We start from the raw sequence: 115,343 nt of genomic DNA on the forward strand, positions 1-115,343 counted from the left end.
AACGATGAGTACCGTTGAGCATGCTCTCGATCATGGAAAAGAAATATTTGCAGTACCTGGTGCCATAGATTCTCCTCTTTCAGTAGGTCCAAATAAGCTGTTGGATGAAGGGGCCAAGCCGTTGTGGAGTGGTTATCAGATTATTGATTCTTTACTGTGATGGGGCATATCCTCTTTTTGGAAAATGTTTAAAAGGTTGCTTTATTTGAAAAACTGTTATACATTTTGCAACAGATATTCTTTTGCTGAATAAATATAAAGAAATCTCTCTGAGGAGGGAACGATATGGCAGATTACTTAGTAATAGTGGAATCGCCTGCTAAAGCGAAAACGATTGAACGTTACTTAGGAAAGAAGTATAAAGTCAGTGCATCACTCGGTCATTTACGCGATTTACCCCGCAGTCAAATGGGTGTAGATACCGAAAATAATTATGAACCGAAGTATATTACAATCCGAGGTAAAGGACCGATACTTCAAGATTTGAAAAAAGAAGCGAAAAAAGCGAAGAAAGTTTTCCTCGCAGCTGACCCGGATCGCGAAGGAGAAGCGATAGCTTGGCATTTATCACATCAATTAGGTGTAGATATAGAATCAGACTGCCGCGTGGTGTTCAATGAAATTACAAAAGAGGCAATTAAAGAATCATTTAAACACCCCCGTCCAATTGATATGGATTTAGTAGATGCGCAGCAAGCAAGAAGGATTTTGGATAGACTAGTAGGCTATAACATCAGTCCGATTCTTTGGAAGAAAGTTAAGAAAGGATTATCCGCGGGGCGTGTGCAATCAGTTGCTTTGCGTTTGATTATCGATCGGGAAAATGAAATCAATGCATTTGAGCCTGAAGAGTATTGGTCCATCACTTCACAATTCACTAAAGATGATAAAACGTTTGAAGGGCAATTTTACGGCGATGCAGTTGAAAAAGTGAAACTAACGAATCAAGAACAAGTGGAAAAAATCGTCAATTCGATAAAACCGGACGAATTCGAAGTATCCACAGTAGTGAAGAAAGAACGTAAACGTAATCCAGCGTTGCCGTTCACTACATCATCACTTCAGCAGGAGGCAGCACGCAAGCTGAACTTCCGCGCAAGGAAGACGATGATGCTTGCGCAACAATTATATGAAGGAATTGCGATTGGAAAAGAAGGTACAGTTGGTTTAATTACTTATATGCGTACCGACTCGACGAGAATTTCTGATACCGCAAGAGAAGAAGTGAAGTCATTCATCCATACGATGTACGGTGAAGAGTTTATTTCAACTAGTACGAAAAAAACGAAAGCTAAAGCAAAGACGCAGGATGCGCACGAAGCAGTAAGACCTACTTCAGCTATGCGTCCCCCGGATGCCATGAAAGCGTTTTTAACAAGAGACCAACATCGTCTTTATAAACTAATTTGGGAACGTCTCATCGCTAGTCAAATGGCACCGGCTGTTTTGGATACAGTGACTGCAGATTTCTTAAATGGAGATATCCGTTTTAGAGCATCGGGATCTCAAGTGAAATTCCCGGGGTTTATGAAAGTATATATTGAAGGCAATGATGACCAACAAGAAGAAAAAGAAAATATATTACCGCCACTTGAAGAAGGTGAGCGTATTAAATATGCAGACGTGGATCCGAAACAGCATTTCACACAGCCACCGCCTAGATATTCGGAGGCGCGTTTAGTGAAGACGCTTGAGGAGCTGGGTATAGGGAGACCTTCTACGTATGCACCTACTCTTGACACCATTCAAAAGCGTGGCTATGTCACACTAGATGCCAAGCGGTTTATTCCGACAGAACTTGGAGTAATCGTTCATCAGGCAGTTAATCAATACTTCCCTGATATCATTGACATCGAATTTACGAGGCAGATGGAACAACGTCTTGACCATGTGGAAGAAGGTACGATCGAATGGCGTACAGTGATCGATGATTTCTATCGTGATTTCGAAAAGCACGTAGAAGTAGCCGATGCCGAAATGGAAAAGATTGAAATCAAAGATGAGCCAGCGGGTGAAGATTGTGAGAAATGTAGTTCTCCAATGGTCTACAAGATGGGCCGTTACGGAAAATTCATGGCATGCTCCAACTTCCCAGATTGTCGTAATACGAAGGCCATTATCAAACCAATTGGTGTAAAATGTCCAAAGTGTAAAGAAGGCGAAGTCGTCGAGCGAAAAAGTAAGACGAAGAGAATATTCTTTGGTTGTGATCAATATCCTGAATGTGACTATGTTTCATGGGATAAACCAATCTCGAGACCGTGTCCGAAATGTCAGCACACAATGGTCGAAAAACGATTGAAAAAAGGTGTTCAAATCCAATGTACGGAATGTGATTATAAGGAAGAACCACAAAACTAGTAAGTTAGAAATAATTCAACATAATGAGAAAGAGGTAGTTGAAATGACGCAAATTGTAAATGTGATCGGTGCAGGGTTAGCTGGAAGTGAGGCAGCTTGGCAATTAGCTAATAGGGGAGTCCAAGTGAAATTATTCGAAATGCGTCCTGTGAAGCAAACCCCTGCCCATCATACAGATAAATTTGCGGAGTTAGTATGCAGTAACTCGTTACGTGCGAATAATCTGACAAACGCAGTAGGTGTCATCAAAGAAGAGATGCGCCAATTAAATTCATTGATTATTCAAGCGGCAGATAATTGCGCGGTACCTGCCGGCGGAGCGCTCGCAGTAGATCGACACGAATTCGCGGGCAACGTCACTAACAAGGTCCGGAATCATCCGAATATAGAAGTGATCAATGAAGAAGTGATAAAAGTACCGGAAGGGATTACGGTAATCGCATCTGGTCCATTAACATCTCCAGCATTAGCTGAAGAAATTAGACAGCTAACTGGTGAGGATTATTTATATTTCTATGATGCTGCGGCTCCCATCGTAGAGGCTGATTCCATTAATATGGATAAAGTTTATTTGAAATCACGCTATGATAAAGGTGAAGCAGCTTATTTAAACTGTCCTATGAACGCGGAGGAATTCGAGCGTTTCTATGAGGCTTTAACATCAGCTGAAGTGGCGCCTTTAAAAGATTTTGAGAAAGAACTTTACTTTGAAGGATGTATGCCAATTGAAGAGATGGCGAAGCGCGGTGTGAAAACGATGTTATTCGGTCCTTTAAAACCGGTTGGACTTGAAGACCCTAAAACAGGGAAAGAACCAATAGCAGTTGTTCAGTTACGCCAGGACAACGCAGCGGGAACATTATATAACCTAGTAGGATTTCAGACGCATCTAAAATGGGGAGCCCAGAAAGAAGTATTGAAACTGATACCTGGATTAGAAAATGTGGATATCGTACGTTACGGCGTAATGCATCGTAATACATTCATCAACTCCCCTAGAGTATTGAACTGCACATATCAACTGAAATCACAACCAACCATCCTATTTGCCGGTCAAGTAACAGGGGTAGAAGGCTATGTTGAATCAGCAGGATCAGGATTGATTGCAGGTATTAATGCGGCACAATTGGCAAAAGGCAAGAGACCGGTCCGATTTCCAAGAGAAACGGCACTTGGCAGCATGGCGCGTTATATTACGGAAGCTGACCCAAATAACTTCCAGCCGATTAACATCAACTTCGGATTATTCCCTGAGCTGAATAGGCGCTATAGAACAAAAGCCGAACGAGCGGACAAACATGCGACACGCGCATTGGATGCATTACAAGAATTTAAATCTACGACAAAATTATAAAAAACTTTACTTTAACAACTTAAAGACGAACTGAAGTTAGGACTCCATCTAATCGGAGTTTTATCTTCAGTTTTTTGTTGTGGTCGCATTGTGCAACTTTCTAGTTGGTATAACGTCTTACAATTAGGGAAATGATGAACAGTATGATAAATAATTACTTAGCATTAAAGTAATTTGACTGTTATGTGACGGAAATGGTTCTTTAATTTAAAAATGATAAAGAATCAGTTTTTCAAAGTTGCCCAATAATCCTTGCTAATGTATAGTGTGTAATGGACTACATTCGGCTTTGATAGTTTATATCGCACTATATATAATCAACAATCTTTCGTATTTTCAGGTGCACGTTGTACGATGATCAATTCGTATTGAGGTGATAAAATGATTCCTGAAATAAAACAATTGGCAGAAGAATATGTATCCTATATTCGACTAGAGAAAAACTACTCATCCTACACGGTCGCGGAGTATGAAAAAGACCTTCGGGATTTTTTATTGTTTCTGCAAGAAGAGGGAATTGGGAAGTTGGAAGACGTCGACTATCCTGTAGCTAGATTATATGTTACACGTTTATATGATCGTTCGTATGCAAGAACAAGCATTTCCAGGAAAATATCAGCCATTCGGTCATTTTTTACATTCATTAATGCTCGTTACGGGATTGAAGATCAAGCATTTCGATTATTGTATCATCCTAAGCAAGAAGAACGCCTTCCTGCTTTTTTCTATCAGCAAGAGTTGGAAAAGCTTTTTGAAGTTACGACGGGTGAGGATTTTCGCTCTTTGCGTGATCGTGCTTTACTCGAGTTGCTTTATGCGACGGGAATCCGTGTTGGGGAACTAGTAGAAATCGAAGTGCAAGATGTGGATCATTATTTAGGAATTGTAAAAGTAATGGGTAAAGGACGGAAAGAACGTTTTGTGCCATTTGGAAGTTTTGCAGGGGAAGCATTGCAGAACTATACAGACAGTAGTCGGCCACAATTGATAAAGCAAAAGAAGCATACAAAACTGTTTGTCAATTTACGTGGAGATCCTTTGACGGATCGTGGCGTGCGCTATGTATTAGATGACTTAATGAAGAGAGCGTCCTTGCATACTAATATTACGCCACATATGATTCGCCATACGTTTGCGACACATTTGCTTGGCGCAGGTGCGGATCTTCGGTCAGTACAAGAGCTACTGGGGCATAGCCATTTATCTTCAACTCAAGTCTATACCCATGTCACAAATGAACACTTACGCCAAACTTATTTACAAACGCACCCTCGTGCTTAGGAGGAACTATAATGAAATTTCATGCAACAACGATATTTGCTATTCATCATAATGGGCAATGTGCAATGTCAGGTGATGGGCAAGTGACGATGGGCGAGTCGGTCGTCATGAAACACACAGCGAAGAAAGTTCGTAGATTATTCAACGGCAAAGTCTTAGCTGGTTTTGCTGGTTCCGTAGCGGATGCATTTACGCTATTTGACTTATTCGAGGCTAAACTCAATGAATACGATGGAAATCTTCAACGCGCGTCAGTTGAACTTGCTAAAGAATGGCGTGGAGATCGGATCTTACGTAAGTTAGAAGCACTGTTACTCGTTATGGATGAAAATACACTATTACTTGTTTCAGGTACTGGTGAAGTAATAGAGCCGGATGATGGGGTATTGGCAATCGGTTCCGGAGGCAATTATGCACTAGCGGCTGGACGTGCACTGAAGAAACACAGCCATGAATTAACGGCGGAAGAAATAGCTAAAATTTCACTTGAGACAGCTGCCGATATTTGTGTGTTTACTAATCATAATATTATCGTGGAGGTGCTTTAAGTGATGAAGCAAGAAATGACTCCTAAAGCGCTAACAGCGTATTTAAATCGTTATATTATTGGGCAGGAAAAAGCTAAAAAGGCAGTTGCGGTTGCTATGCGTAATCGTTATCGTCGTATGCAATTGTCTGCTGAGGAACAAGAAGAGATCATTCCGAAAAACATTTTGATGATTGGACCTACTGGTGTCGGGAAGACAGAAATTGCTCGAAGAATTGCCAAGTTAATTCATGCACCTTTCGTAAAGGTCGAAGCAACAAAGTTTACGGAAGTCGGATATGTAGGACGAGATGTAGAGTCAATGATTCGCGATTTAACCGAAGTCGGAGTACGAATGGTAAAAGAAGATATGCGTGAAGCCGTAAAAGAGCAGTCCCAAAAGTTAGCGGAAGAACGTTTAGTAAAGCTATTGGTCCCTGAAGCGAAAAAGAATACTGAAGGTCAAAACCCTTTCGAAATGTTTTTCGGTCAAAAAACACAACCTGAACCCGAACAAAAAGAAGATCAATCCGAAATTAGACGAAAGCGTTCAGACATCGCTGAACAACTTGCGAATGGTAGCATCGAAGAAAAAATGGTGACGGTAGAAGTACAAGCGCAACAACCCTCTTTATTTGATGCGTTGCAAGGGTCTGGTATGGATCAAATGTCGGGTATGCAAGACGCCTTATCTTCGCTTATGCCGAAGAAGAAAATTCAGCGTCGCATGAAAGTAAAAGATGCAAGAATTGTACTGGAAGCGGAAGAAGCGGATAAGTTAATTGATCAAGATGAAGTGGCACGTAAAGGAATCGAATTAACTGAACAGGCGGGAATTATTTTCCTAGACGAGATGGATAAAATAGCAAGTAGCAATCAAAAGTCTTCTGGGGAAGTCTCCCGTGAAGGTGTACAACGTGATATTTTGCCGATTGTTGAAGGTTCTACAGTCACAACAAAGTATGGCGCTGTTAAGACAGATTATATATTGTTCATTGCTGCTGGAGCATTCCATATGTCGAAGCCGTCCGATATTATTCCTGAGTTACAAGGTAGATTCCCAATTCGTGTAGAATTGGACAAATTGAAAAAAGATGATTTTGAGCGCATACTACGTGAACCGGATTTTTCTTTATTAAAACAATATGAACGCCTTCTTGCAACGGAAGAGGTTGAAATTGAATTTACGGATGAAGCGATCAGTAAACTGGCTGAAATCGCATTTGAAGTAAATAATGAAACAGAAAATATTGGCGCAAGAAGATTGCATACGATTTTGGAGAAGTTGTTAGAGGATTTATCATTCGAAGCAGCAGAAATCGGACCTGCATCTATCAAGATTACACCAGCATACGTGGATGAAAAGCTGGATGGAATTGTAAAGAACAAAGATTTGTCACATTTTATTTTATAATGAAGACGTAATAGTTTATTTAACGATTGAAAACCTTTAGAATATTCATTAAAGTCAGAAGAAACCCTTGAGGAGGAACAATAGAAATGAGTTTATTAGTTAAAACAAGAAAAATCAATGCAATGTTACAAAAAGGTGCAGGCGGTCCTGTTAACTTTAAAGAGATGGCAGAAGAGCTGAGCGATGTAATTGATTGTAATGCGTTTATCGTGAGTAGAAAAGGTAAATTACTTGGTTTAGAAATTCATCACCAAATTGATAATGATCGCATGAAAAAGATGTTTGAAGATCGTAAATTTCCTGAAGAGTATACAACTCGTTTGTTCCAGATTAATGAAACATCTCCAAATATCGACATTGAGAGCGAACATACAGTATTCCCTGTCGAAAACAAAGAACTGTTCCAAGAAGGTTTAACTACGATCGTACCTATCATTGGTGGTGGCGAACGCTTGGGTACTTTGATTCTTGCGCGATTAAAAGATGGTTTTACTGAAGATGATCTAATCCTTGCTGAATATGGTGCAACAGTAGTAGGTATGGAAATCTTACGTGAAAAGTCCGAGGAAATTGAACATGAAGCGCGTAGCAAAGCGGTTGTACAAATGGCTATTAACTCATTGTCTTACAGCGAGCATGAAGCGATTGAGCATATCTTCAAAGAGTTAGACGGAAACGAAGGATTACTTGTAGCGTCTAAAATTGCCGATCGTGTAGGAATTACACGTTCAGTAATCGTCAATGCCCTTCGTAAACTTGAAAGTGCTGGCGTTATTGAATCGCGTTCTTTAGGAATGAAAGGTACGTACATTAAAGTATTGAACGATAAATTCCTAGAAGAGCTTGAAAAACACAATTCATAATACGACTACCAATTGAAAGATAAGTGATTAGAAACTGAAGGAACTTCCGTCATTACGGATTTTCTTCAGTTTTTTATTTTTCTCAATAAATAAACACTTTTACTGAACCGGACTCATCTTGTTTTGTATATTATGTAGGGAATATTCACTCAGTTATTAAAATGAGTAGAAGGGAGGATAGTGGGGAAATTTATAATATTTGATATCGCACTTTAATTTACATAATACGACAAATTATGCCAAAGAAACTCAAAGTAACATATAAAACAGCACTTACTAATTATATGTAAAACGAATTTATATGATACTAAGTAATTAGTAGTAATGTATTTATTACTATGAAATATATAAAGTAGTTACTTTATACTATAAAAAATATTATAAAACATTGGACAAAAATCATTAGTCTCCGCTACAATAGAGTAGTAGAAAAATAAGGAATAATTTTATCGAAAATAGTATTAAAGAATAGTATGGTATAAGTAGAATTCTGATTAAAACCGCGAAAAATGGACTAAATGAGGGAAGGGTGGGGAAACGATGGAGATTTATGGTGGTACCATCAACCTGCTTGAAAAAGGATTGAATTACTCATCTGCGAAAGGGAAAGCAATTTCGCAAAATATAGCGAATGTAGACACACCCAACTATAAAACTAAAAATGTTAACTTTAAAGAAGTGTTTTCTAATGAGAATAGTAAAGTTCTAGAAGCATATAAGACCGACTCCAAGCATTTAGACTTTACACATTCTATGCCAAGTAAAACATTCGACATATCAAACTTCCGTTACCGACAAGATCGCAATGGCGTGGATATGGACAAACAACAGGCAGACTTAGCGGCAAATCAAATTTATAATTCCGCGCTAATAGAGCGATTAAATGGGAAATTCAATTCATTACAAAGTGTTATTAAAGGGGGACGTTGATGATGAGTATATTTCATAGTCTGAATTCATCGGCTTCTGCATTGACTGCTCAACGCTTACGTATGGATGTCATTTCTTCAAATATGGCGAATGTTGATTCAACTCGGGCCAAGCAAGTAGATGGCGAGTGGCAGCCGTATAGAAGAAAAACCGTCACGTTACAACCGAAGGAAGGACAGTTTTCTTCATTTTTGCAAGCGGCAAAGGGAGTTCACTCACATGGGAATGCAGGAAATGGAGTGGCCGTAACACGTGTGAAAGAAGATCGGGAGACACCGTTCAAATTGGTATTTGATCCCTCTCATCCAGATGCGAATGAAGAAGGGTATGTGGAAATGCCAAATATCGACCCTTTACGCGAAATGATTGATTTAATGTCTGCAACTAGATCGTATGAAGCGAATGTAACAGCGTTGAATGCAAATAAATCTATGTTAATGAAAGCATTGGAGATCGGAAAATAATATACTAGTATTCTATTAGGAGTGAACTAGATGGCAATACAATCAATTACAGGTGCTATGCCTGCTATGTCAATCCAGCAACCTGAAGTTAAAGCACAAAAAACACCTTTTGAAGCTCAACAGAATTTCTCGGCAATGTTAAACGACGCGATTCATCAAGTAAATGAAACACAAAAGGTCTCGGATACTATGACAGCAAAACTTGTAAAAGGTGAAGATGTCGATTTACATAATGTGATGATCTCGGCACAAAAGGCGAGTATCGCATTCAATGCAACAATGGAAGTGCGTAATAAAGTGGTAGAAGCATACCAAGAAATCATTAGAATGCCTGTCTAATTGATAGAAAGCACTAGGCGTAAATGGAATTGCGCCTAGTGAGGCTGACCGGGGGATTAGAATGAAAGAAAGATTGACAAAGCTCAGGGCGGATCTCAAAGCTTTCTGGGGAAGTCGAACAAAGAATCAAAAAAATATATATATAACGATAGCGGCTGGCATTATTGCGCTGGCGGTTTTTTTAACAATGACTATGTCCCGTACTACATATGTAACGCTTTATTCAGAAGTGTCGCCATCTGAGATTGGACGTATAAAAGAAGTCTTAGATGGACAAGGAGTACCATACCTGGTGGAACCGGGCGGTACTGCAATTTCGGTACCTGAAAAACAACTGGATAATCTACGTGTATCACTAGCGGCAGAAGGATTTCCAGATTCCGGTCTAATCGATTATTCATTCTTCTCGGATAATGCGGGGTTTGGTACTACCGATAATGAATTTAATATGATTAAGCTTGCTGCGATGCAAACAGAATTAGCTAATCTAATAAAGGGTATAGAAGGTATTAAGGACGCAAAAGTAATGCTTACCTTACCGACAGAGGGAATTTTCGTAAATGACACAACATCAGAAGCTAGTGCAGCGATCATGTTAAAGACGAATCCCGGACAAAATTTTTCAGAGCAACAAATTACAGCACTTTATAATTTAGTATCAAAGAGCTTGCCTAATCTATCTAATGAGAATATCGTCATCCAGAACCAATATTTTGAGTACTTTGATCTAAAAGATTCAGGAAATTCTTACGGGGCTAATGTGACGGATCAAATGGACGTGAAAAAGACGATCGAGCGTGACTTACAACGACAGGTTCAAATGATGCTCGGTACGTTGATGGGACAAGATAAAGTAGTTGTGTCTGTTACGACAGATATCGACTTTAAGAAAGAACAACGTGAAGAGAACCTTGTGACGCCTGTCGATCCAGAAAACATGGAAGGTATTGCATTAAGTGTACAACGGATAACTGAATCATTCTCGGGTACGAATCCTGCAGTAGGCGGTACACCTGAAGCGGAAGATCCGACTGATAGTCGTACTACGTATGTTGAAGGTGAAGGCGGAAACGGTGATTACGAACGTCTAGAAGAAACAATTAATAATGAAGTAAATAGAATTAGAAAAGATATAGTAGAGAGCCCATACAAGATAAGTAATATCGGTATACAAGTTATGATTGAACCGCCTACTGCTGATGATCCAACTTCATTGGCTCCAGAAGTGCGACAAGATGTTGAACGAATTTTAGAGACAATAGTACGTACTTCATTGGACAAGGAAGTAGCTGGAGAATTAACCGATGAAATACTAGCTGAGAAAATAGCCGTTTCGGTTCAACCGTTAAAAGGGAAAAACGTTGCGTTTGAAGATACTAAGACTGTCATCCCTTGGTGGGTATATTTGATTGGCGGTGTCTTGCTACTTGCAGTCATTGTTCTTGTTGTACTGTTCGTGCGCAAGAGACGCAACGAAGCAGAAATGGAAGAAGAGTTGGCAATGGAACAAGCTCAGACTCAATTTGATTCAGTACAAGTCGATGACATCAATATGGAACAAGAGACAGAAGCGACAGCTCGTAGAAAACAACTAGAAAAAATGGCTAAAGATAAACCAGAAGAGTTTGCGAAATTATTGCGAACATGGATCGCCAAGGAGTAACGGAGGGGTTTAGTTGGTTAAGAAAGATAAAGACATGTCAGGAAAACAAAAAGCTGCTCTTTTGCTTATCTCATTGGGGCCTGAGGTGTCGGCTTCAGTCTATAAGCATTTGAATGAAGAAGAGATTGAGCAACTGACGTTGGAGATTTCCGGTGTGAAAAAAGTGGAATCCTCTGTAAAAGAAGAAATTATTGAAGAATTTCATAATATCGCTCTTGCGCAGGATTATATTTCTCAGGGTGGGATTGGCTATGCCAAGACTGTACTTGAAAAAGCACTCGGAAAAGAACATGCCCAAGCAATCATTAACCGTCTGACATCTTCACTCCAAGTGCGACCGTTTGATTTTGCAAGACGCGCGGAACCATCGCAAATACTAAATTTTATCCAAAATGAACATCCGCAGACAATTGCATTAATTTTGTCTTATTTGGAAGCGGAGCAAGCGGGATTAATCTTGTCGCAGCTTCCGCAAGAAATGCAAGCGGATATTGCCAAACGAATAGCTACTATGGAATCAACCTCACCGGAAGTAATCAGTGAGATAGAAGCAGTACTTGAACGAAAATTATCATCTACTGTAACTCAAGACTTTACCGAAACAGGTGGCGTAGACGCAGTCGTTGAAGTGTTAAATGGCGTAGATCGTTCAACAGAGAAAACGATTCTGGATGCTCTTGAAATTCAAGATCCTGAGCTAGCCGAAGAAATTCGCAAAAGAATGTTTGTTTTCGAAGATATTATCACGTTGGATAACCGCTCAATTCAACGTGTCATCCGTGACTGTGAAAATGAAGACTTGATTTTAGCGATGAAAGTATCCAGTGAAGAAGTGAAAGATATATTATTCAAGAACATGTCACAACGTATGGCAGAATCTTTCAAGGAAGAAATGGATGTAATGGGTCCTGTTCGACTTCGTGACGTGGAGGAAGCGCAATCTCGAATTGTAGGGATCATTCGCAGACTTGAAGATGCCGGAGAAATCATCATAGCGCGTGGTGGAGGAGATGACATCATTGTCTAATCTGTTTCGTTCCGAGCGAACTGTAATGAATCAACGTCCCACAAAAGCAATATCCATACGCAATTTGCAATCGATGGAACCCGCTGAGACAGTGGAGGAGCCAGTTAGCACAGGCGAGATGTTCATGGAACGCAATCGCTTGTTGCAAGAGATGGAGCAACGAAAGAATATTGTAGATACCGAAATTAAACAGCGATTGGATCAAGCAGCAGCGGATATCGAATCGATGCATGCAGCTTGGGAGAGTGAAAAAGAGGAACTGCAACAACGGGCATATGACGAAGGGTTTCAAGTCGGATTCGATGATGGGCGCAATAAAGCAATAGCGGAAATGCGTGAAATGGTAGAGGCTGCGAACGAAACTACTACATTATCTTACGAGAACGCAACGCAATATTTAATCAATCAAGAACGAGTAATTTTAAATATCGGAATGCACTCGGCGGAACGAATAATTAATAAAGCGTTAGAGGAAGACGACGAGACCTATTTATCAATCGTACGTAAAGGGATTAAGGAAGCACAAGAGAGCAAAGAGGTAAAATTATTCGTACCGACTGAACAGTTTAAAATGGTAACGACACATCGCTCTGAACTTGCTTCAATCTTTCCGCCCGAAACTCCATTCCTTATTTTTGTCAATGAAGATTTCAATGCAACAGATTGTTTTATCGAAACGAACCATGGTCGAATCGTAGTGAGTGTAGATGAGCAACTGAATGAACTGAAAGTGCAATTGGTGAAAATCATGGAAGATGGTGTGTGAATTTGAAGAAAGCCGAAGATTTAATTCCAATCATTCCAAACATCAACACATTGAAAAAATATGGTCGGGTAATACGGGTTGTAGGATTATTAATAGAATCTGAAGGTCCTGAATCGTCGATCGGAGATGTATGTTTCATCCATTTAAATGTTCCTGAAGGGGGACGTTCTCTAATTCAAGCAGAAGTTGTAGGATTTAGGGAAGAAATTGTCATGCTGATGCCTTACACCGATATACGCAATATTTCAAGTGGCTGCTTAGTCGAAACATTAGGTAAGCCTCTTGAAGTGAAAGTAGGTATGAATCTATTGGGAAAAGTCCTCGACTCTTTGGGGAAACCTATTGATTCAAGCGCGTTACCTAAAGGTTTGGCAACTGTTCGTACAGAAAACAGTCCACCGAACGTTTTGACACGTCCTACTATTAACGACAAGTTAGCTGTAGGGGTGAAAGCCATCGATGGAATGTTAACGGTGGGTAGCGGTCAGCGTGTAGGGATTTTCGCAGGTTCGGGTGTTGGTAAAAGTACATTGTTAGGGATGATTGCACGCAATACAGAAGCGGATATTAACGTTATCGCCCTTATAGGAGAACGTGGCCGGGAAGTCCGTGAGTTTATCGATAGAGACCTAGGACCAGAAGGTTTAAAAAGAACAATCGTAGTTGCAGCGACTTCTGATCAGCCCGCACTTATGCGAATTAAAGGCGCCATGACAGCAACTGCTATTGCAGAGTACTTCCGGGATAAAGGTCTGAACGTTATGTTGATGATGGACTCCGTCACACGCGTAGCCATGGCGCAGCGTGAGATTGGTCTAGCGGTAGGTGAACCGCCTGCAACGCGAGGCTATACGCCTTCTGTTTTCGCTATTCTACCAAAATTATTAGAACGTAGTGGAACTAATGAAAAAGGAGCGATCACTGCATTCTACACAGTGCTAGTTGATGGTGATGATATGAATGAGCCGATAGCGGATGCTGTGCGAGGCATTCTTGACGGTCATATAGTCTTGGATCGTACGCTTGCCAATAAAGGTCAGTACCCCGCGATCAATATTTTGAAAAGTGTCAGTCGTCTGATGAATCACATTGCAGATCCTGACCATTTAAAAGCGGCCGCAAAATTACGCGAACTGTATTATGCCTACGATAAATCTGAGGACTTAATTAATATTGGTGCATATAAAAAAGGGACGTCACGCGAAATCGATGAAGCGATTGAATATGAACCAATCATTACCGACTTTCTAAAACAGAAATTTAATGAGAATATTCAATTAGAGGATACGGTAAATGAAATGATTGCGTTAGCTTCTGGAGGAGGAGAACGTAGATGACTTCTTTCCATTATCGTTTTGATAAAGTGCTGAATTTACGGGAACAAGAACGTGATGAAACAGAAATGGCTTATAAAGAGGCGATTGAAGAATTTGAAAAAATCGCAACACAACTGTATGACCAGATGAAAAAGAAAGAAACAGTCTTAGAAGAACAGCAACAACGAATGACAACAGGTTTTTCCATCGATGATTTGCACAGTTACTCCCGATTCATTAATACACTTGACCTAACGATTGATCATATTCAGCAAGAAGTGATGAAGTCTCGTTCGAAAATGAATTGGTATGAATCACAATTGCTGGAGAAAAATATCGAAGTGAAGAAGTTTGAAAAAATGAAGAAAATTGGGAAAGAACAATATGATGCCGAAATGGAACACGTAGAGATAAATCGAATTGACGAACTATCGACGATGAAGTTTCGTTCAAGAGAAGACGGGTGGTAAAGTGGCTAAATTGAAAATGAAAAAAGAGGCTGAAGAATCAGTTGAAAGGCAAAGCAAAAAGTCTATTGGCTTTTTCCAAATATTGCTCGCCTGGATCATCATACCTCTTATGTTCACAACGGCTGTCGTTTTAATCATAGCCAAAGTAGCTGATGTAAACGTCTTTGATCAGGCGAAAGAGTGGACGTCAAAAGTTCCATTCCTTGAACAAAAAGCACCTGATGAAAAGGTCGAAGGAGATCTAATATTGGAGGAACGGGTCATTTCTCTTCAAGCAGAGATTCAAGAAAAAGAAGCGCAATTATTTGAAGTTCAAGATGAACTTACACAAGTAAAAGATTCGAACGAAACGCTTGTAATAGAAAAAGAAAAATTGAATGAAGAAATCGAAAAATTAAAACTAGCGCAAAGTGAATCTAAGCGTGATTTCAAAGAAATTATAACGACTTACGAGCAAATGTCGGCCAAATCTTCAGCTCCTGTTATTACAAAAATGGGAGATGCGGAAGCTGTCCAAATATTATCTAGTCTAAAGCCCGCTACTTTAGCAGCTATCCTAGAGAAAATGTCCCCTGAAGATGCAGCTAAATATACTTCTATGCTTACAAAGTAGTATAATAGCAATTGAGGGAGGTGAAAAAGTGAATTTAGGACTATTAATGAATGTGAGTTCTTCAGGCATGCCTTTGAAATCATCTATTTCTCCAGTTAATAATAAGAGTGAAGGATTTGGAAGTGTGTTTCAGGGTCTCATGTCTGCTATTTCTGTTCCGGCGAAGCAACAAATAGTGGGTACTAATTCAGAGCTAACTACATTAGTAGAAGATGTTCTCAACACCGACTCCTTAGAAAAGTTGGAAGGAATGGTTGAGGCGTTGAAGCAATCTGTTAAGTCACCCGTTGTAGCGCAGTTATTAAAAGAGTCTAGACTGCATCAATCACAGTTAGTAAATGAAGATGTTGAAATAAAATTAACGGATATAGTAAGTCTGCAGAAGTTTCCTAGTCTGCAACAATTAGCACAACTAATCAGTGAAGGACCTGATAAACTAATAGAAACGACTACAAACGTCCTAGAAGATGCCGGTATGACCAAAGAACAATTTGATCAGTTGGCAGCAACAGGAGACATATGGTTTATGCTCGATGTATTACAGCAATTACCCACTGAAAATATTAAAGAAGCTATGGGACAATTACCGCCAAAATTCGCAGTAGAATTGATCGCATTGCTTAAAGCAGTTGAACTGGCAGCAGCTAAGATGGATTTGTTTACAAAGCAAGTAGATCTCGTGAAAACGATCCAGCCGATTTTTTCACAAATCGCAAGTCAGTTAGAACAAAAGATCATACAACCTGAAGTGAAACACACTGTACAAATTCCATCGATTATGCAAAACTTCATTCGAATTTCGACAGAACAAATGAGCGCAGATACCGAGCAGCAAAATCACCAGTCAAAGCCAAGTGAAACAGTGGCTCCATTGTCAGCTGTCGCTACTACTGAAACTAGACCAGTATTCCAAATGAATGCTACAGAGAAAGTACCGGAAAGCCGAAGTGAGGCATTGATGCGGGAATTCCAAGCCATTTTGAACCGAGCAAACTTTGGCCAGACGAATGGAATGAATCGCATTTCAGTCAAACTGTATCCGGAACATCTCGGACAAATTCGTATTGAATTATTGGAGGTAAACGGTGTAATGACTGCGAGAATCTTGGCATCTACTGCGATGGCACGTGAAATGCTCGATAGCCAGATGCATCAGTTGCGTCAAGCTTTCAATCAACAAAATCTGCAAGTTGACCGAATTGACCTATCACAAACGCTGCAAGATCCATCGAAGAGCGATCGAGAACAGGCATTCAATAAGCAGAATCACCAACAAAAAGAACAAGCTACCGAACAAAATGAAAATCCGGATGAACAAGAACAAACATTCCAAGAATTCATGATTGAATTGGAGGCGTAAAAATTGCCAGAAGGAACAAATTCAGCAACAACGAAAAATGCGATTACTGAATCGATGTATTTAGTCAACAAGCAACGAGATCAACGGAAAACAGGACCCGATACGATGGGGAAAGACGCTTTTATGAAAATCTTAATTGCCCAGATGGCTAACCAAGATCCAACCAATCCGATGAAAGATACCGAGTTTGTCGCACAAATGGCACAATTTTCATCATTGGAACAAACCATGAACTTGGCAAAAGCATTTGAAAAGTTCGCGGATTCACAAAACCAGAGTCAGTTAATTCAGTACAATAGCTTTGTAGGTAAAGAAATTCGTTGGCATGAAGTATCAGATAAAAAAGGTCAAGACGACAAGCCGATTATTAATGAAGGGACTGGCGTTATACAGTCTATTAAGTATATGAATGGTTCAGTAATCTTTACGATGGCGGATGGCAAAGAACTCTCGCCTGGAAACATTTCGGAAGTAATGGGAAATGGATCTAGTTCAGGAACTGGAGCAGTCGGTCAACCAAGCAGCCTAGTACAAGCCAGTATGTTAATTGGTAAGACAATAGGCTATATGGAAGGCGAAGAAGAACGTACAGGGAAAGTCGTATCGGTTACGAATAAAGAAGGTAGTCTGCATTATGTGTTGCAAGACGGCACGAAAATTGAAGGAAATCAATTTACTACTATAAGTGAATAATTGAATGGGGCGATGTTATGAACAAGATTGATATCCATCGCATTCCATCACCACCACCCATACGCCAAGGACAAATACAAGCACAGTCAAAGCAGTCATTTCTCGAACATTTACAGCAAGCAACGCAGCCTGAAAAACTAAAGATTAGTAAACATGCTAACGATCGGCTGCAAGAACGAGGCATTCAAATGACCGATGCAGAATGGGCGCACATCTCAGAGAAAGTAGACGAGGCGAAGAGGAAGGGAATCCGCGATTCACTCGTGTTGACTGATCAAGCCGCACTCATTGTCAGTGCAAAAAACTCAACTGTCATCACCGCGATGAACCGCATGGAAGCGAAGGACCAACTATTTACGAATATTGACGGCACGATACTACTCAGCTAAACACGGCAGGACCTTAACAGGATGCCATCGCACCGCCGACTGACTGACGCGGTGCACTCTAAAACCGAGAGGGGAAACTATTTATGATTCGCTCAATGTACTCAGGAATTTCTGGATTAAAAAATTTCCAAACTAAGTTGGATGTAATTGGTAATAATATTGCTAACGTGAATACGTATGGCTTTAAGAAAGGGCGTACGGTTTTTAAGGATTTGTATTCTCAGACTGTGGCGGGGGCAAGTGGACCTGGAGATAATAGAGGTGGTGTGAATCCAAAACAAGTGGGGTTAGGTTCACAACTAGCTGCTATTGATACTATGCACAGTCCAGGATCTACACAATTTACAGGGAACACTTTAGATTTAGCTATTGAAGGCGACGGCTTTTTTGTAGTTGAAGATGGAAATGGTGAAAATCTATATACTCGTGCAGGAAACTTTTATCTTGACAAAGATGGAAATATTGTCGATGGAGATGGAAGATATCTTTCTAAAGACGGTGGAGGTCCAATCAAAGTCCCACTAGAAGCGACATCACTTTCAATTGGGCAAGATGGAGTAGTTAAATATGTATTGGATGGATCTTTAGAAGGTGAAGATGTCGTAGCATTAGCCAAATTCTCAAATCCAGGTGGTTTAACAAAAATTGGTGGAAATTTATTTCAAGAAAGTGCTAACTCAGGAGAAGCGGTAGATGGGACAGGAGCTCCACTAGAAGAAGGCCGCGGTGCAATCAAATCCGGCTCCCTAGAAATGTCCAACGTGGACCTATCCGAAGAATTCACAGAAATGATTGTTGCACAACGTGGTTTCCAAGCCAACACACGGATTATCACGACTTCAGACGAAATCTTACAAGAACTAGTAAACTTGAAACGATAACATAGTATAGTTTGAGAAGGAGGGTCGGGCCGGCCTTGGCCTGGCCCCTTACATATGATTAAAGTGACGAGATTGAATCGAACGACTTTTACGTTAAACGCATTGTACATAGAGAGAGTCGAGTCGTTTCCAGATACGACCATCACGTTGACGACTGGGTCAAAATATGTCGTGCTTGATTCAGCTGACGAAGTAAATAACCGAATCATTGAATTTTATCAAGCGGTCCAGCTGCTATCCAATCCGCATATCCGAGGTGATGAAGAAGATGAAGAATAAATTATTGACGATTTCATTGATTATCTTAGTGAGTATTACGTTGATCGGTGTCGTGGCGGTCGTATTGATATTGAATTTCAATAAGGATAGTGACGGAGAGGAAAAAGCACCGTCAATTGATGAAATTATTGAGGCGTCAGTGGATATGGAAGAAATTACGACGAATTTGTCTGGCCGTAATTTTGTCCGTATATCCCTAAAAATCCAGACAGACAGTAAAAAAGCAGCGGAGGAATTAACGAAGCGTGATTTCCAAGTGAAGAACCTCGCTATTCAAGAACTGTCTGAAATGACAGCGAAAGACCTTGAAGGAAAAGCAGGGAAACAGCAATTTGAAGATACTATAAAAGCGAAGCTAAACGAGCTGATGCAAGATGGTGAAATACAGAAGGTGTATATTGTCTCATATATCATCCAGTGACGGCCGGAATGATCTACAAGAGAAATGTGCGCGATGGGAGGTGGGCCTATGTCGGGAGATGTACTGTCCCAAAATGAAATAGATGCGCTGCTGTCAGCTTTATCGACAGGTGAAATGTCAGCAGAAGAAATGAAGAAAGAAGAAGAAACAAGAAAAGTACGTGTCTATGATTTTAAGCGTGCACTTCGTTTCTCTAAAGATCAGATTCGGAGTTTGACTAGGATCCATGAAAACTTCGCCAGATTACTGACGACGTACTTCTCCGCTCAGCTGCGTACGTATGTACAAATTAATGTCATGTCAGTAGACCAGATTCCGTTTGAAGAATTCATCAGCTCGATACCCAATATGACATTGATCAATATATTTGATGTATCCCCGCTTGAAGGGAATATTTTGATGGAAGTCAATCCAAATGTCGCCTACTCGATGTTGGAACGATTGATGGGTGGTTTTGGATCGAGTTCAGGAAAAACGGACAATATGACAGAAATTGAAACGAAGATCTTGACGAATTTGTTTGAACGTTCATTTGATAGCTTACGTGAAGCTTGGTCCGGGTTAATTGATATCGATCCGTATTTAACGGAAATGGAAGTCAATCCCCAATTTCTTCAAATGATTTCACCGAATGAAACAGTAGTCGTGATTTCATTCAATATTATGATTGGTGAATCAAGCGGTATGATCAACATGTGTATCCCGCACGTTGTGTTGGAACCTATTATTCCGAATCTTTCTGTGCAGTACTGGATGCAGACGAATAAGAAAGAACCTACCGCTGAGCAAAGTGTCGAATTGGAAAGACGAATTAAAAATGCAACACTCCCTATAGTTGCTGACCTTGGAAAAGGCCAGATCTCTATTGAAGATTTCCTGCACTTGCAGCTTGGTGATGTGATTTCATTGGATACAAGCATTGAGGAACCTTTAACAATAAGAATAGGGGAAAAGCCTAAATTCACAGCACAGCCGGGGAAATTACGTAATCGTATGGCTGTTCAAATACTGGAAATATTGACTACGGGAGAGGATGACGATGATGAGTGATAATATTCTCTCACAGGAAGAGATTGAAGCGTTGTTACGGGGTGAAACTCTGGAACCTATCCAAGCAGACGAACCTGAATCGGAAACGATTAATATTAGCGATTACTTGACCGAAATGGAGCAAGATGCTTTAGGTGAAATTGGTAATATCTCGTTCGGTAGTTCGGCAACAGCACTTTCTGCTTTATTGGGTCAAAAGGTAGAAATCACAACACCACAGCTGTCGCTAATCCAACGTGATAATTTGGAGGGGGATTTTGTCCATCCATATGTAGCAATCAAGGTGGAATATACTGAAGGATTAAGCGGTGTCAATCTGTTGGTGATCAAACAAAGTGATGCGGCAATCATTGCAGATTTAATGCTTGGAGGAGACGGTATTACTCCAAATCAAGAGTTAAGTGAAATTCATTTGAGTGCAGTGCAAGAAGCAATGAATCAAATGATGGGATCTTCAGCGACTTCGATGTCTACCATCTTCAATAAAAAAGTAGACATTTCACCGCCCACTATTGATTTGATGAATATTCAAGTAGATCAGGGAACCGAAAATATTCCTGCGCATAATTTATTGATTCGAGTGTCTTTCAATTTGAAAGTTGGTGAGTTAATTGATTCTGATATTATGCAATTGTTCCCATTGGAGTTCGGTAAAAAATTAGTGTCTTCACTAATGGGGGAAGAAGAAGCGGCTACGATGATGGAAGTACCACCTAGTCCACAGGCACCACAATATTCGGAACCAGAACCGACATATGCACCAGAGCATACGCCAATGCAACAGCCGCAATCTGCATATCAAGCACCACCAAGTCAACAAACCGCAACACCACGTCAGAATCAGGAGCCAGTGCATGTTCAGCAAGCAGAGTTTGCGAGTTTCCAAGCACCTTCTTTAAAAAAAGAAGAATCAAATAATTTGAATTTGCTACTTGATATACCGCTTCAAGTAACAGTAGAATTAGGACGTACGAAACGTTCTGTTAAAGAAATACTAGAAATGTCTGGTGGTTCAATTATTGAACTAGATAAATTGGCAGGGGAGCCGGTCGATATATTAGTCAATAATCGCTATATTGCAAAAGGAGAAGTCGTAGTCATTGACGAAAACTTCGGAGTCCGTATTACGGATATTTTAAGTCAAATGGATCGATTAAATAATTTACGATAGAAGATACTTGGAGGGAATATGAATGGGAAAAAGAATTTTAGTAGTAGACGACGCGGCATTTATGCGCATGATGATCAAGGATATTTTAACAAAGAATAATTATGAAGTAGTAGGAGAGGCAGCAGACGGTGCTCAAGCTATTGAAAAGTATAATGAGTTGAAGCCGGATTTGGTTACAATGGATATCACGATGCCTGAAATGGATGGCATTGCGGCATTAAAAGCAATTAAAAGTACTAATCCATCTGCAACCATTATCATGTGTTCTGCAATGGGCCAACAAGCAATGGTAATCGATGCAATCCAAGCTGGAGCAAAAGACTTTATCGTTAAACCATTTCAGGCGGACCGTGTGATTGAAGCGATCGACAAAGCGTTGAGCTAAGAGCAACAGATGAATGTAAAACGAGTTATCTATTGTTTACTACTATTCTTTCTGTGCTTTACTATCACACCATTTGCACATGCAGAAACAAATCCTAATGTCAGCGTATCAGACTGTATTGGAAAAGATAAAGACTGCGAAGAGAAAGCTCCTGCTGCAAAAAGTGATAAAAAACTAGTAACCAATAATGAATTGGACGAGCCTAAAGGTCCCACAGCGAAAGATTATATCCGAACTCTTTTTGCTTTTGTATTTGTAATTGGTTTACTCGTGTGGTTACTGCGCTTCATGAACAAACGTAATAGAAATTTCGACTCGAATCGACTGATGACGAATATGGGCGGCGTTCCATTAGGTCAAAATAAGTCCATTCAACTAGTGAAAATGGGTAATCACTATTTTGTGGTCGGTGTTGGAGAAAATGTACAGTTGCTAAAGGAAATAGAAAATCCTGATGAAATTGCTGAATTACTTGCACGTTATGACCAAAGTGATGAAGTTCAGAAAGGACTATTTTCAAAACTGTATACTCGATTTTATTCAAAGGCTGAGCAAACACCTTCTGAAGAAGCCACTTTTAGTCAATTGTTTTCTACCAAAATGAATGAAATCAAATCTGATAGAAAAGAGCAATTAAAACATTTAAATCGGAAGGAGAGCGACCGCGATGGTTGATTTTCTGGGCACATTCTCTGACAGTGATCCCACCAATGTCTCAACTTCCATTAAGATGTTGCTATTACTTACGGTATTGTCACTTGCACCAGCAATTTTAATCTTGATGACTTCGTTTGCTAGGATCATTATCGTCCTGTCATTTGTTCGGACGGCGCTAGCTACACAGCAAATGCCTCCTAACCAAGTTTTGGTTGGGTTAGCATTATTTCTGACGTTCTTCATCATGTCGCCTGTATTATCTCAAGTGAATGAAGAAGCATTAACACCTTTGTTTGATGAAGAAATCAGTTTGGACGAAGCATACGAGCGGGCCAGTGTGCCATTCAAAGAATTTATGAGTCAACATACAAGACAGAAAGATTTAGAATTATTCATGCGCTATAACCAGATGGAGCGACCGGATACAATTGAAGATATTCCGCTAACTATGATGGTGCCAGCTTTCGCCCTCAGTGAAATTAAGACAGCATTTCAAATGGGCTTTATGATTTTCATTCCCTTTCTCGTTATCGATATGATCGTAGCCAGTGTGCTTATGTCTATGGGTATGATGATGCTTCCACCCGTTATGATTTCATTACCATTCAAGATATTATTATTTGTACTAGTTGACGGTTGGTATCTCATTATCCAGTCATTGCTACAAAGCTTTTAGGGGGGATTTGAATGACGAGTGAATTTGTTATATCCATTGCAGAACGGTCAGTTTGGGTTATTCTCCTCGCTTCGGGACCTCTCTTAATCGTAGCGTTAGTAACGGGGCTTGCCGTAAGTATCTTTCAGGCAACTACACAAATTCAAGAACAGACATTGGCATTCGTGCCGAAAATCATAGCGGTTATGGTTGCTATCATATTTTTTGGACCTTGGATGTTATCCTATGTCACCGGCTATGCTAGTGAAATCTTTTCCAATCTCTCTAGGTACGTTGGGTGATTAAATGAATGAACTTATTCCGTCGTTGCCCGCATTTTTACTTATACTAACCCGTGTTACTTCTTTCTTCGTAACACTGCCATTATTCTCTTACAAGACCATTCCAGCTACGCAACGATTATTATTTGGGGCAATACTGGCCTGGATGATGTCTTACTCTATCAAGATGCCCGAACTGGTAATCGATGGTCAATACATATTACTTGTACTTAAAGAAGCGGTAGTCGGCTTATCAATCGGCATTGCCGCTTTTATTATTATGTCAGCTATTCAAGTGGCTGGTGGATTTATTGATTTTCAGATGGGATTTGCTATTGCGAACGTTATTGATCCCCAAACGGGTGCGCAGTCACCATTGCTAGGGCAATTTCTTAATTCGTTAGCGATTTTATTGTTATTAGTAGTCAATGGTCATCATTTGCTGTTGGATGGGATATTTTACAGCTACGAGTTTGTCCCGATCACGTCTATGTGGCCGCCTTTTGGTAGTCCTAACATGGCAGAATTTATCGTTTTGACCTTTGCGAAATCTTTTGCGATTGCGTTTCAAATGGCGATTCCAGTAGTAGCTACGTTATTTCTTGTCGATTTGGCACTCGGGATTACTGCACGTGCCGTACCACAATTAAATATTTTTGTAGTGGGGTTTCCAATTAAAATTGGTGTCAGTTTCTTGGTAATCGTTACGATGTCTAGTGTCTTTATAATCGTAATGAAGAAAATGTTTGAAATTATGATTGTGACGATGAGAAATCTGATGATACTGCTTGGGGGTGGCTAACTTGTTACTAAGGCTAGATTTACAATTCTTTGCCGGTGAGAAGACGGAAAAAGCTACTCCGAAAAAGCGGGAAGATTCTAGGAAGAAAGGCCAAGTACTAAAAAGTCAAGACGTAACAGCTGCTATTGTACTTTTCTCAATTTTTACATTTATGTTCTTTGCCGCAGGTTTTATGCGGGATAATTTCTTTGTGTTTTTCCGTGAATCTTTTACACACTTTATCCCTATCAAATCGCTGGATGAAGAACAAGTCATGTTAGTATACATAAGCGTTATTAAACAAATGGCGATCATTTTATTGCCAATTATGTTAATAGCAGTTGTTGCAAGTGTTGCAGCGAATTTGCTACAATTTGGTCTCTTATTTACTGCAGAGACATTGAAGTTTGATTTAAAGAAAATAGATCCAATTAAAGGATTAAAGCGAATCTTTTCTATTCGTGCAATTGTAGAGTTATTGAAATCCATATTAAAAATTTCTTTTATTGGGACCGTTACAACCCTTATTGTATGGAGTAATCTGGACCAAGTGCTGGACTTGGCATTTAAGACACCGCAAGTAACATTGGTGACTGTAGCAAAGTTAGTCGGAATGATGGGGATTATCGCATCATTGGTATTATTGTTTATTTCTATCTTGGACTTTCTTTATCAGAAATTTGACTATGAAAAAAATCTTAAAATGTCTAAACAAGATATTAAAGATGAAAGTAAAAATATGGACGGTGACCCGCTTATCAAATCCCGTATTAGACAACGTCAGCGTGAAATGGCCATGCGTCGGATGATGCAAGAGATCCCTGAAGCGGACGTAGTAATCACCAATCCTACTCACTATGCCATTGCGCTAAAGTACGATGAAGATCAGATGGATTCACCAATCGTCGTTGGGAAAGGTGCAGATTTTGTCGCACAAAAAATTAAAATGATTGCGTCGGAGCACGATATTGTAATGGTAGAAAATCGACCTCTAGCACGTGCTATGTATGATGAGGTAGAGATTGGAGATCGAATACCGGAGCAATTCTTTAAAGCAATCGCAGAAATTCTAGCGTATGTATATCGTATTCAAAAGAAAATATAAGTTATTGAAGAAAGTAGGGATGGCATGCAGTTTAGAGATATAGGAGTACTCGCGGCGGTTATTATGATCATTGCGATGCTTGTCATCCCATTACCACCTTGGTTATTAAGTTTCTTGATTATTATCAATATTACACTTGGGTTGATGGTTTTACTAACTGCTATGAATATGCAGGAAGCACTGCAATTCTCTATTTTTCCATCATTGTTATTATTACTTACATTATTCCGTCTAGGTCTTAACGTTTCTACAACACGTGCGATTCTTTCGGAAGGTGATGCGGGTGGAGTAGTTGACACTTTTGGTACATTCGTTACGGGTGGAAATATTGTTGTAGGACTAGTAGTTTTTGTTATTTTAATCATCATTCAGTTTATTGTTATAACAAAAGGTTCGGAGCGTGTTTCTGAAGTTGCTGCACGTTTTACTCTTGATGCAATGCCAGGTAAGCAAATGAGTATTGATGCCGACTTAAACGCAGGAATGATTTCCGATATAGAAGCTCGCACACGTCGTGAAAAAGTGAGTAACGAAGCTGATTTCTATGGTGCGATGGACGGTGCGACAAAATTTGTTAAAGGGGATGCCATTGCCGGAATCATTATCGTAATGATCAACTTATTGGTCGGTATGATTATTGGCGTTGTACAGATGGGATTGCCGTTTGCGGAAGCAGCAGTTCAATTCTCTACACTCACTGTCGGGGATGGTATTGTTTCACAAATACCAGCACTGTTGATTTCCACGGCAACGGGTATTGTAGTTACCCGTGCTGCATCAGAAGGAAACTTAGGCACGGATATCACGAATCAATTATTAGGACAACCAAAGTTACTTTATGTAGCATCTATTACAATTTTTTTACTAGGCCTTGCTACACCGATTAATGACATCTTAACCATTCCCATCGCGGGTGCACTGGCAATGGGGGCATTTATGATGTCACGTAAAGTAGATGAAGACCCAAATGAATTATTGGAGATAGAAGAAAATGTAGAGACTGAAGGGTTGAAGCGGCCTGAAAATGTCGTTGACCTCTTGAATGTCGACCCGATAGAGTTTGAATTCGGTTATGGTCTCATCCCTCTTGTAGATGCAACCCAGGGTGGGGATTTGCTGGATCGAGTCGTTATGATTCGACGTCAGTTAGCGATTGAACTTGGTCTCGTCATTCCAGTCGTTCGTATTCGGGATAATATACAATTACAACCGAACGAATACAGAATCAAAATCAAAGGGAATGAAATGGCTAGGGGTGAACTATTGTTAGATCATTATCTAGCCATGAGTCCAGGCGGTGAAGATTTAATAGAAGGAATAGATACTATTGAACCTTCGTTTGGATTGCCAGCGAAATGGATTACCGAAGAAGCGAAAGAAGAAGCAGAAATCATGGGTTACACAGTCGTGGATCCACCAAGTGTTGTATCTACTCATTTGACTGAAGTCATTCGTGCCAATGCATCCGACTTACTTGGACGTCAGGAAACCAAACAACTGGTCGATCACGTACATGAAACATATCCGATTTTGGTTGATGAACTTACACCGACTCCATTATCAATTGGCGAGATTCAAAAAGTGCTTGCTAAATTATTGAACGAACAAGTTTCCGTCCGTAATTTACCTATCATTTTTGAGACACTAGCAGACTATTCGAAGTACACGTCCGATGTAGATGTTCTGACAGAATACGTCAGACAATCATTGGCACGTCAGATCACAGGTCAATTTGTTGTAGGTAATGGGGCGTTAAAAGTATTAACAGTCGCTGGAAAAGTAGAGAAACTCATTGCGGATAGTATTCAACAAACTGAACAAGGAAACTTTCTTTCAATGGACCCATCACAATCTCAAATAATCTTGGAACGAATTGCGCAAGAAATCGAACGGGTAGCTATGCTGGACCAATCTCCTGTCATTTTATGTTCACCTGCCATTCGTATGTACTTACGTCAAATCACGGAGCGGTATTTCCCACAGGTACCTATACTGTCTTATAATGAATTGGAAGCATCAGTGGAAGTGCAAAGTGTAGGGGTGGTGGATATTTAATGAAAATGAAAAAGTATACAGCATCTACAATGGTGGATGCTATGGCGAAAGTCCGTGAAGATTTTGGGGACGACGCGATCATCCTCAGTTCAAACGTCACGAAAACAAAAGGTTTTTTGGGGCTGTTTCGTAAACGATCAGTAGAAGTAGTAGCAAGCTATGACAAAACGAATGCTGAACGTATTTATGAATCACGAGTCCATTCTGTGCAATCCATTGCGGAGCCAGAGTCTGTTGAACAAATTGAACACGAAATGCGGGAGATCAAACAAATGCTAAAAGATATTCAGCCAGTGGATCGTGCATTTGAAAAATATCCCGATGAACTATTACCTATATTGAAGAAGTTACAGATGCAAGGTCTGGAAAGTAAATGTATTACAGAGATTGGTAATCTTGTATTCAATCGAATGAAGCAAGACAAGATCGATTTTACTGAAGAACAGCAAATGGAATTGATTAGAACATGGTTCAGCGATCGACTTCACGACATACCTTTCGGTGGAATCACTTATAAGAAACAGTTTATTAATGTACTAGGGCCGACTGGTGTAGGAAAAACCACGACCATTGCGAAAATTGCCGCACGTGCCTTACTGGAAGAAAAAAAGAAAGTTGGTTTCATTACGACCGATACGTATCGAATTGCAGCAATCGAACAATTGCGCACTTATGCCAATTTACTTCAGGCTCCGGTTGAAATCGTTTATAGTGAAGAAGATTTCCGTACCGCAATTGAAAAGTTAAAAGATCTCGATCTCATATTTATCGATACAGCGGGCCGAAATTATAAAGAAGCAAAATTTGTCGATAATTTATCGAAACTCATTGATTTCTCATTGGATATGGAAACATTTCTTGTGTTATCTACCACATCAAAGGAACAGGATATGGATACCATCATTAGACAATTTACTAATTTTCCAATCGAGAAATTTATATTTACCAAGACAGATGAAACCGATTCAGTCGGATCTATAATTAATTTAATTCTGAAATATGGTATAGGTGTATCCTACTACACAGACGGACAAGAGGTACCTGAAGATTTGACAGAAGCCAGTTTGGAAAAGATAGTGGACCTACTATTAGCAGGTGATTCACATGCATGACCAGGCGGAAGCACTTCGACTAAAAATGATGAAAAGTCAAAGACAAGTAGCTCGCTCAATAGCCATCGTTAGTGGAAAAGGCGGAGTAGGCAAATCGAATTTTACCGCTAATTTCTCTTACGGACTCGTAGCGAAAGGGAAGAAAGTATTAATTGTGGACATGGATATTGGGATGGGGAATATTCATATATTATTTGGGGCTACGCCAATGTTTCATCTAAAAGATTACTTGTCTGATAAGCAACAATTGCAGAGCGTTGTGACTCCTATTGAAGACAATCTTGCGTTTATAGCAGGTGGTTCTGGACTGGAAAATGTGGTGGAGTGGTCAGGTGAAATGTTTGATCGATTGATTGAGGCATTTTCTATTTTACAGATGGAATATGATGTTATTTTATTTGATATGGGTGCAGGAGCAACGAAGAGTTCAATTGATTTAATCTTGGCGATGGATGAGATTATATTAATAGCGACACCGGAGCCAACTTCTATTACGGATGCGTATTCAATGATTAAGTTTATATGTCTGCAAGATGCGAATAAATCTATTTACATAGTGAGTAACCGTGTTCTAAAAGAGCAAGATGGACGTGATTCTGTCGCACGGCTTCAGTTAGCCATGCGAAAGTTTTTATCCATAGATACTAGTGTTTTAGGGTTTTTGCCAGATGACATTCATGTACGTAATGCAGTTATCGCTCAGATCCCTTTCGTCAAATTATATCCCAATTCAAAAATTAGCAAGCGAATGCTGGCAATAACTGATACATTTTTACACAGCAACAAACCGAACACTTCTATTGAAACTTCTGGATTCATAGATAAAATCAAAGGTGTTTTTCTAAAGGGGCGGGTGTAATGTGATTACTGCAAAGAAAAAACGCGTTCTTGTTGTAGACGACTCAGCTTTTATGCGGAAGTTAATCTCTGATATGTTGAATAAACACCCCATGATGGAAGTCATCGGCATCGCTAGAAATGGCAAAGATGCAGTGGAAAAGGTTCGCAATCTTCAACCAGATGTCCTTACAATGGATATTGAAATGCCTGTGATGAATGGACTGGAAGCTTTAAAGTTTATTATGGATCACATGCCAATCCCTGTGGTGATATTATCAAGTACGACAAAACATAATACAGAAAATGCAGTTCTAGCGATAGAATACGGTGCTGTCGACGTGATAGCAAAACCTGGCGGAGCTATTTCGTTAAATCTTCATGAAATCGAACAAGAAATTGTGGAGAAAGTATTTGCTGCTTCAAATGTGGTAATTCACACACTAACGCGTCAAATAACATCCACAAATAACCGTCATACACCAACGCCAAGCAAACAAAATACTGCAAATGAAAGTAGAAGCACTTCGACACTTCCTATTAAAACAGTAAACATACCTAAAAAAAATACACTTATTGCTAAACAATTTGTTATAATAGGTACATCGACCGGAGGACCAAGGGCCTTGCAGGAAGTCATTACAAAGTTTCCAGCGAACTTCCCACATCCAATTCTAATTGTCCAGCATATGCCACCTGGCTTCACCAAGTCATTGGCCGAACGACTGAATAATTTGAGTGAAATAACCGTTAAAGAAGCAGAACATGGTGAACCGATCGAAAATGGTACAGCCTATATTGCACCAGGCGGCTTGCATTTGAAGTTTGAGAAATCTAGAACGGGCTATGAGATCGTATTAGACGGAGACGAAGCGCCGCGTTCAGGACATCGCCCAGCGGTAAATGTGTTATTAGAATCAGCAGCAACACATAAAGAACTTGGGTATATAACGGCTATCATGACAGGTATGGGTTATGACGGTAAAGAAGGTATGGAGTTATTACGTGCTTCATGTAAAACGTTTACTATAGCGGAATCTAAAAACACGTCAGTTGTATATGGCATGCCCAAAGCTATAATTGATGCAGGTCTCAGTGACGAAATCAAAGATATACAACAAATCGCTGATGCGATAATAGGAAATTTGAAGTAACTAGGGGGCTTTACAATGGATGTAAGTCAGTATTTGGATATGTTCATAGAAGAAAGTAAAGAACACTTGCAAGCTTGTAGTGAACAGTTGCTAGCGTTAGAAAATAATCCGGATGATTTGGCAATTGTCAATGAAGTCTTTAGAGCTGCACATACGCTTAAAGGAATGTCGGCGACAATGGGATATGAAGATATTGCAGATTTAACACATAAGATGGAGAACGTCCTTGATGCGATTCGAAACTCAAAGATCCATGTTTCAACGGAGATTTTAGATGTGGTATTTGAAGCAGTGGATGATCTTGAACTAATGGTACAAGACATTGAATCAGGTGGCGATGGAAAAAAAGACGTGAGTAAGTTAGTAGACACTCTCAATCGCATTGAAGCAGGACAACCAGTAAATGTAATGAACGAGCCTGCAGCAACAGCCGAGGAAGTTTCAATGGAGGTCGTCACTTCGAGAGGAATTCCTTATGATGAGTTTGAATTAACGGTTATTTCTCAATCTGCTGAACAAGGCTTTAATGCATTAGAGATCACTGTCACATTACGTGATGATTGCTTGTTGAAAGTAGCTCGTGTATTCATGACTTTTGAAATTTTGGAAAAGTCAGGCGAAGTCATCAAAACGGTTCCTACAGTAGAACAATTAGAAAATGAGGATTTTGATCAGAACTTTACGATTGTCTTATTAACCCAAGAAGATGCTGCAGATTTAAAGGCGAAAGTACTGAAAGTTTCTGAAATAGAAGACGTACATATTACACACATCACGGATGAATACGTGCAGAAGTACAAGCAAGCCTCATTGAATACATGTGACCCAGAACCTAGTGTGGTCGAAACAACGGTCGTACCTGTTACTAAAGCCGCAACAACCAACGAGACGCCTAAAGAAACTATCAAGACCAAAAAGAGCACTACTTCCAATTCCAATAAAACGATACGGGTCAATATTGATCGACTTGATATTTTAATGAATTTATTTGAAGAACTGGTCATTGACCGTGGACGCCTTCAATCGATTGCCAGTGAATTGCATAACCCGGAATTGAATGAATCGGTAGAAAGAATGACTCGGGTATCAGGAGACTTGCAAAACATCATTTTGAACATGCGAATGGTACCTGTAGAAACAGTCTTCAATAGATTCCCCAAAATGGTTCGGCAATTGGCGCGTGACCTGAATAAGAAAATTGATTTAGAAATTGTCGGCGCTGAAACAGAGCTTGACCGTACAGTTATCGACGAAATAGGAGACCCCCTTGTTCATTTGATTCGAAATGCTCTAGATCACGGTATTGAAATGCCGGAAGAGCGAATCGCGAATGGCAAGCCAGAGACTGGAACTGTGACATTACGAGCCTATCATTCGGGTAACCATGTATTTATTGAGCTTGAGGATGATGGAGCGGGTGTAAATCGTGAACGCGTAGTTAGTAAAGCGATTGAACGGGGCATTATCAGTCCGGAAGCTGCGGATACATTGACAAATAAGCAAGTAGCGGAATTGATATTAGCTTCAGGGTTTTCCACTGCCGCTTCCATTACGGATGTATCAGGTCGCGGCGTTGGTTTGGACGTTGTAAAAAACACTATTGAATCTCTTGGCGGACATATTTCGATTGATTCCACTGAAGGAAAAGGATCGTTATTCCAGGTGCAATTACCTCTAACTCTTTCTATTATATCTGTAATGTTAGTAGAGTTGGATGAAGAAATTTATGCAATTCCGTTGTCGTCTATAATTGAAACTGCCATTATTCAGAAGTCTGATATTTTAAATGCTCATAATCAGTCAGTCATCGATTTCCGTGGAACCATTGTACCTTTGGTAGACTTAAAAGACATATTTGAAATGAAGAATAGAAGTAATGAAGAAGATGAGTTCCAATCTATTGTGATCGTTCGTAAAGGTGACAGTTTAGCTGGGTTAGTCGTAGATTCATTTATTGGCCAACAAGAAATCGTTCTGAAATCTCTCGGTGAATACTTGCAGAGTGTCTTTGCGATATCTGGTGCTACGATTCTAGGAAATGGTCAAGTCGCATTAATTGTTGACTGTAATGCATTGATTAAATAATCGAGGTGATGACATGACAAAAGTAACGGAAGTAAGCGAAATGAAAGTAATTGTCTTTCAATTGATGAATAAAGAATATGCGATTGGCTTAGACGTAGTAGAATCCATCGAGAAATCGCTGTCGATTACACGTGTTCCCCGTATGCCTTCTTATGTTAAAGGCGTGTTAAATTTACGTGGCGTAGTGACGCCAGTGGTAGACTTACGTGAACGTTTTGATATGGAGTATAAAGAGTTTGATGAGACAAGTTGCATTATTATCGTTTCGCATGCGGGTGCAGAAGTAGGATTAATTGTGGACGATGCGAATGATGTAATGGATGTTCCGACAAGCGCAATAGGTCCTCAGCCGGAAGTAGTGGGATCTGTGGAATCCGAATTCATTTCAGGAGTGGCGAAAGTTGATAAGCGATTATTGGTTATGCTAAATCTGGAAAAAGTACTGCAACCGATAAAGAAGGGGAATACGGATGAATTCTAAAAATGACATCACCGAGATGCATCTGGATGTCTTAAAGGAAATCGGGAATATTGGAGCAGCACATGCTGCAACTTCATTATCTCAACTGTTAGGTCAGAAAATTGACATGCGTGTACCTAACGTGGAGCTGGTTACGTTTGATGAAATGTTTGATTTAGCAGGTGGTACGGAAAAAGTGGTGGCGGGTATCTTTTTACGCATTGAAGGTGATTTGACGGGCACAATGTTTTTTGTACTGACTACTGAATCTGCTACACAATTTATTCGCAAATTGACAGGGGACGCGGCATTTACATTTACGGATGTAGATGATTTGGGAATGGGTGCTTCTGCGCTACAAGAGTTGGGGAATATATTGTCAGGTTCCTATTTGTCGGCGCTCTCTGATTTTACATCATTAAATATCTATCCAACTGTACCTTCATTAAGTATTGACATGGTGGGTGCCATTGTTAGCTTCGGCCTGATCGAAGTATCCCAGTACAGTGATGAAGTTATCGTCATTGAGACGGAAATATTACAAGAAGGGGAACAGGGTGTGTCAAGTTTAGCGGGGCACTTCTTTTTATTACCTGATCCACCCTCATATCGCACGATATTTAGTTCGTTGGGTGTCTTATAGATGGCAAGCGTTCAAACAGTAGTGCGTGTAGGGATTGCTGATATGAATATCGCAAAATCCCCTCATACGATTCGCACATCAGGACTGGGTTCGTGTGTTGGTGTAGTACTGTATGATTCTTCGAAAAAAATAGCAGGTATGGTGCATGTCATGTTGCCTGATAGCGAGTTGGGTAAGTCAACAAAACTAAATGTAGCGAAATTCGCAGATACGGGCATTCATGCAATGTTGGAACTTTTAAAATCTGAAGGAGTTAGACCTTTCAGCATCAAAGCGAAAATTGCGGGTGGAGCACAAATGTTTCAGTTCGGTTCAAATGATACGATCCGTATAGGTCCTCGCAATGTAGAAGCGGTAAAAAAAGAATTGAAAAGATATTCAATCCCTATTGTCGCAGAAGATACAGGCGGATCCAGTGGACGTACAATTGAATTTGATCCTGCTACGAGTATCCTGTTTGTTCGTACCGTCAATGCTGGAACGCAGGAAATTTAACAGTACAAACGAAGGCGGCTAATACATTAGTCGCCTTTATCTATTGTGATTTGCTATACTTATACATAAGACATAAAATCGGTAGAAGGAACCTGACAGGAAAGGCGTGAATTCGATGACAAATCAAGATGTAACTGAACGACATCAGTGGAAGTTATGGATCGAAAACCGTGATCCTGATGCAGGTGATATGCTAGTACGAATGTATACACCTCTTGTGAATTATCACGTCCAACGAATCAGTGCTGGACTGCCGAAAAACGTATCACGTGATGAAATCAAATCTCTTGGTTATCAAGGGCTTTTCGACGCGTTAACGAAATTTGATCCTTCGCGTGATTTGAAATTCGACACATACGCTTCATTCCGGATTCGGGGTACGATTATAGATGGTTTAAGAAAAGAAGATTGGTTATCACGTTCCCTAAGAGAAAAAACTAAGAAAATGGATGAAGAAATTAGTAAGCTCGAACAGTCCTACTTGCGAACGGTGACACCCGAGGAAGTAGCAGATCATTTAGGCGTTACAACAGATCAAGTCTATCAAACTATGCATGAACAGTATTTTGCCAATGTATTGTCCATTGATGAAAAAATGAATGATGAAGATGATCACGATCAAACCTTTGTATTGCAGGATGATCAAACGAAAACACCTGAACAACAAGCGGTCAAAGGCGAATTGATTGAAGACTTGATAACGAAAATCAAAGAACTAAATGAAAATGAACAATTGGTACTTAGTTTGTTTTACCAGGAAGATATGACGCTAACAGAAATTGGAGAAATTTTAAGCTTATCTACATCGAGAATCTCACAAATACATTCAAAAGCATTATTTAAGTTACGGTCGCTGTTGGCGGCTGAAATTACCGACGGAGGGATTTTATGAGTTTGAAAGCTATCGAACTTCAAATTGCTATCCCGAAGACATTTGAGGCAGGTAAAATAGCGGAGCAAAAGCAGCAACAGTCTCAACTTGCTCAAGACAGTGCCAATTTGCAAACAGAAAAACAAGCCTTAAAAAGCAAGGAAACGGTTTTAAAATCATCTCCATATGCAAAGATGGATGGAGATCAGCAGCCTAGCGAAGAGTCACAACAACAAGAAAAAAAAGAGAAAGAACAACAGCAAGCCAAGCATCCGTTTAAAGGTTCGTTCGTTGATTACAGTGGATAATAGTATGGGAATTCTACTAGCTCTTTTGTTCATCTTACAAATTATCGGATTTATGGTCATGACATTGCTGTACGTAAAAATTACAAAATTTAATAATCTGGAGAAAAAGCAACAACGTCTTATGAAAGAAATGGATCAATCCATATTAGCTTATCTAGGAGAAATCAAAGAAGAAAACGATCGTTTGATTCATCAATTGAATCAACGAACGGATGCTCAAATGAAGCCCACCACAAACTCAGCTCCAAGCGAACAGTCAATAACAGAAGTGTCTGATTCGAGACAGAAGCCACATCCGGTTCCTTTACATTTCGCTTTACGTTCCTACCAAAAGACGGTGGAAACTGAAAAGAATGTGAAAGAAAAGAATTCAGAACTACATTCAAAATCATTTGACGACCTGGACGACAAAGAAAAAGCCAAACAGCTGTATGCCGAAGGTAAATCAATAGAGGATATTGCAAGAAAGTTGAAAAAAGGTAAGACGGAAATCGAATTGATAATTAAGTTTGACTGAAGTTACACACAGTAGTTGCAAACAACGTAGAGTTGTGTTAATTTAATAGATGGTATTACTACACACGCGTGCGGATGAATGAGTGGGTGCCATTATGGTCACTTATTCGTAGGAAGTACGCGGAGGACAAAAAACCAATAGGAGGAATTAAACATGTCAGTAATCTCAATGAAACAATTGCTAGAAGCTGGTGTACATTTCGGACACCAAACACGTCGTTGGAATCCAAAAATGAAGAAATTTATCTTCGTGGAGCGTAACGGCATCTATATTATCGACCTTCAAAAAACGGTCAAAAAATTAGAGGAAGCTTACAACTTCATGCGCCAAGTCGGTGCGGATGGTGGTAAAGTCCTTTTCGTAGGTACGAAGAAACAAGCACAAGAAGCAATCAAAGAAGAAGCAGAACGTGCTGGAATGTATTACATCAACCAACGTTGGTTGGGTGGAACATTGACGAACTTCGGTACTATTCAAAAACGTGTAGCACGTATGAAAGCTATTGAGAAAATGGAAGAGGATGGCACGTTCGACGTACTTCCTAAAAAAGAAGTTTCTCAATTAAATAAAGAACACGAACGTCTTGTGAAATTCCTAGGCGGTATCCGTGACATGAAAGGCTTGCCTGATGTAATCTTTATCGTAGATCCACGTAAAGAGCGTATCGCGGTAGCTGAAGCAATCAAATTGAATATTCCACTCGTTGGAATCGTTGATACTAACTGTGATCCGGACGAAATCGACTATGTCATCCCTGCGAACGACGATGCAATCCGCGCAGTACGTTTACTTACAAGCAAAATGGCAGATGCTTTGATTGAATCCCGTCAAGGTGAAGACGACGAAGTAGCTGAAACAGTAAACGAAACAGCAACTGTTACTGCAGACTGAAATGAGTACATGATGAGACGATAAGTGGCGTACCCCTTATCGTCTCTTTTTAAAGCAAAAAGAAATTTCAAATGATATCTAATAGGAGGAATTTTCAAATGGCAACAATTACAGCCCAAATGGTTAAAGAACTTCGTGAAAAAACAGGCGCAGGTATGATGGACTGCAAAAAGGCATTAACTAAAGTAGACGGTGACATGACTGCAGCAATGGAGTATATGCGTGAAAAAGGCCTTTCAAGTGCAGCGAAAAAAGCAGATCGTATTGCAGCTGAAGGTGTTGCAAACATTTTAGTTCAAGGTAATGATGCAGTTATACTTGAAGTGAATGCTGAGACAGACTTCGTAGCAAAAAACGAAGGCTTCCAAACTCTTGTTAAGGAAATTTCTGAGTTCTTACTTGCAACGAAACCTGCTTCAGTAGAAGAAGCTAACGCAGCGAAATTAGACAACGGTTTGACAGTGTCTGAACACATTTCAAACGCAGTAGCTAAAATTGGAGAGAAAATTACTCTTCGCCGTTTTGTAATCCGTGAGAAAACAGATCAAGACGCTTTCGGTCCTTACCTACACATGGGCGGACGTATTGCCGTGTTGACTGTTCTTGAAGGTTCAACAGATTCTGAGGCAGCGAAAGATGTCGCAATGCATATCGCAGCAATGAATCCAAAATACATTTCACGCGACGAAGTATCTGCTGACGAAGTAGAAAAAGAGCGTAATGTATTGACTGAGCAAGCTTTAAACGAAGGTAAGCCAGAAAATATCGTAGCGAAAATGGTAGAAGGACGTCTTGGGAAATATTTCGAGGAAATCTGTGTCTTGGATCAAGCTTTCGTTAAGAATTCTGATCAAAAAGTTCGCGATTTCGTGAAAACAACTGGCGGAACATTAGTAGAGTTTATTCGTTATGAAGTAGGCGAAGGTATTGAAAAGCGTGAAGACAACTTTGCAGACGAAGTAATGAGCCAAGTAAAAGGTAACTAAGTATAATCCAATCGTACAGAGGGGCACATCCATCATGTGTTCCTCTTTTTTGAGAATAGGAAATTGCAGGAGGGCCAACATGAGTATTCCAAAATATAAGCGCATCGTGTTAAAATTAAGTGGGGAAGCATTAGCTGGAGACCAAGGCTTCGGATTGTCTCCGGAAGTTGTTAAATCAGTTGCAAGCCAAGTGAAAGAAGTAGTAGAACTTGGTGTAGAAGTAGCAGTAGTGGTAGGTGGCGGAAACATTTGGCGTGGGAAAGTCGGAAGTGAAATGGGAATGGACCGTACAACAGCTGACTACATGGGAATGCTTGCAACGGTTATGAACTCACTTGCTCTTCAGGATGCCCTTGAAAAGCTAGGACCAGAAACACGAGTAATGTCTTCCATTGACATGAGACAAGTAGCTGAACCTTACATACGTCGGAAAGCAATCCGTCATCTAGAGAAAAAACGTGTCGTAATATTTGCGGCAGGAACGGGTAATCCTTATTTCTCCACAGACACAACGGCTGCCCTGCGTGCTGCTGAAATCGAAGCGGATGTCATTTTAATGGCGAAGAACAACGTTGACGGTGTGTATTCTGCTGATCCGATGAAGGACTCAACAGCTACTAAATACTTAGAACTGTCCTATCTTGAAGTGATTAGTCAAGGACTTGAAGTGATGGATTCCACTGCTTCGACTCTATGTATGGACAATGATATCCCGCTCGTAGTATTCTCAATTATGGATAATGGTAATATTAAAAAAGCCGTACTAGGTGATGAAATCGGGACGGTCGTCAGGAGGAATAAGCAATGACAAAAGAAGTAATGGATCAGACGAGAGAACGTATGGATAAAGCGCATAGTGCCTATTCAAGACAGTTGGCTTCTATTCGTGCTGGAAGAGCTAACGCGAGCTTATTAGACAGAATTTCTGTTATTTATTATGGAGCACCTACACCATTAAACCAAATGGCTGGAATTTCTGTGCCAGAACCACGTTTGTTAGTAGTTCAGCCTTATGATAAGACTACAATTAGTGAAATCGAAAAAGCCATCATGAAATCAGACATCGGAATCACACCGTCTAACGATGGATCAGTTATTCGCTTAGCTGTACCTGCACTTACAGAAGAGCGTCGTAAAGATTTAGTGAAAGATGTAAAACGTGAAGCGGAAGATGCAAAAGTAGCGATTCGTAATGTTCGTCGTGACAGCAATGAAGATTTGAAGAAGCTTGAAAAAGATGCAGAAATTACTGAAGATGAATTACGCCGTTACAATGAACAAGTACAAAAGATGACAGATGAATTTATCGAAAAGATTGACCAAACTGCAAAAGATAAAGAAAATGAAATCTTGGAAATCTGAGTACAGAACTTTCTATAAGGAGGAGCGTCCTACTTTTAGGACGCTCTTTTCTTTCTTTTGCATGCTATTTACCATGCAATTTGGTAGGATAGTCAGTAGGAGTATCCGAATTGAGCCAAGTGGGGGAACGCTATGCTTAGAAAACTAATGGGAAAAAAAACGGCAGACATTCAGTTGCTGGACGAACGGATTGAAGCCGTTAAAAATAGACAAATTCCTAACCATGTGGCGATTATCATGGATGGAAACGGTAGATGGGCGAAGCAACGTAAAATGCCACGAATTGCAGGCCACCATGAAGGAATGAAAACGGTTCGGCAAATTACCAATTTTGCAAATGCCATGGGTGTAAAAGCACTCACCCTCTATGCATTTTCAACCGAAAATTGGAAGCGGCCCAGGATGGAAATTGACTTTTTAATGAATCTTCCGGGCGAGTTTCTTAATACGTATTTGCCTGAGTTAATGGAAAAAGGCATCAAAGTGGAAATGATCGGAGATATGGATGCGCTTCCGAGCCATACAGAAAAAGCGATTAAGAAAGCAATGGAACAAACTAAAGAAAATAAAGGGTTAATTTTGAATTTTGCTATGAATTATGGGAGTAGAGTAGAACTGGTTCATGCAATGAAAGAGATGGCAGAAGAAGTGGCTTCCGGAACATTAAAAGTGGAGGAAATTGATGAAGGTTTAATTGAATCCAAGCTAATGACAGCCCATTTGCCGGAACCTGACCTACTAATTCGCACAAGTGGTGAAGTACGTTTGTCTAATTTTATGCTATGGCAACTTGCCTATGCGGAATTCATTTTTACGGATGTATTATGGCCAGATTACGATGAAGACTGCTTTTTACAAGCAATAGAAGATTTCCAAAAAAGAAATCGACGCTTTGGAAGCTTGGAAGGAGATCAGAAAAGATGAAGCAAAGAATCATCACTGCTATTGTAGCTCTCGTGTTTTTTGTGCCATTGATTATCATTGGTGGATTACCGTTTATAATGATGATTTTTGCGATATCTACGATAGGTTTATATGAACTACTGCGTATGCGTAATATGTCTCTTTTTTCTACCGGTGGATTACTCTCTTGGTTACTTCTGCTCGTCATTTTACTACCATCAAGGTGGACAGAACAGGTTGAAAGTTTCCTGAGTTTAGAAAAGCTCGAAATGATCTATGTATTGATATTATTGTTATTGGTTTATACTGTAATAATGAAAAATAAATGGACATTCGAAGATATTGCATTCAGTGCAATTAGTGCGCTGTATGTTGGTATTGGTTTTTATTATTTGATCGAAACTCGACTATTCGGTTTAGAGTACATAGGCTACGCATTACTCATTATCTGGTCAACAGATTCTGGTGCGTATTTTGTTGGACGTAAAATAGGAAAACGAAAATTATGGCCGGATATTTCACCTAATAAAACGATTGAAGGATTTATTGGAGGGATAATTTCTGCGGTCGTGATTACGTTGATTTATAATATGTTCTACCCTATCGCCACGTCATTCGTGTCGTTTATTCTCATTACAATAGTGGCATCAATTGTAGGACAAATGGGTGACTTAGTTGAATCAGCACTGAAACGTTTCTATAACGTGAAAGATTCAGGGAAGCTGCTGCCTGGACATGGAGGCGTTTTGGACCGATTTGACAGTTTACTGTTTGTACTCCCGTTGCTTCACTTTGTTCAATTCATAGGATAATGGAAAGGAAGTTCATAATATGAAGAAAATCAATTTGCTTGGTGCCACGGGTTCAATCGGGACTCAAACATTAAGCATTATTGCAGCTCATCCTGATCGCTTTGAATTAACAGCGATGTCGGCAGGAAGAAATATACAAAAAACAAGTGAAATCATTACAAGATTTCAACCCAAATTAGTTTCTGTTTTAGAAGCGGCGGATGCAGAGCGCCTAAAAAAAGAATTTCCTAAAATTCAATTCGTTCATGGTGATGAAGGATTAATTGAAGCGGCAGTTGGACTGGAAGCAGATGTCTTGCTAAACTCAGTAATTGGTAGTGTAGGACTAAGACCGACACTTGCGGCGATCAAAGCCGGCATGACGATTGCCATTGCGAATAAAGAAACACTGGTGGCAGCCGGTAATCTTGTCGTAGAAGCAGCACAACGTCATAATGTTCCACTTGTTCCAGTAGATAGTGAACACTCTGCATTATTCCAGTCGTTAAATGGTGAGAATCCGAAGAGAGTCACAAATTTGATATTAACAGCATCTGGTGGAAGCTTTAGGGACTACACGCGGGATCAACTTCAGCACGTTACAGTAGAACAAGCACTCGCGCATCCAAACTGGTCGATGGGTAATAAACTAACTATCGACTCAGCAACGATGATGAACAAAGGGTTGGAAGTGATAGAAGCCCATCATTTATTTGCGATGCCATATGATCAAATAGAATGTCTACTACATAAAGAAAGTATTATACACTCGATGGTGGAGTTTGAAGATACAAGTGTCATGGCGCAACTAGGTTCACCAGATATGCGTGTTCCGATTCAATACGCACTTACCTATCCGGATCGTATTCAAATGGCTGATGCTAAACGTCTTCGTCTCGATGAAATTGGCAAGTTACATTTCGAAAAAATGGATTATAAACGATTTAAAGCCTTGTCACTTGCATATGATGCAGGTAGGGAAGGAGGCACTATGCCTTCAGCGATGAATGCGGCAAATGAAGTGGCGGTTCAACTGTTCATGGAAGGTCATATTCCTTTCTTGCAAATCGAAGAAATCATTGAAGACATAATGCAGCAGCATCAAACTATTCAAAATCCCGATTTGGAAGAAATTTTGGAGACAGATCGCAATACGCGAAAAAAAGTCTATGGTATAGTGAAGTATCAAGATTAATTTCAGGCTATTATAGCCGGTGAAGGTGGTTACTGAATGGAAACGGTTATTGCGTTTATAGTAATATTCGGGACACTTGTAGCATTTCATGAGTTTGGTCATTTCTTGTTTGCCAAGAAAGCTGGCATCATGGTTCGAGAGTTCGCTATTGGAATGGGACCTAAAATTTTAGCGATCCGCAAAGGTGAAACGCAATACACAATCCGCCTATTACCTATAGGGGGATATGTACGGATGGCTGGTGAAGATTTCGATACAGTTGAATTACAGCCAGGTTACCGTGTAGGATTATTATTGAATGCTCAAGACGAAATAGAAAAGATTTACTTAAATCGAAATGTTTCCAATCCGAATATTTTAAACGTGGAAGTTGAGTCATCCGATCTCGATAAAAAATTATATATTGAAGGATATGACGAAGATGGACAATTGGTTCATCTGAAAATTTCTAGAACAGCTTTGATTATTGAAAAAGGGCAGGAGACATTAATCGCTCCCTACGATCGTCAATTTGAGTCCAAATCATTGGGGAGCAGAGCATTGGCAATATTTGCAGGGCCGCTTTTCAATTTCATCTTGGCGTTTTTCATATTTCTAGCTCTTGGTTTAATGAATGGTGTACCAACCAATGAACCGATTATTTCGGAAGTGAAGTCGGATACGCCGGCGGAGATGGCTGGTATGAAAAAAGGTGACTTAATCACAGGAGTCGACGGTAAGTCGATTGATTCCTGGATGGAGTTTTCCGAAGCAATCCAAAAAAGCGCCGGAATCCCGATGTCAATTGAAGTAGATCGGGCGGGGAAGCAAGTGGTTTTGGATGTAGTACCTGATACGGTGGAAGATGCTGGACAGGAATTTGGTCAAATTGGTGTTATGTATTCAAGTCCATTAGAAAAAGGATTTATTAAATCCATAGTGTTCGGAGCCGAGCAGACTTATTCATGGACTGTGAAGATCTTTGAATTATTAGGTATGCTCATTACGGGTCAGTTCACAATAGACGCACTGTCGGGTCCAGTAGGAATCTATAAAGCGACAGAAGAAGTGGCTCAACATGGTATTTTCAATTTAATGAATTGGGGCGCTGTGCTAAGTATCAATCTAGGGATCATGAACTTACTGCCATTACCTGCGTTGGACGGCGGAAGGCTATTGTTCTTCTTGTTTGAAGGCTTAAGGGGTAAACCGATTGATAAACAAAAAGAAGGTATGGTGCATTTTGTAGGTATCATGTTATTAATGGTTTTGATGCTTGTTGTGACATGGAATGACATCCAACGATTTTTCTTCTAAAAAAGGTGGAAGTATATGATGAAACAATCGAAAACGTTTATACCCACAATGCGTGAAAATCCATCTGAAATAGAGATGCGTTCGCATCAGTTATTATTGCGGGCAGGTTATATTAGACAGAATGCCAATGGTGTTTACACATATTTAACTCTTGCACAAAAAGTATTTAGAAAAATCGAATCGATTATCCGACAGGAAATGGAAGCTATTGAAGGCGTGGAAATTTCTTTGCCTGCGTTGCAAAGCTCAAGTATTCTAAAGGAAACTGAACGATGGGATTCATACGGCAGGGAAATGTTCCATGTCGCTGACAGACAGACCAATCAATTGGCTTTGAGCTCAAGCGATGAAGAAGCAATCATTGACCTACTGCGTGATGAAGTTCAATCGTATAAAAAGTTACCATTAACAATTTTTCAAATCAAAACAAAATTCCGTGATGAAATAAAGCCACGTGCGGGTTTACTTCATAGCAGAGAATTCATTAGAAAAGATGCCTATTCATTCCATTCAACGCAAGAGAGTTTGGATGAAAAGTATTTAGAAGTCATGCAGGCATACACCAATATGCTAACCCGTCTTGGTATGCATTTCCGCATGGTAATATCGGATGGTGGAACAGGTTCCCATGAGTTCATAGCGTTAACCGAAAACGGAGAAGATCAAATAGCCTATAGCGATAGTTCTTCCTACGCTGCGAATATGGAGTTTGCCGAAGTCCACGTAGAATACGAGCCGTCCGATGAAAAGCAGTTAGAGATGATAAAAATCTCGACTCCGAATCAACGAACGATTGAAGATCTCGCTTCATTTTTATCAGTTAGTCCGGAGCGTATAATCAAATCATTGGTGTATAAAGTGGACAATGATTTTGTTATGGTCATTTGTCGAGGCGATCATAGCGTCAATGAATATAAATTGAAGCGGTTTCTACATGTGAAACATATGGAGCTGGCAACAGAACAACAGATTGAAGAATTATTAGGCTGTCATGCCGGTTCGATTGGGCCTGTGAAACTACCGATTGGTGTAAGGGTATATGCCGATCATGCAGTCAAAGCAATGGTGAACGTAGTAGCCGGAGCGAATATGGACGACTATCACTTATTGAATGTCAATCCTGAACGTGATTTTGCTATTGATGATTATGTAGATATTCGTTTCGTTCAAGAAGGGGACAGTTCTCCTGATGGAATAGGTACGATTAAATTCACTGAAGGTATAGGCGTGGGACATTTACGAAAATTAGGCACCGTCTTCAGTGAACAGATGAAAGGAACATTCCTCAATGAACATGGCAGAAAAAAGCCTTTCATTATGGGAAGTTATAGTCTCGGAATCTCTCGGTTACTGGCTACAATTGCCGAGCAATTCAATGATGAAAAAGGATTGAAGTGGCCGAAGCATTTAGCACCATTTGATATTCATTTGATTACAACGAATGTTAAGGATGAAGTACAAACGCAGCTGGCGGATGAGTTATATGCTGTTCTAGAATCGTATCGATACGATGTGTTATATGATGATCGTGCTGAACGTGCGGGTGTGAAATTCGCTGATGCTGACTTGATTGGTTTGCCAGTACGCATTATAATTGGTAAAAGAGCAAATGAAGGCATTGTGGAGGTTATGTACCGCCATAGTGGCGAGTCAATAGATTGGCAAAAAGAAGAAGTGTTGGAAAAGCTACAATCCTTCTTTAGTGCAGATTAATCCAAGAAGGGGAGTCCGTTAACGGAACTTCCCTTCTTTTCGCGATAGAATGGAGGAAATTTAGATGGATGCCGCTCAAAAGTTTTTAACTTTGCTGCAACAGACCGGACTGACAGATGATCAGTTCATGACCTATTTTCAAAACGGTGAGTTAAATCGTGTAACTATACAGAAGAAAACAAGAGTGTGGAAATTCAATATAACACTCGATGAAGTGTTACCTATCGAAGTATTCCAAATTATGCAACAACGTGTTCATGAATCGTTCGCAGCTATTGCGAATGTCCATATTGAAATGGAAGTTAGAAAAAATGAAGTGAATGAACAATTAATAATAGATTATTGGCCACTAATCCTAGATGAGCTAGCGGATATATCTCCTCCTATACGTCAATGTTTAGTGGAACAAAAGCCTAAGATACACGGCGAGAAATTATTGCTTACTTGCTCAAACGATTTGGAGTGTCAAACATTAAAAAATAAATATGTGGATATATTATCGTCACTCTATCAGCAATTCGGTTTTCCAAAGTATATGTTCGATGTATCGATTGTTGAATGCCATAACGCAGAAGAAGAACGTCAGCAATTTCTTTCGCAAAAGCAGCAGGAAGAAGACCTGTTATCCAAGCAAGCGTATCATCAGTTGCAACAACGTGAAACGATGAAAAGCGAGCAAGGTGATTCTGACAGAGTATTATCTCTTGGTACACCGATCAAGGCAGGCGAGCCAGTTATTCCGATCCATGAAATACAAGACGAAGAAAGACGTTTAATTATTGAAGGTTTTGTATTTGATGCGGAAGTACGAGAGTTGCGAAGTGGCCGTTCATTATTGACACTGAAAGTAACAGACTACACCGATTCAATCTTAGTCAAAATGTTTTCGCGTGATAATGAAGATGCAGAAATTATGAATTCCTTTAAAAAGGGTATGTGGGTAAGAGCTCGCGGTGGTATACAGAACGATACATTCGTACGTGACTTAATCATGATGGCGCAAGATATTGCCGTTATTCCCACTATTGAACGAATAGACAAAGCGCCTGATGGACAGAAACGTGCGGAATTACATGCGCACACATCCATGAGTCAAATGGATGCAGTCGTTTCAGCGCCAGCATTAGTGGCACAAGCAGCTAAATGGGGACATCCAGCGATTGCGATAACTGATCATGCGAACGTTCAGTCTTTCCCTGATGCTTATAACGCTGGTAAAAAACATGGTATTAAAGTGTTGTTTGGCTTGGAAATCAATCTGGTGGATGACGGTGTTCCGATTGTCTATGAAGAGCAACACCGTCTGCTTGAAACAGATACGTACGTTGTATTTGACGTCGAGACTACAGGCTTGTCAGCTGTGTACGACACGATTATCGAGCTTGCAGCTGTACGAGTGAAAGATGGAGAAATCATTGATCGGTTTGAACGCTTTGCCAATCCGCATCATCCGTTGTCGTCCGTGACGACGAATCTGACGGGTATTACAGATGACATGGTAGAAAATGCACCAGAAGTTGAAGACGTAATGGCAGAGTTTATAGAGTTTATCGGGGATGCAGTGTTGATTGCACATAATGCTTCGTTTGATATGGGCTTCTTTTATGCTTCATGTAAGCGCGCAAAAATAGAAACAATCGCTTATCCGGTCATCGATACATTGGAGCTATCTCGTTTCCTTTATCCCGAACTGCGAAATCACCGTTTGAACACATTGGCTAAAAAATTCGATATTGAATTAACACAGCATCACCGCGCCATTTACGATACAGAAGCTACTGCGTATCTGTTTTTACGCCTGCTATCGGAGACACAAGAAAAAGGTATCAAGTGGCTGGATGATCTAAATAAGAATATTGGTGAAGGGGATGCTTATAAACGCTCACGACCTTCACATTGTACTTTACTTGCGACAGATGATGAAGGGCTGAAAAACTTATTTAAGCTCGTATCTATTTCGCATATGGACTTTTTCTATCGTGTGCCCCGTATACCGCGTTCGTTACTTGTGAAATATAGAAAAGGGATAATCGTGGGTTCAGGCTGTGATAAAGGTGAAGTATTTGAAGGGTTAATGCAAAAGCCGATGGAAGAAGTAGAAGAAATCGCAAGCTTTTATGACTATTTGGAACTTCATCCAAAGCCCGTCTACTCGCATTTACTCGAACTCGATTTAATACGAGATGAGTGGAACCTCGAGGATATTATGCGGAAGATGATCAAGCTTGGTAAAAAAACGGGATTGCCAGTTTGTGCAACAGGGAATGTGCATTACTTAAATGAGACGGATGCGACCTACCGGAAAGTTCTTGTTCGTTCACAAGGTGGAGCAAATCCGTTAAATCGACACTCGCTGCCTGAAGTTCACTTCCGTACGACAGACGAAATGTTGAAAGAATTTGAGTTTTTAGGTGAAGACGTAGCAAAAGAGATTGTAGTAGACAATCCATTGAAAATTGTAGAACGTATTGGTGATGTGAAACCAATTAAAGATGACCTGTATACACCTACAATTGAAGGGGCGGAAGACGAAGTACGTGATCTGACGTATTCTATGGCACATCAAATATACGGTGAAACATTGCCAGAGATCGTTGAAGCGCGAATCATAAAGGAATTAACGTCTATTATTGATAATGGTTTCTCAGTTATTTATCTAATTTCGCATAAGCTGGTGAAAAAGTCATTAGACGATGGCTATCTAGTTGGTTCGCGGGGATCTGTCGGCTCCTCATTTGTTGCAACCATGATGGAAATCACTGAAGTGAATCCGTTGGCGCCACATTATGTTTGTCCGTCATGTAAAACATATGAATTTTTTGATGATGGTTCAGTTGGTTCAGGATATGATTTGCCAGATAAAGCATGCCCAAATTGCCAGACGATGTTCAAAAAAGATGGTCAGGATATCCCGTTCGAAACCTTCCTTGGGTTCGCGGGTGATAAGGTTCCAGATATCGATTTGAACTTCAGTGGTGAGTATCAGGCGCATGCGCATAACTATACAAAAGAGCTGTTCGGAGAAGATTATGTGTTTCGTGCAGGAACAATAGGTACAGTAGCTGAAAAAACTGCATATGGATATGTTCGAGGGTATATGAATGATAACGATATCCAAATGCGTGGTGCGGAAATTGACCGGCTTGTACAAGGGTGCTCAGGCGTGAAACGAAATACAGGACAACACCCTGGTGGGATTATTGTAGTGCCTGATACAATGGACATTTTTGATTTTACACCGATTCAATTCCCAGCGAATGATCTAGAATCAAGCTGGAAGACAACACACTTTGATTTCCACTCCATCGATAATAATTTATTGAAATTAGATATTCTAGGGCATGATGATCCGACGATGATTAAAATGTTGGAAGATTTATCAGGCATCGATGCGATGACTATTCCGCCCGACGATAAAGGCGTTATGGAATTGTTTAGTGGTACGTCTTCTCTTGGCGTAACAGAAGAACAAATTGATTGCAAAACAGGAACTCTTGGCGTGCCGGAATTTGGAACACGATTTGTGCGACAAATGTTAGAAGAAACGAAGCCGTCTACTTTCTCTGAATTAATACAGATATCTGGTCTGTCACACGGTACGGATGTTTGGCTTGGCAATGCACAGGAATTAATCCAGAATAAAACTTGTCAGCTATCAGAAGTGATTGGCTGTCGTGACGATATTATGGTTTATTTGATCTATCAGGGACTTGAACCTTCACTTGCATTTAAGATTATGGAATCTGTACGTAAAGGAAAAGGATTGACTCCCGAATTTGAAGAAGCAATGAAAGAGAATAAAGTTCCAGGTTGGTATATCGGATCTTGTAAAAAAATCAAGTACATGTTCCCGAAAGCTCACGCCGCAGCATATGTATTAATGGCACTACGAATCGCATACTTCAAAGTGCATCATCCAATTATGTATTATGCGACGTACTTCACCGTTCGAGCGACCGACTTCGATTTGGTGACGATGTGTAAAGGTTCTGCAAGTATTCGAGCGAAAGTTAAAGAGATCAACGGCAAAGGATTGGACGCACTTCCGAAAGAGAAGAGCTTAGTAATTGTTTTGGAAATAGCGTTGGAAATGGTTGAGCGAGGATTTACATTTGCGAAACCTGATCTCTATAAATCGGATGCGACACAGTTTCTTATTGAAGACAATAAACTGATTCCGCCATTTAACTCGATTCCTTCACTAGGAACTAACGTTGCAAAGACGATTGTTGAGGCGAGAAAAGACGGTGAATTTTTATCGAAAGAAGACTTCCAGAAGAGAGGTCGAGTTTCTAAAACGGTTGTGGAGTATTTGGATAACCTCGGTTGCTTGGAGGGGATGCCTGAAGCGAACCAACTATCCCTATTCTAATGGGCTTGCAGCGGTTGCTTCAGTTGCATTGTAAATGGCCTTGTGATACGATTAAAACAACTTTTGCTATACGTCTTGCGGAAAAGAGTGGGGCTTCCCGCTCTTTTCTGTTGTTATTTTGAATTTCGGGAGGGATACCATATGAGTAAAATTATAGAGGAAGTCGAACAGTTAGCAAGGCCGATCGTTGAAGAATTGGGTCTTGAACTGGTTGATGTTGAGTTCTTGAAAGAAGGTCGCGATTGGTTTTTACGCGTCTACATCGATACACCTGAAGGTAATATTGACATAGATCAGTGTGCGGCAGTCAGTAATAAACTTAGCGAGGAACTAGACGTTGTGGATCCGATTTCGCAAAATTACTTCCTTGAAGTGTCTTCTCCCGGGGCGGAAAGACCTTTGAAAAAAGATGAAGATTTTGAAAAATCCGTGGGCCAATACGTGTTCATCAAAACGTATGAACCGATTGATGGAATGAAAGAATTCGAGGGGTATTTACTCGGGTACGGACCGGAACATGCAAAAGTGGAAATACGGATCAAGACGAGAAAAGTACTAGTGGAAATTGACAAAACAAAAATTGCATTCGCACGACTGGCAATTGATTTTTAAAGCGAAAAACAACCTCTGTCTAGCCTTGCGCTAGTGACTGAGGAACCAAGAGCAACAACAATTGGAATGTAGGAGTGATGAACATGAGTAGTGAGCTACTCGACGCACTGACAGCTCTTGAACAGCAAAAAGGTATTTCAAGAGACGTAATAGTCGATGCAATTGAAGCAGCGCTTGTGACAGCGTACAAACGAAATTTTAACCAAGCACAAAACGTGCGTGTGGACTTGAATTTAAACAAAGGCACAATGGCTGTCTATTCACGTAAAGATGTAGTAGAAGAAGTAGAAGACGAGCGATTACAAATTTCATTGGAAGATGCACAACTCATCAATCCAGTATATGAACTACATGATGTCGTTGAGGAAGAAGTCACACCGCGTGACTTTGGACGAATTGCTGCCCAGACTGCTAAGCAAGTTGTAACCCAGCGTGTTCGTGAAGCTGAACGCGGTTTGATCTATGAAGAGTATATCGATCGTGAAGAAGATATCGTCAACGGAATCGTAGAGCGTATGGATCCGAAAAACCTATTCGTTGGATTAGGGAAAGTGGAAGCGGTGTTACCGTCAAGCGAACAAATTCAAACAGAATCATATGCACCCCACGATCGCATCAAAGTATACATTACAAAAGTAGAAAGAACAGCACGTGGACCTCAAGTCTTTGTTTCCAGAACACATCCAGGTCTATTACGGCGTTTATTTGAACTTGAAGTGCCTGAAATATATGATGGTACAGTAGAAATCAAATCGATTGCACGTGAAGCGGGCGATCGCTCAAAAATTTCTGTCTATACAACAAACGAAGAAGTGGATCCAGTAGGTTCCTGTGTAGGTTCAAGAGGAGCACGTGTCCAAACTATTTCGAACGAATTGAATGGCGAAAAAGTAGATATCGTAGAGTGGTCTGAAGATCCGGTCATCTTCGTCGCAAATGCTTTAAGCCCTTCAAAAGTTATTGATGTACAAGTAAATGAAGAAGAGCGTTCTACTACTGTTGTTGTACCAGATTACCAACTCTCCTTGGCAATCGGGAAAAGAGGCCAGAATGCAAGATTGGCTGCTAAATTAACGGGTTGGAAAATTGATATCAAAAGTGAAACGGATGCCAGAGAATTAGGGATCTATCCCCGTGAGGAATCTCTTGCAGTGCCAGTAGAAGAGGTAGATGGTAGTGCAGATGAGTTCCTAGAAGCTTATGAGTATGAAGATGAAACGCCAGCTGAATCAGCTGAAGATTTTGATTTATACGCAGATGAAGACAAAGAAGATTGATTTGGAAAGGATTGCATGCTGATGGCGAACAATCGAAAAATCCCTTTGCGTAAATGTGCAGCGACTGGTGACATGTTACCTAAAAAAGAAATGATTCGAATTGTCCGTACGAAAGAAGGCGAAGTATACGTGGATTTGACAGGAAAGAAGTCAGGCCGCGGTACATACGTTTCCAAAACGGAGGATGCCGTAGAAAAAGCACGTAAGCAACACTCGATTGAACATCAATTGAATGTCAAAGTACCGGAAGAAGTATACGAAGACCTTTTGCATGCAATTCGTCGAGAGGCAATTAAATGACAAAAGATTCGATACCTATTTATCAATTGCTTGGTATGGCGGCACGTGCACGTAAAATTGTAACGGGTGAAGATTTAGTCGTACAGTCAGTTCGTGCAGGCGAAGCGCATCTGGTTATCCTATCTGATGATGCATCAAAGAACACTATGAAAAAAATAACGAATAAATGTAATACGTACAACGTTGAGAAGCATGTATTTGGAAGCCGTGAAGAACTCGGGCATGCAATTGGAAAAGAAGCTCGAGTCGTTTTGGCACTAACAGATAAAGGATTCGCAAAAAAGTTATCCGAGCTTCTCAATGAATTTAATCGGAGGTGGGCTAATGACGAAAATGAAAGTACATGAATATGCCAGATCAATAGGCAAAACAAGTCGAGATATTGCTGCTGAATTAAGTAAAAGTAATATTGTAATAAAGAGCCATATGGAAGAACTGGATCCAGTATCTATTGCAAAATTAGATGAGAAGTTTGGTGATCTTAAAAAGCCAGAGGCGAAAACTGCTACAGTTAAGCCAGCGAGCAAACCAGCAAACCAGAGAACTGATCGTCCAAACAACACAAATAAAACAACTGGCGCGCAAGGTACTAACCGACCTGCAAGTAGCCAAGGCGGATCTAACCGTCCAGCTTCCACTCGTCCTCAAGGACAATCTACATCCGCACCGAAAGCGGGTAGCTCGCAACCACCACGTCAGCAGGGTGCAGGTTCAGCACGTCCAGCTGGCGGAGGTGGACGTCCAGGCGGGGGGCGCGGTGGTAGACCACCAGCACGCGGGATTAATCAAGGTCGCCGTAGATACCGTCCGGCGGTACCTGCACAAAAGATTGAAATACCATTACCGGATAAAATTACTTTTTATGAGTCATTATCAGTGGGTGAGCTAGCTAAAAAATTAGGTAAAGAACCTTCTGAAATCATCAAAAAGTTGTTCATGCTTGGTGTAATGGCAACCATTAACCAAGAATTAGATAAAGATGCAATTGAGTTAATTTGTGCGGAATACGACGTGGAAGTAGAAGAAGAGATCCGCATTGACGTAACAGACTTGGAGATCTACTTCGAAGATCCTGAAGAGGAAGAAGAAGTACAAGGTGAACTAACAGAAAGACCACCAGTTGTCACAATTATGGGTCACGTTGACCATGGTAAAACGACGTTGCTTGACTCTATTCGTAACACTAAAGTAACGCAAGGTGAAGCGGGTGGCATTACTCAGCATATTGGTGCATACCAAATTACAGCTAACGACAAGAAAATCACATTCCTTGATACACCAGGCCACGAAGCTTTCACAACGATGAGAGCGCGCGGTGCGAAAGTTACGGACTTGACAATCTTAGTTGTAGCAGCCGATGACGGTGTTATGCCACAAACAATTGAAGCGATCAACCATGCAAAAGCAGCAGAAGTTCCAATCATTGTTGCAGTTAACAAAATGGATAAACCTTCTGCAAATCCTGACCGCGTTATGCAGGAATTAACTGAACACGGTTTAGTCGCAGAAGACTGGGGCGGCGATACGATTTTCGTACCAATTTCTGCACTAAAAGGTGAGGGAATTGATCAGTTACTCGAAATGGTTCTATTAGTTGCAGAAGTAGGCGAATTTACTGCTGATACTTCCATTAGAGCTAGAGGTACTGTAATTGAAGCGCAACTCGACAAAGGAAAAGGTTCTGTAGCTACTTTGCTTGTGCAAAATGGTACATTGCATGTAGGAGATCCAATTGTTGTCGGGAATACGTACGGTCGTGTTCGTGCAATGGTCAGTGACCTTGGTCGTCGCGTAAAAGAGGCAGGTCCTTCAACACCAGTAGAAATTACTGGGTTGAGTGATGTTCCATTTGCAGGAGACCGTTTCGTCGTATTTAAGGATGAAAAAACGGCTCGTCAAATCGCTGAATCACGTGCTGGAGAAGCGCTTCAAGAACAGCGTGTGGAGAAAACACGTGTAACACTCGATAACTTGTTTGATCAAATGAAACAAGGCGAAATGAAAGAATTGAACTTAATTGTTAAAGCAGACGTACAAGGTGCGGTTGAGGCAATGGCGGCTTCTCTAATGAAGATTGAAGTAGAAGGCGTTAATGTAAAAATTATCCACACTGGCGCAGGGGCGATCAATGAGTCCGATATATCTTTGGCAGCTGCATCTAACGCGATCGTTATTGGATTTAACGTACGTCCTGATACCAATGCAAAACGTGCCGCTGAAGCAGAAGGCGTAGATATTCGTCTGCACCGTGTTATTTATAAAGTAATTGAAGAAATCGAATCAGCTATGACAGGCCTACTTGATCCGGAGTATGAAGAGAAAGTAATAGGTCAGGCAGAAGTTCGTGAAACATTTAAAGTATCTAAGATCGGAACGATTGCAGGAAGCTATGTAATCGATGGCAAAATCACAAGAGATGCTGGCGTTCGTGTTTTGCGCGATAACATTGTAGTCTTTGAAGGCGAATTGGATACATTGAAGCGTTTCAAAGATGATGCAAAAGAAGTTGCAAAAGGCTATGAGTGTGGTATTACAATTAAAAAATTCAATGATGTCAAAGAAGGAGATATCATCGAAGCGTACGTTATGGAAGAAATTAAAAGAGTATGATTGTTTACGCGGAATGTTCTTTCTACATCCCAGCAGCGGCTTCTTTAAAAGAAAAGCGAGCCGTTTTGAATAGGATGAGGGATCGGGTGAAAAACTCCTATAATGTATCGGTTGCAGAAATCGATCATCAAGATCTATGGCAACGTACTACATTCGCATTAGTTGCCGTGGCATCTTCCAAAGACGCCGCGGAACGGGAAGTGAGACGTGCGATTCGTCTGTTTGAATCCAATCCTGATTGGGAAATGACTACGTGTACAGTTGACTACTTATGAGCAAAGAACGAGGTGAATTGCCATGTCAGTGCGTGCTAATCGTATAGCAGAGCAAATGAAGAAGGAATTGGGCGATATTATCGGCCAAAAACTGAAAGATCCACGTATCGGATTTGTGACGGTGACCGGTGTTGATGTAACTGGAGATTTACAACAAGCGAAAATCTTTATTTCTGTTCTAGGAACGGATAAAGAAAAGGAAGATTCGTTACTTGGGCTTTCCAAAGCAAAAGGTTTCATTCGATCAGAAATTGGTCAGAGAATCCGCCTTCGCAAAACACCCGAAATTGAATTCGAAATCGATGAATCAGTCGCTTACGGTAATCGGATTGAAAGTTTGATCCGCAAAGTAAAAGACGAAAATGAACAATAAACACGAGGAGGAAGTTCATAGTCGCTTAGGCGGCATGACTTCCTCCCTTCTTACATAGAGCAAGTTTTTCTGAATGAATTTAGGAAGAAGGGGTAAGATGAACGGTATTCTACCTTTATGGAAAGAGAAAGGTATGACGTCGCATGACTGTGTCTTTAAGTTACGAAAGATATTACGGACAAAAAAAGTCGGACATACAGGCACGTTGGATCCTGAAGTAGAAGGTGTCTTGCCTATATGTATAGGAAGAGCCACAAAAGTCGCTTCATATATTACAGATGCAGGTAAAGAGTATATCGCAACCGTTTCTATAGGGCGCTCAACGGAAACCGAAGACGCGCAAGGCGAGACTGTAATAAGTGATTTAACACAGAAAGAATTCACTAGGAATCAAATTGTAGAAGCATTAGAGCAACTAACAGGTGAAATCACTCAAATCCCACCTATGTATTCAGCGGTAAAAGTAAACGGCAGACGTCTGTATGAATATGCGAGGAAAGGCATTGATGTAGAACGTCCTGTTCGTAAAGTGCAGATCTATCAAATGGATTTATTTACTGAAGATCAACTTTTTAATGGCGAAGAAGTAATGTTTTCCATTAGAGTACGTTGTGGTAAAGGAACTTATATCCGAACGTTAGCTGTGCAAATTGGCGAACTGCTTGGATATCCAGCACATATGAATTCCTTAGTCCGAACTGTTTCGGGTAATTTTGACGAATCACATTGTAAAACTCTCGAAGAAGTAGCACAAGTGATGGAGTTAGATCAAGTACAGACAATTTTGCGTCCTATCGAAGATGTATTGACTGATTTTCCACAACTTGAAATCGATGCAGCATCATTGGAATCTATACGAAATGGTCAAGTGCTTCCCGCAGTACCACTGCTAACTAATCACCCTTCTATCATGATGATGTTCGAAGGTCGTGTGTTGGCAATCTATCAAAAACATCCAACAAAGCCCGGTTTAATGAAACCGGAAAAAATGCTGCTAGCTAGTGAGTAAGGAGAGATAGAAATGAAAATCTATAGATTACGGTATCCGGATTCGATAAATATTCGACAACATCTTGCTTCTTCGTTAGCTATCGGATTTTTTGATGGTGTACATAAAGGACATCAGGAAGTCATTCGCAGTGCTAAAAAAGTTGCAGATGATTTATCGATCGAGACAGCTGTCATGACGTTCGACCCCCATCCATCACAGTTGTTTTCAGGAAAAAATGTTGGATATATTACACCGATTGAAGAAAAAATCAGGGTGCTTGAATCTCTTGGTGTGGATACCCTATTCATCGTCAGTTTTGATTGGGAATTGGCTAGTCTTTCACCGCAAAGATTTATCGATATCTTTATCAAAGGACTTGGTGTTAAACATGTTACGGCCGGCTTCGATTTTACATTTGGTTCAAAGGGTTCTGGGACGATGAAAGATATGCAGGAGCTATCGGAAGGTGAGTTTGGGACAACAGTTATTTCTAAAGTGACTTTCAATCAAGACAACAAAGTATCTTCCACGGAAATTCGCCAACTATTATCTAATGGTGATGTAGAAGCGGCAGCGATACTTCTCGGTCGTCCATTCCGTACAATGGGTGAAGTAATACATGGAGAAAAACGGGGACGTCAGTTAGGTTTCCCTACAGCTAATATCCAAACTGCCGAAGAACATGTAGTTCCCGCTAGTGGTGTGTATGCCGTGCGTTGCCTGATAGGAGATACATGGTACCGCGGTGTCTGCAATATGGGTGTAAAGCCAACATTTCATGATCCAGAACATCGAATTCCTACAGCTGAAGTACATCTGCTGGACGTCAATATGGATCTGTACGGACAAAAAATGGCAATTGAATGGTTGTACCGTATACGTTCGGAACAAAAATTCGATTCACTTGATGCATTAAAAATGCAAATTGGAAAAGACAAGCAAACGGCAAAGGACTTATTAACCGACTAGTTGGTTGTTGCAACTGACATAATGCCGTGATATGATACAATAGTGTTCATTACACGAACCTCTTCTTGGCAACACGAATCACCAACGTTTGCTCGGGGGACGGGGATACTTTTATTTAGGAGGTGAAAAGGATGGCTATTACACAAGAGCGCAAAGCTGAATTGATTAACGAATTCAAGACTCATGAAAATGATACTGGATCTGCTGATGTTCAGATTGCTATCCTTACTGAAGAGATCAATAACCTGAACAGCCACTTACGTACTCACAAGAAAGATCACCACTCACGTCGTGGTTTGTACAAAATGGTTGGTACACGTCGTCGTCTATTGAGATATCTACGTGAAACTAACGTTCAACGTTACCGTGATCTTATTGCATCACTTGGCTTACGCCGTTAATAAGACTGAGAAGCGGGCTTTGCCCGCTTTTTTCTATGGAATTAAGATGAAATATTTCGCATATATGTATCACGTTTGATACACTATGAATAATTACATACAAGATGTATACAGTTATACAATAGAGAGGAGTTCTACAATGTCAGAACAGAAAAAAGTTTATACACTCGATTGGGCAGGACGTACGCTTACAATCGAAGCCGGCCAACTTGCAAAGCAAGCTAACGGTGCGGTGCTTGTCCGCTATGGCGAAACAACAGTACTTTCCACGGTGACAGCTTCTAAGAAACCAAAACCTCTAGATTTCTTCCCACTTACAGTGAATTATGAAGAACGCATGTACTCGGTTGGTAAAATCCCAGGAGGATTTATCAAGCGCGAAGGACGTCCTTCAGAAAATGCAGTATTGACTAGTCGGTTGATTGACCGTCCGATAAGACCATTATTCCCTGAAGGCTTCCGTAACGACGTCCAAGTAATTTCACTTGTTATGTCAGTGGATCAGGATTGTTCATCTGAAATTTCAGCTATGATTGGTTCTTCTTTGGCTTTATCTATCTCAGATATTCCATTTGATGGACCAATCGCAGGCGTTCAAATAGGTCGTATAGATGGAGAATTCATCATCAATCCTACACCGAGTCAGCTTGAAACATCAGAACTTGATTTAGTCGTTGCGGGAACAAAACATGCAATTAATATGGTCGAAGCAGGAGCTAAAGAAGTTTCTGAAGAGATCATGTTAGAAGCAATTATGTTTGGTCACGATCAAATTAAGAAATTAGTCGAATTCCAAGAGAAAATTGTAGCTGAAATTGGCAAACCAAAGTTCGAAATCGAATTGTTCACATTGGATGCAGACATCAGTAAAGAAGTAAAAGATCGTTGTGAAAACGAACTAATGACAGCAATCCAAACTGAAGAAAAGCATGCACGTGAGGAAGCGATCAACGAAGTGAAGGCAGCTGTACTTGAGCATTACACAGAAGCCGAAGCTGACGAAGAGACTATCAAGCAAGTGAAAGCGGTTCTTGAGCAAATGGTGAAAGATGAAGTACGTCGTCTAATTACAGTCGACAAAGTTCGTCCAGATGGCCGTTCGCTTGACGAAATTCGTCCACTATCATCCGAAACTGGGATCTTACCTCGCACTCATGGTTCTGCATTATTCACACGTGGACAAACACAAGTACTAAGTGTATGTACATTAGGGGCGCTTGGTGAAAATCAGATTATTGATGGTCTAGGTTCAGATGAGTCTAAGCGCTTCATGCATCATTATAATTTCCCGAACTTTAGTGTCGGTGAAACAGGTCCGATTCGTGGTCCAGGTCGTCGTGAAATTGGTCACGGTGCATTGGGAGAGCGGGCATTACAGCCTATGCTTCCCGATGAAGTGGAATTCCCTTACACAATGCGTCTAGTTGCAGAAGTATTGGAGTCTAATGGTTCCTCTTCACAAGCATCAATTTGTGCCTCTACAATGGCTATGATGGACGCTGGTGTACCACTCAAAGCACCTGTAGCTGGAATTGCTATGGGATTGATCAAAAAAGAAGAAGACTATTCCATTCTGTCAGATATTCAAGGAATGGAAGACCATTTAGGCGATATGGACTTTAAAGTAGCAGGTACTAATAATGGTATTACTGCTCTTCAAATGGATATCAAAATTGATGGTTTATCCCGTCAGATTTTGGAAGAATCTCTTGAGCAAGCGAAAATTGGTCGTATCAAAATTCTTGATCATATGTTGACGACAATATCTTCAACTCGTGAAGAATTATCTGAGTACGCACCGAAGATTATAGTCATCCATATCAAACCGGACAAGATTCGTGATGTGATCGGACCAGGTGGAAAAGTCATTAATAAAATTATTGAAGAAACTCAAGTGAAAATCGATACAGAGCAAGATGGAACGATTTATATCTCGTCGCCAAACTCTGAAATGAATGAAAAAGCTAAGAATATGATCGAAAATATTGTGCGTGAAGCAAAAGTAGGCGAGTACTACTTGGCGAAAGTTAAGCGTATTGAGAAGTTCGGTGCATTCTTGGAAATCTTCCCGGGCAAAGACGGCCTACTTCATATTTCTGAGATTCAGGAAGCACGTACGAAAGAAGTAGAAGATGTATTAAAATTGGATGATGAACTATTTGTAAAGGTAATTGAAATCGACAGACAAGGTCGAGTGAATCTTTCACGAAAAGTAGTCATTCAGGAAGAAAAAGAACAAGAACAAGAACAAGCTAACAAAGAGTAATCAATTCGTGAAAAAAGCCTCTTCCTGCACAAGTTGCGGCGAAGGAGGCTTTTTGTTCTTACAATAAGGAGTGAAGTCTGTGATTCAAAAATATAATTGTTCAAATGGTGTACGCATTATCCATGAAAAAATGCCGCATTTACAGTCCGTGGCAATCGGTGTCTGGGTGCATGCAGGTTCAGCCAATGAAACTAAAGAGCAAGAGGGCATTGCCCATTTTATTGAACATATGTTGTTTAAGGGAACGGACACAAGAAGTGCACGAATGATTGCTGAGCAGTTTGATCAGATTGGGGGCGATCTAAATGCCTTTACTTCTAAAGAAATGACTTGCTATTACACTACAGTCTTAAGTCATCATGCTTCATACGCATTAACTGTTTTATCTGATATGTTTTTCCATTCCCAATTCAAAGAAGAAGAGATGGAAAAAGAAAAATCTGTCATTCTGGATGAAATATCTTCTGTTGAAGACATGCCTGATGAAGATGTGGACGAAAGATTATGGGCCGGAATGTTCTCAGAGGATGCAATTGGAAAGCCTGTAGGTGGAAGGATTGAAACAATAAAGTCATTTACGAAAGAAATGGTTGAAGAATTCATGGTGAAACATTATCGTCCTGAAAACTTGGTTATTTCCATTGCGGGAAATTATGATGAGCGTTTAATCAAGCTGATTGAAGCAAACTTTGGAAGCTATCAAAGTAAAGACCAGGCTTCTGTTTCGATAAAAGACGAAAAAGTACCGAATTTTACAGCACAACAAATCATCAAAACAAAAAATATTGAACAAGCTCATGTATGCTTTGGTTATCCTTCTCTGCCTTCGACTCACGATAAAATTTACGAGTTAAGCTTATTCGATAGTATCCTCGGCGGAACGATGTCATCTAGGTTATTTCAGGAAGTTCGAGAGAATCGCGGTCTAGCCTATTCGATTCACACATATTATGCCGCATATAAAAATGCTGGCTCCTTTGTGATTTATTGCGGAACCTCTCCGGAAAACATTTTAGAGACGTATCGTACAATTGATCAGGTCATTGCGGAAGTACTCCATGATGGTCTAACAGATAAAGAATTGCGAAATGCCAAAGAACAACTTAAAGGTAGTTTTGTTCTTGGTTTGGAAAGCTCTGAATCGCGTATGTATAGGAACGGACGCAATGAATTAGTGCTTGGCAAACATCAGACGATCAATGAAGTCGTTGAACATATTGAGAATGTTGAAAAACGAAATGTCTATCGACTGGGACAGCAAATGTTAGAAAGTGATCGTGCACTATCCATTATCGCGCCTAAATCAAGTATTCAGCAATTAAAAAAATTGCAGAACTAGTCGACTTCTCGCCTCTGATACATATGATGAAAGAGATCTTTAAAGGGGAGGGCTTTCATGAAATTATCAGAACTGGCACAAAAAGAGCTGATTCAAGTAGAAGAAGGCATGAGGTATGGCTTCTTGGCAGAAACAGATTTGCTGTTCGACCGCAAAACAGGAGCAATCATCGGATTTGAAATACGGAAAAAATTAGGAAAAACTCTTTTTAGGCAAAAAGATCAAGATATAATTGAATATATTCCTTGGCATGAAATTGTGTTGGTGGGCGAAGATCGGATTTTATTTGGCAAAACACATGAACTGAATAGAAAGGAAGTGGAAGAATATGACTAAATGGCTTGTAGTAGGCACCGATCAGCGTTTGCGCATTGCGAATGAACTATTGGTAAAATCAGGAATCGACAGTGAATATATATGTTCTGATACGTTTGATGAACAGTTAAAGCAAACTTTGATAGATACAAAGCCTGATCATCTTCTACTTCCTTTGTTGATGATGGAACAAAGCATACCCGTAGACTATTTGAAAAAGGGCTCTTCTGTTTATTCCGGTAATACTTCGGCGAAATGGAGACAAGAGCTTGCTGAGAAAGGTATAACGCATACGAATTATCTAGAAAATGAGCAATTCATTTGGAGAAATGCTCAATTGACTGCAGAAGCATTCGTTCATGTCTTTTATGAACATACCAAACGACAGATTGCAGGTAAGCATTTTTATATTGCTGGATTTGGCAGAGTAGGAAAAGCAATTGCCCATACATTGTATCAATTGCAGGCCACTGTCACCATCGTTGCACGTGCTGACGGACAATTGGCGGAAGCAGAGGTGTTTGGATATAACACTCTAAAACTCCATGATGCCACAACATTCAGACATGGCTATTTAGTTAACACTATTCCAGCCCCATGGCTCGATACAAATCAAAGCGGTACTTTACATGTATTTGATGTCTCTTCAACACCTGGGTGCCTAAAGCATTCCAATTCCGCTGAATACTATACGATACACCTCAAATTGCCCGGGAAGCATTTTCCTGAGGATGCGGCAGCTGTATTAGTTGACGCGATTTTGAGAATAAGTATAGACGAAAGGGGAACTAAATGCTCAAAGGAAAACGAATCGGATTAGGCATCACTGCTTCACACTGCACATACGACCAACTGCTTCCGATGATCGCTTCGTTGCAAAAAGAGGGAGCGATTGTCGTTCCAATTATTACACATTCAGTTCTTCATGCTGCAACGCGTTTTGGTACGGGTGAAGAATGGATTAAACGAATAGAAGAAGCGACAGGCGAGAAGGTAGTGACAAGTATTGTTGAAGCAGAACCATTCGGACCATCCAATCCGCTTGACTGCATGGTAATTTCACCGCTTACGGGTAATTCCATGAGTAGGTTCGCAAATGCTGCTACTGATTCACCTGTTTTGATGGCAGCTAAAGCAACATTGCGTAATGGTAAACCGGTAGTACTTGGTATTTCTACAAATGACGCACTAGGACTTAACGGAATGAATCTCATGAAGTTATTGAATATGAAACACGTCTTTTTTATTCCATTCGGTCAGGACGATTGCATAAAAAAACCGAACTCCTTAATATCGGATTTCTCATTATTACCTGCTACTGTTGCATCCGCGATAGAAAGTAAACAATTACAACCGTTACTAATAATTCATAATAATGCATGAAAATAGATTTTTAAATTCTTCAATATATGTTATAATTCGTTCAATCACAATTAACGAGACGAGGACATGACAATCTGTCCCTACTATTGCTTGTTAATAATTGAAAGGAAGATATAGATGAAGAGTGTTACTGTTGCAATTGTTGGCGCGACCGGAGCGGTAGGTACAAAAATACTTGAGAAATTGGTGGAACGTAATTTTCCTGCCACTTCCATTAAGTTACTAGCATCTAAACGTTCAGCGGGCAATGAAATCATAGCGGGTGGAAAAACGTACGTTGTACAAGAAACAACGCCGGAAGCTTTTGAAGGGATCGACATTGCATTCTTTAGTGCCGGTGGAAGTATTTCCGAGAAGTTTGCACAAGACGCAGTGAAAAGCGGAGCGGTTGTAATTGATAACACAAGCGCGTTCCGCATGGACCCTAATACGCCACTTGTCGTTCCAGAAGTGAATCCACAAGAGTTGAAAAACCATTCAGGAATCATTGCGAATCCAAATTGTTCTACCATTCAGATGGTAGCAGCGCTTAAGCCTATTAAAGATCAATATGGACTGAGCAAGCTCATCGTATCTACTTACCAGGCAGTCTCAGGTGCCGGCGTGGAAGCGATTGATGAACTAGCGGAACAAAGCAAGCAATTCACGGATCGTAGTGAAATTGAAGCAGAAGTATTACCATCCGCTTCTGCAAAACGTCATTATCCAATCGCATTCAATGCGATTCCACAAATTGATTCATTTGATGAGTCGGGCTATACATTGGAAGAACTGAAAATGATCAATGAAACAAAGAAAATATTCGGCGATCAAAACATGGCAGTAGCAGCAACGTGTGTCAGATTACCAGTTGTATCCGGACATTCAGAATCCGTTTACATTGAAATTGATCAAGACGACGTCACAGTGAAAGATATCCAGGCATTGATCGAAAATGCCCCAGGAATTGTCTTGCAAGATGATCCGGCTTCACAGCTCTATCCAATGCCACTTTATGCAGAAGATAAAGATGAAGTATTTGTAGGAAGAATCCGTAAAGATTTAGATAACAGCAAAGGATTCCACCTATGGATTGTATCGGATAACTTATTAAAAGGTGCTGCATTAAACTCCGTGCAAATCGCCGAGGCACTTATCAAATAAATTGTGTAAGTAGAATTAAGAATGATAACGAAAAGGAATGGTCAATGTGCAACTTGGAAATGTAGGGACAGCAATGGTCACTCCTTTTTCTCCTGACGGTACGATTGATTACGCCCAAACAACCAGCTTGCTTGAGCATTTGATCGCAAATGGGACAGATTCTGTCATCGTAAGCGGTACAACTGGTGAATCACCGACGCTAACTGTTACGGAGAAGAAGGAATTACTGGATTTTGTAGTAAAGGTTGTGAATAAGCGTATTCCAGTGATTGCAGGTACAGGGACAAACAATACTGCGGAATCCATAGAGCTGACTAAGGCTGCCGAGCGATCAGGGGCTGACGGAATCATGCTCGTGACACCTTATTATAATAAGCCAGACCAAAAAGGTATGTATGCACACTTTTCAAAAATTGCTAACGTTACAACATTGCCTGTATTGTTATATAATATTCCAAGCCGTTCCATCGTCAATTTGCTTCCAGAAACCGTTATTGCATTATCGAAAATCGATAATATTAAAGCAATCAAAGAAGCAAGTGGAAATTTGGAGCAGATGGCAGAAATCATTGAAGGAACCGCGGACGATTTTGAAGTGTACAGTGGTGACGACGGATTGACTTTGCCATTGCTTGCAATTGGCGGTAGAGGAATTATTTCAGTTTCTGCACACATCGTGGGAAATGAAATGCAAGAAATGATTCAAGCTTTCCAAAATGGCAACATAAAAGAAGCCGCTGAACTTCATCGTTCATTATTACCGGTATTCAGAGCATTGTTCTCGATGCCGAATCCTGTGCCTGTGAAATATGCGCTGGAAAAAGCAGGTGTACCAACAGGCGGCGTTCGTTTACCACTTGTGGCAATGGATGAAAATGAAGCCGCGATCATCGACGAAGCGCTTGAAAAATTTGAAAAAAGAACACGGATTCTGTAATAAATAAAAGCCGGACGACCATTCCGGCTTTTTTTGTTTGTACTGAACGCCTACTATCTCGTATAATGGTGTTTAGTCGTTGTGGGCGGGAATAGAATATAGGAGGAAACAATGTGACGAAAATACAAAATGAATTAATTAGAGTGATTCCACTAGGTGGAGTAGGGGAAATTGGAAAGTCTATGTATGTCGTTGAAATCGACGACGAACTATTTGTTATGGATTCGGGGTTAATGTTTCCAGAAACGGAAATGCTAGGTATTGACTTTGTAATACCTGACATGACGTATCTTGAAGAGAATAAAGATCGGATCAAAGGAATATTCTTAACTCATGGTCATGAAGATGCAATTGGGTCTATTGCTTATTTATTACAGAAAGTACAAGCTCCTGTCTACGGTACAAAGTTGACATTGGCTTTGGCGAAAGAACATTTGAAAAAAATGCCGGCACCATCTAATGTCCGATTCTTCGAAGTGACAAGCAAAAGCCGAATGAACTTCAAGCGTACGCATGTGACATTCTTTTACACAACGCATAGTATTCCGGATTCTTTAGGAATTGTCTTCCATACAAGTGAAGGTGCAATCGTCAATACAGGGGAATTCAAATTCGACCAAGCAGCAAAAGGCAAATATCGCCCTGATATTGCGAAAATGGCTACACTTGGTGAAGAAGGAGTCTTTATCTTGATGTCCGACTCTACAGAAGCAGAGCGTCCAGGTTATACGACATCTGAGTCTGTAATCGAAAAACGTCTTTTTAAAACATTCCACGAAGCACAAGGAAGAATTTTAGTAGCGTTGTATGCATCAAACTTCATTCGTATTCAGCAAGTACTAGATCAGGCTGCAGCACAGAAAAAGAAAGTTGCAGTTGTTGGTAAAAGTTTAGAAAGCTACTTTGAGGTCGGGTTAAAATTAGGTTATTTACAAGTGGAAGAAGATATTGTAATTCCAGTTAAAGACATGGAGCGCTATGATGATCAGGATATCGTAATCATTGTAACAGGTAACCAAGGTGAGCCACTAGAAGCATTGGAAAAAATCGTCCGTAAACATCATAGAGAAATTAATATCAAAAGTTCAGATACGGTCTTGATTACATTCACGCCGTCACCCGTAATGGAAATTTCCATGTACAAGATGATGAATGAATTAGCAAAGGCTGGAGCGACTGTACTGACGTCCACACGAAATGTACACGTCTCGGGTCACGGTTCTGCTGAGGATTTGAAAATGATGTTAAACTTAATGCGACCTCAATATTTTATTCCGATTCAAGGGGAATATCGTATGCTGATTGCACACTCCAAGCTCGCTCAAGAAGTTGGTCTACCTAAAAGCCGTATCTTCATTGCGGATAAAGGCGACATTGTTGAATTCAAGAATGAAAAGCTTCGCATGGCGGGTAGAGTCCAGGCTGGTAACGTCTTGATCGATGGTATTGGTGTAGGAGATGTAGGAAACATCGTGTTGCGTGACCGTAAGCTGTTATCGCAGGACGGGATCTTTACAGTCGTTGTGACATTGAACAGAAAGCAAAAACGAATCGCTGCAGGTCCTGAAGTCGTCTCACGAGGGTTTGTCTATGTACGTGAATCAGAGGAATTATTTGAAGAAGCGACAAAACTGATTACTAAAATTGTCGAGAAGTACGTGAATAAAGAAACATTTGAATGGACAAACATTAAACAAGAGATCCGTGAGACTTTGAGTTCGTATTTATATCAGCAAACAAAACGTCGCCCGATGATTATCCCAATTATCATGGAATACTGATCCATATTGTTTGTTGACTAATTAAAGAACAATTGGATTTCCATGCCTTTATGGCTGGAAATCTTTTTTTTAGAAAGGGGGTTAGCAAATGGCGAAGAAACGTGCTAAAAAGAGAGCACCAGCGAAGAAAAGACAACAGAAAAAACAGCAAAGTCAAATGCAACCGCTCTGGTTTGAAATTTTAGGTGTCATTTTAATCGGTATCGCAATTATCATGATCTTTGAATACGGCGTAATCGGTCGAGGGTTATCGGCTTTCTCTAGATTCTTATTTGGTAATTGGTATGTTGCATTGCCATTTTTGATTATTGTGCAAGCATTGATTTTCATGGTCAAGAGACAAATCGGCGGATATAAGCACCGAATCGTCATCGGTTGTTTATTCATTTTAGGTAGTATGCTGTTGTTCAGTCATGTTCATTTATTTCAGACATTGTATGAAAGCAAGGTTCTGATGTCAAATTCCGCACTGAAGGAAACATGGAAAGTTCTCATCACCAATGATGGTATACATGACCAAACGGGGACGCTAGGTGGCGGTATGATAGGCGCTGTACTATTCGCAATGTTTTATTCACTGGTTGATTCATCAGGCGCTACAGTGGCTGGTGTACTGTTACTGCTCATTGGCATGATCTTGTTGACGGGAAAGGCTTTGATTCCCATCTTGGTCGAACAAACACCTATCTTGATGAATAGTATCAAGAACAAATGGATGGCGAGAGAAAAGAAACCTGTCAAGTCACCTGAAGAAAAACGTAAAGAAAGTGCGCGCAGTAATAGAAAGAGTAAGCCAAAACTAGTAAACACTGCTGAAATGGAATCAGTACAAGAACATCCAGAACCGGTCAGTGAACCAATTATCTCTAGCTTCACGGCAAAAATCGAACAGGCTGTACAACCAGAAGTTGTACAAGAAAGGGAATTGATAGATAAAGTAGACACAACCCTTGATCCTAAAGATCCTGCGGTTGATTATCCAGTAATGGGCGGAGAACAAGAAAACGAATCGTATATTTTGCCATCCACCAATCTATTGGAACCACCTGTAGCAAGTGATCAGTCTGGAGAATATAATTTAATTCAGGCAAACGCCAAGAAACTAGAGAAAACGTTCCTAAGCTTTGGCGTCAAAGCACGAGTGACACAAGTCCACTTAGGACCAGCAGTCACTAAATATGAAATCCTACCTGATACAGGTGTAAAAGTAAGTCGCATTGTTAGTTTGGCGGATGATATTGCATTGGCATTGGCAGCTAGTGGTATTCGTATTGAAGCACCAATCCCTGGTAAGTCAGCAGTTGGAATCGAAGTACCGAACAATGCAGTGGCGATGGTAAGTTTACGTGAAGTGTTGGAATCTAAAGAAAATAATTCTCATGAATCCAAGTTGCTAGTAGGTTTAGGCCGTGATGTGACAGGACAAGCCATGATGACAGAACTCAATAAAATGCCCCACGTATTAATTGCGGGTGCCACGGGCAGTGGTAAAAGTGTTTGTGTCAACGGCATCATTATGAGTATTATCATGCGGGCGAAACCACATGAAGTGAAAATGATGATGATCGATCCGAAAATGGTAGAGTTGAACGTATTTAATGGTATTCCACATTTGTTGGCGCCTGTCGTTACGGATCCGAGAAAAGCGGCGCAAGCGTTGCAACGTGTTGTATCGGAGATGGAGCGCAGATATGAGTTATTCTCCCATACCGGCACACGGAACATTGAAGGGTATAATAACCATATTGAACAGTGGAATGAAGAACATGATGAGAAACATCCACGCATGCCATATATTGTTGTTATCGTCGATGAACTGGCAGACTTAATGATGGTGGCATCAAGTGACGTAGAAGATTCCATCACACGTCTCGCACAGATGGCGAGGGCCGCCGGGATTCACTTAATTATCGCTACTCAACGACCAAGTGTTGATGTCATTACAGGAATCATTAAGGCAAACATTCCGTCACGAATTGCATTTGCTGTCTCTTCAGCCATCGATTCTCGAACTATTTTGGACGGTGGCGGTGCCGAGAAGTTATTGGGACGGGGAGATATGTTATTCCTGCCTGCGGGCGCTTCAAAACCTACGCGTATTCAAGGCGCATTTGTCTCGGATGAAGAGGTCGAAGCTGTAGTAGATTTTGTTATCGAACAGCAAAAAGCTCAGTATCAAGAAGAGATGATTCCGACGGAGGTTGAAGTATTAGCACCGCATGAAGAAACCGATGAGTTATATGATGAAGCCGTACAAATGGTAGTGGAGATGCAAACTGCGTCCGTATCGATGATCCAGCGTCGTTTCCGAGTCGGTTATGCTAGAGCTGCACGTATAGTGGATCAAATGGAAGCGCGGGGTGTGGTTGGGCCGCCTGAAGGCAGTAAGCCAAGACATGTACTACTCAATAAATCTGAGCTGGAAATGTAAGTCTTCTTTCGTCCTTATTTTGATAAGTCGAAGTTATTCGTGATTTCGGCTAGATATTTCCTTCTACCTAAGTAAATGTTATAGTGAAGGCAGAAGGAAATTATCATTGCAGGCTATTGAAATAGAGTCCGTCATCCGATATTTAGTAGAACCGAAAGCGCTACCATGTAATGTAACTTCATCACTGTTATCATGAACATCATCTACGGGTCGGGTAAAAAGTTCGCGAATATTTTACTAACACGATTCTTTTCATATTCAGTTTTTAAGTAAAAAGTAATGTCGATAGGGGTATAAGACGTACAACGTCCTAACATAATACCAAAATAAGCCAAGGGAGGTCATTATTGATGAAAAAAAGAAAATTTGGTCTAGCGATGTCTTTAGTGTTAGCCGCAGGTACAATGTTAGCAGCATGTGGCTCTGACGATAAAGGCAAAAACAATGCGGGTGAAAAGCCGGCAACAGGGGACAGCGGTGAGAAAAGCGAATTTTCAATTGCTATGGTAACTGATGTTGGAGGAATTGATGATAAATCATTCAACCAATCTGCATGGAAAGGCGTTAAAGAGTTTGGAGAAGAACAAGGATGGGAAAAGGGGACTGGCGGCTACGATTACCTTCAGTCAACTGGCCCAGAAGATTATACAACAAACCTTAACAACTTGGCTCGTCGTGACTTTAACCTAATTTACGGAGTAGGTTTCTTGATGGAAGATGCAATTGAAGATATTGCAGCGCAACAAAAAGATACTCAGTTCTCAATTATTGATGGTGAAGTAGATGCTCCAAACGTAGCTAGCATCCTCTTTAAAGAACAAGAAGGCGGATACTTAGCTGGTGTCGCAGCTGGATTAATGACAAAATCAAATAAGATTGGTTTCATTGGTGGCATGGACAATCCTGTAATCGAGCGTTTTGAAGCTGGATTCCTTGAAGGTGTCAAATCAGTTAAGCCTGAAATCAAAGTAGATTCAAAATATGTAGGTGCATTTGATAAAGCAGAACTTGGTAAAGCTGAGGCGGGCCGTATGTATTCTTCAGGCGTAGACATTATTTTCCACGCTGCAGGCGGAACAGGTAACGGTGTATTCTCAGAAGCGAAAGAACGTAAGCAAGCAGATAAAGATGCATACGTTTGGGTAATCGGTGTTGACTCTGACCAGTATGAAGAAGGAAAAGTGGGAGATGCCAACGTTACACTTACATCTATGTTGAAGCGTGTAGACGTAGCAGTTAAAGACATTGCTGATTTATCGATGGCTGGTAACTTCCCTGGTGGTGAAACAAAAGTCTACGGCCTTTCAGATAATGGTTTAGGTCTTGCTGATTCACGTGGCGCTATTCCACAGGACGTTTTGGATCAAATTGATGAACATGCACAAAAGATTGCAAATGGTGAAATTGAAGTACCAGAGTTTGTAGAAAAGAAGAAATAAGGTCATTAAATAACTGAAGGCCGGTTTTATATCCGGCCTTCATTTCATTAAGTTAATAAAATAAAGGTTCCTTGATATTTGTTCTGGAACTTTTATTTTATTAATTTTTAAGATTAATAATAAAAAATATTGGCAGGCTACTTATAAAAAATGGCAAAGCTTTCAACTTTTCATATAGGGGCTTTATCACGTATTATTGAAGATAAGAGTTGTGCTATTTAATTCTATTGAATTCAATTATAGGCAAGGAAGTGATGGGGATGAATTATGTAATTGAGATGCTAGAAGTTTCAAAAAGGTTTGGAAATTTCTATGCAAATGATCATATTACATTACAACTGGAGAAAGGCGAAATTCACGCATTGCTGGGTGAAAACGGTGCGGGGAAATCTACCTTAATGAATGTGTTATTTGGTTTGTATCAACCGGATGGTGGAGAAATCCGTGTCCGTGGCGAAAATGTAGCAATCACTGATCCGAACGTGGCGAACGATCTCGGAATCGGGATGGTGCATCAACACTTTATGTTGGTGGAGAATTTAACTGTAACCGAAAACATTATTTTAGGTAGTGAGCCAACTAAATCTGGTGTTATTAACATTAAGGATTCTGCAAAAAAAGTTGCAGAAATTTCTAGGATGTATGGTCTCGATGTGGATCCTTACGCCAAAATCGAGGATATTTCAGTTGGTATGCAACAACGTGTCGAAATTCTTAAGACACTTTATCGTGGAGCAGATATTCTAATATTTGATGAACCTACTGCATCACTAACGCCTCAGGAAATTGATGAATTATTGAATATCATGAAAAAGCTCGTTGCAGAAGGAAAATCCATCATCTTGATCACCCATAAACTGGCGGAAATCATGAACGTCACAGACAAAGTTACTGTCATCCGCAAAGGTAAAGGAATTGGTACTGTTATTACATCGGAAACGAATCCCGAAGAGTTGGCGACGTTGATGGTAGGACGTCAAGTCACATTTAAAACAGAAAAAGGCCCATCCCAACCGACTGAAGAAGTATTGAAGATAGAAAATCTTCAAGTGAATGACTATCGTGGTGTTGCTAAATTAAAAGGCCTTAACCTTTCAGTACGGCGCGGTGAAATTGTTGGGATTGCTGGCATTGATGGTAACGGTCAATCGGAATTAATCGAAGCAATCACGGGCTTAACTAAAGTAAAGAGCGGTAAGATTTTTATCAATGATGAAGATATCACAAATAAAAAGCCGCGAAAAATCACCGAAACCGGTATTGGACATATTCCTCAAGACCGCCACAAGCATGGACTTATATTAGACTTTTCGGTGGCGTATAATAGCGCGTTGCAATCGTATTATCATGAACCATTATCTAAAGGCGGAATCATGAATTATAAAGAGATCAATGAGAGAGCAGGAGAACTGATCAAAGAGTACGATGTCAGAACCCAAGGAGCACACGAATTAGCGAGGGCGTTATCCGGAGGAAATCAGCAAAAGCTCATCATCGGACGGGAAATTATGAGAAATCCGGATTTACTAATTGCCGCATTACCTACACGTGGTTTGGATGTGGGAGCAATCGAGTTTATTCATCGCCGTTTGATTGAACAACGTGATAAGGGAAAAGCAGTTTTACTCATTACGTTTGAGTTAGATGAAGTCATGAACGTTTCTGATAAAATCGCTGTTATTTATGATGGGACTATTGTAGGTACCGTAACACCTCAAGAGACAACGGAACAAGCCCTAGGATTAATGATGGCGGGTCATTCAAAAGATGTTGCTGAGAAAAAGGTGCTAGCCGCTGAGAAAGATGGTGATGAACATCATGTCGAATAGAATGATCAATATACTCGTCCCAATGATTTCGATCCTTCTAGGACTTTTAGTAGGCGCTGTTGTGATGTTGATCAGTGACTATAATCCGATCACAGGCTATATAGCATTATGGAATGGTATTTTTGGTGATTCTTATGCAATTGGTGAAACCATTCGTCAAATTAGTCCATACATACTTGCCGGACTTGCAGTGGCATTTGCATTCAGAACTGGACTTTTCAATATTGGTGTTGAAGGACAATTGATCGTTGGCTGGTTTGCTGCAGCTTATGTAGGGATGGCATTCGATCTGCCAAAAATTATTCATTTACCTTTCGCACTGATAGCAGCAGCTGCCGCTGGGGCGCTGTGGGGGCTTGTGCCGGGTATTTTAAAGGCGACATTGAAAGTGCATGAGGTTATTGTCACCATCATGATGAACTATATTGCCTTACACGTGGTGAACGCATTAATTAAAACACTCTCCGGTGGTGGATTCAAATTGGAGCGTATCCATCAATCGGCTTCGCTTCGGTCAGAGTTCTTATCTAATCTAACGGACTATTCTACATTGCACTACGGAATATTCGTAGCATTGGCTATGGTTGTTGTCATGTGGTTCATTTTAGAGAAAACAAAGACTGGATTTGAGTTGAAGTCTGTTGGATATAACGATAATGCTGCTCGCTATGCGGGTATGAGCGCAAACAAGAATATTGTTCTCGCAATGGTCATTTCGGGTGCTTTTGCTGGACTTGGAGGTGCAATGGAGGCGCTTGGTACGTTTGGTAATATGTCCTCCATGGGTGGCTTTACAGGAATTGGTTTTGATGGAATCGCCGTGGCCTTGCTTGGTGCGAATACGCCACTTGGTGTCATCTTCGGAGCCACATTATTCGGCTCATTGAAATATGGTGCGAATAATATGCCGAACGAAGCAGGAATTCCAGTAGAAATTGTTTCAATTATTATAGCATTGGTTATTTTCTTTGTTGCCTGTGGATACATCATCCGTGTAGGACTCATACGTTTGCGTAATAAGAAGGAGGAGAAGTAACATGTTAGATGTATTATATTTTATCATACCTATAACAATTGCTTCTGCAGCTCCTCTTATTTTTACAGCAATTGGCGGTGTATTCTCTGAACGATCCGGAGTCATCAATATCGGATTGGAAGGCCTTATGATTATGGGGGCATTCATTGGTATCTTATTCAACTTGTTTTTTGCGGATACCTTTGGCGCCTGGACACCTTGGATTGCGTTACTTGTGGCAATGCTCGTTTCAGCCCTATTTGCAACACTTCACGCTGTAGCGTCTATCTCGTTCCGGGCGGATCAAGTAGTGTCAGGTGTTGCAATTAACATGTTAGGTCTGGCTATCGCATTATTTTCGGTAAAAATGATTTTCGGCAAAGGTCAAACAGATTTTATTCAACAAAAAATCCCGAGATTCAACGTGCCGTTTTTGGAAGATATTCCAATCATTGGCCCCATGTTCTTTAAGTTAGTTTATGGCTCTTCAATTATGGCGATCGTCGTAGCGTTTATCGCATGGTTTGTTATTTATAAGACACCATTTGGTTTGCGTCTTCGCTCAGTAGGAGAACATCCGATGGCGGCAGACACAATGGGCATCAAAGTAACAAAAATCCGCTATATTGCAGTACTAATTTCTGGCGGCCTAGCTGGAATTGGTGGGGCAGTTTATTCACAGACCATCACGAATGATTTCGGGCATGCAACAATTAATGGACAAGGATTTATGGCTTTAGCAGCAATGATCTTTGGGAAATGGCATCCACTGGGAGCTTTAGGTGCTGCGCTATTCTTCGGATTCGCGCAGGCGCTAGCAATCAGTTCTTCCAGTATTAAGTTACTAGCAGATATCCCATCAGTATACTTCCATATATTCCCTTACGTTTTAACTATCCTAGCTCTTGCTGGATTCCTTGGAAAAGCGAAAGCACCAAAAGCACTTGGTAAACCTTACGTTAAAGGAAATAGATAAATGTCAGAAAAGCTATCTGGAGATACGAATTCTTCAGGTAGCTTTTCTAAGGTTGTAGCAATATTACTCGGAATTTCTTTCAACTTCCGTTTCAGTCTTAGCTAAACACGATCTTCAGTGCGCGAAAGTTGTATCATTTTCCAAATGACAGGCTAAAATGTATAGTGAGACTAGGAATACATATAATAAGGTAAACGAGGTGTTTGTATGTTCAATAAAACAAAATTACAAAATGGTGTACATTTGTATATACGTAAAACGGAACAGTTTAAAACAGTTAATGTGACAATTAAGTGGAAAGCACCACTGGATCAAAAGAAAGCCTCTGAACGTGCGGTGTTGGCGAATGTAATGGAGGATTCAACGAAGCAGTATCCAACAGTAGGTTCCATGCGCAAGGCGCTTGACGAGTTATACGGTACGGTATTATTTACGGACGTCTCCAAAAGAAGTTCTCAACACATGGTTTCACTTTATACGGAATGTGTAAATGATGAATTTTTTGCAGGGGAAGATATCTTTAAACAGTTATGGCAATTGATTCGTTCTGTAGTGTTTGATCCGAATGTATCGAATAAAGCATTTGATCCTGACGTTACAGAAAGGGAAAAACGTAATGTCCGTGATCGGATTCGTTCTATTTATGACGACAAAACACGTTTTGCACAGAAACGTATGCTTGAAATCATGAGACCAGATCACCCAGCATCCATTTCGGCTTATGGTACAGAAACTGCGGTGTCGGAAATTACTAATGAAAGTCTTTATGCTACATACGAAGATATGATGAATAATGATTTGATTGATATTTATGTAGTAGGCGATATAGATGAAAATGATATCATTAAGCAAATTAAGCAGTTCCTACCGTTTGCGGCTAGAGATGCAGTGAAACAAAATGAATTACCGGATGTGAAAGTGTCAGATTCCGTGAATACAGTGAGAGAAAAACAAGACATGAAACAAGGTAAACTTCATCTTGGTTTCCATACACCGGTATCTTTCCATCATCCGGATTACCATAAGATGCAAGTAACCAATGGGGTTTTCGGAGGCTTTGCCCACAGTAAACTATTCATGAATGTGCGAGAAAAGGAAAGTATGGCATACTATGCGAATAGTGCATTTGCTTCGCATTACGGTATCGTCTACGTCACAGCAGGTATTGATGCGGACTTGGAAGAAAAAGCTGTCAAGCTAATTCTTGAGCAACTTACGGCATTACAAAATGGTGAAAGTACAGAAGTCGAGTTAAGTCAGACAGTCGCACTTCTAGAAAACAGTATCTTGAGTGCAAACGATTCGGCCCGCAGTCAGATTGAAATTTTTGATCAATATAAAGAATTAGACGAGAACTTCTCGGCTGAACGATTAATCGAAAAGTGGGAATCGGTCACATTGGAAGACGTAAAGGAGATGGCAAAGACCATTCAATTGGAAATTGTGTATTTGCTGTCAGGTAAGGAGGATGTTTCCGAATGAAAGAAGTAAATTTTGATCAACTACAAGAGAAGATTTATACTGAAACACTTGATAATGGGTTGAAAGTGGTTATATTACCGAAACGTGGATTTTCTAAAACATTTGTAACGTTTACGACGAAATACGGGTCTATTGATCGTACGTTCAAACCACATGGCAAAGATGAACTTATTACAGTACCTGATGGGATTGCCCATTTTCTAGAGCATAAAATGTTTGAGAAAGAAGATGGAGATGTTTTTCAGAAGTTTAGTTTAAATGGTGCTTCTGCCAATGCTTATACAACATTTGGAAGAACGGCATATCTTTTTTCTGCAACCAATAAACTAAAAGAAAACACCAAAATATTACTCGATTTTGTTCAACAACCATATTTCACCAAGCAAACTGTTGATAAAGAGAAAGGCATCATTGCCCAGGAAATTACCATGTATGACGACCAGCCTGACTGGCGCCTATATTTCGGCACAATTGAAAATCTCTATGAAAACCACCCAGTGAAGATTGACATTGCGGGAACTGTTGAGTCGATTCAGGACATCACAGCGGAACATTTATATACATGTTATGAGACGTTCTACCATCCGTCCAACATGTTACTGTTTATCGTCGGAGCAGTAAAGCCGGAGGAAATGATGGAATTTATCAAAGAGGATCAAGCAAAGAAATCATTCGATAAACCAGAGGCGATTGAACGCCAATTTCCGACCGAGTCAACAGAGGTTGATGTATCTGAACGTACATTGACGATGGACGTTTCAAAACCGAAATTGAATATCGGTATGAAATGTAACAAGGTAGATTTACAGGGGCAAGAGATGCTTGAAGCGGAATTGTCAGCAAACCTCGTATTAGATAGTCTATTCGGTCGCACGTCTGCATTTTATGAAAAAGCAAATGCGGAAGGCTTAGTTGATGAATCGTTCTCATATGAATTTACCATGGAAGAAGGCTACGGTTTTGCGATGGTCGGTTCCGATACAGATGAGCCGGAGCGCTTAGAAAAACTGATTCGTCATACGATTAAAGACGCAAAATCAAATTGGCCGGTGCTTGAAGAAGATTTGAATAGAATGCGTAGGAAAAAAATTGGTCAATTTATGCGTTCATTGAATTCCATTGAATTTATCGCCAATCAATACACGCGATATGAATTTAACGAAATGAATTTATTCGATGTCGTACCGACTTTAGAGAAGTTATCGATGGATAAACTAAAAGAAGCATTTGCAATGTTTTCCGATGACAATAGCTATACAATCTTTAAAGTCATGCCACCGAAGACGCAATGAGTATGACGCGTTTCGCACTCGTTTTAGGGGCTTCCGGAGGAATTGGGGAAGTGATCTGCAAACAACTAGCAAAAGCGGGCTGGTCTTTGTATATGCACTATAATGCAAATAAAAACCAGCTCAATCTATTGCGTTATGAGTTAGAAGAGAATTATCCCAACCAGCAATTCCGTAGTGTGCAAGCTGATTTTAGAGTAGAATTAGCGGCAGAGAAATTGGCGGGTAGCATTCAAAGCGTTCAAGCAATTGTTGTAGCCAACGGTCAGGCAGTTGTCAAACTGTTATCGGAGACAAGCGAAAAGGAAATGTCGGAATTATGGCAAGTCCATGTGCAGAATCCAGCTCGTTTAATCGCACTGTTATCTGAAAAACTGCGCAAGCAAGATGTCTCCTATATTGTATTTATCGGATCGATATGGGGTAGTACAGGTTCAGCAGGCGAAGTAATGTATTCTGCAGTTAAAGGTGCCCAGCATGCCTTTGTCAAAGCATATGCAAAGGAATCCGCCTTTTCTGGCATACGGGTAAATGCAATTGCCCCAGGTTGGATCGACACCCGCATGAATCAAGAGTTTTCTGCGGAGGAACGTCAGATGGTGCTTGAACAGATTCCGCTTTTGTCAGTGGGGACACCGCAGGAAATAGCGAATATGGTCGAATTTATGTTGAGTGGGAAAGCAGATTATATGACAGGTGAAATAATTCAAATCAATGGTGGTTGGTATATGTAAAGCCTTTGGAGAAGGACAATGCCTGTTGTCCTTTTCTTTTTTTCTTTTATTCACTTTGGCTATCCGCTATTATAGAACTAAGTGCATACTTGTGCATTCTGGAAAAAGTAGTTTTATGAAGGAGTGTGTTGAATGGGACAATGGTATGTCGAATATGAGTTGCAAGTCAATCGGCCTGGATTACTAGGAGATATTGCTTCCTTACTTGGTATGTTGCGTGTAGATATTGTGACGATTAATGGGGTAGATGGCAGATACCGTGGTATGCTCGTTCACACCGATCATGACCAGCAGATTAAACGTTTTGAGTTGATCGCTTCTACTATGGATGCGATTGTCATCCATAAGATCAGAGAACCTAAATTGCGTGATGTATTGGCTGTTCGGCATGGACATTATATTCAGCGCGGTACCGATGACCGAAGAACGTATCAATTTATAAGAAGTGAGCTTGGAATCTTAGTGGACTTTTTAGCAGAGATCTTCAAACAAGATGGTCATAAACTAATCGGTGTCCGTGGAATGCCGCGCGTAGGAAAAACAGAATCCGTAGTAGCGGCGAGTGTTTGTGCCAATAAAAAATGGGTCTTTTTATCTTCTACGATGATTAAACAAACAATTAGGACGAGTATGATGGGGGATGAATTCTCGGACGATAACATCTTCATACTTGATGGGATCGTGACACGAAAAACTTCCGACGAACGTCATATGCAATTAGTGCGTGAAATTATGGGCTTGCCGACAATTAAAGTGGTTGAGCATCCGGATATGTTTGTGAAACAATCCGAATATACAATTGAAGATTTTGATATTATCATAGAGTTGCGGACAACAGTAGACCAAGAAATCACTTATGAGATTTTAGAGAAAAATGATCCGCTATCCAACCGTAACCCTATGGGTGGCTTTAATATGTTTAATTGATTGAAATGAGTTAGGTGGGTGTTGAATTTGATCGGAATAGGTGCTCGTTTAAAAGAAGCGAGGATTTTAAAAGGATTGACTCTAGAAGATCTGCAAGACAGTACGAAAATCCAACAACGTTATCTGTCAGCAATTGAAAATGAGGATTTTCAAATTATTCCGGGTGCTTTTTACGTACGTGTTTTTATTAAAGAGTATGCGGAAGCGGTTGACTTGGATGCGGATGAAATTCTGAGTCTTTATCAGGATGAGTATGAACCAGCAGTGCAAGAAAAACAGGAAAAAGTTGTGCCGGCGACTATGCAACGTAGTGCGGTTTCAAAGCAGAGTCTCCAATTAAAAGAAGCAATGCCAAAAATACTTGTAGCACTATTAATTATTATGATTTTTGTAATTGTTTATACTTTACTAAGAGACAAGGCAACAGATCCGGAGATAGGTCATGAATCAACAGAGCCCGGTTCTTCGGTAATAGCTGATCCACAAGGGGATTCAGGTGAAATTGGGCAATCTAAGCAACCATTTGAACACGCTTCTACTATAGGTGAAACGTCTACATTCAAATTATCAGACTCCGAAAATATCACAGTCGTTATCAAGACTACGGGGAGATCTTGGATTTCAGTAACGGATCAAGATGGCAACGAACGAATGCCGAAACCAAGTGGTGCCCGAGTAGTACAAGAAGGCGAAACAATCGAAATACAAGCGAACGATGCAGAAAGTTTGAGAATCCGAGTTGGTAATTACGAAAACGCGGAACTGACTGTTAATGGACAACGTGTAGATTACCCAACAGACCTTGTACCACAAAACATTGTGTTAAAAAAACCATAATAAAATAGTCATCTAAAAAGGTGGCTATTTTATTCTTTATAAATAGATTTTACCGTTAGAAAGGCGGACAAGTAATGAATTTACCAAATAAAATTACACTCTCTAGAGTATTTATGATCCCTGTCTTCATCCTGTTTCTTACAGTGGATTTTGGATGGGGAATGATTCGGCTAGGTGGAGTAGAAATGCCTGTTGAACATTTGGTGGGCGCGATTATCTTCATCATAGCTTCTACAACTGACTGGCTAGATGGATACTTAGCAAGGAAAAACAACTTAGTAACAAATATGGGAAAGTTTTTGGATCCGTTAGCAGATAAGCTACTCGTCTCGGCCGCTTTTATTTTATTAGTGGAGATGGGGGCGGCTCCTGCATGGATCGTCATCGTTATCATTAGTAGAGAATTTGCGGTTACAGGATTACGTTTGATTTTAGCGGGTGGTGGGGAAGTAGTAGCAGCAAACCAGTTAGGTAAAATTAAAACAGTTACGCAACTACTAGCGATATCATTTCTTTTATTGCATAATATTTTCTTCGAAGCGATTGGTATTCCGTTCGGAACCATCATGTTGTACATCGCATTAGTATTTACAGTATGGTCAGGTGTCGATTACTTTGTTAAAAATCGCAAAATTTTAGTGGAGTCAATGTGAGGAGTGGAGTGTATTCATGAAAGCAGAAATTATTGCGGTAGGATCTGAACTTCTTCTGGGACAAATCACGAATACCAACGCTAGGTTCATATCGGCTAAATTAGCTGAAGCTGGAATAGATGTGTATTGCCACACGGTTGTAGGGGATAATCCTAAACGCTTGTCACAAGCAATTCAGTTAGCTCAGCAACGTGCAGACATCCTGATCTTTAGTGGCGGTCTTGGACCGACAAAGGATGACTTAACAAAGCAAACTATTGCAAGTGAATTGGGTTGTGCGCTTATATCTGATGACGATGCGATGAAAACGATTGAAGATTATTTTACACGTGTGGGAAAAGTGATGACTGAAAATAATAAACAGCAAGCTCTTGTTTTAAAAGGTTCTACGGTATTGCCAAATCGAAATGGTATGGCACCAGGTATAGCGATAGGCAAAGATGGTAAGCAGTATATTTTGCTACCGGGCCCACCTCACGAAATGGAGCCCATGTTTGAACAAGAGGCGATTCCATACTTACTTGGTGTATACGGCAAACAAGATGTAATTTCTTCAAAGGTATTGAAGTTGCAAGGAATTGGCGAGTCGGAATTGGAAGTCCGTATCCAGTCTATTCTTGAGAAGCAGACCAATCCAACAATTGCACCACTTGCTTCACCGGGTATGGTTAACCTACGTATTACCGCAAAAGCCAAAACAGAAGAAGAAGCGCAGAAATTGATAGCACCTGTGGAACAGGAAATCCGTTCTATTGTAGGGGAGTTTATCTATGGTGTGGATGATGATACGCTGGCTTCCAAAACGACTGAATTATTGCTTCAAAATGACTGGACTATCTCTGCGGCAGAAAGCCTCACAACCGGAATGTTTATGGCGGAGCTTGGTTCAGAAGCGGGAATAGGCAATGCACTTAAAGGTGGCCTTGTGGTGTATAATAAAGAGATGAAGATTGAGCAATTGGGTATTCTACAATCATTACTTGATTACCATGGCATTGTCAGTGCAGAGTGTGCGGAATCGATGGCTGAAAGCGTTCGAGAGAGATTCACCACAACATTTGGAGTGAGTCTGACTGGCGCTGCAGGCCCTGAACCACATGATGGTCAACCAGCCGGTACAGTTTGGATTGGCATTGCAGCAGAAGGTATGAAGACAACATCCTATAGACTTCAGCTGTCAGGTTCACGTAATGTAAATCGTAAACGTTCTGTTCAATTTGCTTTACATTATCTCATTCAGACAATTAAAGAGAAAAAAGAACTGAAGTATTGAATTTTGCTATTGAATTAGCTAGAAAAAATCCATTCTTCCTAGCTTTTTATGCTTGTTTTTCAATTTCTATAACCAATTTATCGAATGCCCGTTCGTTTAATTCTTGTGTATTCTGTTGGGAAAAGGTATAATAAGAGTAGAAAAAGAGTTTGAGGAGGAATTGTAATTGAGCAATCGTAAAGCGGCATTAGATATGGCATTAAAACAAATAGAGAAACAATTCGGTAAAGGTTCTGTCATGAAAATGGGAGAAAAAACAGATCTTCAAATTGATACATCATCATCAGGTTCATTAGCTTTGGATGCGGCGCTAGGAATAGGCGGATATCCACGTGGACGAGTAATTGAAATATATGGACCGGAAAGTTCCGGTAAAACAACCGTTTCATTGCATGCAATTGCAGAAGTGCAAGCAAGCGGTGGTACTGCGGCATTTATTGATGCAGAACACGCACTAGATCCTGTCTATGCACAAAAGCTTGGTGTCAATATTGACGAGTTGCTATTATCACAGCCAGATACAGGTGAGCAAGCATTGGAAATTGCGGAGGCACTTGTTCGTTCAGGTGCTGTAGATATCGTGGTAGTGGACTCGGTAGCAGCACTTGTACCAAAAGCTGAAATCGAAGGCGAGATGGGTGACGCGCACGTTGGTTTGCAAGCTCGTTTGATGTCTCAAGCATTGCGTAAACTTTCTGGTGCTATTAATAAGTCAAATACTATTGCGGTCTTCATTAACCAGATTCGTGAAAAAGTAGGCGTCATGTTTGGTAATCCGGAAGTAACGCCAGGTGGACGAGCATTGAAGTTCTATGCGTCTGTTCGTCTGGAAGTACGTAGAGGTGAGGCGATCAAGCAAGCCAACGATATTATGGGGAATAAAACAAGGATTCGTGTCGTCAAAAACAAAGTAGCTCCACCTTTCCGTACAGCGGAAGTAGACATCATGTATGGTGAAGGGATTTCAAAAGAAGGTGAAATTCTAGATTTGGGATCTGAATTGGAAGTAGTCCAAAAGAGTGGTGCTTGGTATTCTTATGAAGGCGAGCGCTTAGGTCAAGGTCGTGAAAACGCAAAACAATTCTTGAAGGAAAACTTGAAAATGCGTGATGAAATTGCGTCCAAGATTCGTGAATCATACGGTTTGAATGCAACAAACTATGTGATTGCAGCCCATAATGAAGAAGACGAGCTTGATGATTTACTTACACTTTCAGAAGAGAAGTAAGTCGTATATGTTAGCAAAACCGCCAATTTTATTGGCGGTTTTTTTATAAAAATTATTCTTGTCGACCTGCTTAGATCATGAGCTTGGGAATGACATACTTTTTGCCTTTATGGAACTAAAATATTTTTTGAATGAATAAGTGAAATATAAAGTGGAAAGACTCTTGCAAACAAAACAAAAAGCATCTATAGGAATGAATTTTCCTTCATCATTCCTTGACACAATAAAAATACAACTATACAATTAAAGTGGCGTATTATATACGTCCTATATTTAACAAACCAATCAATTGTTTTTGGCGGTATGTTGATTTTAACTTAATTCAGCAAAATGAAAAGTTAAGTAAAAAGTAGTGACATCAATAGAAAATTAGTCCCGAAACAGCAGGTTTTCTACTACCCGTTGGATTAAGTTAAGCCTTAGGCGTTTTCACAGATCATCGGGACATTACCGGGAAGCTTCGGTAACTAGTAAAGTGAATGTATTCGCCGTGGCAAAATTGATTATACGAGCCGACTGAAAAGAAAAGAATAAGCAGGAGGAGGTGACCTCAATGGGTATTGAAATACTCATCTCCGTTTTGCTAAGTCTCATCGTCGGTGCAGTTGTTAGCTTTTTTATATTGAAAAATGTGAATGATTCAAAAGTAACTGGTGCCAAACATACTGCCAACCAACTCGTCGAAGAGGCGAAGCGTGAAGCGGAGTCAGTAAAGAAAGAGGCACTGTTAGAAGCGAAAGATGAAACTCACGAACTGCGGATTGAAGCAGAAACAGAAGTCCGTGAGAGAAGGACGGAATTACAGAAACAGGAAAACCGTCTCTTACAGCGTGAAGAAAACCTTGATCGCAAGGATGATGCGCTCAATAAAAGAGAAGCAGGTCTAGAGCGCAAAGAAGATGCGCTATTAGAAAGACAACAGCATATTGAAGAGATGGAACGCAAAGCGGAACAACTCGTTACTACACAGAAGACCGAATTGGAAAGAATTTCTTCTTTAACAAAAGATGAGGCAAAGCGAATCATCTTGGAAGATGTAGAAGAAGAGCTTTCTACGGATATTGCTGTTATGACAAAAGAATCTGAGCAACGGGCTAAAGAGGAATCTGAGCGTAAAGCACGTGAAATTCTATCACTGGCATTGCAACGATTTGCGGCAGATCATGTGGCAGAAACTACAGTTTCCGTTGTCAATTTGCCGAATGATGAGATGAAAGGTCGCATCATTGGTCGTGAAGGACGAAATATTCGTACACTTGAGACGCTAACAGGCATTGATTTGATTATTGACGATACGCCAGAAGCCGTTATTCTGTCTGGTTTTGATCCAGTTCGAAGAGAAACGGCAAGATTGGCCTTGGAGAAATTGGTTCAGGATGGACGAATTCATCCTGCACGTATCGAAGAAATGGTCGACAAATCCAGAAGAGAAGTGGACGAGTTAATCCGGGAAAAAGGAGAACAAACTACATTTGATGTAGGTGTCCACAACTTGCATCCGGATATGATTAAAATTCTTGGTCGTTTGCACTTCCGTACTAGTTACGGACAGAACGTCTTGAAACACTCTATTGAAGTAGCCTATTTAACAGGTTTACTGGCAGCAGAGCTTGGCGAAGACGTAACACTTGCTAGACGTGCTGGTTTACTACATGATATCGGTAAAGCGATTGACCATGAAGTGGAAGGCAGTCACGTGCAGATCGGTAAAGAGTTGGCGGTGAAATATAAGGAACATCCAGTTGTTATTAACAGTATAGCATCCCATCACGGTGATGAAGAGGCTACCTCTGTTATTGCAGTGCTTGTAGCTGCGGCAGATGCATTATCTGCAGCAAGACCAGGTGCTCGCAGTGAAACATTGGAAAACTATATTAAACGTCTGCAAAAGCTCGAAGAAATTTCGGAATCATACGAAGGTGTGGAGAAATCATTTGCCATTCAGGCTGGACGGGAAGTACGAATCATTGTTCGTCCTGAACAGATTGATGATATTACCGCACATCGCTTAGCGCGTGATATACGAAAACAAATCGAGGAAGAATTAAACTACCCAGGGCATATCAAAGTGACGGTCATACGGGAGACCCGCGCAGTAGAGTATGCAAAATAATACCTAACACAAAACAGCTTCCGATTCGTTTGGAAGCTGTTTTCATTTTGGAAAGAGGTTATTACAAATGAAAGTACTATTTATTGGAGATATTGTAGGATCTATGGGAAGAGAAATGGTAATGGATTATGTATCGCGTTTGAAGCGAAAATATCAAGCGGACGTAATTATTGCGAATGGTGAAAATGCAGCTTCAGGCAGAGGGATTACAAAATCCATTTATCATGATTTATTGCATTCGGGAGTAGATGTCATTACGATGGGAAACCATACATGGGATCAACGTGAAATTTATGATTTCATTGACGAAGTGGATTACTTGATTCGTCCTGCCAACTTCTCAGAACAAGCACCTGGTAAAGGCATGACGTCCATTACGAAAAATGGGGTTACACTATCCGTAATTAATTTACATGGTCGCACATTTTTACCGCCACATGATGACCCATTTGCTAAAGCAGATGAACTAGTAGAAGAAGCCTTGCAAACATCACCATTGGTTTTTGTAGACTTTCATGCAGAAGCAACAAGTGAAAAGATTGCAATGGGATGGCACTTGGACGGAAAAGTATCTGTCGTTGTGGGGACACATACACATGTCCAAACTGCAGACGAACGAATTTTGCCAGGGGGTACTGCATATTTAACAGATGCAGGGATGACCGGCCCGTATGATGAAATTTTAGGAATGAAAAAAGAGGACGTATTGTACCGCTTCTATACCAACTTGCCAACCCGCTTTGAAGTACCGAAAAGTGGAAGACCACAGCTAAACGGCATGTTTGTGGAATTGGATGACAAAACCGGTAAAGCGCTCAAGATTGAAAGAATCCGAATTAACGAAGACCATCCGTTCAAAAACTAATGATCTAGGTGTCTAAATCCTCCTTGCCTATCATAGGATGTCGTATGGAATATACACGTTCCATAGACATTGCAAAATAAGGAGGAAATATCGTGAGTCCCTTGAAAGTATCATCTCGCTCAAATCCGAACTCAGTAGCAGGAGCATTGGTTGCAGTTATCCGTGAACAAGGCTTTGCCGAGATCCAAGCGGTCGGTGCTGGTGCATTAAATCAAGCAGTAAAAGCAATTGCTATCGCAAGAGGATTCGTAGCACCAAGTGGAGGCGATCTAGTTTGCGCACCTGCCTTTACCGATATCGAAATCAACGGAGAAGCTAGAACAGCGCTCAAACTTTTCGTTGAAAAAAAGGAACGTAAGTAGAATACAAAAGACCACGAATCCATCTGTGGTCTTTTTTTCATGACAAACCAGCGACATTTTTCCGCTTTGCTGTCATATCATACAAAAGTTCAGTATAATAACATCAGGTATGCTTATTTCCCGATAAGTAATAGAAAGGGGCTTCTGCAATGAATGAAGAACAGCGCTTGCAAGCTGGACTCGTAACAAATGACAAATCGAAACGAGACATTATAGAAAAAGACTATAGCAAATATTTCGAGTCTGTGTATAGCGGGCCTTCTCTAAAAGACGCAAAAAAACGCGGGAAAGAAGAAGTGGAATATCACGATAACTTTCAAATAGATCAGCGCTTTAAAGGAATGGGACAAGGTCGTAAATTCTTTATTCGAACATTTGGTTGTCAAATGAACGAACATGATACGGAAGTAATAGCTGGTATTCTCATGGCATTAGGATATGATGCTACTGAAAATGTAAAAGAAGCTGATGTCATACTACTTAATACATGTGCAATCCGTGAAAATGCGGAAAACAAAGTGTTTGGAGAATTAGGGCATTATAAACCACTCAAACTGACAAACCCAGATTTACTAATCGGAGTATGTGGCTGCATGTCACAAGAAGAATCTGTTGTAAATAAAATCTTAAAAACGTATGATCAAGTGGATTTGATTTTCGGAACACATAATATCCATCGCTTGCCAAATATCTTACATGAAGCGTATATGTCTAAAGAGATGGTCATTGAAGTGTGGTCCAAAGAAGGCGACGTGATCGAGGATTTGCCAAAAGTCCGTCACGGTAAGATTAAAGCATGGGTGAATATCATGTATGGATGCGATAAGTTCTGTACGTACTGTATCGTGCCATATACGCGCGGTAAAGAGCGTAGCAGACGCCCAGCAGATATCATTCAAGAAGTTCGCCAATTAGCCGCACAAGGGTATAAAGAAGTTACCTTACTAGGGCAAAATGTAAATGCATACGGAAAAGATTTCGGTGATATTGCGTATCGTCTAGGTGATCTGATGGATGAGTTACGGTTAATTGATATCCCAAGAATTCGCTTTACTACAAGTCATCCTCGCGATTTCGACGACCATTTGATTGAAGTCCTAGCAAAGGGTGGGAACTTGGTAGATCATATTCATTTGCCTGTACAATCGGGCTCATCTGAAATGCTGAAGATTATGGCTCGTAAATACACGCGAGAAAGTTATTTAGAACTGGTGGATAAAATTAGAACCGCAATACCCAATCTATCACTCACAACGGATATTATCGTAGGCTTCCCAAATGAAACAGAAGAACAATTTTTGGAAACGATGTCTCTGTATCGTGAAGTTGGTTTTGATATGGCGTTTACATACATTTATTCACCACGCGAAGGTACGCCAGCGGCTAAGATGCAAGATAATATACCCATGGAAGTGAAGAAGGAACGCCTGCAACGTCTTAACAAGCTAGTGAACGATATGTCTGCTGAAGCAATGAAGCCTTACGAAGGACAAATTGTTAAAGTGCTAGTTGAAGGGGAAAGTAAAAGAAATCCCGATGTACTAGCGGGCTATACAGAAAAAAGTAAACTAGTGAATTTTGTAGCGCCGCGTTCCGTAATTGGTGAAATTGTAGAAGTTCGTATTAAAGAAGCAAAATCTTGGTCACTCAATGGTGAATTCATTGGAGTAGTCCAACAAGAAAAGGTGATGGGATAATGGAGAAGAAGTTTACGAAAGACGAAATTATAGAAAAAGCACGCGATTTGGCACATATGCTGGCAAACACGGAAGAAGTAGAGTTTTATAAACGTGCAGAAGCACAAATCAATGAAAACCAAAAAGTACGTGAGAAAATAGCTAGTATGAAATCACTTCAAACCCAAGCAGTGAATTTCCAAAACTACGAAAAAGAACGAGCGTTAAAAGCGATTGAAAAGAAAATCGAACAAGTTCAAGGTGAAATTGATGCGATTCCATTGGTACAAGAATTTAAACAGTCACAAGATGAAGTGAATAACTTGCTTCAATTGGTTTCGAATACGATTGCAAACAGCGTGACGGATGAGATTATCGAGTCTACTGGCGGCGATCTATTACGTGGAGAAACAGGATCATACGTAGAGAATACTCAAAAAAAATCACTTTCTTAAATAAAAAATCGGTTAAGGATAAAATTCCTTGCCGATTTTTTTCAATTTCTGGGCAGCTGTTGCATAGGATGGATAGAAGCCAAAGAAGGAGGAAGAAAACTGAAAAATTTACGACAAATTGTAACGAAAGCTGTTATTGCCAAAGGGAAGCATCGATCGGAAACAACTGAGCTGCTGAAGCCACCTAATCGTCCTTCCAGCATATTGGGTTGCTGGGTGATCAATCACACGCAACAAGCAAAGAAAGTCGGCTCGCATGTAGAAGTAACAGGTAGTTTTGATGTCAATGTTTGGTACTCACATCATGATCATTCCAAAACGTCCGTCTTTACTGAATCGATTCCTTATAAGGATAAAATCGCATTGCATTACCGCGATGAGCCGACATCTGCTAAAGAAGAAACGATTGTCACGGTATTACAGCATCCGAATTGTACAGAGGCAAGTATTTCTGAATGTGGTCAAAACTTCTCAATTTCCATTGAAAGAGAATTATTGGTTGAGATGATTGGTGAAACAAAAGTCTCTGTAACCATCCATCCTCATCCATATGATGAAGATTGGCCGATACTAGAATCAGAATCTTCGTCTATTGTGATGGAGGAAAAAAAGAATAATGAAGTGCCGAATAAAGAGAGACCACACCAACCGCCACAACGTAAAGATTCACCATTCTAAAAGCCGGGTATTCACCGGCTTTTTTTATTTGATTTTTTACGTTGAGTAGAAGAATATGATGCAGGTCAAATGAATTTTGTAACAATAAATGTAGTCTATAGATAGGAGGAGATCCTATGGTAAAGATAAAATGGCTTACACTTCTATCTGTCTTGATACTGCTGACAGGATGCGCGAAAGGAAATGAAATTCAAACACTTACAGCACCTTCACTCGAACAGACATTAATGGCGAATGAGCAAGGTCTGACATTCCTAATGGTGGAACATCAATACGAGGAAGGAACGCCGTTGTTCCGCACGATATTAAAGAATGACAGTCAAACCATTTATGAGTATGGTGAATACTATCAAATAGAAGTAAGGAAAAATGACAAATGGTACACTCTGACATATTCTGATTCCGTATTCTATGAAAATCCGAAATTTACTAATTTGGGTAAATTGCTTGCGCCAGGAAAAGAAACTCAACATTCTTTTTCTGTAGAAACTATTGGAGTGACACTCGTACCTGGTCAGTATCGCTTAGTGAAAATCTTTTTGAAACCTGTCGCTCCCTATTTTCAGTCACACTTGCTGTGCCATTTATAGTGACTTCTAAACACGAAACAGAATGATTGTGGAATATAGATATAGATAATCATAAACTATCTCAGCTAATCAAAAGCTAGGATAGTTTTCATTAAAAGATATATTTAGTTGATGACCTATGTCTATTCTCCTTTTAAAATTACTTCAACCCCTTTTGATTCGTTAACTCCTAGGGTGTTTGGTATAATGTATAGAAAATGAGCGAGAAAAAGAGGGTTTACCATGTCTGAACATACACCAATGATGAAACAATATTTGAAAATTAAAGAACAACATACAGACGCATTTTTATTCTTCCGTTTAGGGGACTTCTATGAAATGTTTTTTGAAGATGCCATTAACGCATCCGCATTATTAGAAATCACGTTAACGAGTAGGGACTCTGGCGCAAAGGAACGTATACCTATGTGTGGCATACCTTATCACTCCGCAACTGGATATATTGAAACATTAATCCACAAGGGTCATAAAGTAGCGATATGTGAACAAATGGAAGATCCGCGCAACGTAAAGGGAATTGTGAAACGTGAAGTCGTGAAAGTGATTACACCTGGGACATTAACAGAAGGTAAAACAATTGATGTCGAAGCCAATCATTTTATCGGTGCCATCGATAGCTTGGGAAATCAATATTATGCATTAGCTTACCTTGATGTTGGCACTGGAGAAGGAAAAGTAGAGTTGATTGAAGGAAGCGAGCGCACGTTACTAGCAGAAATAGAAGCCCTTAGCATGAAGGAAATTGTTGTGGATCAACAACTTCATGTGATGCTGGCGGAACTGTTTGAAAGTCGCGAAATCATGCTCTCAATAGAAGATACGGAGCATTCAGGATCCATCGCTCACGATACATATGAGCATCTGCCAGAAGAGTTGCAGGAAGTCTGCCGTAAGTTGCAATCATATCTACTCCGTATGCAAAAGATGGTTTTTGGTCATATTCGACCTTTCATCTATATAGAGAAAGATGCAAAGTTATCGATTGATGCGAACTCCATGCGGAATTTGGAACTCGTGCAAACTATTCGTTCGGGTAAAAAAGAAGGCACGTTGTTCTGGGTGCTTGATGAAACCGTTACTGCGATGGGTGCGAGGAAATTACGGATGTGGATTCACCAGCCTTTGGCGCAGCGCCAAGCGATTGAAGAACGTCTAGAAACGGTAAACAACTTACTGGATGAGTATTTCTTGCGTGAAGAATTACTGGAAGAATTGCAGGATGTATATGATGTAGAACGTCTTGCGGGAAGAATTTCCATGGGCAGTGCAAGTGCACGTGATCTTGCACAGTTACGAAACTCATTGTCACATATACCCAAACTAAAACAATTACTTGAAGAATCGAAGCGACCGATGTTACAACGGTTTGCTGATCGAATGGATCCTTGCGGGGAAACATTCCAATTGTTGACGGATGCTATTGCAGTAAACCCACCGATATCCAGTAAAGAAGGTGGACTCATTCTAGACGGCTATCATGAAAAGCTGGACGAACTTCGTAATGCATCTCGTAACGGAAAGACATGGCTAGCACAGCTGGAGCAAAAAGAGCGGCAGCTAACAGGAATTAAAACGTTGAAGATCGGTTATAATCGGATTTTTGGATATTATATTGAAATTACCAAGTCCAATATTCATTTAGCTGACTTATCACGCTATGAGCGTAAGCAGACACTCGCGAATGCGGAGCGATATATAACAACGGAGCTAAAAGAAAAAGAAGAACTGATTCTAAATGCGGAAGCAGATAGCCAGACATTGGAACTTGACTTATTTCAGTCAATTCGTGACCAAGTGAAGGGCGATGTGCAAAGAATTCAACAACTGGCCTCTGTAATTAGTGAACTAGATGTTTTGCTGTCATTTGCTAAAGTATCCGAAAAGAATCAGTATGTCCGACCAGAATTTCATACAGGAAAGGCTGTTGACATTCAAAATGGTCGACATCCTGTTGTTGAGAAAATGATGAGCCATTCATTATATACACCGAATTCTTGTACGCTAGCTGAAGATGAAAATATGTTACTGATTACAGGTCCGAATATGTCCGGTAAAAGTACGTATATGCGCCAAGTCGCTTTGACTGTAGTGATGGCTCAAATCGGTTGTTTCGTCCCTTGTGAAAAGGCTATACTGCCTATTACAGATCAAATCTTTACACGAATTGGGGCCGCAGATGATGTAGCGTCTGGACAGAGTACATTCATGATGGAAATGATGGAGTCTCAATATGCATTGGCCCATGCGTCGTCCCACAGCCTTTTGTTGTTTGACGAGATTGGGCGCGGAACGTCCACGTATGACGGGATGGCTCTCGCACAAGCGATGATGGAGTATATTCACGAAGAAATCGGTGCTAACACATTGTTTTCTACGCATTATCATGAACTGACACAACTAGAAAACGTTTTGGATCGGTTGTTGAATGTCCATGTCGCGGCGAAAGAGCAAAATGGTAAAGTCGTGTTTTTGCACAAAGTACTACCAGGTGCTGCTGATCGAAGCTACGGGATTCATGTAGCCGAACTTGCGGGTCTCCCTGCAGACGTGGTTGGACGTGCAAAAACCTTATTACAACGATTTGAGGAAGACAGCTCAACAAAAGGTGTGTCTTCGGTTTCGGAGCAGTTGGCTTTGTTTGAGACTGATAGTGAACCGACATTTTCAGTGGAAACTCAAAAATTACTTAATGAAATTGAAGCAGTCGATTTGATGAATATGACACCTATGCAAACTATGCAAAAAATAATGGAGTGGAAAGAACGCTTGACAATAGAGAAGAAGGGGTGAAGCGGATGAATCAAATTCACATCATGGAAGACACACTGGCCAATAAAATTGCGGCGGGGGAAGTGGTGGAACGTCCTGCTTCTATCGTCAAGGAGTTAGTGGAGAATGCGATTGATGCGCAAAGTACCAAGATAGAAGTATCTCTTATTGAGGCAGGTTTAACTTCGATTCGTGTGACCGATAACGGCAAAGGGATGTCTGAAGAAGACGCGATCCGCTGTTTTGAAAGGCATGCTACCAGTAAAATATCTAATGAGCATGATCTATTTCGAATCCGTACACTAGGCTTCCGTGGAGAAGCATTAGCAAGTATCGCTGCAGTATCAAAAGTATCGTTATGGACCTCGGATGGTGTTGAAGGGGCTGTAGTGGAAATTGAAGGCGGTAAAGTTCTGAAATATGAACCAGGAGCATTACGAAAAGGTACAGACTTTCACATACAACATGTATTCTTTAATACACCGGCACGTTTGAAATATATGAAAACAATTCAGACGGAACTTGGACATACGATAGATTTATTAAATCGATTAGCACTAAGTCATCCTACTATATCTTTTACGTTAACTCACGATCATCATGAAATTCTTAGAACATCAGGTTCAGGAGACTTATTACGGGTATTATCAGATATATATGGTGTCGCGGTTGCACGTAAAATGATACCGTTTCAAAAAGAAGATGCTGATTTCAAAGTGAAGGGTTTTATTACACTTCCTGAGATGACACGCGCATCAAAAAATTATATTTCACTTCTAATGAATGGCCGTTGGATTAAAAGCTATGCAGGGACTCAGGCAGCTATTGATGCAATGCATACGTACTTGCCGATTGGAAGGTTTCCGATTGCAGTCATTGATATTACAGCAGATCCCATTTTAACAGATGTCAACGTTCATCCTGCGAAGCGCCATATCCGTATCAGTAAAGAAGGTGAATTATTTTCTTTGATAAAGGAAGCCATCAAAGAGGCTATTCAAGGAGTCACTATTATTCCCGACGCAGTAAAAAAAGAAAAGCCTATAAAAAGAGACTCAGAGCAGCAGACAATTTGGACGCCACCTTATCGCCGGCCGGAAGTAACGATTCCGTTACATGAACATGAAACTCAGCCAACCATTACGCCTGTGGAAGAACCTATTATAGAACAACCTTCACCTGTCTTCCCTGAAGCCGTTTTTGAGTCGCGGGAAGAATCAGTGCCCGAAGAGCCTGTCGTTGAGCAGAAACAGCAGGAGATGAATCATTTTCCTTCCGTTGTACCTGTAGGACAAGTTCATGGGACATATATTGTGGCACAAAATGAAGATGGTTTTTATTTGATTGATCAGCATGCAGCGCAAGAGCGAATCAAATATGAATATTTTAAAGTGAAGCTCGGTCAGGTGGATGCGGGTGAACGTCAGCAATTGCTTTTGCCACTTGTTTTTCACTACTCGGCTGATGAGCAAGTGAAGATCGAAGAGTGTAAGAGTGCACTAGAAGAAGTCGGGGTGTTTTTGGAAGCGTTCGGTCCAGCGACATATACAGTGAAAGAGTATCCCTCATGGTTCCCTGAAGGACAAGCTACTTCGATTATAGAAGAAATGATTGAGCAAGTACTCGAGAAACGCAAAGTAGATGTCGAGAAATTGCGTGAAGAAAGTGCAATTATGATGAGTTGTAAAAAATCTATCAAAGCAAATTATTACTTAAGACAAGAAGACATGGAACGACTGCTCACTGATCTAGGGGCTTGTCATAATCCCTATACATGTCCACATGGTCGTCCGGTATTGATTCATTTTACAACGTATGAATTAGAGAAAATGTTTAAAAGAGTGATGTAACAGTGCGTATCAGAGAGGAGCGATTATATGTTTTCTACATTAGAAAGATCAAGCAGAATTCAGGACTTGAGAACCTTTTCATTCGATGTATTAGTTATCGGTGGAGGAATTACAGGTGCGGGTATCGCATTGGATGCGGCTGCTAGAGGATTTTCGGTTGCCCTAATTGATATGCAAGATTTTGCGGCGGGTACATCTAGCCGTTCAACAAAGCTGATACATGGTGGTTTGCGTTATTTAAAACAACTAGAAGTGAAAATAGTAGCAGAAACGGGAAGGGAACGGGAAATCGTCTTCCGTAATTCTCGTAATATCACGAAGTCCAGACCGATGCTATTGCCGATCTATCAAAAAGGAACGTATGGCAAGTACTCTACTTCTGCTGGACTTCTCATTTACGATTTACTAGCAGGTGTTAAGCCCACTGAACGACGTGAAATGCTAACGAAAGAAGAAACGGCCGAACTTGAACCATTACTGAAAAAGGAACGGTTAAAAGGTGGCGGGCATTATGTGGAGTATCAGACTGATGATGCGCGTTTGACGATTGAGGTACTAAAGAAAGCGGCAGAAAAAGGTGCGCTTTGCCTGAATTATATGAAGTGCGAACAATTCAACTTTGAGAAGGATCGTGTCGTGGGAGCGGTCTTAAGTGATCAACTAACCGGTGAACGATTTTCCGTAGCGGCTTCTATGGTGATCAACGCAACAGGTCCATGGGTTGACGAGTTGCAGAAGAAAATCAACAGCAAGCAAACGAAACAATTGCATAGCACAAAAGGCGTCCATATCGTAGTAGATCAATCTATTTTCCCGTTACAGCAAGCAGTATATTTTGATAACTCAGATGGCCGGATGTTATTCGCCATTCCACGGGATAATAAAACGTATATTGGTACGACGGATACATTTTATACGGATGATAAACAGCATCCGATAGCGACAGAAGATGATATACACTACATCATCGATGCGGTTCGTGAAACCTTTCCAAGTATTCATCTGCAACGTCAACATGTGGAATCTACATGGGCTGGAATCCGCCCATTGATTGCACAAGAAGGCAAGAATGCATCTGAAATATCACGAAGAGATGAATTGTGGGAAACAGTTCCTGGAATGCTGACGATTGCAGGAGGAAAGTTAACAGGCTACCGACAGATGGCGGAAGTCGTAGTGGATCGAATTGATGAACAGCTAGAAAAACCATCTATCAAGCGATGTGAAACAAAAAATATCACCGTTTCAGGAAGCGATTTCATAGACGATGAAGCTTTAAAGCAATTTATTGATCTGCAAGCTAAAAGAGCACCATTGTTCGGCTTAACTTCACAGCAAGGAGCGCGTCTTGCTTCATTTTATGGAAGAAATAGTGACCAAGTGTTCCAATTCGCTCATGCGATTTCAGTGGAAGAGAATAACTTGCCAATAAGTTTACGTGCAGAGATTTTATATAGTATTCATTGCGAAATGGTCACATCGCCAAGTGATTTCTTTATCCGTAGAAAAGGGGATTTATATTTCCAAATTGATGTGGTGGAATCATTGGCGACACAAGTAACAAACTACATGGCAAAGTTACTGCACTATACGGAAAGCGAGAAAACCATCTATGAAAATGATTTAAAAAATGCGGTTGCGGAAGCGAAAGGAAGTGCAAGTTCATGACAGATCAATGGATAGAAATGCGTGACGGCATTAAAGTGTATAGTATAAGTTATATACCTAAAACAAATCCGATTGGCCGTGTGCATATCATTCACGGACTGGCTGAACATAGCCGTCGCTATGAACGATTCGCACAGTACTTGCGATCACAAGGGTATGTCGTTACGTTGCATGACCAGAGGGGTCACGGGAAGACAGCTGTAGAAAATGGCTATGTATACGGCTATCTCGGTGACTCCGCTTCATTCGACCAATTGGTAGACGATGCGTTTGAAGTGAATCAATCCTATCAACTGCAATACCCAGCGCTTCCGGTCGTACTAATCGGACACAGTATGGGCTCGTTCGTTGCAAGACGTTATATCCAACTATACGGTTCAACGGTTAGTAAAGTGGTCTTATTGGGTACTGGGACCAATTCCGAACTCATGGCACATGCTGCGATTGCACTAGCTACGTACAGAGAAAATACGTTACCTAAAGAGCAACCGGATGAGTTTTTGAATGGTTTGGTCTTTGGCAATTACTCAAAACAATTTCCTGATGAAGGGGAATTTGCATGGTTATCACGCAATGTAGAAAGTGTAACGGAATATCAAGCAGACGAAGCATGTGGATTCGTGCCAACTGCACAAATGTTTCGTGTATTGCTAGAAGGGTTAAATTCTTTGGAAGCGCCCGAATTCTTATTGAACATTCCAAATGAACTGCCGATATTATTACTCTCAGGTACAGATGATTTAGTAGGAGACCGTGCGAAAGGTGTTTGGAAAGTAGCCAAACAATTTGATAAAGCGAATCAACAGCAAGTCACTGTCGTGCTCTATGAAGGCGGAAGACATGAAATGCTTCAGGAAACCAACTATAAACATGTGTATACGACTATCGTAGAATGGATGAAACGACATGAACCTACCCGTTGATGTACTAGCAGTCGTAGGACCGACTGCTTCAGGGAAGACAGCACTTAGCCTAGCACTTGCAAATTCATTTAACGGGGAAATCATTAATGGAGATGCCATGCAAGTATACAAAGAATTAGATATCGGTACAGCAAAAATACATCGTTCTGAAATGCAAGGAATCCCGCACCATTTCTTTGATGTAAAAGAACCAACCGAATCGTTTTCGGTAGCGGAATATCAACAAGCAGTCAGACAATGGATAGCGGATATTCAATCTCGCGGAAAACTACCTATTATTGTCGGTGGTAGTGGAATGTATGTTCAGTCCGTTTTGTTTGATTATCGATTTACAGAACAAGCGGCTGATCCTGCAGTGCGAGCGCGCTTAGAACAGGAACTTGAATCAGAAGGCGCGGATGTATTACATGCACGACTTGCAGAATTGGATTCGAAAAGTTCGGAAAAAATACACCCAAATAACCATAGACGTCTAGTACGTGCGCTAGAAATCCTTGAAGTGACAGGTCAAACAAAACAAGATCATGAACAGCAACAAGGAAATCAACCCATGTACCATTCTTTAATTATTGGATTAGATCTTCCGCGAGAATTACTGTATAAACGAATCGATCTGCGTGTGGAACAAATGGTTCAGGCGGGATTGTTCAATGAAGTAAAGCAACTCTGGAATAAAGGTATTCGTCAAACCCAATCAGTACAAGCGATAGGTTATAAAGAACTCATTTCCTACTTTAACGGACAATTGACAAAAGAGCAGGCAATAGAGGCGGTAATGAAAAACACACGTAATTACGCAAAGAGGCAGCTGACATACTTCCGTAATAAGTTGCCTGTCCAGTGGGTAGATGCTAATCAGTCAGAGAAAGAAATTTTTCAAACAACCTGTAAGATAATAAAGGATTTTGAGAAGTGAGTATGGAATAACTACATTACAGTGACAAGGAGGCAATTGAATGGCACAAGGAAATATGCAAGATACGTTTTTAAATACTTTACGGAAGAATAACACATTTGTTACGATTTTTTTATTAAATGGTTTTCAGTTAAAAGGTCTAATTAAGTCGTATGATAATTATACGGTTCTACTGGAAACGGAAGGTAAGCAACAACTTATTTATAAGCATGCGATTTCCACATATTCTCCTGCAAAACCAGTAATTTTAAAAGACGAACTATAAACAGGCGCTTGCCTGTTTTTTTGTTGTCTTTCGTTTGGTATATAGACTCGATCTGCTAAAATAGGATATGACAAAATGAAATGAGGTACTACACATGCAAATTACTCCCATTAATGAAGAATTACTAACTAGATCACAAGAAGCGGAAGAACTAATCGCTCCGTATGTGAAGACGGTAGAAGAAATTGCGTTTTTTAACCAAAGAAAAGTCTTACAAGCATTCAAACAAAATCATGTAAGCGACTTTCATTTATCAGGCTCAACTGGGTATGGCTATGATGACAGCGGTCGTGATGTATTGGAAAAAGTATACTCAGATGTATTCGGCGCGGAAGACTGTCTCGTAAGAAATCAAATCATCTCCGGCACACATGCAATTACGATTAGCTTGTTTGGAATATTGCGCCCGGGTGATGAACTTCTATATATCACAGGTAAACCATACGATACGTTGGAGTCTATCGTTTCGGGAAATGGCAAAGATACAGGTTCACTAGAGGATTTTCAAATTTCTTATCGGCATATTGATTTGAAAGAAGATGGCTCTGTTGATTTTGAAAAAGCAAAAGAAATGATTTCATCGAAGACGAAAATCGTGGCGATTCAACGTTCTAAAGGCTATTCAAGCAATCCATCATTCAGAATCCATGAAATTGAAGCGATTATTAAGGAAATCCGTAACATGAAAGAGGACGTTGTAATCTTTGTAGATAATTGCTATGGAGAATTCGTGGAAATGAAAGAGCCTGTTGAGGTTGGAGCAGATCTTATGGCGGGCTCACTCATTAAAAATCCAGGTGGTGGACTTGCCAGAACAGGTGGTTATATAGCCGGTAAGAAAGACTTGGTTGAGAAGTGTGCATATCGTATGACATCTCCCGGTCTTGGGGCTGAAGCAGGAGCCTCTCTCGATACGTTACTGGAGATGTATCAAGGTTTCTTCTTGGCACCACACGTAGTCAGTCAGGCCGTTAAAGGTGCGCTATTCACATCCGCATTTTTAGGCAGCTTTGGTATGGACACGACTCCGCATTACAGTGAGCTTCGAACAGATTTAATTCAATCCGTGAATTTTAAGAACGCTAAACAAATGATTGCATTCTGCCAAATGATTCAGCAAAATTCACCAATCAATGCCCAATATGCACCGGAGCCTTCCTATATGCCTGGTTATGCTGATGACGTCATCATGGCCGCGGGAACGTTCATTCAAGGCTCTAGTATTGAATTGACAGCTGACGGTCCGATTAGGCCACCATATACGGCATATATTCAAGGAGGATTGACTTACGAGCATATAAAATCCGCAGTACTAGATTCTATGGAACAATTACTTGAAATGAAATTGGTATAAAGAAAAAAGTGTATCGAAAACCTATTGAGGTTTCTCGATACACTTTTTTGATCATTAATGAATCATACGGAATACACCGATCACTTTTCCTAGTATAGAAACTTGATCTACAATGATTGGCTCCATAGAGGAGTTTTCCGGTTGGAGTCGGAAATAGTCTTTCTCTTTAAAGAAACGTTTGACTGTTGCCTCATCTTCTTCTGTCATAGCCACGACAATTTCACCATTACTTGCGGAATGCGTTTGTCTGACAATCACGCGGTCTCCGTTTAGGATGCCCGCTTCGATCATGCTATCCCCTACAATCTCCAACATGAAGACTTCATCCTCAGATGAACCGAATGTATCCGGCAAAGGAAAGTACTCTTCAATATTTTCAATCGTCGTAATTGGATTACCTGCTGTAACTTTACCGATCAACGGTACATGCATAACACCACTTTTTAACTCGTCCAATCCCTCTGGATCCAATATTTCAATGGCGCGAGGTTTTGTCGGGTCTCTCCGTATGAAACCTTTACTTTCGAGTCGTGATAAATGACCGTGGACCGTAGAACTTGATGCAAGACCGACAGCTTCTCCAATTTCACGAACGGAAGGGGGATACCCTTTTAATCGTACTTCTTCTTTTATAAACGCAAGTATTTCTTCTTGTCTCTTTGATATTTTCTTCAACAGATTCACCTCTTCTACTAGTTTGCAAGCAATGGAATACTGAACCACTATTTTGAATATAGTATAACATGTGTTCGATTACTAATCAAACAAAGGTTCTAATTTTACTTGACATAGAATCATATGTTCTCTTATAATTAAGAACAGGTATTCCGAACATGTATTCTAAAAGCGTAAATTAGAGGAGGAGTTATGATGGAGATTATTAAAGAATTTATTAAAAATAATTATTATTTTGCAGTATTATTAGTAGTTTGTGTTTCATTTGCTTGGGTTCAATTCGATAAAATGGCTGAGGAAGATCACTATATGGAGATCGTTATTAATGAAGGAGATACACTGTGGCAGTTGGCTTCCAATTACTCGGAAGATATACCAACTACCCACTGGATCGAACAGGTACGGTCTTTAAATGAATTACCTACGGATCAAATCGTTTCAGGTGAATTACTGCGCGTGCCTGTTAAAATTAATAAACAAACAGATATTCGAGTAGCTGAAATAGGAGGGGGATCTAAATGATGGAAAAGAAATGTGTAATATACTGCCGAGTGAGTACGGAAAAAGAAACACAAGAACAATCTATTGTAAGGCAGCAAGAAGAATTAGAAAAATTAGCTGCTGAATTATCATATGATTGCGTTGGAATCTATACAGATCGTCAGAGTGGATATGACATGGATCGTGAAGGTCTTCTGTCCATGTTGGATCGAATTCAAAACGGTTCAGTGGATGCAGTATTCATTCAAGACGAAACACGATTAGGGCGGGGCAATGCAAGAGTCGCGATATTGCATGTAATTGCCAAAAGTGAAACGATCGTGATTACCAATCATTCAAACGGTACGATAGAATTGAATGAAATGGACTCGATGTTGTTGGAAATTCTGGCAATCGTAGAAGAATACCAACGCAAACTACATAATGCAAAAATACGTAGAGGGATGAAGCGTGCTGTTGACAGGGGCTATGATCCATCGAAGAATTTGCGAAATATTGACCAAGGAGTGGGGCGTGAAAGACTTGAGCTTCCGATAGAAGAAATTGTCTCGCTTCGTAACAAAGGTCTTACATATGAAGAAATTGCAAACGTGTTAAATGGATTAGGTCATGCTGTCAGCAAGGCCACGGTTCATAGAAGATATAAAGAGTTTATGGCACAAGAACACTAATAGGTTGCACTTTTCCTCCAGGTTGTTTACATTTTATTAAACGACTAACTTATGGAGGTTTTTAAAGATGCTCTCAGAAAAGAAAATAAAACGTATTAATGAATTGGCAAATAAAAAGAAAACAACAGGATTATCGATCGAGGAAGCAAAAGAACAGACCCAGCTCAGAAAGGAATACTTGGAAACATTCCGTTCCAGTATGCGTGAAACTATCGAATCGGTCAAAGTAATGGACCCAGAAGGAAATGACGTAACACCTGAAAAAGTCAAACAAGCTAGAGCGAATCAAAAACCACTAAATTGATGATAGGTAAAGGATTAACATTGTAATTAACCGAGGAATTGACTACACTAGAGAAGGAATATATACTATAAAACACTCATATGAGACAGGACGGAAAGGATGTACAGCATGACCGAAAAAATCGATCAACTGGCAATAACGACAATCCGAACATTATCAATCGATGCGATTGAAAAAGCAAATTCTGGTCACCCCGGATTACCGATGGGCGCAGCGCCAATGGCGTACACACTATGGACGCAACATTTACACCACAATCCATCAAACCCACAATGGTTCAATCGTGATCGCTTTGTACTTTCGGCAGGACACGGCTCGATGTTACTCTATAGCTTGTTGCATTTAAGTGGCTATGGTCTGACGATTGATGACTTGAAAAATTTCAGACAATGGGATTCAAAGACACCAGGACATCCGGAATATGGACATACAGTGGGAGTTGAAGCAACTACTGGACCACTTGGACAAGGAATTGGTATGTCTATAGGTATGGCAATGGCTGAAAAACATCTTGCAGCAACGTATAACAAGCCAGGTTTTGATATTGTAGATCACTACACATATGCACTTTGTGGAGATGGTGATTTGATGGAAGGTGTAGCAGCAGAGGCAATCTCGATGGCAGGTCACCTTCAGTTAAACAAACTAATCGTACTTTATGACAGTAACGATATTTCTTTAGATGGCGATTTAGATATGTCATTCTCTGAAAACATTAGAAAACGCTTTGAATCATATGGCTGGAACTATGCACGCGTAGAAGACGGCAATGATACAAAATCTGTTTCAGATGCAATTGAAAAAGCAAAAGGTAATACGGGCGGTCCGACAATCATAGAAGTGAAAACTGTAATTGGCTATGGTTCACCAAATAAATCTGGTAAAGCAGATGCACACGGTGCACCATTAGGCGAGGATGAAATGGCGCTTACGAAAGAGTATTACAAGTGGACATTTGAAGAGGACTTCTACGTTCCAGAAGAAGTCTATGACCGGTTTAATTCAGCAACAGATCAACTGGGGGTTCAGTCAGAGCAACAATGGAATGAATTATTCGCTAGCTATGAAAACGAACATAAAGAATTGGCAGCACAGTTTAAACTAGCGATTGCAAACGAACTTCCAACTGATTTAAAAGAACAAATGCCAGTTTATGAAGCGGGTGCTTCTGTAGCGACTCGTTCAGCATCCGGTGAGTCAATCAATGCATTAGCGAAAGCAGTTCCAGCTTTATTCGGCGGTAGTGCGGACCTTGCAGGTTCAAACAAGACGACGATTAAGAATGCAGGTGATTTTACTGTAGACAACTATGCGGGCCGTAATATATGGTTTGGCGTTCGTGAATTCGCGATGGGGACGGCTTTAAACGGCATGGCTCTCCATGGCGGGGTGAAAGTGTTTGGCGGAACATTTTTCGTGTTTAGTGATTATGTACGTCCTGCTATTCGTCTGTCCGCATTGATGGGCTTACCTGTGACTTATGTCTTCACACATGACAGCGTGGCGGTCGGTGAAGACGGACCTACGCATGAACCTGTGGAGCAATTGGCTTCATTACGTGCGATGCCTGGATTGTCAATCATCCGCCCTGCTGATGGAAATGAAACATCTGCGGCATGGCATATTGCTACCACTTCAAAAGACACGCCAACTGTCCTAGTATTGTCTAGACAAAACCTTGAAGTATTGCCTAAATCACAAGAACTTGCGATGGAATATGTACCAAAAGGTGCGTATGTCATATCATCTGCTACTAAAGAGCAAGCGGACGGTTTACTACTTGCAAGTGGCTCGGAAGTAAGTCTTGCGGTTGAGGCACAGAAAGCTCTTAAAGAGCAAGGTATCGACGTTAGTGTTATCTCCATGCCTTCTTGGGATCTATTTGAGAAGCAGGATCAAGCATATAAAGATTCTGTTCTGCCAAAGAACATCAAGAAAAGAGTGGCGATTGAGATGGGCGCTTCTCTCGGGTGGCATAAATACTCAGGCGATGAAGGAACTGTCATGGCAATTGATACATTCGGTGCAAGTGCACCAGGCGACTTAGTCATTGAAAAGTTTGGCTTTACGGTTGAAAATGTCGTGAAGGAAATGACAAATCTAGTAAATAAATAAACAGACCTAACGCACGGCTTTTATTAAAGAGCCGTGTGTTTTTTTTGCGCAGCTTTACGACAATAATAGTGAGGAAGTTTTCCGCAAACTGACACGATTTACTAAGGACAAGTTCTATGATAGATAGTAGGAGGTGTTCGTTATGAGGAAGTATGAAATTTTTAAAATTAAGTCAGCGTATCAATCCTTCATAATGGGGCGTGAACGTTTATTATTTGAGTTACTAACAGTAGGTCCTTCTACGAACTATCATGAAATTGAATATTTATGTGATCAATTAAATCAAAGAGAACTAGATCACATCATTCAGAATAACTTGGCGAAAAGTTTTGATGAACTGGATTCATATCATAATGAATACCGTTTGACACACTTAATCAAAGGAGAAGTCTTCATCAAAATGGGTACGCATAGTATACTAGTGTATTGTCAAGGATCACGGATGTTGGATCTAGATTTATTTGTAGCGCTATCCTCTTCAACAGATCGTTTTTTTGCCGTGATGAATGAACAGGAAGAATGTGGGTGGCTCAAACCACTTAAACACTCTGAACGCATGATACTAGAAAATTCGATGATGTAAAAACTTCCGCACAATTTGCATACAGTCATTGCTATTCACTGCTGCTATGTTGTATAATCCTTCTTGGTAGTATGTAATCGAACTATTTTTATGAGGGAGGTTTGGCAGTAATGACTTTATGGATAGCAATTTTATTGATCGTCGTCGCTTTGATCGGCGGAGTAGCTCTCGGCTTTTTCATAGCACGTAAATATATGATGAATTATTTGAAGGACAATCCGCCAATTAATGAACAAATGTTACGTATGATGATGATGCAAATGGGACAGAAACCTTCTCAAAAGAAAATTAATCAAATGATGGCTCAAATGAACAAGGTTCAAGACAAGCCAGCCAAAAAAAAATAAAGTAAAACTCCGTGATTAGCAAATTCGCTAACACGGAGATTTTTTATTTTCTATTATATTGTCATGAATATAAACGGAAGCGATTCAAAAACCTTTGAACCGTTTGTAAATATTCATCGGGGTTATCATTATACGATTTGGCATGTGCTCCTTTCGCAAAAAGCTTCATCATTTTATCGCCTTCTTTTAATTCGTATAACTCTTCCGTCATTTGGGGCAAAATGAACGTGTCTTCCATGCTGTGGATGAATAACACGGGTTTATCAATAAACTTCATCACTTCGCGGGGGGAAACCGCCGCTGAAGTATAGCCATCACGAATTTTTAAAAATAAATTGGCGATTCGCAAACTCATAGAAGTCTTAAACGGCATCTCCGTACGAATGATATGCAATAGTTGCTCTGAGAAATCTGAGAATGGACAATCGGCTATATAAAAATCTGCCTCATCTTCATAGGTACCTGCGTACAAAAGCGTAGTGGCGGCTCCCATGGATTCACCGTGTATGCCAATTAAAGCGCGCTTACCTACACGTTTACGAACAGCTGTTACAACTTCTTTCAGATCCATTTTTTCATAGAATCCAAAACTTGTTGTTTTTCCACCAGAATCACCATGCCGCCGATGATCAAAAATAACAGAATTAAATCCTAAACGTTCAAACAGACGTGCATATTTGATGGAATTCACTTTGTTTTCTGTTACGCCATGGCAAATGACAACCGTTCGCGTTGTATCCAAAGGCCGCAAGAAAATCGCGCGTAAGTTATAGCCGTTAGGTGAAGGGATCCAAATGTCATCTTTTCTAATAGTTTCAAACCACTGACGATCAAAGCGTTTAGCAATCATCTCGCGCTGCAAAATAACTTCTGAATCTTTGGTTTTTAAATACATTAGACGATTAGTGACAAGTATCCCGAAAAATGTTAGAAGCGCTGTAAAAACACTTGACGTGATACCGAAAATATACATTACTCTACGTCTCAACAAAATCTTCCTTCCTATTTACTGTTTTCTCCTATATAAGTTATACATGGCTGTTTCAATAGGACGTGATAGATAAGGTGCAACTTCATCCACTGCTGCACATATTTTGTCCATATCAATCCCTGCTTGCATAGAGGCGTAAATATTAGCTAACCCAAATTTATAGGTATCATAGAAATGTGCTGTGAGCAAAATGTCTGGAAATTGCTTTTTCAGTTCATGAAACAGAGTAAAACTGGCTAAAGGATTTGCCATACCATCAGTATCTGCCACACTTAATTCATCTACACCCATATCAACAAACTTCTTACAAAGAGCTAGAGTTTTTTCAAGTGGAATGAAACCTTCATACGGACAATGAAATGCTGTAGAAATACAGGCTCTCACAAACTGATGATTATTTTTGAGCCGATTGATAATTGGTCGTAGTGTCTCCGTGCTTTCTGTAGTGGATTGATTGATATTATGTTGGTTGAATGTATCACTTACGCCTACAAACACCGCCATACTATCTGCACCAGCTTTTAGGGCATTCTCCACACCATGTGCATTCGGTGTGAGAACAAGTTGCCTGCCTTGTTTGTTTACCCGATTCATAATTTCTTTGGAGTCTGACATTTGAGGAACCCACTTAGGCGATACAAAAGAAGTAACTTCCATTTCATGTATACCTGCCCGCTGTAAAGCGTGTATAAAAGCTAATTTTTGATCAGTTGGGATACTGTTTTTTTCATTTTGTAAACTGTCGCGTGGTCCAACCTCGATTAACGTTACGTTCTTTGGTAAACTATACATAAACATCCCTCCTTCAATCTATTGTACGTAAAATAAGTGAATTAGGGCAATGTAAAAACCTTGTCAATTAACTTGATATAACAATAATATGCAACTCTTTATCAAATAGAAAGTAGTGATTAGTATGTCAAAAAAACAACGAAAAGTATCAAATAATCGGAGCAACCATATCGTAGATGATTCTGCAACTTCACTTTCAGATTTAGTAAGTGAAGATATGTTAGCTAAATTAAAAGGAATGAAACGGGAGATGAAAGTGGAAGAAGAAATAAAACTAGAACAAGAAAAAGAAAAACGCATTCAAGAGCGAAAAGAACGTGAAAAAAATAAAAGTTTTGAAGAATTACTGAAGGAATACGGATATGACGGAACAAAGTATTAAGAATACTAGAACAGTAGGTGTGGGAATAGGTATACTAGTCATATAAATGTTTATAAAAAGGTCTTTTACACAGGAGATGAAGAAATGAAGTTTTTGTATATTACGTATCATAAGAAACTACATCTTCAAATTGAACTTATATCCGAAAGCCTTTTGAAACGTGTTCATTCAGCACCTATTGAGCATGCAATTGTTTATTGGTTGCAAAAAAATCTAGAAACTGTTGAAACAGTGGATTCTATTATATCTTATGATCTACCAAAAGAAATGGTAGAAAGTTTTTATACTACATTATTAGATGCGCATGCGGAAAAATCCAAGGAGTCTCCAAGGCCCTGGAAATTTTTGCCGAACCCAACTGACGAACAGTATATGTTTCCGATTGCGCAATATGAAAAAGAATACGGAATCACGTATTATGAATCTATATACAAATACATAACGGTTCTCGGGGTCATATTAAATATATTTGACTTTGAATCTAATCAATTAATTATATACATTCGATAACATAGAGGAATGTATCCAGGGGGATATAAGATGAAACAGCTCGACGTTAAGCTTTATGAGTATTTACTAGCAAAGCTACCTGAAATTACAACTTCTTGGCTAGCAATGAGAAAAGTGGAAAAAAACTCTATTTATTCGCTAACTGCACATCCAGAAATGGAAGAAACACTTCGGGAACAAAATAAACTCACAAATTTAACAGTCATCAGCAGTTTACTTGATGATCCTGAAATCTTTGAGAAGAATAAAATAAAATGGGCAGCGGTTGTCGCCCGTAGCAGAGTGAAAAGTAATACACCTATAGAAGATGTAATTCAAGCTTTGAGTAATGTTCGTTTAACATATTGGCGCTTCGTAAAAGAATTTTATTTGGTCCATAAAGACGAAATTATAATTGATGATTATATGCGCTGGAGTGAAACCATTAATAATGCATTTGATCAGATCTACATTAGTTTCGCAGAAGCCTACAATGAATATATTAGTGGCAAGTTCGATATCCAACAAAGCTTAATTAATGAATTAAGCTCTCCCGTCATCAAAATTACTGACGAAATTGGCGTGGTACCGCTAATTGGAGAGTTGGATGAACTGCGTGCACAAAGTATGTTGGAAAGCATTCCAGAGAAAAGTTTAGAGTCTGGTATTGAACACTTATTCATTGATTTATCGGGTGTGACCGTTATTGATACACATGTAGCCCAGCAGATTTTTCAAGTGACAAAAGTGTTATCTCTATTAGGGACGAGATGCACAATTACAGGGATTTTACCGGCAATTGCTCAAGCATCGACAGAGCTTGGTTTAGACTTTAAAAATATCCAAACATTTAGTTCTTTACAATTAGCATTTCAAAAAGAATTTTTAATTGTGGAGCAGTAAAAAACCAAGTCACTTATAAAGTGACTTGGCTTTTTAGGTTTTATTTATGTTTTTCTTGAAAATCCAGCATGAATTTCTGTAAAGCCAGACAAGCTTCAAATGGTACTGCGTTGTAAGTAGAAGCACGACATCCGCCTACGGAACGATGACCATTCAGCCCAACGAATCCCGCCTCTTTAGCCTCTTCTAAGAATTTTTTTTCCAACTCTTCATCCGCTACACGGAACGTGATGTTCATTAATGAACGACTTCCTTTTTCAGCATGTCCTGTATAGAAACCGTTGCTGTTATCGATCGCGTCATAGATCAGATTCGCTTTTTCTTCATTGCGCTCTGCAATCTTCTCAATGCCGCCTTGTTGTTGCATCCAACCAAGAACTTCACCCAACATGTAAATACCGAAAGATGGGGGAGTGTTATATAAAGAGTTACTTGATGAATGTGTTTGGTATTTCAATATAGTTGGAATTTCACTATTCGCTTTGTCCAACAAGTCTTTGCGGATAATCGCAACTGTAACGCCCGAAGGTCCGAGGTTTTTTTGTGCACCTGCATAAATCATTCCGAATTGACTGACGTCAAGTGGTCTTGACAGAATATCACTAGACATATCTGCTATTAACGGAACATTTCCAGTAGAAGGGAACTCATGGAATTGGGTGCCGAAAATCGTGTTATTTGAAGTGATGTGCACGTAGGCATCCGTCTCTTCAAATGTAATTTCATCAGAAGATGGGACGCGATTATAATTTGTATTTTTTGTAGAAGCTGCTTCGTATACTTCACCGATTGTCTTTGCTTCTTTAAGTGCTTTATCTGACCATGCACCAGACATAATGTAGCTAGCTTTTTTCCCTTTTGATAAGAAATTCAGTGGCACCATTGCAAATTGTAGACTAGCTCCGCCTTGCAAGAATAGTATTTCATAGTTTTCAGGAATTGAGAATAAAGAACGTAAACGCTCAATTGCTTGATTATGTACTTGTTCATAGGTAGCACTGCGGTGACTCATTTCCATAATAGACATTCCAGATTCTTTGAAATCCACTAGTTCAGCTTGTGCTTTTTCAAGAACTTCGCGTGGAAGTGCGGATGGACCCGCGTTAAAATTATAGACAGACTTTTGCTCAATCAAAAAAATCACTCCTTCATTAGTTTACAACTCTAAAGTAAAGTATATATGAAAAATCATACATGGGGAATAGCTAACTGCCAATTCGCAACAATTCGTCCAATCAATTAAGAGGGTTGTCTTGTTTGTTTCGGTGAGAAATAGGGTAAATTGAAGTCAAGTAGCTACTACATAGTGATGTAAAGTTCAGCTCACATAAAGCCGAAACGAGGGAGAGAGTATGAAAACAGATGGACGCAGAAAAAGTTCAAATGTAGAGGATCGAAGAGGAAGGAGTGGCGGAGGCGGTGCGATTGCATTAGGCGGGGGTGGTCTTGGAATTGTTGGTATTATATTATTTCTCATTTTGGGTGGAAATCCAACAGACTTATTAGATAATAGTTCAGCAGTCCCTGATCAACCATACGTGGAAACTGCACAAGATAAAGAATTGGCGGATTTTGTTTCGGTTGTGCTTGCAGATACAGAAGATATTTGGTCGGAGTTATTCGCTCAACAAGGAATTCAATATGAGAACCCTAAGTTAGTTCTTTATTCGGGTCAAGTGGATACAGCTTGTGGTTACGGAAGTGCAGCTGCAGGGCCATTTTATTGCCCGGGTGATCAAAAACTGTATATTGATTTAGCATTTTATAATGAATTACAGAGTTCATTTAAAGCGCCAGGTGATTTTGCCATGGCCTATGTAGTAGCCCATGAGGTAGGGCACCATGTGCAAACGCTCCTTGGAATTTCAGATCAAGTGATGCCGCTACGTCAAAAAATGAGTGAAAAGGAATTTAATAAATATTTAGTAAGATTTGAATTGCAAGCAGATTATTTTGCAGGAGTCTGGGCACATCATGCAAAAGGACGAGGATACTTGGAGCAAGGAGATTTACAGGAAGCAATTACTGCCGCGAGTGCGGTTGGTGACGATACGATTCAAAAACGCGCGAGAGGGTATGTTGTTCCAGAGAGTTTCACACACGGTACAGCAAAACAACGAATGTACTGGTTCGAACGTGGTTTTGAATTAGGCACTATTGAGGGTGGAGACACGTTTAATCAAACGGAAAAATAAAACTCGCGAACGTCATTCCTTTCGAAGTGACGTTCGCGAGTTTTTATTTTGTTGCTGCTATAGCGGGTTCAGCTGGCATAATTCCTTCTCTTTCATTGCGTAGTCTTTTAATATCCACTCGAATGAGCAAGGAAATTAGTAGAGCCACTGCGAACAAGCCGGCGAAGAATAATAAGCTACTTTCGTAACTGCCTGTTGTATCTTTCATCCATGCTGCAAACATCGGTCCAGCCACTCCAGCCGCAGACCATGCAGTTAAAATATAACCGTGGATGGCCCCAAGTTGTCTTGTTCCAAAAATATCACCAATATATGCCGGGATAGAGGCGAACCCCCCTCCGTAGCATGTATAGATTACGGCTAGAATCACTTGGAATATAATTGCGTTCGTGGTGAATGGTAAAATGGCAAATAGGACAAGTTGAATGACAAAGAACGTGGTATACGTATTGGGACGACCGATATAATCCGAAATTGCAGCCCAGCCAAGTCTGCCGGCCCCGTTAAAGATGCCTAGCACACCAACTAATGCGGCTGCTTGAATAGTTGTCATGCCAATACTATCAATCGCCATTGGTTTGGCAGCCGAGAGAATGGCGATACCGCAAGTCACATTAATAAACAACATTAGCCATAAATAATAAAAGCGTTTTGTTTTAACTGCTTGATTTGCTGTCAATTGAGAAAGATCTTCTTTAACTTCCGTTTTCCCTAAACGAACTTTTTCAATAAATCCAGGTGGTGCCCATCCTTCTTCTGGTTTTTCCAGATACAGGGAAGAAAGTAACATAATTAAGAAATATGATACACCGAGAATATAAAAAGTGTTCTGTAATCCGACATTGCTGATCAAGTATTCCATGATCGGACTACTGATGGCTGCAGCAAACCCAAATCCCATGATGGCTAGTCCCGTAGCGAGCCCTCTGCGATCGGGGAACCATTTGACGAGTGTAGAAACGGGTGCAATATAGCCTACCCCTAAGCCAATTCCACCTAGCATACCGTAAAAAATATACAGCATAGGTAATGAAGACATTCCTACTGCGAGTCCGGAACCTGTCACGCCCACTCCGAAGAACACAGCTGCAAGTAACCCTGCTTTTCTTGGACCATATTTCTCTACAAAGTGACCTAAAAAAGCAGCTGATAAACCAAGAAATAAAATGGCTATACTAAACGTCAGCTGTACTTGGCTTGTGGTCCATCCAAATTCTTCAATGAGTGGATTAGTGAAGTTACTCCAGGCATAAACAGATCCGATAGAAATGTGAATACCTACTGCAGATAACGCGATCAGCCATCTGTTCTTCGTTTTTCTCATTCGTAGCCCTCCTTTTAACAAAATTCTTCCACAGCTCCAATTCCAGTAACAAAAACTTTGACTAATCGGTATTTTAAAAGAATATTTGACACACTACCTAGTCATAAAATTACAATAAAAGGGAGATAATTAAGCAATTACTGGAATGTAAGAAGGGATTAAGGAGTATAATATTAGTAATTCACAAAATTGTCAATATTACATTTTCATGGAATCGAAAAAAGATTAGTGGTATCCATGACGATTCTTTCAGGATGTGTGTACACGTTAAAAGATCCACCACGAATGAATCCAACCGTCGTTATTCCTAAATCGTCAGCTAAACTCAAAGCTAATTCAGTAGGTGCAGACTTTGATAATACAATTTCACAACCAATTTTAGCGACTTTAAGTAATATTTCGGAGGAGATTCGTCCGCTGAACACAATGATTTTATCTCGCACAGAAATATCGTTCCTCAGACAGTGTCCATAAATTTTATCTAACGCATTATGGCGGCCGATATCCATACGGGATAATAATAATTGATCTGGAGCGCATAAAGCAGCATTGTGAACACCGCCAGTATGTCGGAACATTTCTGCCTGTTCTTCCAATTGATGCATCAAGGAAAATATTTGTGCAGGTATCAGTTGAACAGAAATACTATCCATCTTTTTCGCTGTCAGTGCATCATTTGCAAAGATATAGCCTTGTCTGCTCATGCCGCAACAAGATGTGATATACCGTTTATTCTGCAATTGTTCAAAGAAAGGGTAGACTTTATCCGTATCGATGTAAATGAAGCCATTTTCAAGATCAAGTCGAATGTCTTTGATTTGTTCCCACTTAGGTACGATTCCTTCTGAAGCCAAGAAGCCCACAGTCATATCCTCAATATATTCCGGCGTACATACGATCGTCGCAAATTCTTTGTGGTTTAGTTTAATTGTGATTGCATATTCAACAGCGACCTGATCTGCTTTTTCAAAAACTTTTCCATCCTGAAATCGAATAATGGATCGTTGTTGTTGCTGTTTCATCATCTTTTCTCCCTTCAGTCAATCGATCGATCGAATAAAAATACTGAAACTGCAATATCATCATCAATTTTAAAATCGCTGAATAAATGCAGAAACTTCGCCTCGACTAATTCTTCCAATGCTACAGGTGGTTCTTTTGCATATACTGCCTGAATCATGCTAGTTCGTGCACGATGCACCATCTCTTTTCCCTCTGGCGTTCCCGCTATGAACTTTTCAGTGGGAGTCAAATTACCATAGAGAGTAGAGACCACCATATTATCTATAAATATTGTATGAATTCGTTCGGGACCTTTTCCGAATAAGTCTTTTCGTAATTTACGGATGATATCATTAAACTCATGAACTTTCTTCATAGGGCACTTCCTCTTTTCGTTTACAGAATAGTCAAATTGTTTTAATGTGGTCATTGTATTATACGCTTTATTACTTTATACTAAATACATAATAGATGGAAATCTAGTATGTGATTGCTAGATGTTCATCAACCTACATGTAATAGTAAGTATGGATTGGTTCTTTAGCAAGTCCTGTTAAGAAACTATTCCACCATAGAAAATACCGTCTTAACGGTTTTTTTATGGTGGATTTTTTTATTTGAGAAGGAGGACGCCTGTATGTCAATTTCAATCAATAATAAGATGTATAATTTCGAACCAGGGTCGACGCTCATCCAAATCATCAATGCAAATAAGATTGAGCACCCCCAAATATGTTATTTGCCGGAAGTCGATCCGATACAAACGTGTGATACGTGCATCGTCGAAGTGAATGGCCAATTAACACGTGCTTGTTCAACACAAGCCGTCGACGGCATGGATGTCAAATTAGCGTCTCCGCGTGCAAAGGAAGCGCAGACGGAAGCAATGGATCGGATATTAGAAAATCATTTACTATATTGTACGGTTTGCGATAACAATAATGGAAACTGTAAAGTACATAATACCGTGGCACTTTTGGAAGTGGAAGAACAAAAATATCCCTACGAACCGAAATGTTCAATAGATGCGGTGGATTTCACACATCCGTTCTATCGTTACGATCCAAATCAATGTATCGCATGCGGACAGTGCGTGGAAGTATGTCAAAACTTACAAGTAAATGAGACGCTTTCAATTGACTGGGAACGGGATCGGCCGATTGTTCTATGGGATGGCGGTGCGAAGATTAATGATTCTTCTTGCGTAGGCTGCGGTCACTGTATTACGGTTTGTCCATGCAATGCCTTGATGGAAAAAACGATGCTAGGTGAAGCTGGATTTATGACGAAGATGAGTGACGAATTGATGGAGCCTATGATTGATTTGATTAAGGATGTAGAACCAGGTTATAGCAGTATCATGGCGATTTCCGATGTTGAATCCGCGATGAGAGAATCCACAATCAATAAAACCAAAACAGTCTGCACATTTTGTGGAGTAGGTTGTTCATTCGAAGTCTGGACGAAAGATCGTACGATATTAAAAATTCAACCGGTTTCCGAGGCACCTGTCAACCAGATTTCTACTTGTGTCAAAGGGAAGTTCGGTTGGGATTTCGTGAACAGTGAAGAACGCATTACATCGCCTCTTATTCGTAAAGGTAACGATTTTGTTGAAGCATCCTGGCAAGAAGCGTTAGATCTAGTCGCGAAAAATCTAGGTCAAATCCGTGACGAGCATGGCAAAGATGGAATTGGTGTCATCTCCTCATCCAAAATTACCAATGAAGAGAACTATGTCATTCAAAAATTTGCTCGACAAGTGTTCGGTACAAATAACGTGGACAATTGTTCCCGCTACTGCCAGTCACCTGCAACAGATGGGTTATTCCGTACTGTTGGAATGGGTGGTGACGCTGGAACTATTAAAGATATTGCTGAAGCAGGATTGGTCATCATTGTAGGTGCCAATCCTGCAGAAGGTCATCCCGTTCTCGCGACGCGTGTAAAGCGCGCACATAAGCTACACGGTCAAAAGTTAATCGTAGCTGATCTCAGAAAGCATGAAATGGCTGAACGTGCAGATATCTTTATGACACCACAACAAGGAACCGATCAAGTATGGCTTATGGCAGTGACCAAATACTTAATCGACCAAGGTTGGCATGATCAGCAGTTTATTGAGGAAAATGTCCTTCATTTTGATGACTTTAATGAAGTATTGAAACGCTATACACTCGAATATGCAGAACAAGTAACAGGTGTTTCAAAAGAAGTATTGATTCAAACAGCTGAAATGATTCGTGATGCGGATGGTACATGTATCTTATGGGGAATGGGAGTTACACAAAATACAGGAGGTTCAGACACTTCAGCTGCCATATCCAATTTATTACTGGCATCAGGAAATTACCGCCGTCCAGGCGCTGGTGCTTATCCGTTACGTGGTCATAACAACGTACAAGGTGCATGCGATATGGGAAGTTTGCCGGGGTGGTTACCTGGCTATCAGCATATTACAGACAATGCCGCACGCGAAAAATTTGAGCGCGCTTATGGTGTAGAGATAGAGGGTAAGCCGGGTCTTGATAATATTCAAATGCTTCATTCGATTGATGATGGGATTATGAAGGGGATGTATATTGTAGGGGAAGATATGGCACTAGTGGACTCGAATGCAAACTATGTACATGATGTACTGTCGAAGCTCGATTTCCTAGTTGTCCAAGATATTTTCTTCTCACGTACAGCACAATACGCAGACGTCATTTTACCTGCAGTGCCTTCACTTGAAAAAGATGGTACATTTACAAATACAGAACGTCGTGTTCAACGACTTTATAAGGCCTTACCGAATAAAGGTGACTCCCGTCAAGATTGGTGGATCATCCAAGAAGTTGCAAATCGCTTAGGCGCTGATTGGAATTACACACACCCAGGGGACATCTTTGCTGAGATGGCAAGTTTGAGTCCTATTTTCAAAGAAGCTTCTTACGACATGTTGGAAGGTTGGGGTAGT

114 protein-coding genes (2 of these 114 running past the window's edge) are annotated in these 115,343 nt (G+C 40.3%); 107 read left to right on the forward strand and 7 right to left on the reverse strand.

The genetic code is table 11. The features are described from left to right. The 96 genes from dprA to CSV77_RS01340 form a co-directional block, all read left to right on the forward strand. On the forward strand, positions 1-160 hold the 3' end of the coding sequence (dprA, locus tag CSV77_RS00865) for a DNA-processing protein DprA (protein ID WP_099671957.1). It extends 719 nt beyond the left edge of the window; the window shows 160 of its 879 coding nt (coding positions 720-879); its start codon lies beyond the left edge, outside the window; the stop codon is at positions 158-160. A gap of 125 nt (positions 161-285) precedes the next feature. Then, positions 286-2,361: a type I DNA topoisomerase gene (gene topA, locus CSV77_RS00870; RefSeq protein WP_099671958.1), complete on the forward strand. Its 2,076-nt coding sequence runs from the start codon at positions 286-288 to the stop codon at positions 2,359-2,361. A gap of 43 nt (positions 2,362-2,404) precedes the next feature. Further along, positions 2,405-3,715, forward strand: coding sequence for an FADH(2)-oxidizing methylenetetrahydrofolate--tRNA-(uracil(54)-C(5))-methyltransferase TrmFO (gene trmFO / locus CSV77_RS00875; RefSeq protein WP_099671959.1), 1,311 nt, complete (start codon positions 2,405-2,407; stop codon positions 3,713-3,715). A gap of 381 nt (positions 3,716-4,096) precedes the next feature. Beyond that, entirely contained in the window at positions 4,097-4,996 is a 900-nt protein-coding gene (gene xerC / locus CSV77_RS00880; RefSeq protein WP_099671960.1) for a tyrosine recombinase XerC, read from the forward strand. An 8-nt stretch (positions 4,997-5,004) separates the two neighbouring features. Continuing rightward, the gene (gene hslV / locus CSV77_RS00885; RefSeq protein ID WP_099671961.1) at positions 5,005-5,544 is read left to right on the forward strand and encodes an ATP-dependent protease subunit HslV; all 540 of its coding nucleotides are present in this window, start codon (positions 5,005-5,007) and stop codon (positions 5,542-5,544) included. Between the two features lie 3 nt (positions 5,545-5,547). Continuing rightward, positions 5,548-6,936, forward strand: coding sequence for an ATP-dependent protease ATPase subunit HslU (gene hslU, locus CSV77_RS00890; protein ID WP_099631029.1), 1,389 nt, complete (start codon positions 5,548-5,550; stop codon positions 6,934-6,936). 86 nt (positions 6,937-7,022) lie between these two features. Continuing rightward, complete coding sequence (codY, locus tag CSV77_RS00895) at positions 7,023-7,799, forward strand: GTP-sensing pleiotropic transcriptional regulator CodY (protein WP_099630911.1); 777 nt, start codon at positions 7,023-7,025, stop codon at positions 7,797-7,799. 540 nt (positions 7,800-8,339) lie between these two features. Then, positions 8,340-8,729 (forward strand): flagellar basal body rod protein FlgB, encoded by a 390-nt coding sequence (flgB, locus tag CSV77_RS00900; protein WP_099671962.1) that lies wholly within the window; start codon positions 8,340-8,342, stop codon positions 8,727-8,729. Between the two features lie 2 nt (positions 8,730-8,731). Beyond that, on the forward strand, positions 8,732-9,193 hold the full coding sequence (gene flgC, locus CSV77_RS00905) for a flagellar basal body rod protein FlgC (RefSeq protein WP_099631030.1): 462 nt from the start codon (positions 8,732-8,734) through the stop codon (positions 9,191-9,193). A 30-nt stretch (positions 9,194-9,223) separates the two neighbouring features. Further along, positions 9,224-9,532 carry a flagellar hook-basal body complex protein FliE gene (gene fliE, locus CSV77_RS00910; RefSeq protein ID WP_099630913.1) on the forward strand — a complete coding sequence of 103 codons (309 nt, stop codon included), beginning with the start codon at positions 9,224-9,226 and terminating at the stop codon, positions 9,530-9,532. A 61-nt stretch (positions 9,533-9,593) separates the two neighbouring features. After that, positions 9,594-11,195 (forward strand): flagellar basal-body MS-ring/collar protein FliF, encoded by a 1,602-nt coding sequence (gene fliF, locus CSV77_RS00915; protein WP_099671963.1) that lies wholly within the window; start codon positions 9,594-9,596, stop codon positions 11,193-11,195. 13 nt (positions 11,196-11,208) lie between these two features. Next, positions 11,209-12,222 (forward strand): flagellar motor switch protein FliG, encoded by a 1,014-nt coding sequence (gene fliG, locus CSV77_RS00920; RefSeq protein WP_085133234.1) that lies wholly within the window; start codon positions 11,209-11,211, stop codon positions 12,220-12,222. Beyond that, entirely contained in the window at positions 12,215-12,988 is a 774-nt protein-coding gene (gene fliH, locus CSV77_RS00925; RefSeq protein ID WP_158231995.1) for a flagellar assembly protein FliH, read from the forward strand. The genes fliG and fliH overlap by 8 nt, the downstream gene beginning before the upstream one ends. Beyond that, positions 12,985-14,325: a flagellar protein export ATPase FliI gene (gene fliI / locus CSV77_RS00930; protein ID WP_099630916.1), complete on the forward strand. Its 1,341-nt coding sequence runs from the start codon at positions 12,985-12,987 to the stop codon at positions 14,323-14,325. The genes fliH and fliI overlap by 4 nt, the downstream gene beginning before the upstream one ends. Continuing rightward, positions 14,322-14,774, forward strand: coding sequence for a flagellar export protein FliJ (gene fliJ / locus CSV77_RS00935; protein WP_099635945.1), 453 nt, complete (start codon positions 14,322-14,324; stop codon positions 14,772-14,774). Before fliI ends, fliJ begins: the two co-directional genes overlap by 4 nt. Position 14,775: 1 nt before the next feature. Further along, positions 14,776-15,387: a MotE family protein gene (locus tag CSV77_RS00940; RefSeq protein ID WP_099671965.1), complete on the forward strand. Its 612-nt coding sequence runs from the start codon at positions 14,776-14,778 to the stop codon at positions 15,385-15,387. 28 nt (positions 15,388-15,415) lie between these two features. Continuing rightward, on the forward strand, positions 15,416-16,747 hold the full coding sequence (locus tag CSV77_RS00945; protein ID WP_158231996.1) for a flagellar hook-length control protein FliK: 1,332 nt from the start codon (positions 15,416-15,418) through the stop codon (positions 16,745-16,747). Between the two features lie 3 nt (positions 16,748-16,750). Next, entirely contained in the window at positions 16,751-17,440 is a 690-nt protein-coding gene (gene flgD / locus CSV77_RS00950) for a flagellar hook assembly protein FlgD (RefSeq protein WP_233212149.1), read from the forward strand. Positions 17,441-17,457: 17 nt separating this feature from the next. Beyond that, complete coding sequence (locus tag CSV77_RS00955; RefSeq protein WP_099671967.1) at positions 17,458-17,829, forward strand: TIGR02530 family flagellar biosynthesis protein; 372 nt, start codon at positions 17,458-17,460, stop codon at positions 17,827-17,829. An 83-nt stretch (positions 17,830-17,912) separates the two neighbouring features. Further along, positions 17,913-18,710, forward strand: a complete 798-nt coding sequence (flgG, locus tag CSV77_RS00960; protein WP_099671968.1) for a flagellar basal body rod protein FlgG — start codon at positions 17,913-17,915, stop codon at positions 18,708-18,710. Positions 18,711-18,764: 54 nt separating this feature from the next. Next, entirely contained in the window at positions 18,765-18,989 is a 225-nt protein-coding gene (locus tag CSV77_RS00965; RefSeq protein ID WP_085133241.1) for a flagellar FlbD family protein, read from the forward strand. Further along, positions 18,979-19,410 (forward strand): flagellar basal body-associated protein FliL, encoded by a 432-nt coding sequence (gene fliL / locus CSV77_RS00970; RefSeq protein WP_099630922.1) that lies wholly within the window; start codon positions 18,979-18,981, stop codon positions 19,408-19,410. The genes CSV77_RS00965 and fliL overlap by 11 nt, the downstream gene beginning before the upstream one ends. Positions 19,411-19,458: 48 nt before the next feature. Continuing rightward, the gene (fliM, locus tag CSV77_RS00975; protein WP_099630923.1) at positions 19,459-20,460 is read left to right on the forward strand and encodes a flagellar motor switch protein FliM; all 1,002 of its coding nucleotides are present in this window, start codon (positions 19,459-19,461) and stop codon (positions 20,458-20,460) included. After that, on the forward strand, positions 20,453-21,631 hold the full coding sequence (gene fliY / locus CSV77_RS00980; RefSeq protein ID WP_099672230.1) for a flagellar motor switch phosphatase FliY: 1,179 nt from the start codon (positions 20,453-20,455) through the stop codon (positions 21,629-21,631). The genes fliM and fliY overlap by 8 nt, the downstream gene beginning before the upstream one ends. Positions 21,632-21,653: 22 nt before the next feature. Further along, entirely contained in the window at positions 21,654-22,016 is a 363-nt protein-coding gene (locus CSV77_RS00985; RefSeq protein ID WP_099630924.1) for a response regulator, read from the forward strand. Positions 22,017-22,025: 9 nt separating this feature from the next. After that, positions 22,026-22,691 (forward strand): flagellar biosynthetic protein FliO, encoded by a 666-nt coding sequence (locus CSV77_RS00990; RefSeq protein ID WP_099671969.1) that lies wholly within the window; start codon positions 22,026-22,028, stop codon positions 22,689-22,691. Then, on the forward strand, positions 22,684-23,349 hold the full coding sequence (fliP, locus tag CSV77_RS00995; protein WP_083035438.1) for a flagellar type III secretion system pore protein FliP: 666 nt from the start codon (positions 22,684-22,686) through the stop codon (positions 23,347-23,349). Before CSV77_RS00990 ends, fliP begins: the two co-directional genes overlap by 8 nt. 11 nt (positions 23,350-23,360) lie before the next feature. Continuing rightward, positions 23,361-23,630: a flagellar biosynthesis protein FliQ gene (fliQ, locus tag CSV77_RS01000; RefSeq protein ID WP_099630926.1), complete on the forward strand. Its 270-nt coding sequence runs from the start codon at positions 23,361-23,363 to the stop codon at positions 23,628-23,630. Positions 23,631-23,634: 4 nt separating this feature from the next. Then, entirely contained in the window at positions 23,635-24,411 is a 777-nt protein-coding gene (gene fliR / locus CSV77_RS01005; protein ID WP_099671970.1) for a flagellar biosynthetic protein FliR, read from the forward strand. Continuing rightward, on the forward strand, positions 24,404-25,495 hold the full coding sequence (flhB, locus tag CSV77_RS01010) for a flagellar biosynthesis protein FlhB (RefSeq protein WP_099672231.1): 1,092 nt from the start codon (positions 24,404-24,406) through the stop codon (positions 25,493-25,495). The genes fliR and flhB overlap by 8 nt, the downstream gene beginning before the upstream one ends. Before the next feature lie 24 nt (positions 25,496-25,519). Further along, complete coding sequence (gene flhA / locus CSV77_RS01015) at positions 25,520-27,550, forward strand: flagellar biosynthesis protein FlhA (RefSeq protein ID WP_099671971.1); 2,031 nt, start codon at positions 25,520-25,522, stop codon at positions 27,548-27,550. Continuing rightward, positions 27,550-28,662 carry a flagellar biosynthesis GTPase FlhF gene (flhF, locus tag CSV77_RS01020; protein ID WP_099671972.1) on the forward strand — a complete coding sequence of 371 codons (1,113 nt, stop codon included), beginning with the start codon at positions 27,550-27,552 and terminating at the stop codon, positions 28,660-28,662. Before flhA ends, flhF begins: the two co-directional genes overlap by 1 nt. Continuing rightward, complete coding sequence (locus CSV77_RS01025; RefSeq protein ID WP_099671973.1) at positions 28,655-29,521, forward strand: MinD/ParA family protein; 867 nt, start codon at positions 28,655-28,657, stop codon at positions 29,519-29,521. Before flhF ends, CSV77_RS01025 begins: the two co-directional genes overlap by 8 nt. 52 nt (positions 29,522-29,573) lie before the next feature. Beyond that, complete coding sequence (locus tag CSV77_RS01030; RefSeq protein ID WP_233212156.1) at positions 29,574-30,653, forward strand: protein-glutamate methylesterase/protein-glutamine glutaminase; 1,080 nt, start codon at positions 29,574-29,576, stop codon at positions 30,651-30,653. A 15-nt stretch (positions 30,654-30,668) separates the two neighbouring features. Further along, complete coding sequence (locus tag CSV77_RS01035) at positions 30,669-32,738, forward strand: chemotaxis protein CheA (protein ID WP_099671975.1); 2,070 nt, start codon at positions 30,669-30,671, stop codon at positions 32,736-32,738. Positions 32,739-32,751: 13 nt separating this feature from the next. Continuing rightward, on the forward strand, positions 32,752-33,219 hold the full coding sequence (locus CSV77_RS01040; RefSeq protein ID WP_099635957.1) for a chemotaxis protein CheW: 468 nt from the start codon (positions 32,752-32,754) through the stop codon (positions 33,217-33,219). Continuing rightward, positions 33,209-33,841: a chemotaxis protein CheC gene (locus CSV77_RS01045; protein ID WP_099671976.1), complete on the forward strand. Its 633-nt coding sequence runs from the start codon at positions 33,209-33,211 to the stop codon at positions 33,839-33,841. Before CSV77_RS01040 ends, CSV77_RS01045 begins: the two co-directional genes overlap by 11 nt. Next, positions 33,842-34,336 carry a chemotaxis protein CheD gene (locus CSV77_RS01050; RefSeq protein WP_099630936.1) on the forward strand — a complete coding sequence of 165 codons (495 nt, stop codon included), beginning with the start codon at positions 33,842-33,844 and terminating at the stop codon, positions 34,334-34,336. 115 nt (positions 34,337-34,451) lie between these two features. Further along, positions 34,452-35,228 carry a FliA/WhiG family RNA polymerase sigma factor gene (locus tag CSV77_RS01055; protein WP_099630937.1) on the forward strand — a complete coding sequence of 259 codons (777 nt, stop codon included), beginning with the start codon at positions 34,452-34,454 and terminating at the stop codon, positions 35,226-35,228. Next, the gene (locus CSV77_RS01060; RefSeq protein WP_099671977.1) at positions 35,225-35,515 is read left to right on the forward strand and encodes an RNA polymerase subunit sigma; all 291 of its coding nucleotides are present in this window, start codon (positions 35,225-35,227) and stop codon (positions 35,513-35,515) included. The genes CSV77_RS01055 and CSV77_RS01060 overlap by 4 nt, the downstream gene beginning before the upstream one ends. 4 nt (positions 35,516-35,519) lie before the next feature. Beyond that, entirely contained in the window at positions 35,520-36,032 is a 513-nt protein-coding gene (locus CSV77_RS01065) for a hypothetical protein (RefSeq protein WP_099630939.1), read from the forward strand. 153 nt (positions 36,033-36,185) lie between these two features. Next, a complete protein-coding gene (rpsB, locus tag CSV77_RS01070) occupies positions 36,186-36,923 on the forward strand; it encodes a 30S ribosomal protein S2 (RefSeq protein ID WP_099630940.1) in 738 nt (245 codons plus the stop codon). A gap of 98 nt (positions 36,924-37,021) precedes the next feature. Beyond that, positions 37,022-37,909 (forward strand): translation elongation factor Ts, encoded by an 888-nt coding sequence (tsf, locus tag CSV77_RS01075; RefSeq protein ID WP_099630941.1) that lies wholly within the window; start codon positions 37,022-37,024, stop codon positions 37,907-37,909. A gap of 79 nt (positions 37,910-37,988) precedes the next feature. Then, a complete protein-coding gene (gene pyrH, locus CSV77_RS01080; protein WP_099630942.1) occupies positions 37,989-38,717 on the forward strand; it encodes a UMP kinase in 729 nt (242 codons plus the stop codon). After that, complete coding sequence (gene frr, locus CSV77_RS01085; RefSeq protein WP_099628101.1) at positions 38,714-39,271, forward strand: ribosome recycling factor; 558 nt, start codon at positions 38,714-38,716, stop codon at positions 39,269-39,271. Before pyrH ends, frr begins: the two co-directional genes overlap by 4 nt. A gap of 132 nt (positions 39,272-39,403) precedes the next feature. Then, positions 39,404-40,195 (forward strand): undecaprenyl pyrophosphate synthase, encoded by a 792-nt coding sequence (locus CSV77_RS01090; protein ID WP_099630943.1) that lies wholly within the window; start codon positions 39,404-39,406, stop codon positions 40,193-40,195. Beyond that, a complete protein-coding gene (locus CSV77_RS01095; RefSeq protein WP_099671978.1) occupies positions 40,192-40,986 on the forward strand; it encodes a phosphatidate cytidylyltransferase in 795 nt (264 codons plus the stop codon). Before CSV77_RS01090 ends, CSV77_RS01095 begins: the two co-directional genes overlap by 4 nt. Before the next feature lie 19 nt (positions 40,987-41,005). Further along, positions 41,006-42,160, forward strand: a complete 1,155-nt coding sequence (dxr, locus tag CSV77_RS01100) for a 1-deoxy-D-xylulose-5-phosphate reductoisomerase (protein WP_099671979.1) — start codon at positions 41,006-41,008, stop codon at positions 42,158-42,160. Positions 42,161-42,196: 36 nt separating this feature from the next. After that, positions 42,197-43,456, forward strand: a complete 1,260-nt coding sequence (rseP, locus tag CSV77_RS01105; protein ID WP_099671980.1) for an RIP metalloprotease RseP — start codon at positions 42,197-42,199, stop codon at positions 43,454-43,456. Between the two features lie 18 nt (positions 43,457-43,474). Then, positions 43,475-45,169, forward strand: a complete 1,695-nt coding sequence (locus CSV77_RS01110) for a proline--tRNA ligase (RefSeq protein WP_099672232.1) — start codon at positions 43,475-43,477, stop codon at positions 45,167-45,169. A gap of 64 nt (positions 45,170-45,233) precedes the next feature. Then, positions 45,234-49,541, forward strand: a complete 4,308-nt coding sequence (locus tag CSV77_RS01115) for a PolC-type DNA polymerase III (protein ID WP_099671981.1) — start codon at positions 45,234-45,236, stop codon at positions 49,539-49,541. 141 nt (positions 49,542-49,682) lie between these two features. Continuing rightward, positions 49,683-50,153 (forward strand): ribosome maturation factor RimP, encoded by a 471-nt coding sequence (gene rimP / locus CSV77_RS01120; RefSeq protein WP_099630948.1) that lies wholly within the window; start codon positions 49,683-49,685, stop codon positions 50,151-50,153. Between the two features lie 83 nt (positions 50,154-50,236). Next, the gene (gene nusA, locus CSV77_RS01125; RefSeq protein WP_099630949.1) at positions 50,237-51,430 is read left to right on the forward strand and encodes a transcription termination factor NusA; all 1,194 of its coding nucleotides are present in this window, start codon (positions 50,237-50,239) and stop codon (positions 51,428-51,430) included. Positions 51,431-51,451: 21 nt separating this feature from the next. Continuing rightward, positions 51,452-51,730 carry an RNase P modulator RnpM gene (rnpM, locus tag CSV77_RS01130; RefSeq protein ID WP_099672233.1) on the forward strand — a complete coding sequence of 93 codons (279 nt, stop codon included), beginning with the start codon at positions 51,452-51,454 and terminating at the stop codon, positions 51,728-51,730. Further along, positions 51,727-52,077 carry a YlxQ family RNA-binding protein gene (locus CSV77_RS01135; RefSeq protein WP_099671982.1) on the forward strand — a complete coding sequence of 117 codons (351 nt, stop codon included), beginning with the start codon at positions 51,727-51,729 and terminating at the stop codon, positions 52,075-52,077. Before rnpM ends, CSV77_RS01135 begins: the two co-directional genes overlap by 4 nt. Beyond that, the gene (gene infB, locus CSV77_RS01140; protein ID WP_099671983.1) at positions 52,055-54,340 is read left to right on the forward strand and encodes a translation initiation factor IF-2; all 2,286 of its coding nucleotides are present in this window, start codon (positions 52,055-52,057) and stop codon (positions 54,338-54,340) included. Before CSV77_RS01135 ends, infB begins: the two co-directional genes overlap by 23 nt. Then, positions 54,337-54,615 carry a DUF503 domain-containing protein gene (locus CSV77_RS01145; protein WP_099630952.1) on the forward strand — a complete coding sequence of 93 codons (279 nt, stop codon included), beginning with the start codon at positions 54,337-54,339 and terminating at the stop codon, positions 54,613-54,615. Before infB ends, CSV77_RS01145 begins: the two co-directional genes overlap by 4 nt. A 22-nt stretch (positions 54,616-54,637) precedes the next feature. Beyond that, a complete protein-coding gene (rbfA, locus tag CSV77_RS01150; protein ID WP_099630953.1) occupies positions 54,638-54,988 on the forward strand; it encodes a 30S ribosome-binding factor RbfA in 351 nt (116 codons plus the stop codon). A 97-nt stretch (positions 54,989-55,085) separates the two neighbouring features. Further along, positions 55,086-55,997 (forward strand): tRNA pseudouridine(55) synthase TruB, encoded by a 912-nt coding sequence (gene truB / locus CSV77_RS01155; protein WP_099671984.1) that lies wholly within the window; start codon positions 55,086-55,088, stop codon positions 55,995-55,997. A 12-nt stretch (positions 55,998-56,009) separates the two neighbouring features. Further along, the gene (gene ribF / locus CSV77_RS01160; protein WP_099671985.1) at positions 56,010-56,948 is read left to right on the forward strand and encodes a riboflavin biosynthesis protein RibF; all 939 of its coding nucleotides are present in this window, start codon (positions 56,010-56,012) and stop codon (positions 56,946-56,948) included. A gap of 131 nt (positions 56,949-57,079) precedes the next feature. Then, positions 57,080-57,349 carry a 30S ribosomal protein S15 gene (gene rpsO, locus CSV77_RS01165; RefSeq protein WP_083035469.1) on the forward strand — a complete coding sequence of 90 codons (270 nt, stop codon included), beginning with the start codon at positions 57,080-57,082 and terminating at the stop codon, positions 57,347-57,349. A gap of 139 nt (positions 57,350-57,488) precedes the next feature. Continuing rightward, a complete protein-coding gene (pnp, locus tag CSV77_RS01170) occupies positions 57,489-59,615 on the forward strand; it encodes a polyribonucleotide nucleotidyltransferase (protein WP_099671986.1) in 2,127 nt (708 codons plus the stop codon). Positions 59,616-59,694: 79 nt separating this feature from the next. Continuing rightward, positions 59,695-60,954 (forward strand): M16 family metallopeptidase, encoded by a 1,260-nt coding sequence (locus CSV77_RS01175; RefSeq protein WP_099630957.1) that lies wholly within the window; start codon positions 59,695-59,697, stop codon positions 60,952-60,954. 57 nt (positions 60,955-61,011) lie between these two features. After that, positions 61,012-61,290: a YlmC/YmxH family sporulation protein gene (locus CSV77_RS01180; RefSeq protein WP_099630958.1), complete on the forward strand. Its 279-nt coding sequence runs from the start codon at positions 61,012-61,014 to the stop codon at positions 61,288-61,290. Then, positions 61,283-62,089, forward strand: coding sequence for a hypothetical protein (locus CSV77_RS01185; protein ID WP_099671987.1), 807 nt, complete (start codon positions 61,283-61,285; stop codon positions 62,087-62,089). The genes CSV77_RS01180 and CSV77_RS01185 overlap by 8 nt, the downstream gene beginning before the upstream one ends. Further along, complete coding sequence (locus CSV77_RS01190; protein WP_099630960.1) at positions 62,062-62,652, forward strand: dipicolinate synthase subunit B; 591 nt, start codon at positions 62,062-62,064, stop codon at positions 62,650-62,652. The genes CSV77_RS01185 and CSV77_RS01190 overlap by 28 nt, the downstream gene beginning before the upstream one ends. A gap of 117 nt (positions 62,653-62,769) precedes the next feature. Next, entirely contained in the window at positions 62,770-63,795 is a 1,026-nt protein-coding gene (gene asd / locus CSV77_RS01195) for an aspartate-semialdehyde dehydrogenase (RefSeq protein WP_099630961.1), read from the forward strand. A 46-nt stretch (positions 63,796-63,841) separates the two neighbouring features. Then, positions 63,842-64,732 carry a 4-hydroxy-tetrahydrodipicolinate synthase gene (gene dapA / locus CSV77_RS01200; RefSeq protein ID WP_483315659.1) on the forward strand — a complete coding sequence of 297 codons (891 nt, stop codon included), beginning with the start codon at positions 63,842-63,844 and terminating at the stop codon, positions 64,730-64,732. A 113-nt stretch (positions 64,733-64,845) separates the two neighbouring features. Continuing rightward, positions 64,846-66,513, forward strand: a complete 1,668-nt coding sequence (locus CSV77_RS01205; RefSeq protein ID WP_099635967.1) for a ribonuclease J — start codon at positions 64,846-64,848, stop codon at positions 66,511-66,513. Between the two features lie 88 nt (positions 66,514-66,601). Continuing rightward, the gene (locus tag CSV77_RS01210) at positions 66,602-68,944 is read left to right on the forward strand and encodes a DNA translocase FtsK (protein WP_099671989.1); all 2,343 of its coding nucleotides are present in this window, start codon (positions 66,602-66,604) and stop codon (positions 68,942-68,944) included. Between the two features lie 350 nt (positions 68,945-69,294). Next, entirely contained in the window at positions 69,295-70,383 is a 1,089-nt protein-coding gene (locus CSV77_RS01215) for a BMP family lipoprotein (protein ID WP_099671990.1), read from the forward strand. 260 nt (positions 70,384-70,643) lie between these two features. Then, a complete protein-coding gene (locus CSV77_RS01220; RefSeq protein ID WP_099671991.1) occupies positions 70,644-72,212 on the forward strand; it encodes an ABC transporter ATP-binding protein in 1,569 nt (522 codons plus the stop codon). Next, complete coding sequence (locus tag CSV77_RS01225) at positions 72,202-73,248, forward strand: ABC transporter permease (RefSeq protein ID WP_099671992.1); 1,047 nt, start codon at positions 72,202-72,204, stop codon at positions 73,246-73,248. Before CSV77_RS01220 ends, CSV77_RS01225 begins: the two co-directional genes overlap by 11 nt. Before the next feature lies 1 nt (position 73,249). Further along, the gene (locus tag CSV77_RS01230; protein ID WP_099630968.1) at positions 73,250-74,203 is read left to right on the forward strand and encodes an ABC transporter permease; all 954 of its coding nucleotides are present in this window, start codon (positions 73,250-73,252) and stop codon (positions 74,201-74,203) included. 207 nt (positions 74,204-74,410) lie between these two features. Further along, on the forward strand, positions 74,411-75,685 hold the full coding sequence (gene yfmF, locus CSV77_RS01235) for an EF-P 5-aminopentanol modification-associated protein YfmF (protein ID WP_099630969.1): 1,275 nt from the start codon (positions 74,411-74,413) through the stop codon (positions 75,683-75,685). Beyond that, on the forward strand, positions 75,682-76,977 hold the full coding sequence (gene yfmH / locus CSV77_RS01240; RefSeq protein WP_099630970.1) for an EF-P 5-aminopentanol modification-associated protein YfmH: 1,296 nt from the start codon (positions 75,682-75,684) through the stop codon (positions 76,975-76,977). Before yfmF ends, yfmH begins: the two co-directional genes overlap by 4 nt. A 2-nt stretch (positions 76,978-76,979) precedes the next feature. Further along, positions 76,980-77,708 (forward strand): elongation factor P 5-aminopentanone reductase, encoded by a 729-nt coding sequence (gene ymfI, locus CSV77_RS01245; RefSeq protein WP_099671993.1) that lies wholly within the window; start codon positions 76,980-76,982, stop codon positions 77,706-77,708. A 132-nt stretch (positions 77,709-77,840) separates the two neighbouring features. Then, entirely contained in the window at positions 77,841-78,635 is a 795-nt protein-coding gene (locus CSV77_RS01250) for a DUF3388 domain-containing protein (RefSeq protein WP_099630972.1), read from the forward strand. A gap of 27 nt (positions 78,636-78,662) precedes the next feature. After that, complete coding sequence (locus CSV77_RS01255) at positions 78,663-79,472, forward strand: helix-turn-helix domain-containing protein (RefSeq protein ID WP_158231997.1); 810 nt, start codon at positions 78,663-78,665, stop codon at positions 79,470-79,472. Between the two features lie 74 nt (positions 79,473-79,546). After that, entirely contained in the window at positions 79,547-80,125 is a 579-nt protein-coding gene (pgsA, locus tag CSV77_RS01260; RefSeq protein WP_099671995.1) for a CDP-diacylglycerol--glycerol-3-phosphate 3-phosphatidyltransferase, read from the forward strand. A 16-nt stretch (positions 80,126-80,141) separates the two neighbouring features. Next, a complete protein-coding gene (locus CSV77_RS01265; protein ID WP_099671996.1) occupies positions 80,142-81,398 on the forward strand; it encodes a competence/damage-inducible protein A in 1,257 nt (418 codons plus the stop codon). 166 nt (positions 81,399-81,564) lie between these two features. Beyond that, positions 81,565-82,626, forward strand: a complete 1,062-nt coding sequence (gene recA, locus CSV77_RS01270; RefSeq protein ID WP_099671997.1) for a recombinase RecA — start codon at positions 81,565-81,567, stop codon at positions 82,624-82,626. Between the two features lie 553 nt (positions 82,627-83,179). Next, positions 83,180-84,739, forward strand: a complete 1,560-nt coding sequence (gene rny, locus CSV77_RS01275; RefSeq protein ID WP_099630976.1) for a ribonuclease Y — start codon at positions 83,180-83,182, stop codon at positions 84,737-84,739. Between the two features lie 67 nt (positions 84,740-84,806). Beyond that, a complete protein-coding gene (locus CSV77_RS01280; RefSeq protein ID WP_099630977.1) occupies positions 84,807-85,604 on the forward strand; it encodes a TIGR00282 family metallophosphoesterase in 798 nt (265 codons plus the stop codon). 92 nt (positions 85,605-85,696) lie between these two features. Next, on the forward strand, positions 85,697-85,966 hold the full coding sequence (locus CSV77_RS01285) for a stage V sporulation protein S (RefSeq protein WP_099630978.1): 270 nt from the start codon (positions 85,697-85,699) through the stop codon (positions 85,964-85,966). Positions 85,967-86,115: 149 nt separating this feature from the next. Beyond that, on the forward strand, positions 86,116-87,663 hold the full coding sequence (gene miaB, locus CSV77_RS01290; RefSeq protein ID WP_099671998.1) for a tRNA (N6-isopentenyl adenosine(37)-C2)-methylthiotransferase MiaB: 1,548 nt from the start codon (positions 86,116-86,118) through the stop codon (positions 87,661-87,663). Then, the gene (locus tag CSV77_RS01295) at positions 87,663-88,097 is read left to right on the forward strand and encodes a YlbF/YmcA family competence regulator (RefSeq protein WP_029053137.1); all 435 of its coding nucleotides are present in this window, start codon (positions 87,663-87,665) and stop codon (positions 88,095-88,097) included. The genes miaB and CSV77_RS01295 overlap by 1 nt, the downstream gene beginning before the upstream one ends. A gap of 117 nt (positions 88,098-88,214) precedes the next feature. Continuing rightward, a complete protein-coding gene (gene cotE / locus CSV77_RS01300) occupies positions 88,215-88,775 on the forward strand; it encodes an outer spore coat protein CotE (protein WP_255397300.1) in 561 nt (186 codons plus the stop codon). Positions 88,776-88,891: 116 nt separating this feature from the next. Continuing rightward, a complete protein-coding gene (locus tag CSV77_RS01305) occupies positions 88,892-89,365 on the forward strand; it encodes an immunoglobulin-like domain-containing protein (RefSeq protein WP_099671999.1) in 474 nt (157 codons plus the stop codon). A gap of 222 nt (positions 89,366-89,587) precedes the next feature. Further along, positions 89,588-92,155, forward strand: a complete 2,568-nt coding sequence (gene mutS / locus CSV77_RS01310) for a DNA mismatch repair protein MutS (protein ID WP_099672000.1) — start codon at positions 89,588-89,590, stop codon at positions 92,153-92,155. Between the two features lie 5 nt (positions 92,156-92,160). Further along, positions 92,161-93,984 (forward strand): DNA mismatch repair endonuclease MutL, encoded by a 1,824-nt coding sequence (gene mutL / locus CSV77_RS01315; protein WP_099672001.1) that lies wholly within the window; start codon positions 92,161-92,163, stop codon positions 93,982-93,984. A gap of 27 nt (positions 93,985-94,011) precedes the next feature. Further along, the gene (locus CSV77_RS01320; RefSeq protein ID WP_099672002.1) at positions 94,012-95,652 is read left to right on the forward strand and encodes a glycerol-3-phosphate dehydrogenase/oxidase; all 1,641 of its coding nucleotides are present in this window, start codon (positions 94,012-94,014) and stop codon (positions 95,650-95,652) included. Next, entirely contained in the window at positions 95,649-96,575 is a 927-nt protein-coding gene (locus tag CSV77_RS01325; RefSeq protein ID WP_099672003.1) for an alpha/beta hydrolase, read from the forward strand. Before CSV77_RS01320 ends, CSV77_RS01325 begins: the two co-directional genes overlap by 4 nt. After that, positions 96,559-97,491, forward strand: coding sequence for a tRNA (adenosine(37)-N6)-dimethylallyltransferase MiaA (gene miaA, locus CSV77_RS01330; RefSeq protein WP_099672004.1), 933 nt, complete (start codon positions 96,559-96,561; stop codon positions 97,489-97,491). The genes CSV77_RS01325 and miaA overlap by 17 nt, the downstream gene beginning before the upstream one ends. A gap of 40 nt (positions 97,492-97,531) precedes the next feature. Then, positions 97,532-97,756, forward strand: coding sequence for an RNA chaperone Hfq (gene hfq / locus CSV77_RS01335; RefSeq protein ID WP_099630989.1), 225 nt, complete (start codon positions 97,532-97,534; stop codon positions 97,754-97,756). Between the two features lie 94 nt (positions 97,757-97,850). Continuing rightward, positions 97,851-99,110 (forward strand): methionine gamma-lyase family protein, encoded by a 1,260-nt coding sequence (locus CSV77_RS01340; protein WP_099672005.1) that lies wholly within the window; start codon positions 97,851-97,853, stop codon positions 99,108-99,110. Between the two features lie 54 nt (positions 99,111-99,164). On the opposite strand, the gene lexA is transcribed toward CSV77_RS01340, so the two are convergent. Beyond that, a complete protein-coding gene (gene lexA / locus CSV77_RS01345; protein WP_099630991.1) occupies positions 99,165-99,785 on the reverse strand; it encodes a transcriptional repressor LexA in 621 nt (206 codons plus the stop codon). 192 nt (positions 99,786-99,977) lie between these two features. Between lexA and yneA the strand changes: the two genes are divergently transcribed. The 6 genes from yneA (at position 99,978) to CSV77_RS01375 (ending at position 104,306) form a co-directional block, all read left to right on the forward strand. Then, the gene (gene yneA / locus CSV77_RS01350) at positions 99,978-100,307 is read left to right on the forward strand and encodes a cell division suppressor protein YneA (RefSeq protein WP_144034646.1); all 330 of its coding nucleotides are present in this window, start codon (positions 99,978-99,980) and stop codon (positions 100,305-100,307) included. Continuing rightward, positions 100,304-100,957, forward strand: a complete 654-nt coding sequence (locus tag CSV77_RS01355) for a YneB family resolvase-like protein (protein ID WP_199203688.1) — start codon at positions 100,304-100,306, stop codon at positions 100,955-100,957. Before yneA ends, CSV77_RS01355 begins: the two co-directional genes overlap by 4 nt. Before the next feature lie 67 nt (positions 100,958-101,024). After that, positions 101,025-101,261: a DUF896 domain-containing protein gene (locus CSV77_RS01360; RefSeq protein ID WP_099630993.1), complete on the forward strand. Its 237-nt coding sequence runs from the start codon at positions 101,025-101,027 to the stop codon at positions 101,259-101,261. A gap of 108 nt (positions 101,262-101,369) precedes the next feature. Further along, positions 101,370-103,376 (forward strand): transketolase, encoded by a 2,007-nt coding sequence (tkt, locus tag CSV77_RS01365; RefSeq protein WP_099672007.1) that lies wholly within the window; start codon positions 101,370-101,372, stop codon positions 103,374-103,376. A 142-nt stretch (positions 103,377-103,518) separates the two neighbouring features. Beyond that, positions 103,519-103,959: a sporulation inhibitor of replication protein SirA gene (sirA, locus tag CSV77_RS01370; RefSeq protein ID WP_099672008.1), complete on the forward strand. Its 441-nt coding sequence runs from the start codon at positions 103,519-103,521 to the stop codon at positions 103,957-103,959. 110 nt (positions 103,960-104,069) lie between these two features. Continuing rightward, on the forward strand, positions 104,070-104,306 hold the full coding sequence (locus CSV77_RS01375) for a YneF family protein (RefSeq protein WP_029053123.1): 237 nt from the start codon (positions 104,070-104,072) through the stop codon (positions 104,304-104,306). Positions 104,307-104,367: 61 nt separating this feature from the next. On the opposite strand, the gene CSV77_RS01380 is transcribed toward CSV77_RS01375, so the two are convergent. Both CSV77_RS01380 and CSV77_RS01385 read right to left on the reverse strand, forming a co-directional pair. After that, positions 104,368-105,294: an alpha/beta hydrolase gene (locus tag CSV77_RS01380; protein WP_099630996.1), complete on the reverse strand. Its 927-nt coding sequence runs from the start codon at positions 105,292-105,294 to the stop codon at positions 104,368-104,370. A gap of 18 nt (positions 105,295-105,312) precedes the next feature. Then, the gene (locus CSV77_RS01385; RefSeq protein WP_099672009.1) at positions 105,313-106,089 is read right to left on the reverse strand and encodes a hydroxymethylglutaryl-CoA lyase; all 777 of its coding nucleotides are present in this window, start codon (positions 106,087-106,089) and stop codon (positions 105,313-105,315) included. Positions 106,090-106,213: 124 nt separating this feature from the next. Here CSV77_RS01385 and CSV77_RS01390 point away from each other — a divergent pair, with 124 nt between their 5' ends. The 3 genes from CSV77_RS01390 to CSV77_RS01400 all read left to right on the forward strand — a co-directional run bounded on the left by CSV77_RS01390 (position 106,214) and on the right by CSV77_RS01400 (position 107,863). After that, positions 106,214-106,471 (forward strand): YqkE family protein, encoded by a 258-nt coding sequence (locus CSV77_RS01390; protein ID WP_099672010.1) that lies wholly within the window; start codon positions 106,214-106,216, stop codon positions 106,469-106,471. Positions 106,472-106,555: 84 nt separating this feature from the next. Next, positions 106,556-106,981 (forward strand): hypothetical protein, encoded by a 426-nt coding sequence (locus tag CSV77_RS01395; RefSeq protein WP_099672011.1) that lies wholly within the window; start codon positions 106,556-106,558, stop codon positions 106,979-106,981. Between the two features lie 30 nt (positions 106,982-107,011). Beyond that, a complete protein-coding gene (locus tag CSV77_RS01400; protein ID WP_099672012.1) occupies positions 107,012-107,863 on the forward strand; it encodes an STAS domain-containing protein in 852 nt (283 codons plus the stop codon). Positions 107,864-107,903: 40 nt separating this feature from the next. Here CSV77_RS01400 and serC read toward each other — a convergent pair whose 3' ends face one another. Beyond that, complete coding sequence (gene serC / locus CSV77_RS01405) at positions 107,904-108,998, reverse strand: 3-phosphoserine/phosphohydroxythreonine transaminase (RefSeq protein WP_099672013.1); 1,095 nt, start codon at positions 108,996-108,998, stop codon at positions 107,904-107,906. 217 nt (positions 108,999-109,215) lie between these two features. On the opposite strand from serC, the gene ypfJ reads away from it, so the two are divergent. After that, complete coding sequence (gene ypfJ, locus CSV77_RS01410; protein WP_099672014.1) at positions 109,216-110,058, forward strand: KPN_02809 family neutral zinc metallopeptidase; 843 nt, start codon at positions 109,216-109,218, stop codon at positions 110,056-110,058. A 43-nt stretch (positions 110,059-110,101) separates the two neighbouring features. On the opposite strand, the gene CSV77_RS01415 is transcribed toward ypfJ, so the two are convergent. The 3 genes from CSV77_RS01415 to CSV77_RS01425 all read right to left on the reverse strand — a co-directional run bounded on the left by CSV77_RS01415 (position 110,102) and on the right by CSV77_RS01425 (position 112,760). Next, the gene (locus CSV77_RS01415; protein ID WP_099672015.1) at positions 110,102-111,382 is read right to left on the reverse strand and encodes an L-lactate MFS transporter; all 1,281 of its coding nucleotides are present in this window, start codon (positions 111,380-111,382) and stop codon (positions 110,102-110,104) included. A 206-nt stretch (positions 111,383-111,588) separates the two neighbouring features. Beyond that, positions 111,589-112,407, reverse strand: coding sequence for a formate dehydrogenase accessory sulfurtransferase FdhD (fdhD, locus tag CSV77_RS01420; protein WP_144034647.1), 819 nt, complete (start codon positions 112,405-112,407; stop codon positions 111,589-111,591). An 11-nt stretch (positions 112,408-112,418) separates the two neighbouring features. Further along, positions 112,419-112,760 (reverse strand): Na-translocating system protein MpsC family protein, encoded by a 342-nt coding sequence (locus CSV77_RS01425; protein WP_099631004.1) that lies wholly within the window; start codon positions 112,758-112,760, stop codon positions 112,419-112,421. Positions 112,761-113,021: 261 nt separating this feature from the next. Here CSV77_RS01425 and fdhF point away from each other — a divergent pair, with 261 nt between their 5' ends. Further along, positions 113,022-115,343, forward strand: partial view of a formate dehydrogenase subunit alpha gene (gene fdhF / locus CSV77_RS01430; protein WP_099672017.1) — the 5' portion only. Its footprint extends 603 nt past the window's final position; the window shows 2,322 of its 2,925 coding nt (coding positions 1-2,322); the start codon lies at positions 113,022-113,024; its stop codon lies beyond the right edge, outside the window.

The organism is Sporosarcina sp. P16b (assembly GCF_002743065.1).
GTDB lineage: Bacteria > Bacillota > Bacilli > Bacillales_A > Planococcaceae > Sporosarcina.

Bases quoted from the DNA above. Each gene is read 5' to 3' on its own strand.
- topA (WP_099671958.1), top strand. From the start codon at position 286: ATGGCAGATTACTTAGTAATAGTGGAATCGCCTGCTAAAGCGAAAACG.
- trmFO (WP_099671959.1), top strand. From the start codon at position 2,405: ATGACGCAAATTGTAAATGTGATCGGTGCAGGGTTAGCTGGAAGTGAG.
- xerC (WP_099671960.1), top strand. From the start codon at position 4,097: ATGATTCCTGAAATAAAACAATTGGCAGAAGAATATGTATCCTATATT.
- hslU (WP_099631029.1), top strand. From the start codon at position 5,548: ATGAAGCAAGAAATGACTCCTAAAGCGCTAACAGCGTATTTAAATCGT.
- codY (WP_099630911.1), top strand. From the start codon at position 7,023: ATGAGTTTATTAGTTAAAACAAGAAAAATCAATGCAATGTTACAAAAA.
- flgB (WP_099671962.1), top strand. From the start codon at position 8,340: ATGGAGATTTATGGTGGTACCATCAACCTGCTTGAAAAAGGATTGAAT.
- flgC (WP_099631030.1), top strand. From the start codon at position 8,732: ATGAGTATATTTCATAGTCTGAATTCATCGGCTTCTGCATTGACTGCT.
- fliE (WP_099630913.1), top strand. From the start codon at position 9,224: ATGGCAATACAATCAATTACAGGTGCTATGCCTGCTATGTCAATCCAG.
- fliF (WP_099671963.1), top strand. From the start codon at position 9,594: ATGAAAGAAAGATTGACAAAGCTCAGGGCGGATCTCAAAGCTTTCTGG.
- fliJ (WP_099635945.1), top strand. From the start codon at position 14,322: ATGACTTCTTTCCATTATCGTTTTGATAAAGTGCTGAATTTACGGGAA.
- CSV77_RS00955 (WP_099671967.1), top strand. From the start codon at position 17,458: ATGAACAAGATTGATATCCATCGCATTCCATCACCACCACCCATACGC.
- flgG (WP_099671968.1), top strand. From the start codon at position 17,913: ATGATTCGCTCAATGTACTCAGGAATTTCTGGATTAAAAAATTTCCAA.
- CSV77_RS00965 (WP_085133241.1), top strand. From the start codon at position 18,765: ATGATTAAAGTGACGAGATTGAATCGAACGACTTTTACGTTAAACGCA.
- fliL (WP_099630922.1), top strand. From the start codon at position 18,979: ATGAAGAATAAATTATTGACGATTTCATTGATTATCTTAGTGAGTATT.
- fliM (WP_099630923.1), top strand. From the start codon at position 19,459: ATGTCGGGAGATGTACTGTCCCAAAATGAAATAGATGCGCTGCTGTCA.
- fliY (WP_099672230.1), top strand. From the start codon at position 20,453: ATGAGTGATAATATTCTCTCACAGGAAGAGATTGAAGCGTTGTTACGG.
- CSV77_RS00985 (WP_099630924.1), top strand. From the start codon at position 21,654: ATGGGAAAAAGAATTTTAGTAGTAGACGACGCGGCATTTATGCGCATG.
- CSV77_RS00990 (WP_099671969.1), top strand. From the start codon at position 22,026: ATGAATGTAAAACGAGTTATCTATTGTTTACTACTATTCTTTCTGTGC.
- fliP (WP_083035438.1), top strand. From the start codon at position 22,684: ATGGTTGATTTTCTGGGCACATTCTCTGACAGTGATCCCACCAATGTC.
- fliQ (WP_099630926.1), top strand. From the start codon at position 23,361: ATGACGAGTGAATTTGTTATATCCATTGCAGAACGGTCAGTTTGGGTT.
- fliR (WP_099671970.1), top strand. From the start codon at position 23,635: ATGAATGAACTTATTCCGTCGTTGCCCGCATTTTTACTTATACTAACC.
- flhA (WP_099671971.1), top strand. From the start codon at position 25,520: ATGCAGTTTAGAGATATAGGAGTACTCGCGGCGGTTATTATGATCATT.
- flhF (WP_099671972.1), top strand. From the start codon at position 27,550: ATGAAAATGAAAAAGTATACAGCATCTACAATGGTGGATGCTATGGCG.
- CSV77_RS01025 (WP_099671973.1), top strand. From the start codon at position 28,655: ATGCATGACCAGGCGGAAGCACTTCGACTAAAAATGATGAAAAGTCAA.
- CSV77_RS01030 (WP_233212156.1), top strand. From the start codon at position 29,574: ATGCGGAAGTTAATCTCTGATATGTTGAATAAACACCCCATGATGGAA.
- CSV77_RS01035 (WP_099671975.1), top strand. From the start codon at position 30,669: ATGGATGTAAGTCAGTATTTGGATATGTTCATAGAAGAAAGTAAAGAA.
- CSV77_RS01040 (WP_099635957.1), top strand. From the start codon at position 32,752: ATGACAAAAGTAACGGAAGTAAGCGAAATGAAAGTAATTGTCTTTCAA.
- CSV77_RS01045 (WP_099671976.1), top strand. From the start codon at position 33,209: ATGAATTCTAAAAATGACATCACCGAGATGCATCTGGATGTCTTAAAG.
- CSV77_RS01050 (WP_099630936.1), top strand. From the start codon at position 33,842: ATGGCAAGCGTTCAAACAGTAGTGCGTGTAGGGATTGCTGATATGAAT.
- CSV77_RS01055 (WP_099630937.1), top strand. From the start codon at position 34,452: ATGACAAATCAAGATGTAACTGAACGACATCAGTGGAAGTTATGGATC.
- CSV77_RS01060 (WP_099671977.1), top strand. From the start codon at position 35,225: ATGAGTTTGAAAGCTATCGAACTTCAAATTGCTATCCCGAAGACATTT.
- CSV77_RS01065 (WP_099630939.1), top strand. From the start codon at position 35,520: ATGGGAATTCTACTAGCTCTTTTGTTCATCTTACAAATTATCGGATTT.
- rpsB (WP_099630940.1), top strand. From the start codon at position 36,186: ATGTCAGTAATCTCAATGAAACAATTGCTAGAAGCTGGTGTACATTTC.
- tsf (WP_099630941.1), top strand. From the start codon at position 37,022: ATGGCAACAATTACAGCCCAAATGGTTAAAGAACTTCGTGAAAAAACA.
- pyrH (WP_099630942.1), top strand. From the start codon at position 37,989: ATGAGTATTCCAAAATATAAGCGCATCGTGTTAAAATTAAGTGGGGAA.
- frr (WP_099628101.1), top strand. From the start codon at position 38,714: ATGACAAAAGAAGTAATGGATCAGACGAGAGAACGTATGGATAAAGCG.
- CSV77_RS01090 (WP_099630943.1), top strand. From the start codon at position 39,404: ATGCTTAGAAAACTAATGGGAAAAAAAACGGCAGACATTCAGTTGCTG.
- CSV77_RS01095 (WP_099671978.1), top strand. From the start codon at position 40,192: ATGAAGCAAAGAATCATCACTGCTATTGTAGCTCTCGTGTTTTTTGTG.
- dxr (WP_099671979.1), top strand. From the start codon at position 41,006: ATGAAGAAAATCAATTTGCTTGGTGCCACGGGTTCAATCGGGACTCAA.
- rseP (WP_099671980.1), top strand. From the start codon at position 42,197: ATGGAAACGGTTATTGCGTTTATAGTAATATTCGGGACACTTGTAGCA.
- CSV77_RS01110 (WP_099672232.1), top strand. From the start codon at position 43,475: ATGAAACAATCGAAAACGTTTATACCCACAATGCGTGAAAATCCATCT.
- CSV77_RS01115 (WP_099671981.1), top strand. From the start codon at position 45,234: ATGGATGCCGCTCAAAAGTTTTTAACTTTGCTGCAACAGACCGGACTG.
- rimP (WP_099630948.1), top strand. From the start codon at position 49,683: ATGAGTAAAATTATAGAGGAAGTCGAACAGTTAGCAAGGCCGATCGTT.
- nusA (WP_099630949.1), top strand. From the start codon at position 50,237: ATGAGTAGTGAGCTACTCGACGCACTGACAGCTCTTGAACAGCAAAAA.
- rnpM (WP_099672233.1), top strand. From the start codon at position 51,452: ATGGCGAACAATCGAAAAATCCCTTTGCGTAAATGTGCAGCGACTGGT.
- CSV77_RS01135 (WP_099671982.1), top strand. From the start codon at position 51,727: ATGACAAAAGATTCGATACCTATTTATCAATTGCTTGGTATGGCGGCA.
- infB (WP_099671983.1), top strand. From the start codon at position 52,055: ATGACGAAAATGAAAGTACATGAATATGCCAGATCAATAGGCAAAACA.
- CSV77_RS01145 (WP_099630952.1), top strand. From the start codon at position 54,337: ATGATTGTTTACGCGGAATGTTCTTTCTACATCCCAGCAGCGGCTTCT.
- rbfA (WP_099630953.1), top strand. From the start codon at position 54,638: ATGTCAGTGCGTGCTAATCGTATAGCAGAGCAAATGAAGAAGGAATTG.
- truB (WP_099671984.1), top strand. From the start codon at position 55,086: ATGAACGGTATTCTACCTTTATGGAAAGAGAAAGGTATGACGTCGCAT.
- ribF (WP_099671985.1), top strand. From the start codon at position 56,010: ATGAAAATCTATAGATTACGGTATCCGGATTCGATAAATATTCGACAA.
- rpsO (WP_083035469.1), top strand. From the start codon at position 57,080: ATGGCTATTACACAAGAGCGCAAAGCTGAATTGATTAACGAATTCAAG.
- pnp (WP_099671986.1), top strand. From the start codon at position 57,489: ATGTCAGAACAGAAAAAAGTTTATACACTCGATTGGGCAGGACGTACG.
- CSV77_RS01180 (WP_099630958.1), top strand. From the start codon at position 61,012: ATGAAATTATCAGAACTGGCACAAAAAGAGCTGATTCAAGTAGAAGAA.
- CSV77_RS01185 (WP_099671987.1), top strand. From the start codon at position 61,283: ATGACTAAATGGCTTGTAGTAGGCACCGATCAGCGTTTGCGCATTGCG.
- CSV77_RS01190 (WP_099630960.1), top strand. From the start codon at position 62,062: ATGCTCAAAGGAAAACGAATCGGATTAGGCATCACTGCTTCACACTGC.
- asd (WP_099630961.1), top strand. From the start codon at position 62,770: ATGAAGAGTGTTACTGTTGCAATTGTTGGCGCGACCGGAGCGGTAGGT.
- CSV77_RS01210 (WP_099671989.1), top strand. From the start codon at position 66,602: ATGGCGAAGAAACGTGCTAAAAAGAGAGCACCAGCGAAGAAAAGACAA.
- CSV77_RS01215 (WP_099671990.1), top strand. From the start codon at position 69,295: ATGAAAAAAAGAAAATTTGGTCTAGCGATGTCTTTAGTGTTAGCCGCA.
- CSV77_RS01220 (WP_099671991.1), top strand. From the start codon at position 70,644: ATGAATTATGTAATTGAGATGCTAGAAGTTTCAAAAAGGTTTGGAAAT.
- CSV77_RS01225 (WP_099671992.1), top strand. From the start codon at position 72,202: ATGTCGAATAGAATGATCAATATACTCGTCCCAATGATTTCGATCCTT.
- CSV77_RS01230 (WP_099630968.1), top strand. From the start codon at position 73,250: ATGTTAGATGTATTATATTTTATCATACCTATAACAATTGCTTCTGCA.
- yfmF (WP_099630969.1), top strand. From the start codon at position 74,411: ATGTTCAATAAAACAAAATTACAAAATGGTGTACATTTGTATATACGT.
- yfmH (WP_099630970.1), top strand. From the start codon at position 75,682: ATGAAAGAAGTAAATTTTGATCAACTACAAGAGAAGATTTATACTGAA.
- ymfI (WP_099671993.1), top strand. From the start codon at position 76,980: ATGACGCGTTTCGCACTCGTTTTAGGGGCTTCCGGAGGAATTGGGGAA.
- CSV77_RS01250 (WP_099630972.1), top strand. From the start codon at position 77,841: ATGGGACAATGGTATGTCGAATATGAGTTGCAAGTCAATCGGCCTGGA.
- pgsA (WP_099671995.1), top strand. From the start codon at position 79,547: ATGAATTTACCAAATAAAATTACACTCTCTAGAGTATTTATGATCCCT.
- CSV77_RS01265 (WP_099671996.1), top strand. From the start codon at position 80,142: ATGAAAGCAGAAATTATTGCGGTAGGATCTGAACTTCTTCTGGGACAA.
- rny (WP_099630976.1), top strand. From the start codon at position 83,180: ATGGGTATTGAAATACTCATCTCCGTTTTGCTAAGTCTCATCGTCGGT.
- CSV77_RS01280 (WP_099630977.1), top strand. From the start codon at position 84,807: ATGAAAGTACTATTTATTGGAGATATTGTAGGATCTATGGGAAGAGAA.
- miaB (WP_099671998.1), top strand. From the start codon at position 86,116: ATGAATGAAGAACAGCGCTTGCAAGCTGGACTCGTAACAAATGACAAA.
- CSV77_RS01295 (WP_029053137.1), top strand. From the start codon at position 87,663: ATGGAGAAGAAGTTTACGAAAGACGAAATTATAGAAAAAGCACGCGAT.
- CSV77_RS01305 (WP_099671999.1), top strand. From the start codon at position 88,892: ATGGTAAAGATAAAATGGCTTACACTTCTATCTGTCTTGATACTGCTG.
- mutS (WP_099672000.1), top strand. From the start codon at position 89,588: ATGTCTGAACATACACCAATGATGAAACAATATTTGAAAATTAAAGAA.
- mutL (WP_099672001.1), top strand. From the start codon at position 92,161: ATGAATCAAATTCACATCATGGAAGACACACTGGCCAATAAAATTGCG.
- CSV77_RS01320 (WP_099672002.1), top strand. From the start codon at position 94,012: ATGTTTTCTACATTAGAAAGATCAAGCAGAATTCAGGACTTGAGAACC.
- CSV77_RS01325 (WP_099672003.1), top strand. From the start codon at position 95,649: ATGACAGATCAATGGATAGAAATGCGTGACGGCATTAAAGTGTATAGT.
- miaA (WP_099672004.1), top strand. From the start codon at position 96,559: ATGAACCTACCCGTTGATGTACTAGCAGTCGTAGGACCGACTGCTTCA.
- hfq (WP_099630989.1), top strand. From the start codon at position 97,532: ATGGCACAAGGAAATATGCAAGATACGTTTTTAAATACTTTACGGAAG.
- CSV77_RS01340 (WP_099672005.1), top strand. From the start codon at position 97,851: ATGCAAATTACTCCCATTAATGAAGAATTACTAACTAGATCACAAGAA.
- yneA (WP_144034646.1), top strand. From the start codon at position 99,978: ATGATGGAGATTATTAAAGAATTTATTAAAAATAATTATTATTTTGCA.
- CSV77_RS01355 (WP_199203688.1), top strand. From the start codon at position 100,304: ATGATGGAAAAGAAATGTGTAATATACTGCCGAGTGAGTACGGAAAAA.
- CSV77_RS01360 (WP_099630993.1), top strand. From the start codon at position 101,025: ATGCTCTCAGAAAAGAAAATAAAACGTATTAATGAATTGGCAAATAAA.
- tkt (WP_099672007.1), top strand. From the start codon at position 101,370: ATGACCGAAAAAATCGATCAACTGGCAATAACGACAATCCGAACATTA.
- sirA (WP_099672008.1), top strand. From the start codon at position 103,519: ATGAGGAAGTATGAAATTTTTAAAATTAAGTCAGCGTATCAATCCTTC.
- CSV77_RS01375 (WP_029053123.1), top strand. From the start codon at position 104,070: ATGACTTTATGGATAGCAATTTTATTGATCGTCGTCGCTTTGATCGGC.
- CSV77_RS01385 (WP_099672009.1), bottom strand. From the start codon at position 106,089: ATGTATAGTTTACCAAAGAACGTAACGTTAATCGAGGTTGGACCACGC.
- CSV77_RS01390 (WP_099672010.1), top strand. From the start codon at position 106,214: ATGTCAAAAAAACAACGAAAAGTATCAAATAATCGGAGCAACCATATC.
- CSV77_RS01395 (WP_099672011.1), top strand. From the start codon at position 106,556: ATGAAGTTTTTGTATATTACGTATCATAAGAAACTACATCTTCAAATT.
- CSV77_RS01400 (WP_099672012.1), top strand. From the start codon at position 107,012: ATGAAACAGCTCGACGTTAAGCTTTATGAGTATTTACTAGCAAAGCTA.
- ypfJ (WP_099672014.1), top strand. From the start codon at position 109,216: ATGAAAACAGATGGACGCAGAAAAAGTTCAAATGTAGAGGATCGAAGA.
- CSV77_RS01415 (WP_099672015.1), bottom strand. From the start codon at position 111,382: ATGAGAAAAACGAAGAACAGATGGCTGATCGCGTTATCTGCAGTAGGT.
- fdhD (WP_144034647.1), bottom strand. From the start codon at position 112,407: ATGATGAAACAGCAACAACAACGATCCATTATTCGATTTCAGGATGGA.
- CSV77_RS01425 (WP_099631004.1), bottom strand. From the start codon at position 112,760: ATGAAGAAAGTTCATGAGTTTAATGATATCATCCGTAAATTACGAAAA.